The sequence below is a fragment of the Microcoleus sp. AT8-A3 genome, from assembly GCF_036705675.1.
GTDB lineage: Bacteria > Cyanobacteriota > Cyanobacteriia > Cyanobacteriales > Microcoleaceae > Microcoleus.
Genome location: NZ_JAUBVD010000004.1, coordinates 1 through 105,603, shown reverse-complemented (window position 1 = coordinate 105,603; position 105,603 = coordinate 1). Strand labels below are relative to the sequence as shown.

Here is a 105,603-nt window from a genome sequence, read left to right as displayed (position 1 = left end):
CCTGTGCCACACACAGGCAAGATGCCTGTGCCACACACAGGCAAGATGCCTGTGCCACACACAGGCAAGATGCCTGTGCCACACACAGGCAAGATGCCTGTTTCACACACAGGCAAGATGCCTGTTCCACACGCCTGAATTACTTCGATGCCAAATTTGCCAAAGACTCGCCCGCAACCCGGCAAATCCGCCAGTCGGGCATCACATCAGCACCGATACCCTTGTAAAATCCGATCGCCAATTCATTCCAATCCAAAACGCTCCATTCCAAACGCCCGCAGCCCCTTTCCACCGTCAACTGCGCTAAATAAACTATCAAAGACTTGCCAATCCCCCGCCCTCGAAACTCAGGCACCACAAACAAATCTTCCAAATAAATTCCCGGCTGAGTTAAAAAAGTAGAATAATTGTAAAAAAACAGCGCCCAGCCCACAACTTGACCTTCGCACTCGGCTAAAACCGCTTCAGCAAAAGGTCTATCGCCAAACAAATGACGCTCCAAATCAACGGCATTGCCAGTAACGGCATGAGATAATTTTTCGTACTCAGCTAAAGCTTTAATCAAATCAAACAGCACCGGCACGTCGGCGCGGGTAGCGGGGCGCAAAATTACCTCAGAAGACATAAATAAGTAAGTAGTACGCGACAATCAACAATTAAAAATACCACATCCAGAAATTTTTAATTGGTAATTTTTAATTAAGCTTTTCCACATTAAACCAGCATATTTACGGTGGCCTCGGAGTGCCACCCCACAATAATTTTAAGATTTTTCAAAATGCCAACTCAAGGTTTTTTAGTTTATTTCAACCAGCCCTTCAATCGTTCCGTCACTTGAGGGCGGCGCAGCTTTCGCATTGCCTTATTTTGAATTTGACGGACTCGTTCGCGGGACAAATTGAACAAACTGCTGACCTCTTCTAAAGTGTAAGGTTCGCCGGTCAGCAAACCGTAACGCATAGCAACAATCTCTTTTTCCCGCTCAGTCAAAATACTGTCCAACACCTCCAAAATATCTTGGCGCATCATCATCTCATTCATCTGAGCTTCGGGAGATTGCGTCGCGTTATCTTCGAGAACATCCAAAAGTTCCGAACTTTCTTCTGAGCCGATGCGGTGGTTGAGAGACAAAGATTGCCGACGTACTTGCTGGAGGTAGCGAAGCTGTTCGCAACTAACTTGCATTTCTCTAGCAAGTTCAGTTTCACTTGGATTTCGTTGAAGAGAACGCTTCAAATCTCGATAAACTTTTTTGAGTTTATTTAACTGTTCGACAATGTGAACAGGCAAGCGAATCGTCCGCCCTTGATTGGCAATTGTCCGGGTAATTCCTTGGCGAATCCACCAATAGGCATAGGTAGAAAACTTGTAACCCTTCTCTGGATCGAACTTTTCGGCTGCTCGATTTAAACCCAAAGCTCCTTCCTGAATTAAATCGAGAAAAGGCACGCCCCGATTAAGATAGCGTTTGGCAATCGAAACCACCAAGCGCAAATTCGAGCTGATCATTTTCCGTTTCGCCGACTGACACTGGTGGCGAAGCTGTTGCATTTGAGTTTCGCTTATCCCCAAAGCCGCTGCGATTTCAGCTTTTGTCGGCACTCTGTCCAATTCCTGCTGCAAACGCTGTTCTAGTTCATCCAGGGCTACCAATTCTTGAACGCGGCGCGCCAACTCTACTTCTTCGGCTGCTGTCAGTAGAGGATACCGAGCCATTTCCTTGAACAAAGCTCCCACTGGATCGTCGGCAGACCAGTTGTTGTATGCTGACGATCGAGTTACCGTCGGACGATCGATCTCGGTGTCTTCATCTTCTGCGATCGCGAATGAGGCTTCGGGTGCCACCGCAAAACTGCCTAGGTCAGATTCTGCCATATCGTGCTTGGTGTCGGTGGAAGGATTTGAAAAGTATCCCTTAACTTTAACCAATTTAACCCGAAATTTCCGAAATCCCAAATCCCAAATCCCAAATCCCAAATCAATTAGTTCGGGCTAGTAAAGGAGCAGCCTGCAACAACTGCTGAGTGTAAGGGTGCTGCGGATTAGTAAAAATATCCCTAGTCTTACCGATTTCAACAATTTTTCCAGCATTCATTACCGCAATACGATCGCAAAAAAATCTCGCCACCCACAAATCGTGCGTAATAAACAGATAAGTCAAATTAAATTCCTGCTTCAACTCCAACATCAGCTCTAAAACTTGAGTCTGCACGCTGGCATCCAGCATACTCACAGGTTCGTCGCAAATTATCAGTTGCGGCCGAGTAATCAAAGCACGGGCTATAGAAACTCGCTGCTGTTGTCCTCCTGACAATTCCCCCGGATAGCGGCGAAAGAAATCCTCCCCTGGACTTAAACCCACCCGCTCTAACATTTGGATTACTTGTTTTTTAGCTTCGCTGCCATTAGCTAATTTGTGAATAAACAAAGGATCAGCAATACTTTGCCCGACAGTCATCATCGGATTCAGGCAAGCGTGGGGATCTTGAAAAATCATTTGCATTTCGCGGCGGTGCTTCCTCACAGCATCGCGGTTCAGGGCAGTTATATCTATTCCTTGAAATTCCACTTTGCCGCCAGTCGCGGTAATTAGCTGCAAAATCGTGCGTGACAAGGTACTTTTGCCGCAGCCGGACTCCCCCACCAGCCCTAGGATTTCTCCCCGTTGTAGCTCTAAACTAACGCCGTCTACGGCTTTAATTACCTGCCGATTCCTGGAAAACAACTGATCTAATAAATTGCTTTCTAAACTGTAGTGTTGCTGCAAATTGGTTACGGTCAAAAGAGGCGAATTTGTTAAGTTTGCAGTAACGGCTTCAGTCCTGATTTCCTCGAATGCTAACCCTTTGTCAGAATCGGCTTGAATGTGCAAAGCTGCTTTGAGGAGCGATCGAGTATATTCGTGCTGCGGTTTTTCAAAAACGTTTAGCACCGGCCCTGTTTCTACAACTTTACCGCCGTACATCACCGCAATGCGATCGCAATACTCAGCCACCATCGCCAAATCGTGAGAAATCAACAAAATAGCCGTTCCCCGTTCCTCACAAAGTCTGGTTAATTCCTGCAAAATCTGAGCAGCTACAGTTACGTCCAAACTTGTAGTCGGTTCGTCCGCCACAATTAATTTGGGATCGAGCAAAAGAGCCAAAGCAATTGCTACTCTTTGCCGCATTCCGCCGCTAAATTCGTGGGGAAATTGCGACCAGCGAGACGCGGGAATTTTCACAGCTTCCAGAGTTTCGATTGCCCGTTTCTTAGCTTGCTTGCGATCCAAATTCGGTCGGTGAGCTTGCAAAGTCTCGATGCAATGTTCTCCTACAGTCATCAAAGGATCGAGACGAGTCATCGGATCTTGAAAAATCAATGCTACAGCTTCGCCCCGAAATTGTCTCAGCCGCGAAGCATTCATATCAAACACCGACTCTCCAGCAAAACTAACTCGCCCCTCAATCAGCGTTGAATCCGGCAGCAACCGCATCGCCGCCCTTCCCAAAGTTGACTTACCGCACCCAGACTCCCCAACTAATCCGAGCTTTTCCCCCGGTTTCAGCGTCAGGGAAACCCCGTCCACGGCCCAACCGGATTGGCCCCGCCGCTGGGGATAAGCTACTCGCAGATTGTCAACGGAAAATAGAGAAGAGTCATTAGTCATTAGTCATTAGTCCTTAGTCAATCGATTTTAGATTTTAGATTTTGGATTTTAGATTAAAGAATTAAAGCATTAACTTGCGCGAGATAAATTCGGGGGCTTGTATCCTGGATCCTTTCGGTCAGTAGTCAGCGGTCAGTTGTTATTTGTTATTTGTTATTTAATGGTCAATATCCTGGCTGTTAGTTGTTACTTCTTAGTGTTTCAGAGTTATTAGTTATGGGCAAGAGACGGCTCTGCTGTTTGTAAATACAAATAAAAATAGCTACAAACAAAGCTTTTATTAGTACATCATTCACCGAGCAACTGATAACTGACAACTGACAACTGACAACTGACAACTGACAACTGACAACTGACTAAATTTCCCTTCGCTTCAACTCAGCTCTCCGCAGTATGTAAGTAGCGGCACAATCTGCGTGAGGATGGTCTGCTAAAACTTCCGCGAGTTCCAACACATATCCGGCGATATCCGGCCCCAACTTCTCAGTCAGCACTTGACGTTCCCGAGAGGCGAGTTCTTGCACGCGGGCCTTAGCTTGCCAATTCGGAGAAAACATCTTGTCAATCTCGGTGTGGAATCCCAGACTTTCGAGAATGTCCCACTCGCCGTTATCGCACCAAATGCCCCCGCACAACATACAGCGCTCTATGTAAAAGGGCACTCTGCTGAAAGGAACTTTCGCCCGCGACAGATAGTGACCGTCTTCGGGACACAGCGCTGCTTTGCTGTCGTAGGGAGACGGCGTGAATTCTATGCCGAGAGTCGCTGTCGCATCAGGCTTCTCGGATTTGTTGTACCACTGGCTTTGCTCTTTTTGCCAAGCTTCGTATTCTCTGCCTGGAATCCAGATACCGTAACAGTTGGGACACCACTGCACCGACATACGGCCGGCTAAGGTACCGCCTTCTAAATTGGGATGTTTACATTTTGGACATTCCACCGCTTTATTTCTCCTTGCCTTATTAATTCCCTGTTAATTCAATTATTAATTCTGTATCTAGGCGGGCCCTGAAGAACCAGAATTTTTTTGCAGCAGCGCGCCACAGTAGCCAATTAGCGTGTTAAGCCGCGCGATCGCCCCAGTTTGCCTCGCCTTTGCTGTCGCTGGCTGGCGCGACGCTTGCAAAAAGGTGACATCTGTCCCCAATAACCGCAGTTGCTTGTGAATTTCCGTCAAATAGGACTGCTCTGGGGGTGTTTCTGAGGCGTCTAACTCATCGCTTTCGGCTCTCATAATTTGGTTTCCGAAAAATTGTTGCACTTTTGTGTATTCGATCGCCAGCGCGGCCCGATCCAGATTCTCCTGTGCAGCAGTTCTTTGTAGTTCTTCTAGCGCTTGCTGTAATTCTTGGTAGCACTGGCGGCGGTCTTCGGACAATATCATGATTTTGTAAACAAATTTGTATTTATAATCAAAGTAGATACTTACTTAAGTTTGCTCATAGGGAGGGAAGCTGTGCGTTTTTGGAGCTATTCCCTGTTTTGTGAGAACTTTTTTTGATTTGCTGCCCTGACTCTACCCTTCTGGCTGCTGCTTTTAGTTTAGCGTTGCCGGTAAATGCCGATCGCCCGCAACCTCAACGGCTACCGCCAAAATATGCTTATTTTACCCGATTTTCCCCGATCGACAGACTGCTGCGGCAGCAGTGGTGTCACTATCTTTTCCTACCTGCGAGGGGGGGCGACTCGGAATTAGATAGGTATAGTTTGAGAAAAATCGACTATTTTTTTGAATTGCAAATTGTGGCATTCAATTAGTTTAGTATAGCTAAACACATAATTTCGGCAATTCAACCGAAAACCGGCTTTTAACCATTTGTATTTCTAAGTTTTAAAGGTGTACCCCATGAACGCGAACACTCTGACTCCCTCTCCTTCGATCGATCCTGCTGTAGTTCCCGATTGGCTGCAAGAATGCCTGAATGCTCGATCGGAGCCTGATGGGGGCCCTAACCCGAATTGTTCGACGGACGACAGCTTAATTTGTCGGGCCTTTGAATTTGCCCGCGACTTGCACGAAGGACAATACCGCAAATCAGGAGAACCTTACATTTGCCATCCGGTAGCTGTCGCTGGAATACTCCGGTATATGGGCGGCAACAACGTCATGATTGCCGCCGGCTTCCTCCACGACATTGTTGAAGATACAGATATTACTCTCGAAGAAATAGAACAGCGGTTCGGCGCCGAAGTGCGACAGTTGGTTGAAGGTGTCACCAAGCTTTCTAAGTTTAATTTTTCCAGCAAAACAGAGCGCCTTGCGGAAAATTTCCGCCGAATGTTCCTAGCAATGGCTAAAGATATTCGCGTCATTGTCGTCAAACTGGCAGACAGGCTGCACAACATGAGAACTTTGGAGCATTTGTCCGAAGAAAAGCAGCGCAGTATTGCCCTAGAAACCCGAGATATTTTTGCTCCCCTAGCGAACCGTTTGGGTATTGGCCGCTTTAAGTGGGAATTGGAAGATTTAGCCTTTAAATACCTGGAACCTGAAGCTTACCGCGAAATTCAGGAATTGGTGGCGGTGAAGCGGGCCGATCGAGAAACTCAACTCGCAGAAGTCACAGATAGTTTGCGAGAAAGGCTTGACAATTTAGGCATTAAATGCTATGAAGTTAGCGGTCGTCCCAAACATTTGTACGGAATTTATGGGAAGATGCAGCGCCGCCAAAAAGGCTTTAACCAAGTGTACGATATTGCAGCGGTGCGGATCATAGTAGAAACCAATGATGACTGTTATCGGGCTTTGGCGATCGTCCACGATTCTTTCCGCCCGATTCCCGGCCGCTTTAAAGATTATATCGGTTTACCAAAAGCCAACCGCTACCAATCTTTGCACACCGGAGTAATCGGAACCAGCGGCCGCCCCATCGAAGTGCAAATCCGCACCGTAGCCATGCACCACATTGCAGAATACGGCATTGCCGCGCACTGGAAATACAAAGAAACCGGCGGTTCTAACACAAAAGTCACCGGCGATGACGAAAAATTTACTTGGCTGCGACAACTCCTTGAATGGCAAAGCGACCTCAAAGACGATCGCGAATATTTACAAAGCATTAAGGACAACTTATTCGACGAAGATATTTACGTTTTTACTCCTAACGGAGACGTAATTGCTCTCAATAGCGGATCAACTCCCGTAGATTTTGCTTACCGCATTCACACAGAAATTGGCAATCACTGCACCGGTGCCAGAGTCAACGGGCGAATGGTGACACTAGACAAGGTTTTAAAGAACGGCGATATTGTAGAAATCTTGACCCAAAAAAATGGTCATCCGAGTTCCGATTGGCTGAATTTTGTCAAGACAAACGGAGCAAAAAACCGAATTCGCCAGTGGTTGAAGCGATCGCACCGAGATGAAAATCTCGCTCGCGGCCGAGAATTGCTGGAAAAAGAATTAGGTAAAAACGGCTTAGAATCTTTGCTAAAATCTGAACCCATGCAATCGGTGGCTCAGCGCTGCAACTACCACAGCGTCGAAGATTTAATCGCCGGTTTAGGCTACGGCGAAGTCACCCTAAATCTCGTAGTAAATCGACTGCGAGATTTAGTAAAAGTGCAGCAAAAAATTGAAGCTGCTCCCGCAGCAACCCACGAATTGCCCCAGCTAATACCTGCATCGACGACACCGAAACCATTACCGAGTTCGTCTCCGAGCAAATCGCCCATCGCAGGTGTAGAGGGATTGCTCTACCATTTAGCCGGCTGTTGCTGTCCGATTCCTGGGGAATCAATTATTGGAGTTGTGACTCGCACTCGCGGAATTTCGATTCACCGACAACGATGTTCAAATGTTGAGAGCGTACCTGGGGATCGCTTGGTTCCTGTGAGTTGGAATTCCAGCAACCGCAATGAATCTCGACCCAACACTTATCCGGTTAACATTCAAATTGAAGCCCTCGATCGAGTGGGAGTTCTCAATGATGTTTTATCGCATTTGAAGGACAACCAAGTAAACGTCCGCAGCGCTCAAGTCAAAACATATCCCGGATTGCCGGCCTTAATTGATTTGTGCATGGATATCCAGGATAAACAACAGTTCGAGCGGACTTGTATGCAAATTAAAAAGATGAGCGATATTTTGAATTTGCGGAGGCTGAGTGAAGGGACTTAGAAATTTAATTTAGCGGCTGATGCGGGAAATTGGTAAGTAGTAATTGAAAATAAACTTTTCTATTTAAACTCTTAACAATTCCCAAACTATAGCAATCCTTGCAGGAGTCGTAAATTTTTTACCCCACCCCAACCCTCCCCTTATCAAGGGGAGGGAGTAAGAAATTCACAAATGATTTAGGATTGCTATAGCCGCAGTCGGCTGTTAGCAAGCAGTAAGAATAATTTACGACAAATAAGTTAAAGCATGGATGACAGTCAGTTAGAAAATCTCCTCAAAGACATTGAATCCGATCGAGTAGAGCGCAAGGCCTCAACATCCGATAGGGGTAAACTCCGTCAGGCTATATGCGCTTTTGCCAACGACTTGCCAAACCACCAACAGCCAGGGGTACTATTTATAGGTGTTAATGATGATGGAAGCTGTGCCAATTTGAGCATCACCGATCAACTGTTACTAACCCTCTCGGATATGCGTTCAGATGGAAATATACTGCCTTTTCCCGCGATAACCGTGCAAAAGCGAACGCTTGCGGGATGCGAGTTAGCAGCAGTCATTGTAGAACCATCAGATGCACCCCCTGTCCGCTATGAGGGGCGAATCTGGGTACGGGTGGGCCCCCGCCGCGCTACTGCCACAGCCGAAGAAGAGCGCCGTCTCTCAGAAAAACGGCGTTCCAGAGATTTACCTTTTGATATTCAATCTTTGCCTTCCGGGACACTAGATGACTTAAATTTAACTTTATTTCAACAGGAATATCTACCTTCAGCATTGCCTAGTGACATATTAGAAGAAAATCAAAGAACCGTCGAACACCAATTAGCATCAGTAAGATTTATTACCAGTTTACCGTCAATTCAGCCAACAAATTTAGGTATATTGGTAGTAGGAAAAGACCCAAGGCAATTGATACCGGGTGCTTACATTCAATTTTTGCGAATTGAGGGAACTGAGCTAACCGACCCAATTAAAGACCAGAAAGAAATTGCCGGGCCACTTTCTATGATGCTGAGAGTGTTAGATGAAATACTGCAATCTCATATCTCAATAGCTTCTGATATTACCGCTCAGTCAGTGGAAATCCAGCAGCCAGATTACCCGTTAGTAGCACTGCAACAGCTTGCTAGAAATGCGCTCTTGCACCGCACCTATGAAGGGACGTATGCACCAGTAAGAATTACCTGGTTTAGCGATCGCATTGAAATTCAAAACCCCGGAGGGCCCTTTGGACAAGTTAACAGACAAAATTTTGGTAGGCCTGGAATCACTGACTACCGCAATCCAAACTTAGCAGAAGCCTTAAAAAATCTTGGTTATGTACAAAGGTTTGGAATGGGTATCGCCATAGATCGCAATTCACTGCAAAAAAATGGCAGTCCACCACCGGAGTTTGTTGTCGAAGATGCTCATGTTTTAGTAATTATTAGGAGGCATCCGTGACAGTACCCATTATTGCTTTTTTCAATAATAAAAGTGGCGTCGGTAAAACTTCGCTAGTATATCATTTAGCCTGGATGTATCGCAATTTAGGAATGCGGGTGCTAGCAGCAGATTTAGACCCCCAAGCCAATCTGACTGCTGCTTTTCTAGAGGAAGAACGTTTAGAAGAATTGTGGGAAGGCAATAACCGACCTAACACAGTTTTTCGCTGCGTACAGCCTTTAGTTAGAGGAATTGGTGATATTGCTACTCCAGAAGTAGAGCACATTGAAGAAAGATTGGGACTCTTGGTAGGAGATTTATTGCTCTCTGGATTTGAAGATGACCTCTCAGCAGAATGGCCCGGCTGCACCGATCGCAAGGAGCGTTCTTTTCGGGTCATTTCTGCTTTTTGGCGACTCTTGCAAGAAGCAGCAACAGTTCATCAAGCTGATGTAGTTTTGACAGACATCGGCCCGAATTTAGGAGCGATTAACCGGGCCGCTTTGATTGCAGCTAACTATGTAGTAGTTCCTCTATCACCGGATTTATTCTCACTGCAAGGATTGAAAAATCTCGGCCCAACTCTCAGACGCTGGCGGCAAGAATGGCTAGAAAGATTAGAGAAAAATCCTGCCCCTGATTTAAAGCTTCCTCAAGGTCAAATGCAACCTGTTGGTTATATTGTCCTGCAACACTCGGTACGGCTAGACCGCCCAGTGAAAGCTTATCAGCGATGGATTGCACGGATTCCTAATATTTATCGGGAAGCTGTGCTCAATGAATCGGAAAATAGCACACTTTCCATCGCCGAAGATCCTCACTGTTTAGCTTTGCTAAAACACTATCAGAGTCTGATGCCGCTTGCCCAGGAAGCCCATAAACCTATGTTCCACCTCAAACCTGCGGATGGGGCAATTGGTTCTCACATCCAGGCCGTGCAAAGTGTTTACGGAGACTTTAAAAAGCTAGCTCATAAAATTGCTGAAACCGTAGAAATCCCAATACTTACCAATTTCTAATCCCAACTTTTAAGTAAGCTGCTACGCCTATAAAGTGAACTTTTAGGAGAGAAACTAACCATTACTTTGCGCTAGGTGCGGGCTTTGCAGCGCCCAGCTTTTGCTGCAAAAACTCCTGCGCCACTTGTCCCGCTTCCTGCTGTTCCCCGTCAACTTGATAGTTGAGTTTCCGCATATCTTCCTCAGAGATTTTGCCGCCCAATTCTGCGAGCACTGGACGCAATTCCGGGTATTGTTCCAAAATTTGCGATCGCACAACCGGAACTGCTTCGTAGGGCGGGAAATAGCCCTTGTCATCTTTGAGAACTACTAAACCTAAACTTTGAATCAAACCGTCCGTCGTATTACCAGCAATCACATCTACTTCTTTTTGTTGCAGCGCTTGATAAAGCAATCCTAACAGCAATTCCTTCGGTTGTTCTCGAAACTTAATTCCGTAAGTTTTCGCCAACCCGGGAAACCCATCTTCTCTCTCGTTAAATTCTGGGCCGAAACCAGCCCGGAGGTTAGGTGAAGCTTTCCCAAGTTGCGAGAGAGTTTGTAAATTGAGTTTTTTGGCATCGTCTCCCCGCACAATAATCGCAAAACTGTTATTAAATCCCAGCGGTTCCGTCCATTCTGCTTTAAACTGTTTGGGATATTCTTGTTTGAGGTAATCGAGGACTTTTTTGGGGTCAGAAATCGGTTTTTGTTTGAGCAGGTTGGCGTAAGCAGTCCCCGTGTATTCGACGTACAAGTCGATTTTACCTGCTGTTAGGGATTGATGGCAAAGCGAACCTCCCAGATTCAGTTCTCGTTCTACTTTGATATCTGTTTTAGCTTCGATATGGCGTGCTAAAATTTCGGCGAGGATGACTTGTTCGGTAAAGTCTTTCGAGCAGATGACAACTTGCTTTTCGGGCTTAGAGGTACATCCTGCTACTGCAAGCAAGCAAAGCAGCCAGCAGGAATAGAAAAAAAAATCGTTCTTAGATATTTTCATGACTTAACTCAAATTAAGCATCTACAATTAATACTTTATAAGTTATAGCATAAAGCCCCGATCGCAGACTTTTTCAAGAGGTCTGCGCTTTAACACCGATCGCACTTTACCCAAGTTCCGTTTTCCTGTTGTAACATTTATTTATAGACATGGAGGACAAAAAATGGTAATCAGCGTCAGCGATATTATCCAGCAGCAGCGGCAATTTTTTGCGACTGGGAAAACGAAAGATGTGGATTTTCGGCTTGAACAACTCAAAAAACTTAAAAGTGCGATCGAACTTAATCAATCACGAATAGTCGATGCCGTCAAGGCAGACCTCGGTCGGCCGGAATTCGAGGCTTATCTTGAAATCGCATCGATCGCCGAAGTTAATTATGCCATCAAAAACCTCAAATCGTGGGTAAAGCCGAGAAAAGTGGCTGCTTCGATAGATCAATTCCCAGCATCGGCCCGCATTTACCCTGAACCTTTGGGCGTTGTTTTAATCATCGGGCCTTGGAATTACCCATTTCAGCTAATGATATCACCTTTGGTCGGGGCGATCGCCGCCGGCAACTGTGCACTTCTCAAACCTTCGGAAATCGCCTCGCACACCTCCGAAGTTATCGCCGACCTGATATCCAAAACCTTCGATCCCGCCTATATAGCCGCCGTCGAAGGAGGAGTCGAAATCAGCCAACAATTGCTAGCCGAAAAATTTGACCACATCTTCTTTACAGGCGGCACTAAAATCGGTAGAATAGTCATGGAAGCTGCCGCTAAACACCTGACACCTGTCACATTAGAATTAGGTGGAAAAAGTCCTTGCATTGTAGACTCAGACATTCAGGTTGAATACACAGCAAAACGCATTGCGTGGGGCAAATTTCTCAATGCCGGACAAACTTGCATCGCTCCCGATTACCTATTAGTTGATAAAAAAGTTAAACCTGCTTTGATGACAGCAATTAAAACAGCCATTCACGAATTTTACGGCGACAATCCGCAAACAAGTCCCGACTATTCGCGGATTATCAACCAGCGGCAATTAGACCGTTTGAGTGCGTTTATCAAAGATGGAGAAATTGTCGTCGGTGGGGAAGTGAAACCGGAAGATAGATATATTGCACCGACGGTTTTAGATCGTGTTTCCTGGGATTCGCCGGTGATGCAGGATGAGATTTTCGGGCCGATTTTGCCAGTTTTGGAGTATGATGATTTCGGGGAGGCGATCGCCCAAATCAACGCCCGTCCCAAACCTTTAGCTTTGTATTTGTTCTCCAAAAATAAAGAGAAACAAGAGCGAGTTTTGCGGGAAACTTCTTCGGGGGGAGTTTGTCTCAACGACACGGTTATGCAAGTGGGAGTAAAAGATTTACCTTTTGGCGGAGTTGGTGAAAGCGGCATCGGTAGCTATCACGCAAAAGCAAGTTTTGATACCTTTTCGCATCAAAAAAGCGTGCTGCAAAAGTCATTTTTACTTGACTTAAAATGGCGGTACGCTCCCTATAAGGGTAAGTTGGATTTGATTAAGAAAATTATCGGTTGATCGATCGCACTTGAAGGGGCGGGTTCGCCAACTTTTACAATATCACCGAGATAGCCAAATCAACCCGCCCATTCCTGATATTATCGGTCAACCGATTCCACAGTGAACGATAATTTCCAGAAATTTTAAAGGATTGCTCATCTGTTTTTTGAACGATTTCGATCGCAATGTCTGCCTTGCACCATTCTCAAAAACAGGCTTTCCGGCCTGTTCCACAAAGAGTGAATTTCTTGTGGGTTGGGCATCCTACCCGCCCATAAAAAGCTTATTAAAAATGGTGCAAGATGTCAATCCTAAAGGACAGTTGCCCTTCAAAATAATTCAGATTAGAAATGTCTATAATATCTTTTAGCATCTTCTCGCTAAACAGCAATTTATGGAACCTTTAGCAACAGAACCCTGTGCAGCCTGCAGCCCAAACTCTGCCCGCGTCACAGCTTACGAAATTGTCCAGCTAAAACCTCAAATTCCCGACTGGAATTTGACCGAAAAAAATGGCATTCCCCAAATAGAACGCACCTACGAATTCCCGGATTTCAAAAGTGCGATCGCCTTTACAAACAGCGTCGGCGAAGCAGCAGAAACTGAAGGACATCACCCCGCACTGTTAACCGAGTGGGGGAAAGTTACCGTTACTTGGTGGACTCACGAGATTTCTGGACTGCACCGCAATGACTTTATTATGGCAGCGAAAACCGATGCGATCGCCAATCAATTCCCAAAATAAAATCCGACTTATAGCCCGATCGCAGTTTAAGAAAGCACCGCCCTGGGCACTGGTGAATGTTGATTGGCATTATTCAACAACTCCAGATTCAGTCGGTAGCCGACATTGCGTACAGTTTGAATCAAGCTCGGCTGTCGCGGGTCGATTTCGATTTTTTTACGCAGAGAGAGTACGTGAGTGTCGATCGTCCGGGGGTTATCAATCGCATCAGGCCAGGCCCGACGCAGCAAATCCGAGCGCGACAGCGGCACTCCTCCAGCTTGAGCTAGCACGTACAGCAGGCTAAATTCCTGGGGAGTCAGCTCAATATGTTCCTCGTACAACCTGACTCGGCGCTGCACCAAATCAATTTTCAGCAGCCCGCACTCCAGCGTCGCCGGCGGTAGCATCGTGCGGTTGCGGCGCATCAGAGCTTCCACCCTGGCCATAAACTCTTGCATCCCAAAGGGTTTAGTCAGGTAATCGTCTGCCCCCGCCTTCAAACCTTCAACAATATCCGATTCCGAATTCCGCGCCGACAGCATCAAAATCAGCGACTGCTGCTGCTGTTGTAGCCAGTGGCAAAATTCCAAACCGTCCCCATCGGGCAATTGGGCATCCAGAATGACTAGGGTTGGCTGGCGGCTGAAAAATATTTCCCTAGCGTGACTGATATCCGCTGACTGGTGCACCCAGTGACCGACTTGCTGTAGATGCCAGCCCAAGAGCGATCGCAGGTGCGGATTCCCTTCAACAATTGAAATACTTGCAGATTCCACAGAGGCGAGCTTCCCATATCACTAATTGCTACAAGGTTAACAGAGCTTTTGTCAAGCTTTTGTAACCATCGCTACTCAAGCATGAGCTGCGTTTAAAGCAGCGGACATACCTAGGGTAGGAATTTTAAAGATTGGGTTAATTTGGCAGGGTCAGCCTGCAGAAAGGTTAAATCATTCTGGCGATGAGCTTACAATGAAAATAGGACAGTGTAAAGCCGATCGATCCCATGCCCCAACCGCCTGCCAAAAGCGATCCCCCCGACCCAGCCCCCAATTCCAGGAGGTTGACAAATCGCGCAAGTGAAACTAGAATTCCTCCAACCGTTCGCTCGGTAGCCGGAACACTCAGCCACTTTGACCGTCAAATTCAGCCACATCCCGACTCAATTAAACGCACAGCGAATTATCTAGGTGCGCGCAAAAAGTCGAGCAACTGCATTGCAACGAGTGAAATTTTTTATGGAGGGTAGCCTGTTGAGCAGGGTAAAAACTTTTATTTAGAAATAGCTTCAAGCTGAGCCACTCAGCATCAATCGAGGCCATTCCTAAATCCCGCCGTCATTATACAAACCACAAAGGATTTCAAACTCACACCATGCTACAAGACACCCAAACAATCCGGCACTACCAAAAACTCACCGACGCCCTCGTCGAAATGTGGAATAGAGGTTATCGCTTTGATGACCTGCGGCTTTACTTAGACGGCTATTTAGCAGCCCTGCGGCACTCCAACAGTTTGGAACCCTATCTGATTCACAGACTAGAGGAAGAAGCAGCCCGTTACATTCACGACCCCTCCAATTTTGCAATGCCACAGACCCAAACTGAAGCAGACTACTATTAAATAGCAAATTCGGTTTGATAAACCCTTGATGATTTGGGAATGGGGAATGGGGAATTGGGAATTGGGAATTGGGAATTTTAACTGGTTCCCCGGCTATGCCTCGGAACCGATGTCCACAGGCTCGGCCTCGCTTTGGGAGCCTAAAAATTCGATGCCTAGCCTACTGCATTGCGTTCCTAGGCTTTGCCTGGTAACGAATAATTACAGCACTTTCCAGGTAAGTGAAGTACAGAGAAACCGGGTTTCTTGAATAAAACCGGTTTCTGGCGAGAAATCCAGAAGAAACCCGGTTTCTGGGGTGTACTTTATCAACCTGGAATCCGCTGTAAGTAAATTAACTTAATTCAAAGTAAAACGCGATTGCTGTTATTTCCCCGACTTCTTTAAGAAGTCGGGGAAATGTTTTTTCTGTCTAATTTAAGAAGCCAAAGCCACTTCCACAACTTCTTGCAATTCGCCCTTTTGATACATCTCGATCATAATATCCGAGCCACCAATAAACTCGCCGTTGATATAAACTTGAGGAATTGTCGGCCAGTTGGAATACTCTTTAACGCCTTGACGAATTTCCTGGTCTGCTAAAACATCAACAGTTTCGTAAGGCACTCCCAAAGTATTGAGAATTTGCACCACAGTATTAGAAAAACCGCACTGGGGCATTAACTTATTGCCCTTCATAAAAACCATGATTTTGTTTTGCTTAACCAACTCGTCAATTCTTTGATGTGCTGTTGTACTCATGGTAGGTCCTAATATTGTTTGAAAATTTTTCAACGTTGACTGACGCAGAAACCGGGTTTTTTAGGAAAATCTTTCGTTACAGCCATAGATTCCGGTTAAAAAACCCGGTTTCTTTGGTTTTTGTGGGTAAGTGCAGCAGTTGTATTTCAAGCAACTATTGACACAAGCACAAACTTGTGATACCCAATTGCCGCTCAACAATTAAGCAGCTTGACTTTTCGCTTCCCATTCTGCAGGAGTTAAGGTTTCCAAGCCCAAAGCGTGGATGGCTTCACTAGCCATTGCCTGTTTGAGAGCGCCGTATACCAGTTGGTGCTGCTGTACTCGGCTTTTTCCTTCAAAGGCTGCAGAGACGACTCTCGCCTGGTAGTGGTCACCGCCACCGGTCAAATCGTCAACTTGTATTTTAGCGTCGGGCAACCCTGCCTTAATCATTTCTGCTACTTGAGACGGTGTAACCATTGGTTTCTCTGATAAACGGCTGTAATTTAGATTTTAGTGGAACTATTTGTTAGACGATCGCGGTTGACTGCTGGCAGGTCGGGGAAAGGGCGAATCCACAAAACCCAATTCCAGTAACTGCTGGTAAGCTTTCTTGCCCAAGTCGCGAGTTGGCTGCTGCGATCGAATAATCTGAATCAGCAGGGGCACAGCCAGTTCGGGCTTATTTTGGGCCCGGTGTACCAACGCCAGCCGGTAGGTGGCTTCGTCGCGCATTTGGGCTGTTTCTACAGCTTTGGTGCGGTGGCTTTCCGCCAAGCGGATGTCAATTCCGGCAAAACTGCTACCCAGTTGTTGGTAGAAGTTGGACAGTTGATTGAAAATTTGGCGGGATTCTTGGAGTTTTTGAGTAGCCAGTGCGTAATTCTGAGAGGAAATAGCACTGCTGGCTTCTGTCATCAAACGCTGGCCTCCTGGGACGCTCAGCAGACTGCTGTCTTGCGTCAGAGGGCGAAGATTGTTGGGGTCTGTGGGGTCGTCGGCGGGCTCGATTTGCTGTTGGTTCTCTGGCCCAGAAGGTTGTTGTGCTTGGACTTGGATCGGTTGCAACAGGGTAAAAGCTGCGATCGCCCCGATCGTAATCCGGGCAGTGGAGCGAAGCCAGCAAACAGTTCCAGAGTATACCATGAAATTACTTTGCGCCTATGCGCTTTAAAAAAATATTTAGCTTGAGCCGATCTTACCATTGGCGATCGCAACCGGCTAAGTGTAAACCAAATTTGTTGAAATGTCAAAGGGTGGGCGATCGATTTTGGATTTTAGATTTTGGATTTTAGATTTTGGATTGAACAAGGAAATCGCGGGGGATTGGACAGATCCCGGCAATCTAGTCCGGGACGCAGAAACCGGGTTTTTTTACCTAAATACTGCATTTGAGGCTTTAAACCTGGTAAAAAACCCGGTTTCTTTGGTATTTGATGCGTAAGTCCCGATCTAATTCAACAATCGAACGCACCATGAATATGGCAATTGAAAGAACAGCTTACGGTCAACTGCTGGCTAAATCTCAGCCTAAGCCAATCCTGAACGAAGAAGATAATGATCTTGCCCTCGCAGAAGTCGATTTTCTGATGTCTAAGGAAGAATTAACAGTAGAAGAAGAAACTTTACTGAGTCTCTGGGGGCTGTTGATCGAAGAATACGAATCAAAATATTACCCAATTCCAGAAGCGACTCCCCAGGATGTTCTATTGCATCTCATGGAAGTTCGCGAACTCAAACAAGCCGATTTGGTGGGTGTGATTGGTTCCAAAGGAGTAGTCTCTGAGGTGGTTAATGGTAAACGGGCGATTAGCAAAGCCCAAGCTAAGGCGCTGGGAGAATTTTTTAATGTTAATCCTAGCGTGTTTATTTGAGCGTGTTTATCTGAAAAACTCGCTGATATCGAAAAAGACTCGGCGGTTGAAACCGCTAGCAACGCGATCGCACAAACTAAGTCCGACGCGGACTGATGGAAAAACTACCGCTGTTAGTTACAGATTCAAACCCCTCATAGCAAAAACCTCCCTGACAGCTTATAAATATGTTTGATAAATCTACATCAAAATCAAACAGGAACATTTCTGATGGTACAACCAAGCAAACCCACCTCCGAGACTCTCCAAAACTATCAAGGAATTGGAGTTCCCGATGAAAGTCTCCCACTGATTTTGCAGCGCGGCGGCGATGAATTGCTGCTGTCAAAAGCGGACGATCGCTTTACAGTCCGCCCCTCACCAACAGCATCAGCCTCAAACGATTGGGCTGCAACAACTGGGGCAAAACTCAACCGCCGCGTCGGCCAAAGTAATCTCGAAGAATATCTCGTTTCAGCCGATCGCCTAGAAGCAGCAATGCAAACAGCGCGCGCCAGCGATGCCGTAGCTTTTGCCAGCCACGTCTATTGCCCCGCGAACAATCCCAGTACATTCTTTTATTTAACCGACCAAATTACCATTCAATTTGGCGAACAAGTAGACGAAGAATCGCGAAAGGCGATCGCCAATGCAGCAGCTTTAAAAATAGTCCGGCCAGTAGAAGGAATTCCCAACACCTTCGTCTGCTTCGTCACCAAACAAGCAACAGAAAACCCGGTCAAAATTGCCAACCGCCTGACAAGATATCCAGAAGTTCTCGTAGCAGAACCCAACATTTTAGTAGAGACGCAGCAGCATTACACGCCCCGCGATCCGCTTTATCCCAAACAGTGGTATCTCAACAACAAAGGCGGCAAGGAACTTGTCGGCGGTGCTCAAATTTATGCAGAACCAGCTTGGAACCTGACTCGCGGAGTTCGATCGATCGTAATTGCGATCGCCGACGATGCAGTTGACATCACCCACCCGGATTTTCAAGCCCAAGGCAAAATCGTCTCACCCATCGATTTCAAAGAGGGCGACACTTCCCCGATGCCAGTCGCCGACTCAGACAACCACGGCACAAGTTGTGCCGGCGTCGCCGTTGCTGAAGAAAACGGCAAAGGCATTGTCGGCGTCGCCCCCGGATGCGCCCTGATGCCCATTCGTACCACGGGTTTTCTCGATGACGATTCTGTCGAAAAAATATTTAATTGGGCGATCGAAAAAGGTGCCGCCGTCATTTCTTGCAGTTGGGGGCCTGCGGCAGTTTACTATCCCCTTTCCCTGCGGCAGAGTGCCGTTATCACCAAAGCAGCAACCCAAGGGCGGGGCGGCAGAGGCTGCGTTATTCTGTTCGCTGCCGGCAATGCCAACCGCCCAGTCAACGGCACAATTAACGAGAAAGGCTGGCCCAACAACGTCCTGGGCGGTCAAACTAGATGGCTGGCAGGATTTGCCGTCCACCCCGACGTAATTGCCGTCAGCGCTTCCACTTCCCTCAACAAAAAAGCAGCCTACAGCAATTGGGGCACCAGCATCTCGGTTTGCGCCCCCAGCAACAACGCGCCGCCGGGAACTTGGTTGCCAGAAACCGGATTTATCGGCACGCCGCCGGAGGTGACGCAGTATTTGCCCGGTTTGGGGGTGTTTACTGCCGATCGAGTGGGCAATCGGGGCTACGACTGGGGGGACTATACTGATACTTTTGGCGGTACTTCCAGCGCCACTCCAGTAGTCGCTGGGGTTGCAGGGTTGATACTTTCGGCTAACCCCCGTTTGACGGCGCGGGAAGTGCGGGGAATTCTCGAACAAACTGCTGAGAAAATTGTCGATCCCGATCCCGATCCCCAGTTGGGCAATCGCATGGGAAATTACGATCCTAACAACGGCCGCAGCGATTGGTTTGGTTACGGGAAAGTGAATGCTTTTAAAGCTGTGCAAGCTGCGGTGAGAAAGGGCGGCGGCAATCCGAATATCGGGGGTACAGTGTTCAGCGATATTTCTGGACATTGGGCACAGAAGTTTATTGAAGCTTTGGCTGCGGCGAATATAATTAGCGGTTTTCCTGACGGTTCTTTTAGGCCTGATGACAGTTTAAACCGTGCTCAATATGCGGCGCTGTTGGTGAGTGCGTTTAGTCCGATTCCGAGGGTGCCGGCTACAAATTTTATTGATGTTTCTGCTACTTTTTGGGCGAGAAGTGCGATCGAACGGGCAAATCGGGGGGGGTTTTTGGCGGGGTTTCCGGGGTTGAAGTTCGGCCCGAATCAGAATTTAACTAAGGCTGATGCGATCGTGTCTTTGGTTAACGGTTTGGAACTTAAGGGCGGCAATCCTGATACTTTGAAAGTTTACACCGATCGCTCTCAAATTCCTAATTATGCTTTAAGTGCGATCGGCACAGCAACTGCTTTGAAGATTGTGGTTAATTATCCTTCCCGCGATTGGCTTTCGCCGCTGCGGGACATTACCCGCGGTGAGATTTCGGCTTTGATTTACCAGACTTTGGTGGCGATTAATCGGGCAAAGGCGATCGATTCTCCTTACATTGTTTAATCGCGATCGGTTCGTAGTGAGGACTGAATTCCTGATAATTTTATGAGGACTTTAGTCCTCACTACAAACCTATTTTATTGTGGCATTTTTAAGCTCGAAAATCCCCCAAAGCTTTCAAGGCAAATTGTGGCAAAGCCAACATCCTCCGCCACCGCCAAGGTTCTTGATAAAGCCGATACAACCATTCTAAATGATTGTCGCAAAACCAAGCAGGGGCGCGAGTTTTTTTGCCCGCCCAAATATCAAAACTGCCGCCAACTCCCACCCAAATCGAATCAGGACAAAGATGCCGGTGTTCGGCAATCCAAAACTCTTGGCGCGGCACTCCCAAGCCCACAAAAATCAGTTTTGGCTGCATTTCTTTCAAGCTTTGATCCAAGTCTTTTTGTTCGTGTGGCGAGAGATATCCATGCTGAGAAACAATCGACAATCCCTTAACTTTTTGCTGCCAATTTTCTGCTGCCGCCTCCGCAATTCCGGGGTAACCTCCGAAGAAAAATATTGATTCAGAATTCGGCAAGTTTCCGGCAGCTTCTAACAGCGATTCTGCTAATTCAATCCCCGGATAGCGCTGTGCCGGTTTGCCACGCAGCCGCAAGTACAACACCACTCCCGAACCGTCGGGAATCACGAGTTCCGCTTTGCGGATTACATCTGCTAAGGCCTGATTTTGCTCGGCTTGCATGGCCATTTCAGCATTCAAAGTCACCACATGACTTCCTAACCCTTGATGCAGACGCTCCATCAGCCAACCTGCATAATCATCTAATATGTGAACTGGTAGTCCCAGCACTGAAAATTGCGGGCGCGATCGATCCATATTTTTTTCTTTGAGATTCCTACACACCTAGTTATTTAAATTAGCTTAGATTGGCGATCGACGCTAGACCAGTTTTGGTCGCAAAAAACCCGGTTTGTGCCACCAAGAGTCTGTTAAGTCATCGTTCTGTGGCCCAGAAACCGGTTTTTTTGTAAGCGACGAGTCGCGCAAGTTCATTAGAGTTTGCCCGCCAAGTGCGATCGAGCATTAGCGTTCGATTTTTTTGACAGAGCCGTCTGCGTACCATTCCATCGGTACTAGCTCAATTTTACCATTAATTTTCACTGTAGAGTAGACAACTTTCACGAAAGGAACGCTGTTGTTATTGTGGTTTTGGGTAGACATGGCAATTACCTTTTTGTGTTTGGATAACTTGAGAAATAATCTAATCTCTGATATATTTAAAAGTCTATTCACCCCAAATCTACTCGCATCAGGAAAAAGCAGGAAAACGAAATGGCGATCGCAAAAAACCAGCGGCAAACCAGGTTAGATTATTACTACGAGCAAATCAAAACCATCATCCTCAAGCGCCAGAACCCAATTACTGGTTTGCTGCCCGCGAGTACCGCCGTTAACGCCCACGGCGACTACACCGATGCCTGGGTGCGCGACAACGTGTACAGCATTCTCGCGGTTTGGGGTTTGGGTTTAGCTTACCGCAAAATTGATGGAGATCAGGGCAGGACATTTGAACTCGAACACAGCACAGTCAAACTGATGCGCGGCTTGCTGTTTGCGATGATGCAGCAATCGAGCAAAGTAGAACATTTTAAAAATACTCAGTCGCCGCTAGATGCCCTGCACGCTAAATACAATACTCAAACTGGAGGTATTGTTGTCGGTGATGACAAGTGGGGACATTTACAGTTAGACGCTACATCTATATTTTTATTAATTCTTGCTCAAATGACGGCTTCCGGGCTGCACGTAATTTTTACAATTGATGAAGTCAATTTCGTGCAAAATTTAGTTTACTACATCGGTAGAGCCTACCGCACGCCGGATTACGGAATTTGGGAAAGAGGTCATAAAATTAATCGCGGCAATGCAGAATTGAACGCCAGTTCAGTTGGCATGGCAAAAGCAGCGCTGGAAGCAATAAATGGGTTGGATTTGTTCGGAATTAAAGGCTCTCAAGCATCGGTGATACACGTTTTGCCAGACGAAATTGCCAGAAGTCGCATAACTTTGGAATCGCTTTTGCCTCGCGAATCGAGTTCAAAAGAAGTAGATGCCGCTTTATTGAGTGTGATTAGCTTTCCGGCTTTTGCTGTGGAAGATCGAGAATTAATAGAACGGACTCGAAATAAGATTATTGACAAATTGCAAGGAAATTACGGCTGCAAGCGGTTTCTGCGGGACGGACACCAAACAGTGTTGGAAGATGCCGATCGCCTGCACTACGAGCCCACAGAATTAAGGCAGTTCGAGCACATTGAATGCGAGTGGCCGCTATTTTTCACTTATTTATTGTTGGACGGCATATTTCAGGGAAATCAAGCCCAAGTGCAAGAGTACCAGCAGCGTTTGGAATCTTTAGCAGTCGATCGCTCTGGTGTGCCGCTACTACCAGAATTGTACTACGTCCCCGCCGAAAATATAGAAGCAGAAAAGCTAAATCCCAGCAGCCAGCAGCGCTTACCCAATGAAAATATTCCCCTAGTTTGGGCCCAAAGTCTGTATTTTCTCGGTCAATTGCTAAATGAAGGATTAATCGCAGTGGGCGATATCGATCCGCTGGGAAGGCATCTGTCAGTGGACCAACACAGAGAACCTTTAGTGCAAATTGCACTGTTAGCTGAAGACGAAGATTTGCAAGCAGAATTAGCCGCTAACGGCATTGCCGCGCAAACCCCAAAACAGGTAGAACCTATTCAAGTCCGCCAGACTAAAGAATTATCAGCTATTTACACGCAAATTGGACGAAACGACCAATTAGGCTTAACCGGCCGCCCCGTGCGCCGTTTGCGGAGTTTAACAACTTCTCGGGTGTTTAAAATTCGCGAAGAGGCGATCGTATTTCTTCCCTCATTTTTGAACAGACAAGAGTTTTACTTAACTTTAGATTACCATTTTTTAGTAGCTCAAATCAAGAGCGAAATAGCTCACATTCACCGCCACTGGTATCAGTTGGGACGCCCTACGGTAACGCTGATGCTGACTCACACGATGCTGGAAACCGGTCGGGAAGTGTTGTTAGAATTAATGAAGGAATTCCGGGATGGACACTGTAACAATACGCCAGTTAAACTTGGAAATATTAAGCAGTTAATGCTGACCGCTGGCACGGAGAGAATTGATTTCATGCACGATTTTGAATTCACAGAATCTCCAGTTACAGGTGCAGTCGAAACTCCCAGATATCTCGGTTACAATCCTGAAAAAACTTGGCCTCTGGGTCATACGCAAGAATTTAAATTAGAGTGCGAAACTAATACTCAATTTTTGCTGACTAGCCTGCGCGAATCAGAAAATTTGTACGAACAAATTGAGCTGCTGCACACCTTGGTTCGCCTCAAAGGGTTAAACTTTGATACAGGATTTGGAGGGGCGGAAGAAACAGTTAAAGTTGTGGATTTGCTCAACGAAGTTTATACAAAAGCTGGAGAAAGTTCGCAATCAAAAATCCAATGGGCAGTCATCCGCCATGCCGCAGGTTTGCTGGACAAAGTTGATATCAGCTTATCCGATGCGGTGACAGATATTTTGGTGCGACAAAAACAGATTGCTGTGGGGAAAGCTTACAGCGAAGATTCGATAATTTCGAGACCCGGATCTTACACGGAAGTGATGGACAAAATTCGCCAATTCTGCGGAGAAGATATTCGCGATCGAGTTCTAACTCAAGAAGTTCTCATCTACCTCGGCTTGTTAATTAAAGCCGAACCCCAGTTATTTAAAGGCCTGCTGACGCTAAGAGTTAGCTACTTTATTTTGCTGCTGACTAGCGAGTTTGCTCGCGAATTGGGAGTTACCCAAAATGAAGCTTACGAACATTTAATGCAGCTAAGTCCCTTTGAAATCAAAAATCGCCTGCGCCAAGTGTTGACAGAATACGAGGAAATGAATCAAATCCTCAAACAGCAAGAATCCCTGCGCGTCAAACAGCCGGAAAAAGATATTGAATGGGTAGTAGCGCCAGTTTCTGAAGAACCAACAATGCCTGGGGGAGGATGGCGTCGGAAGCGGCAGATGGAAGGTACTGTCAATCGCGTACCGAAGGATTTTTATCCGAGTGTTTGGGGACTGCTGCGGCACTGCAAAGGCTTGATAATTGGCGACAAATTAGAGCGGCGCAATCGGTTAGATAGCCATATCATTTTATCGGAAATGACACCAGGCGAAAAGAATTTTGCGCTACAAATCGAGCATTTGCTGAATAAGATTGTGGCGCCGGAATACCGGCAAGTAAATATTGAGGCGCTGATGGAGTTGGCCGCGATCGCCCAGCGCAACCCAGAATTGCAAGTAGAAGAATACATCGTTTTAGATGTATTAGTCGGTCACGCAGTGCGGCTGAATTGGCAAGGAAAACACCCGGAAAGAGCCGATAAATACGACGAAGATAAAGCGGCGGCTTGGCAAGCTTTTTACAATACTTCGCCTTACGTTTGCGCGAGTCATGTACTCGATGCTTTCAGATTCTTGACAAAGTTTGGATAGATTGAGGGCGGGTGGTTAATACAAGTCTCGATTGACCTGTTTGTAGTAAGGACTTCAGTCCTTTCATTGCCAACTCATCAGCAAAGACTTTTGTCCTAACTACAAATCTATTCCACTTTTCCAACAAGTCTAGTCAATTCAAGATAGAAAAAATTATGATGAATGTTTCTACAATAGCAGATAACAACGTTGCGATTCAGTTGTCGATCGAAGAAGTAGAATTTTTCCTGCAACTTGTTCAGGAAGTGCAACAGGTAATACCAAATAGTTTTACAACAAGAGTGAATACCTCTCCCAGACAAGCTAGAGGTTTTTTTGAATCTATTATTAAAGAGATTAAACAGTCCGGTGAAAGCTTGATGACTATTAGCTTTTCCTTTCAGGAAATGTTTCTATTACAGCATTTACTTAATGAAGCTTGTCATGGGATAGTCATCAATGATTTTCAAATAAAATTAGGGAAATCTAAAGAAGAAGCAAAAGAACTTTTACAGTGGGTGTGTAATGTGACAAAAGAGATGGAAGCTCTTAAGGAAGCCAGAAGAGCTTCATATATGCCCTCTCCTTCAAATCTACCGAAACCAGAGGAGGCGAATAAATGTTGCCTTGAGGCTGACGGATACCTGATTACTTTTTATATAAGAAAACTTCTGTATTCTCAAAATGTTGTTAATCTATTTATCGTCTTAAACATTGGCACTACTCAGCTTGTTGCATTTTCCATTAGTTCGGTGCCCAAACCAATTGAGGTTGAAGATTTATGCGATCTTATCAAAACCTTTGAACAATACATTGAGCTTTCTGACCAAGAGTTGGCAGCTTTAGAAAGCCCTTTTCAAATTTTTAATAGTAGCATTTTTCAATTGCATACTTTAGAAACAGATATTACCTCAGACAATGAAAAGTATGCTATTGTGAATTTTATGCTACCTTTAGCTAATTCTAGACATAGCATTGTGAAGCCTTTTATAGGTGTTAAAGGAGCCGTTACTTTCAGAAATATTTGTAGCTTTACCTCATCTATGCGAAAGATATTAACTGAGTAATGCTCAAAAATTCGAGAGTGATATCCCTATTTTGATTTACAAGTTCGTAGTAGCGCCCAAACGCTACTACAAACCCCATACTACAAAACTCCTTTAGAACTCGGAATCCGAGTAGCCCGCCGCGGGTCGATTTCCACCGCCATCCGCAGAGCTCGCGCAAATGCCTTAAACGCCGCTTCTACAATGTGATGAGAATTTCCGCCCTGCAACTGTCGAATGTGCAGTGTCATTTGAGTGTGGTTCACCACCGCCGAAAAAAACTCTCTCACTAATTCAGTATCGTAAGTGCCGATCCGCTGGTTGGGAATTTCCAAGCTGTAACTTAAGTGAGGGCGTCCCGAAAAATCTAGCACTACCTCAATTAAAGCTTCATCCAAAGGTGCGATGAAATGTCCGAAGCGAGAAATGCCCGATCGATCCCCGACAGCTTTTGCTAGGGCTTGGCCCAAGGTAATTCCCACATCTTCGTTCGTGTGGTGGTCGTCAATCTCCAAATCCCCGATCGCCTGCACGTCCAAATCGATCAATCCGTGAGAAGCAATCTGGTGCAACATATGGTCTAAAAACGGAATCCCCGTAGACGCCTTGCAAGTTCCCACACCGTCGAGATTGAGGCTGGCCGTGACATCCGTTTCCAGTGTCGTGCGTTTCACCAAGGCGGCCCTAGCTGGTTGAACTGAACTTGCAGGAGGTACAGAAGGGCGATCGATTATTTCCATAATTCGCAATTGGTCATTCATTAGTTATTGATAATTAGTAATTTGAGAACGGGATTTTTTTAGTGTTGAGTCTCAAGCAAGGGGCGGGTTGTGCATACAACTGACATCAGACACCTGCAGTCAATCAAGGGATTTTTGGTGGGTGGGGGCGGGTTTATTTAACCTGTCTGTCACCGGAGAAACTTTTTGGTGAACCCGCCCCGTAAGGTTCTTGAAAATGGTGCAAGAAGATGCGAGTGGGTGGGGGCGGGTTTATTTAACCTGTCTGTCACCGGAGAAACTTTTTGGTGAACCCGCCCCGTAAGGTTCTTGAAAATGGTGCAAGAAGATGCGAGTGGGTGGGGGCGGGTTTATTTAACCTGTCTGTTACCGGAGAAAGTTTTTGGTGAACCCGCCCCTACAGGTTCTTGAAAATGGTGCAAGAAGATGCGAGATCAAACTTACTTGTTAAAGTTAAAGTTTATTGTCTAAACCCGCCCCTACATAACTCTAAATTCTCGACAACTGTTACATTCCCATGATTTCGTAACCGGCATCGACATACAAAATTTGACCCGTAATTCCGCTAGCGAGATTGCTGCACAGAAAAGCCGCAGCATTTCCCACTTCCTGCTGAGTCACCGTCCGCCGCAGCGGGGCCACTTCCTCAACGTGGTGGATCATGTCCAGAATACCGCCAACTGCTGACGAAGCCAGAGTCCGAATCGGGCCAGAAGAAATCGCATTTACCCGAATATTTAACGGGCCCAGTTCAGCAGCCAGATAACGAACATTCATTTCCAAAGCCGCCTTAGCAATTCCCATCACATTATAGTTAGGAACTACCCGGACGCCGCCCAAATAAGTCAGCGTCACAATACTGCCACCCTCGGCCATCAGGGGTTTAGCAGCAGCACAAAGCCGCACCAGCGAGTAAGCGCTAATATCCAAAGCATTGGAGAAACCTTGGCGCGAAGTGTTGGTGAAGTCTCCCGAAAGTTCGTCCTTGCCGGCAAAAGCCAGACAGTGGATCAGGACATCTAACTTGCCCCACTTGTCGGCGATGGTTTGAAAAGTAGACTCAATTTCGCTCTCGTCTTGGACATTGCAGGGCAAATACAGACTGGGATTGAGCGGTTCCACCAGTTCAGCGACTTTGCGCTCGTGCTTGCCTTTCTCGTCCTTCAAATAAGTTATGCCGAGGTTGGCCCCAGCTTTGTGGAGCTGCTGAGCGATGCCCCAGGCGATCGAGCGATTGTTGGCAATGCCCGTAACAAGAGCATTTTTTCCGGTCAAATCTATCATCTGTAGTTTATCTAAAAGCAACTTGCACCGTTCTCATTGGCTATATCTGACAACCCCGCCAGTTTAGACACAACTGATTCAGATTTAACTGATTCAGACACAATTGAGACACAATTGAGACACAATTGATATTAATTTTGCTGTGGAGCTACATGGGGGCGGAATTGAAAAAGTTAAGAGAAGGGCTAGATTTAATCATACAGTGCGTGTTTACCTTAACATTAGATGGAAGTAACAGAATCCTTGGATATTGGAGGTTGGGCAGTATATTTACTCAATAAGGTTAATCGGCAAGTTATAAAGTATTGATTAGTACAAAGGATCTAGTCGTGACGCATGATAGACCGCTAGCAGCCGTGTTCCGCCAAATCAGCGGCGGGGCGTTTCCACCCATTGTGGAAACCTTTGAACGGGGCAAGACAATTTTTTTCCCTGGAGACCCGGCTGAGCGCGTCTACGTTCTCATTAGAGGTGCTGTGAAGCTCTCCAGGGTTTACGAAGCAGGGGAAGAAATTACAGTCGCCCTCCTGCGCGAAAATAGCGTATTTGGGGTGCTGTCTCTGATTACGGGACACCGATCGGACAGGTTTTACCACGCGGTAGCCTTTACGCCGGTGGAATTGATCTCGCTGCCGATCGAACAAGTCGAGAAAGCGCTCAAGGAAGACCCGGAACTGTCGATGGTGATGCTGCGGGGACTGTCGTCTCGGATTTTGCAAACCGAGATGATGATTGAAACGCTGGCGCACCGAGATATGGGTTCGAGACTCGTCAGCTTTTTGCTGATTCTGTGCCGGGATTTTGGCGTGCCGGGGGCTGAGGGGATTACGATAGATTTGAAGCTGTCCCACCAGGCGATCGCCGAAGCGATCGGCTCGACGCGGGTAACGGTGACTCGTTTGCTGGGCGATCTCAGGCAAGAAACCATGATCTCGATCCACAAGAAAAAGATCACAGTCCACAACCCGGTGGCCCTAAGCCAGCAATTCACTTGATGCCGAGAAAGTATAGGATTTTGGATTTTGGATTTTAGATTCAATCCAAAATCCAAAATCCAAAATCTAAAATCGGAATGACTGCTGGATACATCCTGGTATTTGTAATTTTAGTGTTGGGGGGTGTGATCGCCACTGTCAGCGATCGCCTTGGGACGAAAGTTGGCAAGGCAAGATTGAGCTTGTTCAAACTTCGCCCCCGCGATACTGCTGTTGTTGTGACAGTGATGGCTGGCAGCATCTTGTCAGCACTGACTCTGGGCATTTTGTTTGCTACTAGCAAGCCGCTGCGAACGGGAGTTTTTAGAATAGACGAGATTCAAAAAAGGCTCAACAACGCCCGCAGAGAAATCAACCAAGCCACTCAAGAAAAAAATCGAGTTGAAACTGAATTAGCTCAAGCCAGAGCCGCTCAAGCGCAAGCTAGAGCCAATTTAGAGCAAATAAATCAATCCCTCCAAGCAGCTAATGCTGAGCAAGCTCTGACGCAAACAAAATTAAACTCGCTGCGGGCCCAGCTCAACAGCGTGCAAGCAGCTAAGTCTAAAACTGAAGAGCAGTTAAGTCAGGTAGAAGCGGCTAAATCTAAGACAGAAGAACAGCTCAGGAGCGTGGAAGCAGCTAAATCCCGCACCGAAGAACAATTGAAACTGGTGGAAACGATTCGATCGACTACACAAGCTCAGCTCGATCGCACCCAGAACCAATTGAAAACAGTTTCTGCTCAAAAAACGGCTTTAGGATCGGAAATCGCCCAACTGCAAGAGGAACGGCAACAGTTAATCGAGCAGCGAGAGCAGGTAAAAACTCAAATTGCCCAGCGAGACGCAGAAATTGCCAAGCGAGACGCAGAAATTGCCCAGCGGGACAAGGAAATTGTCGATCGCAACGAACTAATTGCCCAGCGAGACAAGGAAATTGCCCAGCGAATGCAAAATCTCGCCGAGCGCGATCGAACTATTATCGAGCGCGACAAAGTAATTGCCGAGAGGGAAGCACTGTTAGAAACCTTGGCACAGCAACAAGCTCAACTCGAACAGCAACAAACTGTCTTGCAGCAGCAAGTGCAAATTTTGGAACGCGACTTTCAGGCAATCCGCGAGGGTACAGTTGCTATCAGGCGCGGTCAAATTTTAGCTGCTGGCGTGGTTCGCATTATTGAACCCGGTATGGCGAGTCGCGCGATCGATCGGCTTTTGCAAGAAGCAAATAAAACCACCGTCGGACTGATGCAGCCGGAAAATACCAAGGTTAGGGATCAGGTTATTCAAATTACTAAAGCAGAAATCGATCAACTAATTAGTCAGATTAAAGACGGTCAAGACTACGTGGTGCGAATTGTCGCCGGCGCTAATTACCTGCGGGAAGAAAAGCTAATTAAGGTATTTGCAGAAGCAGAAATCAATCGAGTTGTGTTCCGCGCTGGAGATGTGATTGCAGGGGTTGCTGTCGATCCGGTGACTTTGACTGACGAACAGGTGCGGCAGCAGTTGCTGCAATTGATAGAAGCTTGTCAATTTCGCGCTCGCCTAATCGGCGTTGTCGGCGGTAGAGTTCAAGTGGCCGACAGTCAGATTGAAACTTTAGCTGGTTTTATCGAGCGATTGCAGCAGTACGAGAAACCGCTGGACGTTCAGGCGATCGCGGCAGATGTCACTTACATCGCCGGCCCGCTTAAAATAGATTTAGTGGCTCTTGAAAACGGAGTCGTTGTTTTTCGCACCGGACAACAAAAAGCTGGCCCAGGAGATTTGAAAGTTAAAAAATAAGTGCGATCGACATATCGAATTTGATGAAAAATTTTGGGCGATCGAATGACAATTTTGCTTGACATTTTCGCGCTATTGACATATCATTAAATCATGGGAATCCGTGCCGCCATATATATAGCAATCGTAGGGTGCGTCGCCACCAAAAATCTGGAAGCACCACCAACAATCTCACAGCGACGCACCGCACCCAATTAGTAGGGTGTGTCGCCACCAAAAATCTGGAAGCACCACCAATAATCTAACAGCGACGCACCGCACCGCTAAGAGCGCAAAGAAAGAAACTAAGAATCGAACCCTGAGATATTGACATCACAAAACAAAATTTTGCTCAATTAAAATGCAGGATCGTGCGGTGTAATGTCAGACAATCAAAATCAACCCAGAGAATACGATGCCGTCCGTGGCGGTCAAAATTCAATTCCTGTCAATGCTGCGGTACTCGGAGGCATTCCTGGTGTTAAAAGCCGATTAGCCTCACCCATTGTCGAAGTGAGAATCGCCGCCCTCTCCGAAGCACTCAAATATGGAGAAGCTGGCTTAGATGTGATAATGCAAGCTTTGCGCGAGGAATCAATGCAGGTGAAACTTGCTGCCTATTCACTCCTGAAAGATAGAGATGATTTAAAGATAAAACCGCAGTTTCAAGACTATCTCCCTACATTTGAATTTGATGTCATCACAGTGGATGCTGAAGGAAAAGAAAACAGTCGTAGAAAGTATGCGGCTCATTACTTCCCGGAAGACTTAGGTAATGGAGTTGTGCTCGAAATGGTTTACATTCCCGGAGGCACATTTATGATGGGTTCGCCAGAAACAGAGCGAGATAGAAAAGATAAGGAAAGTCCGCAGCATCAAGTAACATTACCAGCTTTTTATGCAGGAAAATACCCCCTCACCCAAGCACAGTACCAAGCAGTTATGGGAAATCATCAATCGGAGTTTAGAGGTGAAAAACTTCCTGTAGAAAACGTAAGCTGGAATCAGGCTGTAGAATTCTGCCGGAAACTTTCTGAAAAAACAGGCAAGATTTATCGCTTACTTTCGGAAGCAGAATGGGAATATGCTTGTCGCGCCGGAACTATAACACCTTTCTATTTTGGCGAGACAATTACCACGGATTTAGTTAATTATAACGGTTATCAACCCTATGGTGCAGCGCCCGAGGGACTTGTTCGCAGACAAACGATAGATGTAGGGAGTTTTGGCCCGAATGCCTTTGGACTTTATGATATGCACGGTCAGGTCAGCGAATGGTGCAGCGATAAGGTGCACATTAACTATGACGGCGCACCGATTGACGGAAGTTCTTGGGAAACTGGAACAAGTAGTGGCGGAGTGCTGCGTGGAGGTTCGTGGAGGAGCGGTGCGGTCAATTGCCGTGCTGCCTTCCGCAGCTTCTTCCCTCGGCGCTACTCGGGCTTTTTGGGCCCGTGCAGGGGTTTTCGTGTAGCGGTTGCTTTGGCTGTCCCTTTCTCCCTGTCTTATCTGTGAGGACTCTTCTTGACTCTTTAGCCCTTTTCCCTGTTTCCTGTTTACCCTCTTGCGCCCGCTTTAATTTTTTTTTTTTGCACTCATCTTTGCACCCGATTCAAGATAGTAGGGTGCGTCGCCATCAGTAATTTGCAAATCAAATCGACAATCTCACAGCGACGCACCGCCTGCACAGAGGTGAGAGAAACCGGGTTTTTTCGATAAATCCAAACTGGGAAGCAAATATTGTGGCAAAAACCCGGTTTCTGATTTGTGCGCGTTGCTGTGAGAAACCGGGTTTTTTCGATAAATCCAAACTGGGAAGCAAATATTGTGGCAAAAACCCGGTTTCTGATTGCTGCGGGGGGGCAAAAGAAACCGGGTTTTTTCGATAAATTAAAACTGGAAGTAAAGATTATGGCAAAAACCCGGTTTCTGATTTTAGACATTATATGGCCGCAGGGATTCCCATGATGATATAATATGTCAATCCTGCAAAAAAGTCAAGCAAAATAAGTACGATCGCCCGCAAAGATTTTGAGACATTCAAGAATGCAAGTATCAGATTATATCTAGGTTAGCGATTGAGTTGACTGGCGCTCGATCGCAACTACAAACTTATTAACACAGGACTCATAAATATGATTTTAGGTTTCGATCCAGGTAAAGACAAATGCGGCATAGCTGTAATGGGTAGAGATAAGAAGGTCTGCTACCATCAAGTTGTGCTGTCGGAAGCAGCGATATCTACTATTCAATCTTTGTGCGAACAGTTTCCCATTGAGTTATTGGTAATCGGAGATCAAACGACTTCTAAGAGTTGGAAACAAAAACTGACACAGAGTTTGTCGCCAGCGCTCAAAATTGTTCAGGTGGACGAGAGGTACAGCAGTTTAGAAGCGAGGGAACGCTACTGGCAAATGTACCCTCCCACGGGACTTTCGCGCTTGATTCCCCAGGGAATGCGGACGCCACCGAAGCCAGTGGACGATATTGTGGCGATCGTCTTGATTGAGAGATATTTGAACAAAAGTTAGTCAATCTTATAACCGTTACCATTGATTCTCTTGGATTATTAAGGAATCAATATGTTTTGGTGGGCATTAAATTTTTAACTTAAATCATGTCCGGTCGAGCCATCGCAATTTTTGTAGGGGCGGGTTCACCAACAATACCTGCCAATAATTGACAATATTAAAAACCCGCCCCCATCGGCATATTATGGTTAATCGATCGGACATGATATTAAATAAAATACACCCTAAATTTAGTGAATTTATCATTAAATAACAGTTAGTGTTACTTAATGACAGCTTCGGTCAAAATTACCTTACCATTCTGGCGGACTTGCAGGCGTTGGGGATTAATCGAATAGATAATATTGCCGTTAGTCGCTTCATAACTTCCGTCATCACCTGCTGTTACTTGCATGACATTGATTTGGGTGCCATTTATTTTGCTAAGGCCGCGGTAAAAAATATCGCCTTCCTGGGTTTTGCAAATGTATATAGAAAAGTTGGGCGTTGCGAAAAATTGCACCATTTCGGCCCTCGGACATCCCTCAACTTGAGCAATTTGCAGCGGTTGATTATTGCCCAAAGTGTTGGGTGCGGGTTGATTTAGTGCAGTTGCTTCTGCTGAGGCGGTCAAAAAGCCTATCGCACTAATCCCCGCCATAACTAGAACTACTGCTTTAATGTCCTTAACTGTATCTTTATAAAACATCCTGTTACTCCTGGTTTTAACTATATAATTACATCTTAAGCTATCTTTGCTGGATATTAATAATATTTAATCTCAGAGGTGAGAGGTGCAGGGAACCCGGTATACCCTCGGTTTAAGTAAGGTGCGAACTGTGCACCTAACACCCGTGAAAATACACAAGTATGTCAATGCGATCGCAGGCAAGCAATCTCTTGTATTTATGACATTTTTAAGATTTTATGACTTGTTCACGCCGATTTGAGAAACCGGGTTTCTTCATATATTTCTCGTTACTAAACCTTTGATTTTCGTAGAAACCGGGAATCAGCGCCCCCATGTCGCGAACGGACTCTTTTATATCAATTCCGGTTGCATTGGAATGATTAAACCGCAGAGAACGCAGAGAACGCAGAGTCAATCGATTTTAGATTTTAGATTTTAGATTTTAGATTAAAGAATTGACCCCACGGATAAATTCGGGGGCTTGTTTATCGCATACAGGTTTTTTATTTCTGGGTCCTGAGTCTGCGAAGGAATGAATCCGGGGGCTTGTATCCTGGATGCTTTCGGTCAGAGAACAGAGAGATGAATACAGGACTCGGAAGGGCGGATTTGATATTACACGGTAATGTTTATTTGCACTTACCTATTTATTAAATAATAAAAAGGGAAACAGAAGATAGATTTTTCCTCCCATTTCCCCTTTTGAAAAGAACCGTCTTCCTGACTGCGAACCTGGTAATTAATTAACTGCTGCCAATTGTTTGTCTTTGATTTCCACTGGCGCGGTTAATGCTTCTTCCAAATCCGCACAGCCGAGTTTTTCCTCCAGAATTGCCATCACTTCGCGACCGAAATCATTGGAATTACGCTGCCAAGCTTCTAAACAAATTTGCCCGAAAAAGGAACCCAAAGGCTCGGGATTCCATAGCAATTTGCGCGCTGTCCAAGGCATCAAACTCATCGGATCGTAACCCGGTTGCAGAATCTCCTTTTTAAAGGCGTATTCTTCTAAAATTGTGTGCGGCTGCAACCCGATAAAGAAAATAGCTGGTTCTACTTTATCTGCTCCGAAAATCCGCTCTAGTTCTCGGTGATAAGCAATAGTTTGCCGGATGGTTTCAAAGGTTTCGTCAATGACGTTAAACGAGTAATTAACGGAAACCACATCGTTGTAACCTGCTGCTTTTAAATCGCGACAATTTTCCAAAACTACTCGCAAGTTGTAGCCCATCCGCATTTTCCGAACCAGTTCTTGGGAACCGCTGGTGATGCCGATTTCAAAGTAATTCATCCCCGTTTTTACCATCAAATCGCACAACTCTGGTGTGAGATTGTCCGCACGGATGTAAGCGGCCCAGTGTATGTCGTCCATGCCGGCGGCGATGATTTTTTGCAATAATTCAACTGCATCATCGATGAATTTGCGTGCTGGGATAAATTGAGCGTCGGTAAACCAGAAATTGCGGATACCTCTCGAGTACAATTGCCGAATCTCCGCCACCACCTCATCCGCCGGATTGATCCGCACTTGTTTCCCCTCAATCACCGTATAAATGCAGTAACAGCAATTGTGAGGACAGCCGCGCTTGGTTTGGACTCCCACGTAGAAGTCCATATCCTGTAGATAATAGGAAAATTCTGGCCAAATGGTTTCGATGTAGTTATAGTCGCAAGCAGTTTTCTCGATGTTGGCTGGTTTTTCGTGAATTAGCTTCGCGCGCGGCACAGTTTCTCCCACCACATAACACCTTTCCTCGGCCAAATCTTCGCCCTTAATCAACTTCTCCAGCAAAGCTTCGCCTTCCCCCACCGAAACCACAGTGCCCGTGGGCAAACTGCGTCCCAACTGCTCGTAAAACACGCTCACAGCACCGCCTCCGACCACTGCACGAGCTTCGGGGCGGTATTTCCGGGCCCGCTTCAATCCGCGCTTAATCAGTCCCAAATTGCGCCAGAGTTCGGTGTAGTAAGACGCGGCTAAACGCAGTCCTCCGAGTGCTCCCCGGAACTTGATCAGGGGATTTTTGGCGTAGTAAAACTCGAAGGCATTTTGCAGCGGGTTGCCGCCCCGGCCGCCCACGGGGGCGTAAATTTGAATGTCCCGCCAAGAGAAAACTAGCAGAGTCGGCTTAAACTCGTCTATGCTGGCATCTAAAGCTTTAGCGAAATCCAGGGGGGGTACGGCACCTAAATCGAAAATGCGCTGTTCGACATCGGGAAACAGCTTGTGTACGTGATCCGAAAGATAGACAACTCCGATCGGGAAAATCGGATTGCAAGGGAGGCGAACGTACAGGACTCGGTTTTCTCGGTTTTCCATGATTGCCATATCCTAAAGTGGAACTTTTTCAGCTATGTTAATATTCTTTTAATATAACTTTACAATATGTCTAATTTTCGCAATTTGACATTAAATATTCTTAAATTTTTTTAAACTGGCTAAAAGCCGAGCTTGTTGGTGTCGATCGGCGACAGCAGCAGAAAAAAGCTAATTTTTAAGTGAATACAGCTTATTTTGACAAAAAATCTCTGCTAGGAGTCAAAAAGCCGATATTTATCCGGTTATATTTTAATAGAAGTTCGATCGGTCTCTCATGTATTAGGGAGTTGGTAGTCGGCTTTACAGTAGGCGGGATCGCCTAGTGTTAGCCTGAGAAGATAACTAAAACTTTTAGGCAAGGCTCCCTCAGCAGTTATGGCTCAAATTCTTGACCCCGTACCCTCAAACATTGACAGCAAGATTCTGTGCTGCTACGTCAACGCCACCAGTCAGATTCAGATTGCTCGCATCGCCAACATTCCTAACTGGTACTTTGAACGAGTGGTGTTTCCCGGACAGCGCTTAGTGTTTGAAGCGATGCCCGCTGCAGCATTGGAAATTCACACCGGGATGATGGCTAGTGCAATTTTGTCGGATAAAATTCCTTGCGATCGCTTGCAGATTAACGAAGGCCCCTATTCAAAGGTCAATCCTAGCAGATCCCCAGAGGCAGTTCAGGGCGATCGAACAATCATGGCCGGCCGCCCCAAATCCAGAGAAATCTCAGAACCTTTGACTGTACCGGCGCTAACCGCCGTTGATTAATCCCAGTTGTGAGTTTTGAGTTATATAATTGTCAGTTAATTGATAACTCCGCGCTCAAAATTCCAACTTCTGCAAAGCGGTAAAAACTCAACAGTTAAGAATCAAAGTTTGTGAAATGAATTTTAGATCAAAACTCACAACTGGAAATATTGTCCGGTTTTTCGTATTTCTCTGAGTTTGGTTGGCGGGCCCAAAAGCTGTGCAAAAATATCCTTAAACAGCTTCTCGAATTCAGCCATGTCAGCACAACCTCTTGCTTCTTCCCCATCTTCTGCCCCAGTATTTGAGCCGGCGGTATTCCGGCTTTCTCCCCTGATTAGAATCACGCTGTTGAGCTTGTACACAGCCCTGACAATTCCATTGCCGTTTTTGTCGGAAGTAACGAAAGCACCGGTTCCTCCCGCCGCACTCTGGGCGGGAATTGTTGTTGGGGCTGTGGGCCTCTACGGCGTGCTCAGTGAAAGGGTAATTTTGAGCGAGGAAGGGATTGAAGTCACATATCCCAAGTGGTTTCCGCATTTTTTTCGCAAGGGTTGGTCCCTACCTTGGACTGAGGTAAAAGCTCTCAAACCTCGATCGACCGGTCAAGGAGGTTTAGTTTACTATTTTTTGAGTCATTCGGGTGAAGGTTATTTGTTGCCAATGCGGGTGGCTGGATTTGGTAAATTAGTCGGTTTGGTGGAAGCAAAAACAGGTATTGATACTAGAGATGTCCGCCCTTTGTCGCAGCCTTGGATGTATCTTATTTTGCTGGGATGTACGCTGCTGCTGCTGTTGGTGGATGCGTGGACTATTGTTACGGCGATCGGGCTTAAAGGTAATCTGTAAATTTATTGTGGGTGGGCATCTTGCCCGCCCCCAATATGCAGGTTAAATGTGGAATATCTTATGATCAAACACGCACAAAAAAGAAAAACCCGGTTTCTTAAAGAAGCCGGGTTTTTGCGTATTCTATTGTTTATTTAAACTACTTAACTTCAGCCGATCGCCGACTGTTAGGTGATTCGTAGTAAACTCCAGAACCTGTATCGGAGACAAAATGACAATCCCAGTAAGAGCGAATAAAGCTCTTCCAAATTGGATCGGTTGACTTGCGATAATAATCGCCCAACACTGGCTTGATGGCTTCCGTTGCTTCCTTCAAGTGATAGTGCGGCATTGTCGAGAAAATGTGGTGGGCTACGTGGGTGCCGATATCGTGATGGATGGAATTGATGATTCCGTAGTCGCGATCGATCGTAGACAATGCACCTTTCAAGAAAGACCAATCATCTCCGCGATACCAAGGAATATCGGCTTCTGTGTGGTGCAGGAATGTTACCAAATCCAGCCACATCACGAACACTACATAGGGAACCAAGTAGAACTTGAGTAAAAACAGCCAACCAAACTGATAGGTTAGCGCGCCTAAAAAGCCTACCATCAGTACCAAGGATGCGGAACTTGTCAACACATCCCATTTTTCGGACGGACGGAAAATCGGGCTACCGGGCATGAAGTGAGAACCTACTCGATCGGGCGATCGGCGAAATAGATAAATTGGATAGGCAAATAACATCAAATAAAAGCGTCCTAGCTTTTCGTACCAAGGCATTTGATTGTATTTGCTTTCCGATACCGGATACCAGCTTTCATCGTTATCTAAGCTGCCTGTATTTGCGTGGTGGGTTCTGTGACTAATCCGCCAACCGTGGAAGGGCACGAGAATTGGAGCGTGGGACAGGTGTCCGATCAGGTTGTTGAGCCATTTGCTCTTAGAAAATGAACCGTGTCCGCAGTCGTGACCCACTACAAACAATGCCCAAAACATGGTTCCCTGCATCAACCAAAAGATTGGATAAAAGAGCCAGGAATCCAGGGTGTAGGCGATCGCATACAAACCTGCGATGATGCCAATATCTAAAAAGAAATAAGCCAGAGATTTCCATGCCGATGGCTCAAAACAGTGGGCTGGAATGGCTGCCTTGATATCTTGAAGAGTAAAAGGTAACTCTGCTGTACGAGAGGATGAGCCTTGATTGCTCGGCTGATTGAGAACAGTATTTGATTGCACGAAGTTTCCGATTTAAGCTGACTTGAGAAACCGCATTCCGCCTTCTTTTAACAGTCAATCGATTTTAGATTTTAGATTTTAGATTTTAGATTCACTCCACAGATGAATCTGGGGGCTTAAACTAATATCTAAATTTTTGGCTCTCCCGGACAGGAGTCGGGGGGTTGTATGCCCTATGCAGGTGAGGTAACATTCAACCTGCAAGGAGCCATCTTTTTACTCTGCAAGGGTTTCTAAAGTTATTTAGTTCGCATGAATAGCCCGTCCGCGATTCTCAAGCAAGTTGGCTTGTCGAATACTTGTGTCGGAAAAATTAGTGCGATCGACCCTGTTATCTGAAAAAATCTCATGTGCCCGTTGTTGGTGCGAAATGCGACTTCCATCTGAGAGTGGACATCTGGAGGAACTACCTCCAGTCTGCAGGTAGCATACAGCGTTTCGAGCAGGAATTGTGAACGAGAGTGTAGGGAAAAACCATCGATTTTAGATTGCCGATTTTAGATTCAAGCACAAATCTCAAATCTCCAATCTCCCATCTCCAATCCGAGGGTTGGGTTTCGCACAAGTTCTACCCAAGCGACTGTTCACTACAGTTCACCAATTCTGCAAGAATTGCTAAAGCTAAGTTAATGTAACATTTCTACACACATTCTGGCAATGACTTACCAGAAAAACTTGAAAATCCATAAATTGCGGAAAGTGACGGGCGATCGCTTTCTCGCTTTGGGATTTTCTAGGTTCCAGCTTTTTCTAATATGAGCTTAGACCGTTTTACCATTTCTGGAACGTCGATCGGATAATCACCGGTGAAACACGCCGAACAAAAACTCATCGGGTCTTCGTTAGTCGCCTTCAGCATTCCATCCCAACTCAAGAAAGCCAAGGAATCAACCCCAATTTGGGTGCCGATTTCTGCGACTGACTTAGTAGCAGCAATCAACTGATCTTGATTGTCGGTGTCGATACCGTAGAAACACGGATGAGTCACCGGCGGCGAGGAAATTCTCATGTGAACTGCTGTTGCGCCAGCATCCCGCAAGGCTTTGACGATTTTGCGACTGGTAGTGCCGCGCACGATCGAATCATCGATAATAATTACCCGCTTTCCTTCCAACACATCTTTGAGAGGGTTGAGTTTCATGCGGATTCCTGACTCCCGCATTGTCTGAGTCGGTTGAATAAAAGTGCGCCCCACGTAGCGGTTTTTAATCAATCCTTCGGCGTAAGGAATGCCGGAAGCTTGAGAAAAGCCGATCGCCGCCGGGATTCCAGAATCGGGAACGCCGATAACTATATCAGCATCAGCCGGAGATTCTGCTGCCAACAAACGCCCGATCCGCAGTCGGTAGCTGTACAAACTTTCACCTTCCATCTGGCTGTCGGGGCGAGCAAAATAGATCATTTCAAAGATGCAAAGTTTGCGCTTCTGTTGCTGGCTCCAGTGGAAGGAAGCCATACCTTCCTCTGTAATCCAAACTAATTCCCCGGGTTCTACGTCCCGCAAAAATTCAGCACCGATAATATCCAAGCCGCAAGTTTCCGATGCTAAAACGTATCGTACCGGAGTTGTGGGGAGGATGCCAATTACCAACGGGCGGACGCCTTGGGGGTCGCGGACTCCCATCACGCCTTTAGGGGTGGCGATCGTCAAACTAAAGGCTCCTTGGCACATACCAAAGGCACTGATCGCTGCTTCCAGCCAGTCTTTGCCCTTGTCTACCTCGGAACCGATCGCCACTGCGATCGCCTCTGAATCCGTCGTGCTGACAAATTCGCACTTCCGAGACAGCAATTCTTCGCGCAATTCTTTAGTATTGACAAGATTACCGTTATGTGCTAGGGCCAGACTTCCCAAACGAGTTTCGACAACCACAGGCTGAGCGTTGACCACGCGCGAGGAGCCCGTAGTAGAGTAGCGAGTGTGCCCTACGGCTAAGTTACCGGGCAAGTGACCTAAACTCGATTCGTTGAAGACTTGGGAAACCAGTCCCATATCTTTGTGCAGGTGTACTGTGTCACCGTCAAAGGTAGCAATCCCTGCTGATTCCTGACCGCGGTGCTGCAAAGCATACAAACCGAAGTAGGTCAACTTGGCGACATCTTCACCCGGTGCGTAGATACCGAAAACGCCACAAGCTTCCTCGGGCTTGTCGGGTTTGCTAGAATGCTCGTCAGCCGCGAAGGAATGGTTGGGAATCATAGATGGGTGGGTTCCTAATGGGGAAGGTGGGTTAGGGGGACAGTTTCAGCGGGAAATCTTGTTTGCGAAGGCGTCGCATAACTTAACATTCCCTTAATCTTGCCACGGATCTGTCATTATTTCCAAATCGTGTAGCATTTCAGACAGAAGCGATGCGGCGTTTAATGGCATTGTAGTATCGATCGCCCCCAAATCCTATATTAACCTTAATTAACAGCGGGCGATGGCTGGGGCGAGGGCTGGGGCGATGGCTGGGGCGATGGCTGGGGCGATTGTCAAACGAAGTCAGCGCAACGCCAGACTGAATAGATTGGCGATCGTGCAATGGCAAATAAATTAGGAAATTGCTTGATGAGCTTTTTGAAATATTAGAATTTAAGGGCGATCGAGCTTGACTTTTCTGTGAGATTGACATACTATATCATCATGGGAATCTGTGCGGCCATGTAATGTCATTTTGGGGGCGATCGAGTATTAAGTAATACCGACAGGAGTGAACCGTGGGATGGAGATTTGGCAGCCTGAAAAATTTTCCTACTTTACAAAGTCAATCAGCTTCATCTCCTGACAAAACTTCCTCTAAATCTCTCGCTGCGTGCAGAATTCTCACTACCTCAATATAGTTATCAAAAGACAGATAGAAAATCAGATAATTCTCAAACCCCCTAACTGACAATCTTCGCAAACCCTCCAACCGTGGATTTTTAACCGGATACAGGCGACCCATTCCCGACATTTGAGCCAATCTCGCAAATGTCTGACGTGCTGCATCAAAAAAACGCAATGCAGCATCAAGATTATTTTGAGCAATATAAGCAAAATTTTCGTCTAAATCTTGACTTGCTCTTGGTGTAATGACAATCCGTTTAGTCATTGCTGGTGTGGGTCAAGATTCTGCACCAACTGAGCCCGTTTTTGCTCCCACCAATCATCGGTAATCTCTATAGAATTGCCACTATCCAAACCAGCCAACAATAACGACTCAACCCGCGCGGCTCTTGCTTGTTCTTGGCGAATTAGGTGCAAGATGTATTCCGCTGCATTACTGTAGCCTCCGATTGCCACTTGTTCGTTAATAAAATTTTGAATTGAATCGGGAAGAGGAAGATTGAGGGTCATATTTTTTATCCTTCCTAATATGTGACCGTGGCATATTTTAACTATTATAGGACTTCTGCACGGGTAGCCAGAAACCGGTTTTTTTTGCCCAGAAGACGCGCTACAGACCGCAAAAACCCCAAAAAACCCGGTTATGAAGGTTTTGATGCGTCAAGGACTATATTTATCAACCAGGTTGAAACCGCCCAGCCTTAAAAGAAAAGTCCTCGCGGGAGACTACAGCAAAGAACCGAAAACCAGAGACTACGCGGAAACCAAAGCCACGCGAAAACCGATGTCCGAGTAACCATCGCCCGCCAAATTGCTAAGACGATACGCACTGCGACAATTCACCGCAGCGTCCTTCCAGGAACCGCCACACCGCACCCGGCGATCGCTTCGATCGTTGTCGGGATGACTGCACCATTCCCAAACATTCCCGTGCATATCATAAAGTCCAAAAGCATTGGGTGAAAAATTCCCGACATCAGTTGTTTGTTTGCGGTAAAGTCCCTTCGGTGCCCCACCATAGGGATTATTGCCATTATAATTAACTAAATCTGGGGTAATAGTTTCGCCAAAATAGAAAGGTGTTTTAGTTCCGGCGCGACAAGCATATTCCCATTCCGCTTGTGAAGGTAAGCGATAAGTCTTGCCTGTTTTTTGAGAAAGCCGCTTGCAGAATTCCACAGCATCATTCCAGCTTACTTTTTCCACAGGAAGTTTCGCACCTTTGAACTCAGAAGGGTTATTTCCCATCACCGCTTGGTATTGTTCTTGAGTTATCTCATATTGACCCATAAAAAAAGCAGGAATATTCACGGTACGCTGCGGCCCTTCATAGCTACTTCGTCCGGCTTCCGTATCGGGCGAACCCATCACGAAACTGCCGCCAGGAATTGCTACCATCTCTAGAGTAATACCATTACCAATATTTTCTATAAAAGCCTGTGCTTTTCCTTGACGGCGGTTGGCAATTTGCCCCGTTGAGTTGACTGTCACTGTTTCAAAAGTAAAGCTTTTTAAAGCATTGGAAGATTGCTGAGATTTTGGAGTTTCTGGTGCGGGTTTGGGAGATGGTTTGGGAGATGGTTTTGGCGATGGACTTTCTGCTACAGATTGTGGAGATGGTTTTGGCGATGAACTTTTGGCTGTAGTTTTTGGAGATGATTTTTGAGCTGATGATTTAGGAGATGGGGCCGCATTGTTGGATGAAGGCGGAAGATTTGGTGAAGATGAAGAAGTTTTGTTGTTCCACAAACTTTGACCCAGCACAGCTAATGCAAATCCTCCCCCAGCAAAACCCGCTAATTGCAAGAAACCTCGCCTTGTTGTGTTAGTTCGTAACGGCAAAGAGTGCTGTGGAATCACAGGAATTGTGGGATTTGGTGTCGGTGCGGGAGATTGTCTTGACTGACCTTGAAAATCTCTTAAAACTTCCTCGGCTGATTGATAGCGCTGCTGGATATCTTTTGCCAACAACTTAGATAAAATCAATTCCAATTCCTTGTCTATGGGACTCTTCAAATGTTGCTGCCAATTTGCAGTCCAACTATAACCGTGTTCCGTCCACAAACCATAAGGATGTACCCCCGTCAGTAGATGAAAAGCCGTCGCCCCCAAGCTAAACAAATCGCTTGCTGCATAAGCTTCACCCCCTTGCATTTGTTCAAGCGGTGCATAACCATGGGAACCAATTTGCGTTCCCTGTCGCGATATCACTGTTCCTGACAACTGTTTGGAAACTCCGAAATCAATCAGCATTAACAAACCGTCGCTGCGACGGCACATAATATTCTCTGGCTTGATATCTCGGTGAATAATTTTTTGTTCGTGAATAAAGTTGAGAACAGGTAGAAGTTCTAGTAATAGTTGCTTAACTTGGCTTTCTTGCCAAATTCCCTGATTTTGGAAAAGCGTCAACAAATTATCCCCATCCACAAACTGTTGTACGAGATACAAATATTTGTTGTCTTCAAAGTAGGCATCAAGGGATGGAATTTGGGGATGTTGTCCTAGCTGTTGCAGTTGTCTAGCTTCTAGCTGAAATAATTCTACCGCTTTGTTAATCGCCCAAGTTCCCTGGACATCGGGTGCTAATTGTTTAACGACACAGGGTTGATTTAGTCTATCAATATCTTCTGCTAAATAGGTTCTGCCGAAGCCACCTTGACCGAGGAGTTTTATCATGCGGAAGCGATTTCGCAGGATGGGTACGAGTTGAAGGCCACAACTGATGCAATATGTTTGCCCGTCGGGGTTTTGAGGATTGGGGCAGTTGGGATTGATACAGCAAATCATTTATTTTAGGAATGATATTGTTTATATTGTATAGTGTGCAAGAACCCCGACTTCTGTAATAGGTTTTTACCAGAATCGTGAATTTTGTAAGAAGTTGGGGTTCTAGGGTGTGTTTTCAACCCGGAGATCCCCCCTAGCCCCCCTTAAGAAGGGGGGGACAAGAGTATTCAAAGTCAGCCCCTACTCCCCTTTTTAAGGGGGATTTAGGGGGATCGAAACTTCACGTTGTCAAACAGATCCAATCCGACGCTCGATCGCATTATAGAATCGATCGCCCATCTCACTCATCCCAACCTCAATTAACACTTGATTGTCAGCACTCACAACCCGTAAAGGTGATTCAGCACAGCAAACTAAACCAAGCTTCTGCCACATTTTTGTCAAATGTTCCTGCAGGTAAGCTTCCCAAATTTCTTGATTTTTCGGTGCGACTGAAACTACAATGCAGTTGCCCATTTCACCAAACAAAATTTCATCCCAGCGGCGGACATTTGCCGAGTTGAAACTGAGATGAATTTCCGCACCCATTTTAGCAGAAATACAAGATTCCGCGAGGGCGATCGCAATTCCACCTTCCGCACAATCATGGGCAGAACATACCCAACCTTGGCGAATTCCATCGCGACAAACCGATTGCACTTTTCTTTCCAACTCAAAATCTATCCTTGGCGGTTTCCCAGCTACAATCCCGTGAATTGCCGCTAAATATTCCGAACCTCCCAAAGTAGGAGAAGTTTCGATTTTTGAGCTTTCCGATGGAAGTTCGGAGTTTTGGGATGATTCACCAATTCCCAGGACATAAATTAAATCACCTTTCTTTAGCCAAGCTTGGCCAGCAAGCTTGCTCAAATCGGGAATTAACCCCACCATTCCGATTACCGGAGTCGGATAAATTGGTTGAGGATTCCCCTCAGCATCAACCGTTTCATTGTAAAGAGAAACATTGCCGCCAGTAACAGGCGTTCCCAACTCCCGACAAGCATCAGCAATCCCGCGACAAGCTGACGCTAACTGCCAATATCCGATCGGCTTTTCGGGACTGCCAAAATTCAAATTATCCGTAACTGCCAGAGGTTCAGCGCCCACACAGCTTAAGTTTCTCGCTGCTTCCGCTACGACTGCTTTTGCACCTTCATAAGGATCGAGATAAACATAACGAGAATTGCAATCAACCGTTGCAGCAACTCCGGGAATAGCCCCCTGCGGCGCTTCCTCCTTGCTAAGGGGGGGAGAAACTTTTGGAGTTTCCCTACCTTGTGCCTTTGTAAATAGAGGAATTACCTCTTCTTCCTGTTTGCTTTCGGAAGCTAGAGAAACGGCATTTTCTCTCAGTAGATCCCCCTTAGCAAGGGGGTGTACTTCTAACCCGTTAGCAAGGGAAGAGTGGCAAGGTTCTAGCGGACGCAATCTGACAACCGCAGCATCAGCGCCTCCCGGCAAAACAACAGTATTGTTTTGCACTTGATGGTCGTATTGGCGATAAACCCAGCGTTTAGAAGCGATGGTAGGAGTATCTAAAAGCGTCAGCAAAATCTGAGTCCAAGTTTGGAAATTGCCGTTAATTTCGATACCTGCAACTGTGGATTGTGGCAGGGAATCCGCCGTCCATTCCCATGCTTTTTTAGCATATTCTGGCGGTTCTGTCAACAGTTCTCGGTGATAAATTGGCGTGTTATCTGCCAAAGCAGTTGCGGTAATTTCGGCAGCGATTTCGCCTTTAAAGAGAATTCGGACGATCGGCTCTTCGATGACTGTACCCGCTACTACGGCGTGCAATCCCCATCTGTGGAAAATATCGATTAATTCCTGTTCGCGTCCTTTTTGGGCAACAAACAACATCCGTTCTTGGGATTCTGAAAGCAGGTATTCGTAGGGAATCATGCCGCTTTCTCGAACGGGAACTTTGTCTAAATCGAATTCAATGCCGACGCCGCCTTTGGCTGCCATTTCTGATGTGGAACAGGTGATTCCCGCCGCCCCCATGTCTTGGGCGGCGACGACTGCACCGGTTTTGAATGCTTCTAAACAAGCTTCAATTAAGGATTTTTCTAAAAATGGATCTCCTACTTGGACTGCGGGGCGATCGTCCATTGATTTGTCTGTCAATTCTGCACTGGCAAAACTTGCTCCTCCCATGCCATCTCGCCCGGTAGTTGAACCGACATAAAGCACGGGATTTCCGATGCCGGATGCGCCGGATTTGACGATTTCTTGAGTTTCCATTAAACCCAAGGCCATGACGTTAACTAATGGGTTGCCGGAATAAGCCGGATCGAAGTAAACTTCGCCGCCAACTGTGGGCACGCCGATGCAATTTCCATAATGGGAAATTCCCGATACTACGCCTTTGAACAATCTCTGAGTTTTAGCATCGTCTAAGTTGCCAAAACGCAGGGAATTTAAAAGTGCGATCGGGCGAGCACCCATTGTGAAGATATCGCGGAGAATCCCCCCGACACCGGTTGCTGCACCTTGGAAAGGTTCGACTGCTGAGGGGTGGTTGTGGGATTCAATTTTGAAGGCGAGTTGCAAGCCTTCTCCCAAGTCTACGACGCCGGCATTTTCTCCGGGCCCGACGAGAATTCGATCGCCCTCTGTGGGAAACTGTTTTAATAGTGGCCGCGAATTTTTGTAACAGCAGTGTTCGCTCCACATGACGCCGAACATTCCCAATTCAGCTTTATTAGGATGGCGGCCAAGACGCTGAACGATTTCTTGATATTCTTCTGGTTTGAGTCTTTCAGCAGCAATTTGTTCGGGGGAAAATGGGGATTCGGAGATGGGAGACATGGAAACTCGTTATAAACCACAGGCTTTATTCTAAATGCCCTGTGCTTGGTTAATCTAAAATCTATAATCTAAAATCTAAAAACCCAGATCCTTGCTTGGTTAATCTAAAATCTAAAATCTAAAATCTAAAATCGAATGACTTTACCTCAAAATCTCAATTTTGCTAACCAAAACTTGCGGAACCGTTCTTTTAAAGGGCTTGACTTATCTGGGGCGAATTTCAGCGGTTGCGACATTCGAGGCTGCAATTTCACCGGGGCGATTTTGAGGGGGGCAAATTTTCAGGGTGTCAGAACCGGACAAAGCCGCAGGCGGGTGAGAAATTTGATTGCTAGGGCTGGGGTGACAGCGGTGACAGTGACGGCTGCTGGGGCTTTGACGGGACTGATAGCCGGGGCGGATGCGGGGGCTGTGGCTGTGGCTGGAACCGCTGCGACGGCGATTGCTGCGACTCGGTGCGAGGCTGGGATTGTGGCGGGGGCTGTGGCTGGGGCTGCTGCTGCGATCGGCGCTAGCGGTATTGTGACATTTTTGGGCGGAGATACTCTCAGGGGAATTGTCTTATTTTTGGTTTCTGGGGTAATTCTGGGGTTAACTGCGATCGGCTTTTTTATCGCTGTTGAACAGATAGAAAAATTGTCGATAACGTCGTTTAGAAAAGCTGATTTAACTGATGCTGTATTCGATGCGGGGGTGGTTCTAGATGCAGATTTTTCTGATGCGCGAGGAGTGCCGTGGTAGACTGCACAATTACTGATTTTTTTGATTTTTTACCGAAAGCATCCAGGATACAAGCCCCCGGATTCATCCGTGGAAAAATAAAAAACCTGTATCCGATGAAACTTGCCGAACGTATTTATTCGTGGGGTGAATGCTTCAATTCTAAAATCTAAAATCTAAAATCTAAAATCTAAAATCGATTGACCCATTCCCGTAATTCTCGCACTGCTGTGGTTGCGCCTGTAGTTTGAGTGCGATCGATAAATTCCTCAACTTTTGCAGTAGGTAGCATCGGGAAAGCCCGCGAAAAATTGCACTCGGCATATTCGCCATTTTGCAATTGATAAAACTTGATGCTTCGTCCATCGTACCGCCAAATTTCGGGTACGCCTAAATCTGCATATAAATCGAATTGATTTAAGGAACTGCTGGTAATATCAATTTCCAGTGCTAAATCGGGCGGCGGATCTTGAGCAAAGTCTAATTCTGTTCTCCCTCTGACCAGTGCTTCATTCTGGATATAATAACAGGAATCTGGTTCTTTACCCGCTGCTTTTTTGCGTTTTTTGATCGTCATCGAGCCAAAGGGGTTGTACTCTAGATTGAGTTCTTCTATGAGAGTTACAATTAAGCGATCGATCAGCCTGTTGCGATTTTCATGTTCCGGTAGCGGCACCATAATTTCTAATTGACCTTGATGATAAGCAATTCTGGTGGAACGTTGGTTGCCCAGTTCCGCTAGCAGGCTTTCATATAACTGCCAACTGATATTTTGCAGTAAAACTCGCTGTTCGGGGGGCGTTGATATTGTTAGCATTTTACTTGAGTTTTAGAGCTTGAGAATATTTTAATTGATTCTTTTTTTTTGCGAACAGCACAAAAAGTATCTGCCGACAGCTACGGTCATGCGCTACTCTAGTTAATAATAGACTGTGGTCATTAGTCCTTGTTGTATGAAGTTGCGATCGTTCTTTTCTTTCCTCATTGCTGGCGTCTTGGCACTCTTAGGCTTGAGTGCCGGTGGTTTTTACTGGCTGACAACTCACACTCCCCTGAATTTGCTCGCTGGCGGGCCGACAACTACTCCGGCTGCGGCTGTGTTTGTCTCGAAACAAGCACCTTTGTTAGCATCAATGCTGGTAAATCCCGATCGCCTCGAAGCATTGCGACAAGTTTTTGCCACTCCCGAAGAAAGAAGTCGATCGCACGCAGAATTTGAGCAAATCAAAAAAAGTTTCCTCGGCAATACAGGCCTCGATTACAGTCGAGATATCCAACCTTGGATAGGTGACGAAATTACCCTCGCCGTCACAAACCCCGATTTCGATGGCGACAGCAGCAACGGCAAACAAACCGGGTTTTTGCTGGCCGTTTCCTCCCAAAAGGTCGATCGCAGCCAAAAATTTCTTGACTCCTACTGGCGCCAACAATCTCGTGGCGATAAAACAGTGCAGTCGGAAATATATAAAGGCGTGAGAATTAATTATAAACAAGCACCAAAATCCCAGAAAAAATCTGCTTCGCTTTCGCCTTTTAATCCGTTTTCTCTGCCGACTTCCAAGTTGCCATCCAGCTTCGCAACAGCAGCCATCGGCGGTAATTTTAATTCTGGGAATAATCAAAGTTTTGTTTTATTTTCCAATAGCCCGATTGTGATTCGAGATGCAATTAATAACCTTGAAACAGCAAACCTAAATCTCAACAATACCCCGGAATATCAAAAAGCTTTGCAGCAGCTAACTCAAGGCAGAATCGCTTTAGCATTTGTCAATCTCCCGCAATCAGCAACCGAGCAAAATCCCCAAGTTTCTCTTAATTCCCTCGCAGTTGCTGTCGGAGTCAACCGACGGGGATTGCTGGCTCAAACTGCTTTAGTGACATCGCGAGAAAACACAGCTTCTCCAACGCTTTCCGAACCTGTGCAAGCCTTGCAATACATTCCCTCAGCGAGTCCTTTCGCGGTCGCCAGCACCGACTTAAGGAATTTTTGGGCTGATTTGTCATTGGCGGTTTCTACTAATCCAGAAGTCTCAAATTTAGTCGATCGCACCCTGGGAGATATTCAGCAACTTTGGGGCGTCAACCTGCCGCAGGATATATTTGACTGGGTACAAGGAGAATACGCTTTAGCAGTGCTTCCGAATTCGTCAAATGGTGCCGACTGGATTTTTGCCGCCGAAAACTCTGCTGATTCCCAAAAGGCGATCGACAAACTCGATGAAATTGCCCGCAGCAAAGAGTACAGCATCGGCAGCTTCACTCTGAGAAACCAGAAAATTACCGCTTGGACGCAGTTGACAACTAGCCAGAATTATGGTAAAGAAAATAATAGAAAAAGTGCGATCGAAACCGAGGCAAAAGGAGTCCGAGCCACCGTCGGCAAATACGAAATTTTCACCACTTCAGTAGAAGCAATGGACGCAGCACTAGAAGCAGCAGAAACAGTCTCTTTAGTTGCCAATCAAGATTTTCAAACCAGCATTGAACCGCTTCCGCCCTCTAACGACGGCTATTTTTATTTAGACTGGCCCTCCAGCAGGGCAATTTGGGAAAAACAAATCCCGCTGTTGAGGTTAATTGAACTTTCGGCAAGACCATTGTTCGATCACTTGCGATCGCTAACTGTCACCAGTACGGGAGAAATAACAGGAATTCGCAAAGCTACTATATTTATGCGGCTCAATTAGTTAGTAGTCAGTAGTCAGTAGTCATTAGTCAGTAGTCAGAAGTCAGAAGAAAAACAAGACATTATGCCCAATTCCCCATTCCCAATAACTAAGGACTAATGACTAATGACTACTGACTAAGGACTAAGGACTAAGGACTAATAACTACTGGCTGCTTCACATTTTTCTGTGGCCCAAAATAAGCTTGAAATACCTCTTTGGCGATCGGGGCGGCGGCAACAGAACCATAACCGCCATTTTCCACAACCACGGCGATCGCAATTTCCGGCTTCTGGGCGGGCCCGAAGGCGACATACAAAGAGTGATCCTCCTGTCCGATGACCTCCGAAGTCCCTGTTTTGCCCGCCGTCAGCGGAATCGAACCGTCATTCAATCCCTGTCCAGTACCCTCGGCAACTACCGCGATCAGTCCTTCCTTAATCACCTGAACTGTTGAAGGTTTCATCCCCGTATGTACCCGTTGAGTCTCCGCTGTGCCGGTCATAGAAGTCAAAAGATGAGGCTTCACGCGATAACCCCCATTAGCGATCGAACTCACCATTACCGCCCCCTCCAAAGGAGTCATCAACACCAACCCCTGCCCGATCGACATCGTTACCGTATCACCCGCATACCAAGGTTCTTTATAAAGTTTCTCCTTCTCCTCCGGCGTCGGGATTTGACCGTAATCGCCACCGCCTAGCCCCAAAAGATTCAAATCCGTATCCTTGCCAATTCCCAAGCGCTGTCCCCACTTAGAAATTTGCTCCGGCCCGGTACTAATCCCCAATTGATAAAAAAACGTATTGCTGCTGAAAGCCAAAGCATCCCGAAAGCCGATGTCGCCGAAACCGCCACTGTGTTCGTTAAAATCAATTCCCCCCACAGTAATGTAAGACGAAGTACCGAGAATTGAGTCCGGCGAAAATTTGCCCGACTCCAGGGCCGCGACGGAAGTCACAATTTTAAAGGTGCTACCGGGGGGATAGCCCTGCGTGGCCCGATTCAAAAATGGATTTTCCGGATCTTGAAGAGTTTTCCACTCATCCTTAGTGATTTTTCGCGTAAACAGATTGGGGTCAAAAGTCGGGTGGCTGGCCATAACTAATACCGCCCCGGTGTTGACATCCAGCGCCACTACTGCTCCCCGGCGGTTCCCCAGGGCTTTTTCGGCTGCTTTTTGCATGGACAAGTCTATGGTTAGCTGCACCGCCTCACCGGGTTTGGGCGGTGTCTCTCCCATCAGCCGCAATTCTTCATTTTGGGCATTTACTTCGATCAGCCGATCGCCCCACACTCCCGCAATCTTCTCGTTAGAGCTCGCTTCTATGCCCATTTGACCGACAATCATCCCCATCGGATATTCAGGATGAGCTTCCAAGTCGGCTGCGGTAGCTTCGCCGATATATCCGATCGCGTGAGATGCCAAACTGCCTTCGGGATAGTAGCGGTTCGCTTCTGGCCGCACTTCCACTCCCCGCATTTGTCCCACCTCTTCTGCTAGTGGCACGAACACCTCTGGCGGCATTGCTTGCTTGAGCCGCACCGGTCTATAGGATTGAGGATCGACCTCTTTTATTTTTTTTAAAATTTCTTTTGCTGGAATTTTAACCAGCGGACTCAACTTTTCTGCTGTCACTTTCCACTGTTCCGGCGTTTGTTCTTTCGGCCACAAATATACCGATCGAGCTAAATTGTTTGCAGCTAGCAACTTGCCTTTGCGATCGATAATGTGTCCGCGATTCGCCGGCATGGGCACTAGGCGAACGCGATTGTTTTCGGCTCGTTCCCGGTGTTGCTTCCCTTGTATCAGTTGCAATTCCACCAGCCGACTAGCGTGCAGGCCCAGCAAACCTGTTGCCACCAGCATTAACACGATCGCCCGGTGTATCGGACGATCCTGTTTTTTAGGAGTTTCCCCCAGGCTTTTGTCAGGAGAGTGAAATGCTGAGATCGAATAAACTTGTCGTTGCATCATTCTATAGGTAGATGTCAAATCCTAGATTTTAGATTCTTGAATTGTCAATTGTGAAGTATACATCATCAGACCGGGGCGATCGGGCCTTGACCCTTGGGGGAAGCGGAATGATTGAGCGTTAGCTATTGACTAATCACTAATTAACTCATGACTGCTTACTAATCCCCCAAGCACCAAGAAATAGCCAGAAAAATCAAGGTCAGGCTCAGCCAATTAGGCAGGTGGAGCCAGCCAGATAGACCTATAGGTAACAATACCAAGACCTGTGTCAATAGGGAACCGAGGGCCAACAGCAAGGCTAAAAGTATCAAATTTATCATCTTGACACCGTACAATTTCGGATATGAGTCGATCGCCTGTGGCAGAAATCCGAGTGGCACAAGCGAGCGCGATCGTAGAGGGATTGTCCTGATAGACATAAGGAAGATAAGCCAGGAGGTGTTGAACTAATTTAAAAAAAATTATTCTTCCTCCATAGTTTGTATTCCAGGGGCTGCGATGGGTAAATTCTGAGTTGTGATTTTAAGTTGTGACGCCAGGAGTATGGCCATGTTGTTTAATCAGGGAGCCAATTTCAAAAACGGTGCGCTCTTGGGTGCGATCGCGGCGATCGTCGCCCTACCAGTTTTAGCAGAAACAGCCAATTTCGGCACTTTAAGTTTATCGCGAGGTTTTGCAGCCCCAACAGCAGTTTTGAGAGGTTCCACAGGCGGATCCTACTCTCTATCTGCCATAGCCAACGCCGATCGCCACAAAAACAAATGTTTGGGTTTTGCCACCCCAACTCCCGACCACATCATAGTCTTGCAGCAAAACTTTTCAAAACTCACACTCCAAATCAACAGCGGAGGCAAGGACACAACCTTACTCGTACAAGGCCCCGGTAATGCGGTGCGCTGCGGAGACGATATAGGTCAGAATAAAGATGCTGGCATACTTGATTCTGACTGGCAAGCAGGCTCTTACAGGATTTGGGTAGGTACTGTCGAACCCGGAGTCAAGTCTAACTATACAATCTCAGTACAGGAATAGAACGCAGCGGCGCTGTTGGATGGAGACAATAAAATATCATCAAATTCTCCCCCAATCTCCCACTCTCCCACGGTTCCACTCCGTCATATCCCCCAATCTCCCGATCGACCGCTCACTTCCCCATCCAGTAAAATGTAAAATCGAAAGTGGCGTGTTTAACCAAAATAGGTAACTCCGAAAGTGCTAAAGACTCTTAGAGCTGACTTCAGTATAATTTTCGATCGCGACCCTGCAGCTCGCAACTGGCTGGAAGTTTTGTTTTGCTACCCCGGTCTTCAAGCCCTAGTGCTGCACCGCCTCGCACACTGGCTTTACGTGTTGGGACTTCCCTTCATCCCCCGCTTGATTTCCCACATAGCTCGCTTTTTGACCGGAATTGAAATCCACCCAGGGGCAACCATCGGCAAAAGCGTATTCATCGACCACGGTATGGGGGTTGTGATCGGCGAAACAGCGATTATCGGCGATTTTGCCCTAATTTACCAAGGTGTCACCCTAGGCGGTACTGGCAAACAAAGCGGCAAGCGTCACCCTACAGTCGGCGAAAACGTAGTTGTCGGTGCCGGCGCCAAGGTACTCGGCAATCTGCAAATTGGCAATAACGTCCGCATCGGCGCCGGTTCCGTCGTACTCCGCGACGTACCATCTGACTGCACAGTGGTAGGGATTCCCGGCCGCATCGTCTATCGATCGGGAGTGCGCGTCAATCCCCTAGAACACGGCAGTTTGCCGGATTCGGAAGCTGTGGTAATTCGCTCTTTGCTCGATCGTATCGAATCCCTCGAACAGCAAGTAAAAAGTTTGGTTCCTCAACCATCTGTCTCCTTAACTTCTGATCCCACTTCCCACAATTTCCACTCAGTATCAGAAGCTTTAAACCAAGCCAGCAATGTAGCCGTAGCCGAAAAAACACAGCTAGTTACAACCCCTAGCTGCAAGTTAAAAGATAAAGCAATTCAAGAATTTTTCGACGGCAGCGGCATCTAAAATTTGAATTGGCCAAACAGGGAATTGGCCAAACAGGGAATTGGCAATGGGGCCTGGAAGGTTATTGGTAACAAATAACCAATAACCAATAATCACTGACTAATGACTACCCAGATTTATCAGTGGAGTCGCTTTCTTCAATCTAAAATCTAAAATCTAAAATCTAAAATCGGTTGACTTCTTTTTCAAGGATTAACCGATCGCACAGACCAATTTCCCTCCCCGTCGCGCCGATAAAGCGATCGGTTTTGCGGTTCCCCCCGCAACTCCAACAAATCCACCGTTTCCGGTTCCAACAACAGCAAGCAAAAATTAGGCAGCGGCTCGATCGCATCTGGGGAAGCAGAATCAAAAGCACTAGCCTCGGCTTTGTCATCCCCCGGATGAGGCCAAGCAAACTGCGATCTAGCCGCCTCAGAAAGCTCCTGCCAAGTTGTGCACCGCGATGAACACAACTGGGCATCTGGATAATCTGCCCCTACCAAAACTAGCTTTCCAGCAATCCGAAATTGTTCGCGAGTTTTCGGGAAATACCAGCAAATTTCCCCCCAAGGATAGAGATTAATCTCCTCAGCCTTTTCACTGCGAATATCTGTAATAAACTTTAACTGATTAGTATCTGCTAAAAAGCCTCGAAACACCACAGTGCGGTTAGCCGGACGCCCGGTAGCCCGAACAGTTGCTAGTTGCAAGTAACGGGCAAAAGCAAGACTGCGGTTGCGGTGGAGGGCACGAGCTAAGGGCGATCGCCAAAGTGCTAGAGACATAAAGGAAGGAAGAAGGAAGAAGGAAGAAGGAAGAAACAGTTATCCGTGAATTCCCTGTCATGCTATTGGTAATTCTATGTCAAATTCACTCTCAAAACTCAAAACTCTTGAAACTCCCCACAGTGGCTACCACTGGGACGGTAGTTCACGCCGCTTTTTTGAAGGCTGGTACTACCGAATAACATTACCGATTCACGGACAATCCTTTGCATTCATGTATTCCATCGAAGACCCCAGAGGCGGTCAACCTTACAGTGGCGGTGCAGCTCAGATTCTCGGTCCGAAAGATAGCTATTTGTGTCGCACCTTTCCAGATGTAAATAAGTTTTGGGCGCACAGAGAAAGCTTAGGTTTCGGACATTGGGGCAAAACAGATTTACAAATTAAACCCCAATATTTAGAGCCGGCAGTATTCGACAGCAGCGTCGAAGAAGGCTATCAAGCTACTGCTACTTTAAATCAAGGTTATTTGCACGATCCGGGAAGCGGCAGCCACTGTTTTTGGCAGTACGAAATTCAACCTATCTATGGCTGGGGAAACTCTGAAGAAATCCAGAAATCTACCGCAGGAATGCTATCTTTACTGCCCGTTTTTGAGCCTGGATGGCAAATTTTAATGGCTCACGGTTTAGCCACGGGCTGGATCGATTGGAATGGCGATCGCTACGAATTTAAAGATGCTCCCGCTTACAGCGAAAAAAACTGGGGCGGTGCTTTTCCGCAAAAGTGGTTTTGGATTAATTGCAATTGTTTTCAAGGCGAAAATGATTTAGCTTTAACCGCAGGTGGTGGCAAGCGGGGCGTGCTGTGGTGGATGGAATCGGTAGCAATGATTGGTCTGCATTACCGAGGCAAATTTTACGAATTTGTGCCTTGGAATTCGCAAGTTAGTTGGACTATTGAACCTTGGGGAAGCTGGAAAATGCAGGCTAGAAACAGTCAGTTTGAAGTTGAGTTGATTGGCACTACAAACATTCCTGGTAGTTATGTGCGAACTCCTACCGAAAAAGGCATGGCTTTTTGCTGCCGGGATACGACGCACGGTGAATTGCGCTTGCAACTGCGAGAGTTGTTGGGGGGAAATGTGGAAAAAAATGGCAAGCAGCGTTCTAGAATTATCTTAGAGGCTCAAAGCTCTTTATCGGGTTTGGAAGTTGGGGGCGGGCCTTGGGATGAAGTTTGGCGATCGAATTAAGTCATTAGTCAGTAGTCAGTAGTCAGTAGTCAGTAGTCAGTAGTCAGTTGTCAGTTGTCATTAGTCATTAGTCAGTTAATAGTTAACAGTAGTCAGAACAGCCATGATCAATTTACTCGGTTGGCAATTAGGCAAATTCTACCGCAGCCAGGGGTTACAAAAAACTTTCAAGGTGATTTTGGGACTAATTTTATGTTTGAGCACAATCTTGATGCCAGCGACAATTGCTAGTGCTGCCGGTGATTTGTCTCGCCAACCTGTTACCGAAATTACTGTTAGTTTAGGTAACGAAGCTGGGGAACTCAAATTCTTTCCCAATCTGCTAGAATTTGAATCGGGCAAGCGCTATAAATTAGTGCTAAAAAATCCCAGTTCGCAGAAACATTATTTTACTGCTAAAAACTTTGCTGATGCGAGTTGGACTCAAAAAGTTGAAGCTGGGAAAGTGGAAATTAAAGGAGCGATTCACGAACTAGAACTTAAACCGGGCGCTATGGCAGAATGGGTGTTTGTGCCGATGAAATCGGGAACCTACAACCTGCGCTGTACGGTAGCCGGACATACAGAGGCGGGGATGATTGGCAAAATCACGATCGCCTCTTAAATCCCAATCTGCGTTCAATTTCAGATTAATTAGCGAAAAACGATCGAACTTTCGGCCCTCTAGACACTTTTCAAGTAGACTCTAGCGGAGCCATTGTCAGTCCAGCACGGCTCAATTGCATATGATAAAGTTCTGCTTGCTCTTGCGGGCCAACCCACACGGTGGCTTGGCCTTCGTGGTGGATTTGGTTGGCGAGTTTCCAAGCTCGATCGCTCGTCATCCCTGGAATGTATTTCGTCAAACATTCCACAACGTGCTGAAATGTGTTGAAATCGTCGTTGAGGACTATTACCCGATAGTTGGGATAAGGTTTGCGGGTAACTTGACTCGATCGAACGGGTGCTATGGTTGGTGAAGAGGTCATCGCGCGAACAGCCACTAAAACTACAAAATTCGTAAAAAAGTTACCTCTAAAATTATAACACAATTTCATATTTTTTCAACCCCTACTTGGTATTTTGATCCGCTTCGGGGTTTATTTTCACCACCGGGCCCTGCGTTAGATTTCTCCAGAAACTGTGGGGAGTAGGAGTTAGGTATCCTGCCCCCCATTGACAGGCTTTTGAGGAGAAATCTATGGCACCGCGCCGATTACACTAAAGTTAACACTCGATTGAGATCGGAAGTGTCGCCGTCAGAATACGCTTGCACCAGAAGTTGCTTTAAATCTTCAATCAGCGGATAGCGGGGGTTCGCTCCGGTACACTGATCGTCAAAAGCTCGATCGGCCATTTCCTCAACGCGAGCAAAAAAGAAATCATCACTCATTCCCTGACTGGCGATCGCCTCCTGAATCGTGCTAGGAATATCTACCTCACGCTTCAGAGCTTCCACCGCTGCGATCAACTTCTCAACTTTTTCATCTTCGGTATCGCCGCCCAAATTCAGATAGTCCGCAATTCGAGCATAACGCCACTTGCTGTTAGGATACTTGTTTTGAGAAAAAATCGCTTGTTTGAACGGAACATCCGTTGCATTGTAGCGAATTACATGGGAAATCATCAGCGCATTCGCTAAACCGTGAGGGACGTGGCAAGTTGCACCTAATTGGTGAGCTACTGAGTGACAAACCCCCAGAAAAGAGTTGGCAAATGCCATGCCGGCGATCGTAGCAGCATAATGTACTTTCTCCCGCGCTTTCGGATCGTTGGCACCATTTTTGTAAGCGCTGGGCAGGTATTTAAACAGCAAACGAATCGCTTCTAAAGCCAAACCATTTGTATACTCAGAAGCCAACACAGAAACATAAGCTTCTAAAGCGTGGGTTAGCGCATCAATGCCGCCGTAAGCAGTCAGTTTCCGGGGCATATTCAGCGTAAGTTCTGGATCGACGATCGCCATACTCGGAGTCAGAGCATAATCTGCCAGCGGATACTTAATCCCCGATCGTTCATCCGTAACAACCGCAAAAGGCGTGACTTCCGAACCCGTTCCCGAAGTAGTTGGAATTGCCACCATAATTGCCTTTGAACCCAAAGGCGGCAGTTCGTATACCCGCTTGCGGATATCCATAAACCGCATCGCCAATCCTTCAAACTCAATTTCTGGATGCTCATACATCAGCCACATTACTTTAGCAGCATCCATCGGCGAGCCACCACCAAAAGCAATAATCACATCTGGATGGAAACTATTGCAGATTTCTAAACCTTTGCGAACAGTAGCCAGCGAAGGATCGGGTTCCACATCGTAAAATGTGTAGTGATCGATGCCGATTTCTTCCAAACTCTCTGTGACTTCCTTAGTCAATCCCAATTCAAACAATGGTTTATCCGTCACAATCAAAGCACGTTTCTTACCTGCAAGATCCCTCAAAGCTACAGGAAGACAACCCGACTTAAAATAAATCTTGGGAGGAATGCGGAACCAGAGCATATTCTCGCGTCGCTCTGCTACGGTTTTGATATTGAGCAGGTGATGGGGTGTCACGTTGACAGAAATCGAATTATCGCCCCAGCTACCGCAACCGAGGGTAAGGGAGGGATCGAGGCGGAAATTGTACAAATCGCCGATCGCACCTTGAGAAGAAGGCGTATTAATCAGCACCCGCGAAGTCTCTAATTTGCTTTCAAAATAACGAATGTGTTCCTGATTGTGGGGGGCGGTGTAGAGTACAGAAGTATGTCCGTGTCCGCCAAAAATTATCAGCGCTTCAGCTTTGTCTACTGCTTCAGTAAAGTCCTTGGCGCGGTACATGGCGAGAATCGGCGAAAGTTTTTCACAAGCAAAGGGTTCTTCTTTACCTATCGTATCCACTTCTCCAATCAAAACCCTGATGTTTGACGGCACTACAAAACCCGCAATCTGCGCCACCTTTTGCACCGATTGTCCGACTATTTCGGCATTCAATCGACCATCAATTAAGATTACCCGCCGCACTTTTTCTCGTTCTTCAGCATTCAGGAAATAAGCACCGCGCTTGATAAATTCCAGTTGCACGGCATCGTACACCTCATCCACAACAACTACCGATTGTTCCGAAGCACAAATCGTGCCGTTGTCGAAAGTTTTGCTGAGCAAAATTGAGCTGACAGCCATTTGGATGTGGGCGGTTTCATCGATGATGGCGGGAGTATTTCCAGCGCCGACACCGAGGGAGGGATGTCCTGAAGAGTAGGCAGCTTTTACCATTCCCGGCCCGCCAGTTGCCAAAATTAGTTTGATATCGGGGTGCTGCATCAAAGCTTGGGAAAGTGGCACAGTTGGCTCATCAATCCACCCAATAATATCCGGTGGTGCGCCGGCTGCTACAGCAGCATCGAGGAGGATTTTTGCCGCCGCAGCCGTGCAGGATTTGGCGCGGGGATGGGGCGAAAATATAATGCCATTTCTCGTCTTGAGCACGATTAATGACTTAAAGATGGTGGTGGAAGTCGGGTTAGTTACAGGAACGATTCCCGCTAGCAATCCCACTGGTTCGGCAATGCGTTCGTAGCCAAAATGCCGATCGGACTCGATGATACCACAAGTCTTGTCGTTTTTATATTTGTTGTAAATCATTTCCGAGGCAAAATGATTTTTGATTGCCTTATCTTCGATGACTCCCATTCCCGATTCTTTGACTGCTGCTTTGGCTAAGGGAATGCGGGCGGCATTAGCGGCTAAAGCTACTTGCTTGAATATGCGATCGACTTGTTCTTGAGTGTAGGTGGCAAACTCAGCTTGGGCTGCTTTTACTTTTTGAATTAGGACTTCTAATTCTTCTAAATTGGTAACTTTCATGTGATTTTTCGTGATGTGGATTTCGGAAAAATTATTGCCTCAATCTTTGATTGGTAGGGAACCTGCAGATCGACGCAGATAATTTCAAGATTGTGGGTGACTTGTGAACGTGGTCTTTTAATTATTATATACCGCTAGCTCCGATCGCATTGACCCCGCGACTGCGAAAAATATCAACTGTTTGTTGCACGAGTTCCGGTGAAGCTGGAGGTGTATCCTTGAGTTCGTAATCCAATTTTAATTGCTCCCATTTGTATTCTCCCATTTTATGAAATGGTAATACTTCGACTTTTTCCACATTGTTCAGATTGGCAATAAACTCCGCTAATTTTTCTACGTTTTCGATGTGATCGGTGAGGTGAGGAACTAGAACGAAGCGAATCCACGTCGGTTTGCCAATTTCGCTGAGATATTTGGCCATTGCTAAAGTAGGCTCGATGGAAACATTGGTGACTTTGTAATAGAGTTCGGGAATGTAGGATTTGATGTCCAACAAAACCAGATCGGTCATTTCCAGAACCGGTTTAGCAACGTCTAAAACACAGAAGCCTGATGTGTCCAGCGCTGTATGCAAACCCATTTGATGACAGCGGGTAAAGATTTCTTTGACAAAATCCGGCTGCATCAATGGTTCGCCGCCGCTGACGGTAACGCCTCCTTTCCGTAGGTAGGATTTACATTTTATAATTTGCTCGATTAAATAATCGACGGTTACTTCTTTACCATCGTGGGAATTGCGACAGTCGGGATTGTGACAGTACAGACAGCGTAACGGACAGCCTTGGGTGAAGACGATAAACCGGATTCCGGGGCCGTCTACTGTACCAAATGTTTCGATTGAGTGAATGCGACCAATTCCAGACATTTAATTTGCTGTTTGTTGGTAAGGATTTTGAGAGTAGGGATGATATCAATTCCGGTTGCATTGGAATGATTAAACCGCAGAGTACGCAGAGAACGCAGAGGAAGAGAAGAGAGAGATGAATACAGGACGATGCTAACGGATTTGAGATGAGGGAATCTCGGTGTTAACTTAAGCCGGGAAACTTGCGGATTGTTCGTTTGGTTGCTGAGGCTCGATCCCCCTAAATCCCCCTTAAAAAGGGGAGTAGGGGTTGACTTTGAGAAGTGGACGGTTCCCCTTGAATCCCCAGATAGTCTGGGGAATTCAAGAATACTCTTGTTCCCCCCTTCTTAAGGGGGGTTAGGGGGGATCTGGCCTCATGGTTTAACAGCGAAACTAGACGAAAAAAGACTTATGGAGAACCAATTATGTAGGCGCTTCTTGAGTCCCCCTCAGCTCGGACTTCGTTTGACTCTTGAGCGGTTTCAATCGCCGAGTTTTTTCTGCTGGGATTTAGACGCGTTCGTGGAAAGTCCGTTTAATCACATCTAATTGCTGTTCGCGGGTAAGTTTGATGAAATTAACCGCATAACCGGAGACGCGAATTGTTAGCTGGGGATAGTTTTCTGGATGTTCCATCGCATCTAGTAATGTTTGCCGATCAAGGGCGTTAACATTGATGTGATGGCCGCCATCGTGGAAGTAACCGTCTATAAGACTAACTAGGTTGTTAGTCCGATCGCTCTCCATTCTGCCCAAGGCTTGCGGTAGAATCGAAAAAGTATTCGATATGCCATCTTGACAATCACTGTAAGGCAGTTTGGCTACAGAAGATAAGGATGCGATCGCCCCACAGGAATCTCGGCCGTGCATCGGGTTAGCACCGGGAGCAAAGGGTTCGCCGGCTTTACGTCCGTCGGGAGTGCTACCAGTTTTTTTGCCGTAAACTACGTTAGAGGTAATTGTGAGTACCGATTGAGTCGCTACAGCGCCGCGGTAGGTTTTGTGCTGGCGAATTTCGTTCATGAAGCTTTGCACAAGTTCGATGGCTATACTGTCTACGCGATCGTCATTATTGCCATATTTGGGATATTCTCCTTCGATCGAGTAATCCACTGCCAAACCTTGCTCGTTGCGAAGCACCTTAACTTTAGCGTTTTTAATCGCCGACAGGGAGTCCGCCACCACCGACAATCCGGCAATTCCGCAGGCCATTGTCCGGTAAACATCGCGATCGTGCAGTGCCATTTCCAGGCGTTCGTAGCAGTATTTGTCGTGCATATAGTGAATGACATTCAACGTATTGATATACGTTTTTGCCAACCACGCCATCATGTCGCGGAACCTGGCTCTTACCTCGTCATAATCGAGATATTCGGTAGTAATCGGTGGGAACTGCGGCGCGATTTGGTCGCCGGACTTCTCATCTTTACCGCCGTTAATCGCATAGAGCAAAGTCTTAGCTAAGTTAACTCGCGCGCCGAAAAACTGCATTTGCTTGCCAATTCGCATGGCGGAAACACAACAGGCGATCGCGTAATCATCGCCGTATTGAGGACGCATCAAATCGTCGTTTTCGTACTGAATAGAACTTGTGTCGCTGGATACCTTCGCACAGAATTCTTTGAAGTTTTCCGGCAAGTTTTCCGACCACAAAACGGTGAGATTTGGTTCGGGTGCAGTACCGAGGTTTGACAGGGTGTGCAAGAATCGGAAACTGTTACGAGTTACCAATGTTCTACCGTCATCGCTGATACCGCCGATCGCCTCTGTTACCCAAGTTGGATCGCCAGAAAACAGAGCGTTATAGTCGGGAGTTCGCAAAAACCGCACCATGCGGAGTTTCATTACAAAATGGTCGATCAGTTCTTGCAATTCCACTTCGGAACTCGCGCCACTTTGTAAATCGCGCTCGAAATAAATGTCTAAAAACGTCGATACGCGGCCGAGAGACATCGCTGCCCCGTTTTGTTCTTTCACTGCTCCCAAGTAGCCAAAATACAGCCACTGGACAGCTTCTCGTGCATTTGCTGCCGGACGGCTAATATCAAAGCCGTAGCTAGCAGCCATTTCTTTTAACTCAAACAATGCCCGAATTTGCTCGGATAACTCTTCGCGCAAGCGAATTGTTCCCTCGTCCATCGCGTCTAGTTCGAGTGATTCTTGCTGTGTTTTTTTATCCTCAATTAGGCGATCGACACCGTACAAAGCAACGCGCCGATAGTCACCAATTATCCGCCCGCGTCCGTAGGCATCTGGCAAACCTGTGATGATACCCGAACGTCTCGCCAGACGCATCGAGCGCGTGTAAGCATCGAATACACCATCGTTATGAGTTTTGCGATATTTCGTAAATATTTCTTCTGTTTGCGGATCGAGCTGATAGCCGTAAGCTTCTAAACCTGCCTTGACAACGCGAATCCCGCCCAAGGGCATAATCGCGCGTTTCAAAGGTCGATCTGTTTGCAAACCTACTATTTGTTCTAAGTCGCGATCGATGTATCCTGCTGCATGAGCCGTGATCGATGTGGGAACTTTTGTATCAACATCCAATACACCTTTTTCGCGCTCTTGCTTCATTAATTCCAGAACTTTTTGCCAAAGTTGCTGGGTTTTTTCGGTTGGTGCTGTGAGAAATTCTGCATTCCCTTCGTAGGGGGTGTAATTCTTTTGGATGAAGTCTCTGACGTTGACTTCGTTTGTCCAGTTGCCTTCAGTAAAGCCGTGCCATTCTGCAAACATAGCTTGCTTTCACCTCAATTTTTTATTAGCGATCGATCTTTTTTGCTTCGACCACTATATCTAGTATATATTTAATTTCAATATTTTAAATACCCGGTTCGCTATTTGTTACAAAAGTTGACTTGCTAATTTGGTGGGAAGAATTAAGATAGATAGTAGGCAGAACCTCCTCGTGAATTGTTGAGGAAGCTCTGACCAAAGGGGTTCCCGAACTAACACTTAGACAACCCAAATGTTGTTTAAGGGCGGGCGTGTCGGAAACGGGCAATGAGATTTTTTTTTTCAGGAACCGCAAACACCCGAAGAAGATGAAGAAAAAGCAGAAAAAAAGCAGAAAAAGAGTTCGGATTTGATTCGGTGATAGTTATCGAAAGCAGAGCAATATTAATTGCTGATTAATTGAAGTAGGGTACTATGCAGATAAATTCAATGAATCAAAGCACTGCGAGCGATCGGGCTCACGATATTTGGAAAGAACAGCGTCATCCGCTCGATCGGATTTTTCGGCCTCGCTCCGTGGCTGTAATCGGCGCAACAGAGAGAGAAGGAAGCGTTGGACGAACTCTCCTGTGGAACTTGATTCGGAATCCGTTTGGCGGCACAGTTTTTCCAGTGAATCCGCAGCGCCACAGCGTCTTGGGGCTCAAGTCTTATCCTGACATTGCTAGCGTCCCGGAAGTAGTGGATCTGGCGGTGATTGCTACGCCGGCTGCTGGGGTGCCGCAAGTGATCCGCGAATGTATCGCTGCTGGGGTGAAAGGAGCAATTATTGTTTCTGCAGGCTTTAAAGAGATTGGTGCGGCTGGGGAGGCTTTAGAACAGCAAGTTCTCGCCCAAGCGCGTCTGGGCGGAATGCGGATTATCGGCCCAAATTGCCTCGGTGTGATGAATCCTGTGGTTGGGCTCAATGCTACTTTTGCAGGTACGATCGCCCGTCCGGGTAATGTCGCTTTCATCAGTCAAAGCGGCGCCCTCTGTACTTCGATTCTCGACTGGAGTTTGGGGGAAAATGTCGGTTTTAGCGCCTTTGTATCGATCGGCTCTATGCTCGATGTCGGTTGGGGCGATCTGATCGAGTATTTCGGGGACGATCCCCATACTCACAGTATCGTTTTGTACATGGAATCTATGGGTGATGCTCGTTCATTCCTGTCCGCCGCCCGCCCAGTGGCGATCGACAAACCGATCATCATTCTCAAGGTAGGACGTACCGCCGCCGCCGCCCAAGCCGCCGCTTCCCATACGGGAGCTTTGACCGGCAGCGATGACGTGCTTAACGCTGCTTTCCGCCGCTGTGGCGCGTTGCGCGTACATACGATTTCCGATTTGTTCGACATGGCAGAAATTCTGGCCAAGCAACCGCGACCGCAGGGCAACCGCCTATCGATCGTCACCAATGCCGGAGGCCCAGGGGCGATCGCCACTGATGCCTTAATTAGCGACGGCGGTGCCCTGGCAGATTTGGCACCGGAGACGCTGCAGCGACTTGATGAGTTTTTGCCACCTCAGTGGAGTCATCACAACCCGATCGATATTTTGGGCGATGCTAGTAGCGATCTTTACGCCAAAACTTTAGAAGTTGTCGCTCCCGATCCCAATAGTGACGGATTGCTGGTCATCCTGACGCCACAAGCGATGACAAATCCCACCCAAACCGCAGAAAAACTTAAGTCTTACAGCAAACTCGGAAAGCCCTTATTAGCAAGCTGGATGGGCGGTGTGGAAGTGTCAGCGGGAACGCAAATTCTCAATCAGGCAAATATTCCGACTTTCCCTTATCCCGATACCGCCGTCAGGTTATTCAACTATATGTGGCGGTACACATACAACCTGCGCGCTATCTACGAAACGCCATCTCTCCCCGCTGATTGCGAACTCGATACTTCCGGGTGTGCTACTGCTGCGAAGATTTTGACTGCCGCCCGTCAAAACAATCGCACTCTATTAACCGAGTACGAATCAAAACAGTTGCTAGCAGCTTACGGGATTCCCACCGTAGCGACAGAAATTGCAGCGAGTGCGGCCGAAGCTGTGGAAATTGCCGAGATCCTCGGTTATCCAGTGGTGCTAAAACTCCATTCTGAGACGATTACTCACAAAACCGATGTGGGGGGCGTCCAACTAAATTTAGGCGATGCTAAGGCTGTAATTAGTGCCTTTGAGGCGATCGCCCAGCGGGTACGGGCGATCGATCCTGCAGCGTTTCTTGGCGTAACCGTGCAGGCGATGGTGCATTTGGAAGGCTATGAACTAATTTTGGGTAGCAGTATTGACCCACAATTTGGGCCGGTGATGCTGTTTGGTTCCGGCGGACAATTAGTGGAAGTCTTTCAAGATCGATCGCTCGCACTTCCGCCTTTAAATACCACCTTAGCGCGGCGGATGATGGAGCAAACTCGCATCTATAAAGCTTTGCAAGGAGTGCGCGGCAGATCGGCAATTGACCTGGTACAACTCGAACAGTTATTAGTTCGTTTCAGTCAACTGATTGTAGAGCAACCTCAAATTGCCGAGATTGATATTAATCCGCTGTTGGTTTCTCCTGAAGGTGCGATCGCTCTTGATGCCCGTGTTGTTCTGCAAACAACGGAAAACCCCATTTCAACGGCGATTCGCCCCTATCCTACGCAATACGTTCAAAAATGGTCAACGGAGGGCGATCGTCCCATCACCATCCGTCCGATTCGCCCAGAAGATGAGCCGCTGATGGTGCTCTTCCACAAAGAACTTTCCGAAGAGAGCGTGTATTTGCGCTACGCTCACATGGTAAAGTTAAAGCACCGCATTGCTCACGAACGTTTGACCCGGATTTGTTTTATTGACTACGATCGCGAAATGGTGTTAGTAGCCGATCGTCCAGACCCGGAAACCTCAGCACACCGGATTTTGGGAATAGCGCGTCTGAGCAAACTCCACGGCACAAACCAAGCCGAATTTGCCCTCATCGTTAGCGATAGCTATCAGCAGCGCGGTTTGGGAACAGAATTATTGAGGCGGATGTTGCAAATTGGTCAGGAAGAGAAATTAGAGGCGATCGTCGGCTACATTCTCAATAGCAACTACAAGATGCAGAGCCTCTGTAAAAAACTCGGATTTGAACTCCACCCAGACCGAGACGAAGGAATGTTGAAAGCTGTTTTTGTCTGCTAAGCTGTGGAGCATTTAAACCACTAACGAGGCTTGTATGGTGCGTCAGGAGTGAACACTTACGCGCTTATGCGGGAAACACTTCTGTACGCTGGGCACCCTACAATCGTCTTTTAAATGCCGAACAGCTTAGGAATGAGAATTAAATAACTTCCACTCTTGAAAGTGGGATGGGCCTAAGAGCCCGTCCTTTTTGGACGGGCGGGACGCCCATCCCACAATAACAATTAAAATTGTAAGTTATTTAATTCGCGATCCTTAATAGCAAGTTTGGTTAAACTGATATCTTGCACCATTCTCAATTAGCCCTAGGGGCGGGTTCGCCAACAGCCTTAAAGCTTGCAAATAGGTTCTATAAACCCGCCCGACCCCACGAAAAATCCTCTTATTGATATTGCTGCAAGATGTCAGGTTAAATAATTCTCATTCATCACCACTAAAGTCCTCACTACAAACCGATAAAGTTTGTAGTGAGGACTTTAGTCCTCAAACTAAGATGCTACTAAGCCGCAGCCAAATTTGCTGCTGCAAACTCCCAGTTAGCCAAATTATCCAAGAAATTAGTAATGTAGTCGGGACGGCGGTTTTGGAAATCCAAATAATAAGCGTGTTCCCACACATCCAAAGTCAGCAACGGAGTTTGGCCGTGTGCTACCGGGGTGTCAGCGTTAGCAGTTTTGGTAACTTTCAAAGTGCCGTTGTCCAAAACCAGCCAAGCCCAGCCGCTACCGAACTGAGTTGTCGCAGCAGTCTTGAATTCTTCTTTGAATTTGTCGAAGCTGCCGAAGTCGGCGTTGATTTTCTCAGCTAAAGCTCCTGTCGGAGTGCCACCGCCGCCCGGTGCGAGGGAATTCCAGAAAAAATTGTGGTTCCAAACTTGACCTGCATTGTTGAAAATGCCGGCTTTGGATGGGTCTTTAGCAGATTCCTTGACAATTTCTTCAAGGGATTTGCTCGCCATTTCAGTTCCTTCAATCAGTTTATTCAGATTGGTCACGTAAGCAGCGTGGTGCTTGTCGTGGTGGAACGAAAAAGTGTTGGCCGACATATGAGCTGGCTCTAGGGCGTCAGCGGCGAAGGGTAACGGTGCAAGTTCAAATGCCATTGTGTTCAATCCTCTCTGGATTACTTTTGGTTTTTGGGCTAACTTTCCGGCTTTTGTATGATTAAAGCCGAGAGTCCCTAGCTTGAGTTTATCAAGCTGTGGTAAATAATTCTTTACAATTTTCATATTTTATAGCAGTTGGGGCATTTCAGCATTCAGACTTGTATTTTTTAGATATCAAAGCTACTTATTGCAGCATTCACATAGCATAAACTATCACTAAATGTCAAGCCACCTGGGTGGCAAATAAAAGTGTGTGTGAAATTGTCAACCAATCGAAATTTTATGAGACTGATAAAGAGATTAAACCTGTAAATTGCCATAGATTAACCTAAGTTCAATTAAGCTGTAAGAAAGCCAAACAAGTTGCAGCATATGTCAATGGAAAAGCGTTTAAACAACTCGTCGAGTAACCCCCCTCAATGGTTGAATTTGCAATTAATCGTCACCGGTCTGGAAACAGTCCAAGACTTAATTGTAATTTCCCTATGTATTGGTTTGTTTTGTTTCATGGTGCTAGAACTGCGAGAAATGTTCTTCTCGCTGCTACCTCCTTTGAATTTCCAGGAAGTCACGGCAGATATTTTATTTCTATTAGTTTTAGTGGAATTATTTCGGCTGCTAATTATTTACTTGCAAGAAAAAAGAGTTTCGATCGGCGTAGCTGTGGAAGTTTGTATTGTATCAGTTTTGCGAGAAGTGATAGTGCGGGGAGTGCTGGAAACTCCCTCGGTTCAAATATTATCAACAGGCGCATTTTTGCTGGTTTTGGCAGTGTTGTTGGTAGTCCGAGTTTGGTTGCCGCCAACCTTCGAGGGAATTGACCCGGAACGTCGCATGGCTAGCAGAAAGAAAAATTTTTCAGACAATGAATCTTCTGTCGCATCTGTTGCAGTCAATAGCAAGTTTAATTCTCATTGAATATGTCATGACAGGCGATTTTAGATTTTAGATTTTAGATTTAGTCTTTTATCGCTTGTCACGTTACAGCTATCATTTCGCGTAAAACTGAGATTTTGCACCATTGTCAAGAACGGGCTCTGGGGCCCGTTCCACAAAGAGTAGATTTTCTTGTGGGGAGTAGGGGTTGGGCAGGAGAATCCACCCAAAAAAGAATTATTGAGAATGGTGCAAGATGTGAGTTCAAATCAACCTGATAACGTTGGCAGTGAAGACTACATTCCTCTGTATTTTCAGAGGAATGTAGTCTTCACTACCAAGACAAGGTTCATCAGTCATTCCCAATTATTCAAATCTAAAATCTCAAATCTAAAATCTAAAATGGTATTACCCGTTAGCCTGCAATTCCTGCAAGCGGGCAAACACTTCTTTAGAGTGAATCGCCGGATTAATCTTCACAAAAGTTTCCCGCAAAATACCTTCAGGGTCAATAATAAAACTGTGTCGCGCGGAGATAAAACTCATCCAAGAACCGTAAGCTTTACTCACTTTACCGTCGGTATCAGCTAACAGTGGAAACTTCAAACCTTCCGAATCGCAAAATTCCGCGTGCGAGTTGACATCATCAGCGCTAATACCGATAATTTGAGTATTTTTTGCCAAGTATTTCGGCAAGTCTTCCTGAAATCGACGCGCTTCGATCGTACATCCCGAAGTAAAGTCTTTCGGATAAAAATAGACTACCAGCCACTTACCGCGATAATCGGACAGGGACACTTGTCCGTCGCCGCTGTTTGTTGGCAAACTAAAATCCGGGGCTGGTTGATTCACCGCCGGAAGCTTGCCACCTAGGGCAAATGCAGGTGTGGCAAAATTGAAACTTAGAAAAACTAGACAAATTGCCAATAAAGTGGTAAAAAACTTGCGACGGGGCATCATAAATTTAGAAGTAGAACTGTACTTAACACAAGTTTACAGTTTTCTGATTAAATGGGTAGGGGCAATTCGCGGATTGCTTCTAAAACCCAACGATCACTCACTCAAATAGCAATTTACCCATGAGCGCTGCACTCCCGTTAACAGGCAAAGCTATAGTAGTCCAGATAATTAACGGTCAACCCGTTACGATCGAAGTAGACGGCACTAATGCCCCGATTACTGGGGGAAATTTTGTTGACTTAGTTGAACGAGGCATTTACGACGGGGTGATGTTTCACCGAGTTGTGCGCCAGCCAGAGCCTTTTGTAGTGCAAGGAGGCGATCCGCGCAGCAGAGATAGGACAATTCCAGCGAGTCAATTGGGAACGGGTAGTTTTATTGACCCTGATACCAATCAGGCGCGTTTTATTCCTTTGGAAATTACGCCGCAAGGGGCCGCGCAACCTGTTTACAGCCAAGTTGTAACCCAGACGCCGCAGTTGCAGCATAATCGAGGGGCTGTGGCAATGGCTCGTTCTAATGCTTTGGATTCGGCTTCTTCGCAGTTTTATTTTGCTTTGGATGATTTGCCATTTTTGGATGGTAATTATGCTGTTTTTGGTAACGTTATTCAAGGTTTTGAAACGGTGAATGCGGTGCAGCAGGGCGATCGCATTTCAACTGCAAAAGTCGTTCAAGGAATCGTTCCCAGTCGGGTTTCTAGCATAGTTAGCGATGTTAATGCGCTCAACGCTTTAATCAATAGTACCAATTTCGTAAATCTATCTTTGGGAGCGCTCAGATTGCCAAACACCCCCAACAACTATCAAGTCACTTCCCAAGACTCTCAGCAAAATCCCAGCGGTGTACTGGGAGGTAGTGCAAACGATCGCATCATCGGTTCACCGACTGATGATGCAATTAACGGCAGCCAAGGCAACGATACTATCACGGGCGAAGCGGGTGACGACTTTCTTAGAGGCGGCAAAGGTAACGACTCCATTAGCGGAGGTGTTGGCGACGATATTATCAACGGAAATCTCGGCGACGATATTATCAATGCCGATGCTGGTAACGACTTTTTGCGAGGCGGCAGAGGAAACGATGTTTTAATCGGTGGCGATGGTAACGATTTTTTGATTGGCGATACTGGCAGCGATACTCTCACTGGTGGTGGCGGTACTGATACGTTTGTTCTGGTTACGGGTGAAAATCTGGAGTTGGATGGGGCGAGCGATATAATTCTTGATTTTAGGCCTGGAGAGGGCGATCGTATTGGCTTAACCAGCCCTTTATCCAACACCTCATTCACCCAATCAGGCAGCAACACACTCATTCAATTTGGAGGAGTGACTTTGGCTGTGGTTCAAAATGCCGCCCCTGCAGCAGTTCAAAATGCTGCTTTTACAATTAACTTTTCTACTGCTTTCCTTGCCGATGGCTTGCCCCCCGGAGACGCCGCCTTGAGAGTTGGCTAACTTTAACAAGACTCGCGCCCTAATTATAGGTGTAGGGTGCTCTTCGGTGCACCTTACCTGATTATCAATTCCCAATTTCCAAATTCAACTAATACCATAGCTGACTAATTTTAGAAACCGCATCTTGATAAGAATCCATTCTCCCCTGCTGCTTAAAAAGCCCTGCTGCCTTCTGGAAATCCTCAAATGCTCCATGAACCTCTCTCAATTTATATCTAATCACTCCTCGGTTAAAGTAAGCTTTAGCAAAATCGTTATTGAGGCGAATTGCTGACTCAAAATCAGCTAGTGCTGCTAGGGAATTCTCCATTTGCAGGCGGATAGCACCTCGGTCAAAGTAAGATTGAGCTAGATTAGGGTTGAGCAGGAGTGCCGAGTTGTAATCTGCGATCGCCGCAGTATAATGTTTTAAACGAGTCAGCATAAACCCCCGATTGCTGTAATACTTGGCTCGGTAAGGATTGAGTTCGATGGCTGTAGTTAAATCTTCGATCGCCGATTGCTTATAGCCTAATTTGTAGCGGGCCACACCGCGATCGTTGTAAGCTGACGCGAATTGCGGATTAATGTTAATTGTGGCAGTAAAATTTTTAATAGCGCCGTCCAAGTTTTGTTGTTCGAGATTTCTTAAACCCTGAGTGTAAAACTTTTTGGTACTAACTTTTAAATTTGCCTCTTGTCGGGATTCAGCTTGCTCCCCCGAAAATACCCCGGAAATATTAGTGAATCCCAAAGATTCGATTGAATTGAAAATAGTTGTGACAACTAATTGGGTTGGGAGAAGGGGGATAGTAGGCATGGGAGGAGTGGTGTTCAACTGTATGCTGTCATTTTCCTCCATACTTCAGCTACTGACAGTGATATCCGTAGTGTCAGGAACGTGATAACTTTGATGAGATTTGGTGATGCTGGGGCATTGACTTGTGTGATGAAAGTTGGGCTTAGTTAGTGATGCCGATCGCACTTCAGAACAAATGCGTCTAGAACCCTTTAAATATAAGGTTTTCCGCCTAGATTGGCGGTTTCTTTCTTCCCATATTGAGCAGTTCCTACCGGGATTATTGGCAGGTATGCCCCTGGGAGAGCGATCGCAACTGTCGGCAGCAAGTATTACTTTGTAGCGATATTCGATCGGGATTTGTCCATCGGACACGGCCATCTTAAACCCGGTTTTTACTCACGCCCCGAGCACCATTCTCGCTTAACAGGCCCGACGGCCTGTTCCACAAATTACTAATATTTTTGAGTAATATTGCTGAGGAAAGTTGCCGATTATTTGCTATGCTTTGATTAGACATCAATAATTTATGGCACAAATTAGTGTCAATGAAAAAAGTTATGAGGTTGAAAATTTTCTTCGCTGCATTGTTGGCGATCGTCCTGTTCACTCTCTACTTAACTCCTCCTGTGATGGCAGCGAATGGGGAGGATTTGAGTCACCTATTAAAGGATAATTGGTGCGTCAGTTTTTTGTGGAAGCAATGCGATTTGAGCGCTGTCGATTTGCGGGGCGCTAATCTCCAAGAAGCCAATTTGAGCGGCGCTAATTTGTCCGGCGCTAATTTGTCCGGTGCTAACTTAAAAAATGCGGATCTTTCTGGCGCAGACCTCACCGGCGCTAATTTAGCAAATGCTGATATTCTAGGCACGGATCTCAGTCGAGCCAATTTGACAGAAGCTAATTTCAACGGTACCAAGTTGTGGGATGCTAATCTGACTTTGGCAAATCTGAGCCGCGCCAATTTACAAGATGCTAATGTCTTAGATTCTCGACTTTGGGGAAGCAATCTTACCCAAGCTAACTTAACGGATGCGACGCTGCACGGTGCTGACTTGCAATATGCTAATTTGGCAGACACTAATTTAACAGGTGCTGACTTGCACAGCTTCTTTTTCCGAGGTTCCAAACAAGTCACAAATTTGAGCAATGCTAATTTAGAAGGCGCTACTTTAACGGGAGCAAATCTCAGAGGTGCGGTGCTGGCTGGGGCAATAATGCCGGACGGGTCTATTAATGAAGAAAGTGGGTTTAATTTACAGTAGAGTAAAATTAAAGTCTGCTTGAATAATTTCAACAACAGGCTTTCGGGCTGATTTCGCATTATCGGGTGTAGCTGCGCCCATTGCCAACAGCTTGTTGAGGATGCTGTCAATCGATTTTAGATTTTAGATTTTAGATTTTAGATTGAAGCCTTGACTTGCGCGAGATAAATACGTTCGGCAAGTTTCATCGGATACAGGTTTTTATTTCTCCCTCCTGAGTCTCCGAAGGAATGAATCACGTGGCGGGTATCCTGGATGCTTGCGGTCAAGATATCAATTTAAACCAGGGTGCGATCGACCTTTTAACTCCCAACCAGTAAATCTCGCTAAAATCTTAAATCTCAAACCGAACCTGCGCGCATCTGTTACAATTTTCAACAAAGCCAGAACAGCCCCGAACCTGAAGTCGCCTGCCTAGGGATACCAGCCCCCGACAGGAGTCGTGAATAACAAAAATATTAGATATTTAGTTTAAACTCCCAAATTCATCTGTAGAGTCTCTCTAAAATCTAAAATCGATGGGCTGTGGACTCAATCTAAAATTTAAAATCTAAAATCTAAAATCTAGAATCGACTGATGGAAACCCTGCAAACTCAACTTTACGAACTCGCACAATTTGCTAATAATTTAGTAAATACGCAACTGACAAACCTCAGTTTAGTCAGCGTCGGAGTCATCTTTCTGGCAGGGTTGCTAACGAGCTTAACGCCCTGTATGCTTTCAATGTTGCCGATCACGATCGGCTACATCGGTGGATACGAAGCAAAAAGTCGCCTGCAAGCAGCAGCCCAGTCTGCGTGGTTTTCCCTGGGATTAGCCACCACCCTTGCGGGTTTAGGTATTGTAGCATCATTTGCCGGACAAGTTTACGGCAAAATTGGCCTGGGTTTGCCGATTCTTGTCAGCATTATTGCTATTCTAATGGGGCTGAATTTACTCGAAGCTTTACCCTTACAAATGCCGTCTTTCGACGCTGTGGGGTGGGTGCCGAAAGATTTGCCGGCGGGTGTGCGATCGTACTTATTGGGCTTAACTTTTGGTTTAGTAGCCTCTCCCTGCAGCACGCCGGTTTTAGCTACACTCTTAGCTTGGGTTTCCAAAACGGGAGATACAGTTTTAGGTGGTGTGTTACTGCTGTTTTACGCTGCTGGCTACGTCGCTCCGCTAATCATAGCAGGCACTTTCACTGCTAGCATAAAAAAGCTGTTAGAATTACGTCGGTGGTCGAGTTGGATTACGCCTGTTAGCGGCGTTTTGCTAGTAGGATTTGGCGTTTTCTCTCTGCTTTCCCGCATCCTTCCCGCGTAACTTTCGTTCTCAGGAATTCAGTCCTTATTGAGAGATATAGCAATCACTATGGAATGCGTGAATTAAGTTTTTTTTAACGAACCGCGAAGACGCGTTAGGCGAAGCCGCGCGTAAGCGCTAGAACACGAAGGAAGAAAGAAAGAAAAGAGAAAGAATTCAAAATTGATTGAGACTTTTTCAATAAACATAATAATATTTTGTTCATCTTTTTTTTCCCTCCTTTCTCTTCCTTCTCCCTTCTTCCATCCGTTACATCTCGTACAGTGCTGGTTGCCGAACTTGCTGACATCCGTTACATCCCGTACATTGCTCGTTGCCGAACTTCCTCCATAATTACCAATGACATCAAAAGAAGTATTTCTATCAAAACTCTCAAGCTGGGCGACTGCCCCTCAAAAGTTTTTCAAGCGAGAAATCTTGCCGGTGCTCGCAGATTTGCGGCTGGCCATTATCTTGCTGCTGACGATCGCATTTTTCAGCATTTCCGGCACTGTCATCGAACAAGGCCAATCAGTACCCTTTTACCAATCTAACTATCCAGAACACCCTGCTTTGTTCGGCTTCCTAACTTGGAAAGTTGTGCTAATTGCAGGACTTGACCACGTATACCGCACTTGGTGGTTTTTGTCAATCCTAATTTTGTTTGGCAGCAGCTTAACAGCTTGTACATTTACCCGACAATTTCCCGCACTAAAAGCCGCCCGCCGCTGGAAATTTTATGAAGAACCAAAGCAGTTTGAAAAATTAGCTCTCAGTGCGGAATTAGAAACAGTTGCTTTAACTTCGTTAGAACCACTTTTGCAGCAAAAAAACTACCGCATATTTCGAGAAGGCGAAAAAGTTTATGCCCGCAAGGGAATAATTGGCAAAGTCGGCCCGATTATTGTTCACGCCAGTATGCTAATTATTTTAACTGGGTCGATATGGGGCGCAATGACGGGATTTCTCGGTCAAGAAATGGTTGCCAGCGGCGAAACATTTCAGGTGCAGAATATCTTGGATGCGGGGCCTTGGGCGGGGCCGCAAATACCGAAGGATTGGTCGATGCGAGTTAATCGGTTCTGGATTGATTATAGTCCGAGCGGTGCGATCGACCAATTTTACTCTGATCTGTCAGTTTTGGACAAAACAGGCCAAGAGGTCGATCGTAAAACCATTCACGTTAACGAGCCCCTCAGATATCGGGGAGTCACATTTTATCAAGCAGATTGGGCAATAGCCGCCGTGCGAGTTCGCCTCAACAAAAGCCCGGTTTTACAATTGCCAATGGCTCAGCTAGACACCCAAGGTAAAGGCCGAATTTGGGGTGCTTGGATTCCCACAAAACCAGATTTGAGTGCGGGAGTTTCTCTGCTAGCAAAAGACTTGCAAGGAACGATGTTAGTGTACGGTACGGATGGCAAATTGTTAACTACAGTTCGCGCCGGCACGGCGGTGGAAGTTAACGGAGTCATGCTGACAATTGACGAAGTTGTAGGCAGTACGGGATTGCAAATTAAAGCCGATCCTGGTATTCCGATCGTTTATACTGGCTTCGGGTTGCTAATGCTTAGTGTGCTGATGAGCTATCTGTCTCACTCGCAGATTTGGGCTTTGGAAAAGGACGGCAAACTATACGTCGGCGGGCGCACAAATCGCGCTCAGGTGACTTTTGAAAGAGAAGTTGTGGAGATTTTGGACAAGTTGGCAGAATCGAAACAAGAGGAAGAAAAGAGCGAAATAGCGCCGACTTCTCTAGCTAGTCAAAATTAATTTTATGGTGGGCATTGCCCACCATTGATGTCAACAACCAGGTAAAAGGTAGTATCAGTCTTCTGTCTGAGTCACAATCCCCTCGATCTCTCTTAGCCCCCCTTAAAAAGGGGGAAGAGCATTCAAAGTCACGCCCTACTCCCTTTTTAAGGGGATTTAGGGAGATAGAGACTCGACTACAAGCGACCTTCATTATGGGTTTGAGCCTGGTTGGTGACACGAATGCAATAGATTTTATATCGGAAAATAAGTGAATTTACGTAAATTATGGTACTGCTAATCAGGTAATTTTTAATAAAAGTCAGTGACTATACAATTGTAAATCTTCACAACAAGAGATATCATCTACCCATAGTTATTTAAATTTAAAAAAACTCAATAACTATGGATCAACTTATCCTGGTATTTTTTTATGCCAATTATCGTTCCTTTTGTCCTTCAAACAGTTTTACCTATACTCAGTGCGCTTTTCGCTCTTTTGATTCCTGTACTGGCTCCTGTTATCAAGTTCGCTCTGACTCGCATTCCCAAAATTCCCTCATATATTCGGCTCCTCAAAATTTTGTATTCAGATATTGACTCATCTGCCACAGAGCGAAAAATTATTACTGTTGGACTACTGGTAATTAGTAGCATTGTGACTTTCATGGCTTATTCCGTTATACCTTGGACGGGTGTACCCCTGATCGGTGCTATTACCAGTCCCATTGCTGGCGCTATTGCTCTTGTGGTGGCACTGGCACTTTTAGATATGATTTTTGACATGAATAAAGGCTATTACTTAGAGCGACTAAGAGGAAAAGGTTTTGCTGGATTAAATGACATAGAAACCGATATTAAAGATTTAAAAGATATTTTTGGCAAATCCTGGAAGAAAGTTAAATCTACTATTAACGATGCCAGCCAGAAAATTTATGAAGAGGGCTGTAAGCGTGGCATCAACTTTAGTGATAAATCTTATCAAAGCTATATCGATCGTGAATTAGAAGGATTGAATGTATATGTTGGTAAAAATTCAGTTGCAGAGTATGAAGGTATAAGTGCCGACTTATTAAAGCAAAATAAGGGGCAAGATTGGACAAAAGATGCTTTTGCACTAGGGACAGGTGCAACTGTAGGGGCTTTGGCTGGTGTTGGCGCTTCAGCAGTTGCGACCTCAGTATTTGCGCCGGCTAGTATTTGGACAACTATCCACAGCATTCCTTTGATTGGGGGCTTGGTGGGCAGTTCAACGGGTATTGTTGTCAGTGCAGGGTACTACTCATTACTAACATTTGCTGCTCCTGTTGGACTGGGAGTATTAGCAACTGTCGGGATTTACAGCGGTCTGACGGGCTGGAAAAATCAAGAAGAAGCGGCCAAGATGAGCAAGTTTTTATCAGAGATAATTATTGCTGCTTTACCAATGGCTTGGATTGATGGTCAATTAGATGACAAGGAGGAAGATACTATAGATAGATTGATGACTACCTCCGGTATGAGAAAGGAAGAGCGAGATTTAGTTCGCAAAGCCATAGAACAAGGGCAAAAATTTGATGAAATCATGACAACGAGTATTCCTTTTGATGAAGAACATCGGGAAAAAAGTTGTAGTCAAAGCAATAAAGAGCGACTAAAGCATCGCCTAATATTATGTACAGCTTGGGAGATTGCCGTTGCTGATGGCAAAATTGATTTGTCAGAATTACATCTTCATAACTGCATGGCAGATAAGCTAGGTATTTCTCGTGAGGAGGTGAAAGAAATCCGGCGGGCGATAAACATCAAGCATGAGCAAGAGCTTTGGCTGACGGAAGCCTTAGAACCAAAGGGTTCCAAGACTAAGTTATTGAGCGTCCGCGAACAATACCGCCTCCAACCAGCAGCGGATAATCTTTAGTCTTTGATAACAATTTATCTAGTTAAGTGAGCAAGGGCTAAAAAAACAGAATACTCAGATACCCGACTTCTTAAAGAAGTCGGGTATCTGAGTATTCTGATAACGCACATTTAAAGGCTGAGCCTTCTACTTCTGATGCGACACCTCAATCACGGTGTGCACGTTCCCGCGTGGCGAAAAATCGCCCTTAATCGTCGCTTCCAGCGGCGCGCAAGCCGCCACAAAATCGTCTAAAATTTGATTGATCGATTCTTCGTGAGAAATGTAGCGATCGCGATAACTGTTGACGTACAGTTTCAGCGCCTTTAACTCTACCACCCGCTCGTCTGGCACGTAAGTAACGTGAATAGTCGCAAAATCGGGATAGCCAGAAAACGGACACTTGCAAGTAAACTCTGGCAACGTAATGTTAATCGAGTAGCGCCGCCCGACTCGCGGATTCGGGAAAGTAATTAACTCCCCTTCCAAAATCTGGCGTTCGCCGTATTTCATTTCTTCGGTGCTTGACTTTTGCGACATAGTTTGTTCCGGTGCGTGCTTATTCATAGCGATCGACTAAAAACTTGTAACATTAAATTAATTTTACGTTCAATATCTGTAACAAATATCTTGACGAATTGTGTTGCGATCGATCTAATTGCAAATAGTCTCAGGCTAAACTAAAACAAGTTCACCCTCGCCATCTACAATTATGCAAAATACTACCTTATCTGACAATACTTCCCCTGAAAACTCAAATAGTTACTCTCCATCAGTACCAATTTCCCTCTATCGAGAAGTCACGGCAGAGCTGCAAGCAGCCCAAGCGATGGTGGACTCCCTCAAAACCCACAATCAGCAATTAGTCCAACAAAATCAACAACTGCGGCGAGAAGTAGAAACAGTAGTTCAAGTATCCCAACAGTTACAGCAAGTAGTCAACTCGGCTCAGAGTATTACCCAGACAGGGATGCCTCAAATGCCGTCAGTCAAATTCAATTTCAGCGTTGAACCTCCGCCCCCACCACCTGTAACCTCGCAGACTAACTCTGCCATACCTCAACCACCTCAGACAGTGGCTTTCCCCTTCCCACTACCGGAACCGGAGCCAACAGCCGCCTCGATGCCGCAGCCACTTCCCGAAAAATTATTTACAGAGGTGCCGGAAACTCCTTACCGTGTGCGATCGCAACTCAAAAAAACCTCAGACTTAAGTGGATTGTGGTTGGCGATCGCGATTTTTCTGATTGTGATTGCAGCTTTCGGTGCAGGTTATTTAGTTGTTCGCCCTTTATTAATGAAAAAGTAAATTCCAACAAGAATCCCACGGCTCAAGCCGTGGGATTTTAAACAAAACCTAGCATAAAATGTTCAAAGTTACGCTAATTGGCCATCATCCTCTGGCGGCAATCGTTTCTACTGAACGAGGGGCATACTGCTCTTCACAAGCAGAACCTACGATTCCCACCCCGGGCTCGAAACCGCGCGTGAACTCAGTGAGTTTTACCTGTTTAGCTTCCAAAGCTGTCTGTAGCACCTTCATGGCTCGGTGAGGGTCGCCGGCTCCGCAGAAAAATAAGTCTGCAGCAAAATAACCGTGTTCAGGCCAAGTATGGATTGCTATATGAGACTCTGCCAAAGTAGCAGTAGCTGTCACTCCGTGAGGACTAAACTGGTGTACGCACAAATCGATGAGAGTAGCTCCTCCGGCTTCGATCGCATCGAGAATAGCGCGGCGGATACGTTCAGGATCGTTGAGCAGGTCTCCAGGAGACTGCCAAGCATCAGCGACCAGATGGGTTCCCAATTGTTTCATTCTGCGGGGTTTTACCTCTATTGATTTTTAAGTCTCAAACCTTTTAACCATAGCACGGTGTCAAAAATTTTGCAAGTATGTTTCCCAAAGAAAGATGAAGATTAGGAGGATGGAGCTCTAAATCGTAAATTTGGGGGTTTGGGATTGGGGCTGGCGCGCGCGCGTCAACTTGGGGAACTGCACGGCGACAGAATTTGGGTTGAGAGTAGGGGTGAAGGACAGGGAGCCACCTTCACCGTTGAACTTCCCCTCTTGCATACCGCGAATCCGGTTGAAGAAGTTGCCGCTGGGGCTGAAGCTCGAAAAGTTTTGAGTTTTAAATGAAAGATTATTTAACTCCCAGCCGGGAAGTCCCTCGGTATATTTAGAGGGGATTAATCTGAGCGCTCGCGAAGTACCCCGACTAAATTACCGAGCGTGATGTCCAGAAGCGTTGGGTGGAGGAACGGAAACCAACAATTAATCTCGCCTATCACGAATCAATCTTCGGGAACATCTTGATTTTAGATGCTTTTTCCAAGTGTTGAAATAATAATTTTTGGGGTGGCATTTTGGACGTACATAAACTATACTATTCAAAGGTCGAAAACAGGAAGTTTAGAAATGCAACTCACTTACAAATACCGCCTCAAACCCACGAAAGCTCAATCAACAACGATTGTGGCTCACTTAGAACTTTGTCGGCGGCAGTACAACTACCGATTAGGCGAAAGATTCAGGTGGTGGGAAACCACGAGAACACCCATAAACGCTTGTCCCTTGATTGTTTCGATAGTCCCCGTTGAGGAGATTTATCGAAATATTCCTTTGACGAGAGTCCAAACTAGGGATGGCAGGAAAAAGGATGAATCAGGCAATCCTTTGACTAAAAAAGGTGATGTTTTCTCAAACATTGAAGGCGGATATGTACAGTGGCAGACAATTCAACTTGCTGACTTGAAAAACACAAAAAAACTGTTTCCTGATTACAAAGTGTTGGATTCTCAGGTTTTGCAAGATGTGGTCAACAGAGTTGAAACTTCCTTCTCAAACTTCACCACGCCCGATAAAAATGGCAATCGTAGAGGCAAGCCCAGATTTAAGGGGCGACCCTACTACAAATCCTTCACTTATCCTCAGTTAGGCAATTTAGATATTATCAAGGATGAGCAAAACAGGATTTGTATTGACCTCGCGAAAATAGGTCAAGTGCCGATGGTTTTCCATCGTCCAATACCAACTGGTTTTAAAGTTAAGACGGTTACAGTCATCAGAGAAGCGGATGGGTGGTATATTGCATTGACGCTAGAAGATAAGACGGTTCCCGTAACGGTTGCAGAAATTCAACCGACTGACAAAAACACTCTTGGTATCGACTTAGGAATAACAAATTACGCCTATCTTTCCAATGGCGAAAGAGTTGAGAATCCTAGATTCTTGAGAAAGTCAGCCCAAAAACTGGCAAGGCTTCAAGCGAAATTAGCCAAAAAAGTCAAGGGTTCTAAGCCTTGGAAAATTATCAAGGATAAGGTTTCCAGACTCCATCAATTCGTTGCCAGAGCCAGATTGGATTTCCAATTCAAAACGGCACATGAGCTGTTCGGTAAGTGTGATGTTTTAGTTGTTGAAGACTTGAGTGTCAAAAACCTGACTAGACGCGCCAAACCCAAGACTGATATTGAGGATGGCAGTTTGGTTTATTTGCCAAACGGTCAGTCGGCTAAAAGCGGTTTGAATAAATCCATGCTTGATGCTGCTCATGGGCAATTTACTAACGTCCTCAAGTATGTCGCTTGGAAGCTAGGCAAAAGCGTTTTGTTTATTGACCCGAAGGGAACTTCCCAACATTGCTGGAACTGCCTCAACAAAGTACCGAAAGAATTATCGGAGCGGTGGCATTCTTGTCAGTGTGGAGAATCATTAGATCGAGACGAAAACTCAGCCAAACTCATAAGAAAGATTGGTCTGAATTACGAAAGTGGCGGGGGAACTCCGTCACTCAAAAAAGCCTTTGAAAAAAAGGAAAAAGAAGCCTGCGGTCTAACTGTACCCAGTTGACCGTCAGGTTAGTTCACTCAACTCATCAATCCCGGCTGTGAGTAGCTCCATTCGGCAAAATCGCCCCGCCCAAAGCTGCTTCATTCAAATTATCAACATTCAAGCTTGCCCCAATCAAATTAGCCTCGGACAAATTAGTTCCTGTCAAATTCGCCCCTGTCAGAGAACTTAGGAGCAAACCCGCTCCCGACAAATTGGCGTGACTCAAATTCGCCCCCCGCAAATCCGCTTCCAGCAAGCTAGCACCTGCCAAATTCGCACCGCTCAAGTTAGCTCCCCGTAAAGAAGCTTTGTTCAAATTCGCAGCCCTCAAATCAGCATTGTGCAGAATCAAACCATTTAAATTAGCTTTACTTAAATTAGCTCCCTGCAAGTCAGCCCCGCTCAAATTAGAGCCATTTAGATTGGCCGATTGCAAATCAGCACCGCTCAAGTCAGCACCGCTCAAATTAGCAGCGCTAATAGAAGCCTCCCGCAGACTTGCTTCGCTCAAACAAGCCCCAACCAAATTGACGCCGCTGAGATTTCCGCGATTGAGATAAGCCCGAGTTAAAGTTGCTCCGCTCAGGTTCGCCCCGGTCAAGTCTACCTCGCTGAGAATGGCTCTCGTCAAATTTGCTCTGCTTAAGTCAACCCCGCTCATAATTGCTCGGCTCAGCGTCGCCCCGCTCAAATTAGCCTCAGTTAGTTTTGAGCCGCTTAGCAAACAAGCTCCTACTAAACTCGCTCCCGTCATAACCGCTTTGCTCAAGTCAGCCTGAGACAATATTGCTCCGCTGAGATTGGCGCCGCTAAAATCTGCGGAGATCGCCACAGTTCCAGTGAAACTAGAACTTCCCAGGTTGGCTTCAATTAATTTCGCCTTAGACAAATTAGCTCCGCTCAAGTCGGCGGCGTTTAAATTAGCTCCAATCAGTTTGCTTCTAATTAAGTTGGCACCTTTCAAATTAGCGTTGCTCAAATTTGTTCGACTGAGATTAGCTTCACTCAAATGAGCTGCAATGAGGTTAGCTCCTCGAAAATCTCGTTCCCCGTTTCTATGTCTAATTAAAAGTTCATCGGCACTTAAAAGTTCAGTGAAATTCATAAAAAAATTGAGTGAGTTTCCTTAATTTCTCGATGTTCTATGTTGTGTGAAAGTTTGTACTATCGTGTTTGCCAGTCAGTTTTTTAAACTAATACTGCCACATTAACAATTGTCAAAACTGCTTGATTCCTACCATCACCCTGCTCTCATAGTTATAATTTACGAAAATAAACCGGGTTCTGGTATAATCTGAGGTTGGCTAGCGCGGAAGTTATGAAAAAACCGCGTTTCTCGCCGCCTGTAAGTCCTGTAAGTATTATTTGGCTAGTAATTATTTAGCCGTTGATGTTAGTTGTTAATTGTTAGTTTTATTTATACTAACTGCTAACCACTAATATTACCTGCTAACTAATTACCAAAATACCGAGAAGTTGTCGATCGATCTTGTAAAGATAGATCGAATATTTGGGGTATTGCTGGCGGCATCCGCGCCGCATTCTGACCGGAAAAATTGCTGGTACTGGCGATCGAATTTATTAGTTAGTGCAATCAAGAAACAAGATATCGGAGCTTCAACCCCAAATGCCTTCTACATAAGTGCCTTCTATCTTCGATCGCCCCTGAAAGCAGAGCTCGGTCAGCTCAGCTAGTTTCACCTCCCCCCACTGTGCTGCGCGCAGCGTGAAATCCAACAGGAAGGCTGTTTCCCTCGGAGTGCTGAGCGAGCAGCAGGCAAAGCAAACAATACGCTGCGCTGAGCCTGAGATTTCGCGAAAAAATTAGCCGCGAGCCATTGTGCTCCCGCGCTGCTGTGCTTGCTGTTAATGTTTACTCGATCCATGAGCGCTTGCGGTTCTAATTTACAGAACACCCGACACCTGACGCGCTCCCGGACATAAAAGCTGTTTCTGGGCTTCTCAAATGTTTCGGTGAGGCATTCCCAGAAAAACTGTATTCCTGTAGCAGGTATTGCCAACGGCAATTCTGCTGCTACAGCTAACTAATGACCAGCCTAAGTCTTGCCCGAAGCCTCCGACAATTATTACTATTCTAATATTTGCCGACCACCGCAGGCATTTCTGGGCGCGCGGGACTGGGTACTTCACCTGTATAAGTTGGTGAAATTAGCCACCCCATAATTAAAGATAGTCGCTCTTTGACTAACTGGGCAATATCTGCTGTAATTTATGTCATCAAATTTGATAATACTGCAGGGTTTGCAATCGAGCTGTAGTGAGTGTTACAGAGTAAAAAACTGCTGCTGATTTAGGCTATAAAAATTAAGGGAGCCCATCGCTCCTCCGGCGCAAAGCCCAGCTCACGGACCCGGCCCCTAATCAAAATTAAACTTTTGACAGGGGGCGTTTTTAAGTTTCCAGAACAAAACAAAAGCCGGCTTTCAGAGAAAAAGCCGACTTTTGAGATAATTTTACTGACGAAGCGTAAAACCGCTAGCTCGCCGGTGTTGGTTGGATCACTTTCTACAATCCGAGTGCGCGAGGGCGACTACCCTGCAGGAAGTAGAAACAATACCCAAACAAAGTCTTAATTATTAAACCCGACGGTTGCCGGTAAGGCCCTGATTGGGATCGTAAATACCAGGCGTAGTATCAACCCCTGGAGTGCCAGGAGCGCCGTAATCAGCCCGAGCAGTATCGACGCTGGGATTATAGTCGTAGGTGTTCCAATGTTGAATACCTCCGCGACTCAGAATGCTTTCGGCTTGAGCGACTTCTGCTTCGCTGCCGTCAACCAGTACCAAGTAATCTCCTCTGGCCACGCGATCGTTGTATACTTTAGCTTCCTCTTCGGGAATTCCCATACCGACTAAAGCTCCGATCAAGCCCCCTGCTGCCGCACCCAAAGCTGTACCGGCAAGTGTAGTGGCGATCGCCGTAGCTGAGGCTCCTGCCAGCATAATCGGCCCGATGCCCGGAATTGCCACTAGGCCCAGACCTACCAACAAGCCTGTCAAACCGCCCAAAGTGCCACCGGTGAGGGCGCCTTTTGTGGCCCCTTCATCGGCCTTGTTGTCCGTGCTGTCGTGCACGTCAATGCCTGCGATGTCGCCCTTGGAGTCAGCATCCTTAGCGATGACCGAAACCCGATTCATGTCGAAACCGGCAGTTCTCAGTTCTCCCAGTGCGTGTTCCGTCTCGTGGCGGCTTGAAAATACTCCCACGGCGCGCTTCTGGCGACCAGAAGCTCTGCGGCCGGTGTCTGCTGGCACATCGTAAATGCCCCAATCCTGAATGCCCCGCACGCTCATAATTCCTTCGGCTGTGGCAAGTTCGGCATCTGTACCTTCTACGAATACCAAATATTCTCCGCGCGAGACGCGATCGTTATAAGCTTTAGCTTTATCTTCGGGAACTCCCAAACCGACCAAACCGCCGACCAAACCGCCTGCTGCAGCCCCAATCGCGCCTCCGACTACAGTATCTGCCAGCAGAGTTGCGATCGCACCCCCCGCCATCACCGGGCCAACTCCCGGAATCGCTAGCGCTCCAATGCTTCCGAGTAACCCAATCAAACCGCCCGTCACGACTCCCGCTGTCGCCCCTGCTTTGGCGCCACCACCGACTTTCTCGTCGGTACTCTTACCAGCGCTAGCGCCCGCAATTTCGCTGTTATCTAGCTTTTCCGCAACTACCGAAACTTTATTCATCGGAAACCCGGTACTTTGCAGCTCCATCAGGGCTAGTTCCGTATCTCGGTAATTAGAAAATGCTCCTACAGCTCGCTTGTGTTGACCTAAAGCCATTTTTTTTCTCCTGAAAAATATACTACTTTTACACAACCACAGAATTTATGCTCTGCCATCAATCACATTTAGTCATTTTTTCCCAACAATTTTCATCGGTCGCTGGGAATAACTTCCCACTCTATCTTCAGGTTGGTTTCCCACTCTTTTTCCGGGATGGGAAATCGGAAATTGGGAAGGGGAAGTTGCAGGTATTGCGTGAGTTTTGAATGGGTGAATTTAAAATTCAATTTAAACTCTTTCACTTTAAAACCCAGCTCTCCCTAGATAGTCACCTAAGCATTGTAATCTGCTCCGCAAGCAATCTTACAATGCCAAACTTTACCCTCTTCCCTCAGACTTCTCTCCTACTAGATAACTACATCTTTCCCTCGGACTTCTTCCGGCTCATTTATTGATTGCTGCTAGGCGATGCGGGTGCAGCGGGGGCGACAACAGCCGTAACATTCACATCTTTGACACCCTTAATCTCTTTAGCTAGCGGCTCAATTTTAGCTAGATCAGTTTGATTGGGAACTGTGCCACCTACGGTGACAAGCCCGTCTTTGGCCTCCACAGTTAGCTGACCTTTAGTGATGTTTACTTCTAACTTGGACCGCACTTCACTTTGCAGGTCGCCATCGGCTCTTATGGCATCGCCTCCCGTCACATTGTTGCGCTGTTCTCTGGCCCTAATATCAGAATTTGCTTGGTTTTGGCGAATCTGGCTAGTGGCGTCACCCTGAGTTTTTTGAACTGTCTCGGCTGGGGGCGGGCTAGTGGTATTTCCTGTGGCCGAATTAGGAGCATCAGCGCTCGTTTTAGCCACGTCGCTGCAAGCAGCACCTCCAAATAATAGGATGCCGCTGAGGAGAATTGGTGTTAATTTGTTCATAATAGGTTAATACCCTCCGGGTAAGCTTTCTATGAGGCTGACTTAGTTGAGCCAGATGGGAGCGAGATGGAGCAAGACAGCATCTTTGTTTGTGCTTTCTGGTTTGTGCTTTCTGCAATTTAAAAATCCTTATATCAAATATATAAACTTGAGCAAGTATCTACATCGCTCCACGGGTGTAAAATTTATCTATGTCGTTAGATAGAGTACAAAAAATACAATAAGGTATTACGTGAAATCAAGCGTAATTTAGTTCTGACTACATTCTTCCTCAAAAACGCGGTTGATGGGAATCTTTTTTGTTGCCCAAGTCAAGATTTTCCTGAACACCCAGTTGCCAAGCATAAGTTTTATTAATAAATTAGATAACCGCTCCCCACTCGTTTTTCTCTCTTTCCTGGAATCTGTGACTTATTCCTTCAACATTTCTCCGTTAAATCCGTTAAATATCGTACACTACCCATTACCCAACTTCCTGCTTCAAAATAAACGAAAAGAGTCGAGAAATTTTTGAGCATTTTCGGGTTCTGAGGTAGTGGCTACCAGCCCATAAACGCGCGTTTCTACCAAAAAAACTTGACCTACACCTACAGGTTCAGTAGGGGAAAGTGGCTGAAACTCAAACTCTTTTCCCGGATAGCCTCCGAGGGAAATATCCCGCACTTGCAAGACTTTAGCATTCGCCCCTACGACGAAAAAATCAACTGCACTATTTAAAGTTATTCTGATATTATTGATATTATTGTTAGTCAGGCGAAAATCTAGGTCAAAGTATTGAAGCAAATAAGTTTCTTTGTTTTTAAAGTTCGATCGGTATGTATGAGCAATAATTTGATTTGAAAAAATTTCATAATTAATTTTGGGATTTGCCGGCATATCGATCGCAAACTGACCCATCGCTGAGCAAAATGGCTGCCACTCTGGCATCTGAATGGCTGTCCGCAGCGGGGCTGGTTGAGATGCAGCAGGACGGGCAAACTTGACAGGGTATGAAAGTAATGTAGCAGTAACTAGAAGTAAATACAGAAATTTCATTTGGGTAATAAATATATTTGCCCGATCGATCTGCGCTAGCCTAGAAATATATCCGCAAAGGGGGGATTTATGCTGAATATTATATTTACTCAACGGCGAGGCAACTCTCAAGGACGCTCTAAAATCACTAAAACCAATAAAACTAATATACTCGCTGCTGTAAATACTTGGCTGGCTGTGTGTCTGCTGGCTGCTGTCACAGGTTGTGCAAACAGCCCCAACAGCAAGGCACTTGAAGAATCTTTAGCCGCCGATCCGAAATTAAAACAAAATCCAGTGGTTTTCTCTTCCCCGCCACCAGCGACAGCAATTGAGACAAACTCTACCGCCAAACTTCCTCCCGATTTCCCGACAGAGATTCCACTCTATCCTAACGCTGAGTTAATCGAAGTTACTGGGCAAACCGATCCGTCGCAAAAAAATGTGCGGCTGCGCTGGGAAAGCACAGATCCGGTTAATTCGGTTGGGAACTTTTACTCTACAGAGTTTGGGCGTCGCAACTGGGAAATAGTCAGCCGCCCCACCGCCGAGGGACAAGGTTCTTTGGTAGCAACGCGAGATAATTTACGGGTAACAGTGTCGCTTTCTCCTACTCAAAAAGTAGGGGGTTCTACAGAATTTGCGATCGACTACAGCAAAGAAAGCCCCGAAATTGCCGCCAGTCCCCAACCTAATAATTCCGAGTCTAGCGCATCTCCAACCGCTTCACCAACTCCCTCTAATTCAGAGGGAACTACTCCAACACCATCCGCATCGCCAAAATCAGCACAAGTTAGCCAACTAGACACCCAAATTCCTCAACAGTTGCGGCAGTTTGTGGCAGATTTAAGTCAGTTGGAAGTGCTGAAAGTGCGAACGACCGAAAGTGCTAATTTAGAAAGTGGCCGCACTTTACCCAAACCCAACAAAATTGTCACTCGCCGCGAATACGCCCGCTGGTTAGTAGCAGCTAACAATCAGATTTATGCTAGCCGTCAAGCCAAACAAATTAGATTAGCAGTAGACTCTAGCGAACCGGCTTTTTCTGACGTACCCAAAACTGATCCGGATTTTTCAGCAATTCAAGGTTTAGCAGAAGCCGGTGTAATTCCGAGTTCGCTTTCTGGAGAAACTAAAGATGTGAAATTTCGCCCGGATGCACCTTTAACTCGCGAAACAATGATTCTCTGGAAAGTGCCTTTAGATAGTCGTCAAGTTTTGCCGACAGCTAACATTGAAGGAGTGAAAGAAAAGTGGGGTTTTCAAGATGCTTCTAAGATTGATTCCCAGGCGTCGCGGGCAGTTTTAGCTGATTTTAACAATGGAGATTTGGCGAATATTCGCCGGGTTTTTGGTTTTACTACTTTGTTTCAGCCGAAGAAATCAGTGACTCGTGCCGAAGCTGCTGCTAGTTTGTGGTATTTTGGCGTTCAAGATCAGGGATTGTCTGCTAAAGATGCCCTGGAAGCAAAGTCTCCACCTGCTGAGTAGAGTTGTTTGGCGTGGTTAAAAGTTTTGAACACAGCATCTACTTACCAATACCCAAGAAACCGGGTTTTTTCTCTGTAAGCAAACCCGGTTTTTGCGTCCAAGACTGACGAAATTGTACCAATTTTTGATTGATCGGCGTGCGATCGCCCCCCACAAAAATTGCAGCTTGAGTTTCTAGGATTTCTGTGAATATGGCTGACCCAGAAACCGACTTTTATCTACGAAAATGCCCAATACAACGCGAGGCATATCCGCTGAAAAACCTTGTTTTTTTAATTTCTATGGGCGAGTCATCGTAAAAAATTATTCTATAAATTATACATCGGCTTTTCTGTCGTTGTGGCCTACCCTAGGGGATAGATTTTTTTTTAATCTTAATTTCTGTATCCTGCCATACAACCGCTGCATTTGGCGGGCAAATTTTCTACATATTTTAACTAATATCGTTTCCGGTTGTATCGGAATGATTTAACCGCAGAGGGCGCTCCAGAACGCAGAGGGAGAGAATACAGAGAGGAATAATTCCGATGCTACCGGATTTGATATAACACGTTGTTCAAAACTCTCAGTAGGATTCCGGATGGCTTAGCGGCCTTAACGATAAATGAAATACAGTGTTTGAGCTCTTGGAGAGCATTTTTTAATGTACGATATTACCTTATTTACCCCGCAAGACATGGCGAAATGCAGCTTAGTCCTGCGCCAGTTCGGTAGAAATACTGCTAGTATGGAAGCCAGCAGCCAGAAGATTGTTAACTATATTTACCGACATTTTTGCGATTCGCAAACTGGAGAAAATACCTGTGCTTTAGTGCGTTTGTTCAAAACTCATCCCTACGGGGAGTTAGAAGACTCATTGCAACAATCCGCGCGCCGCTTGATGAAGGGCAATTCCCCCGCCGCCGACATGAAATGTTGGACTCTGCTAGCAGCAGCAGGCACAGAACCGCAGTGGAATTCTCGGCACACCGCAGCAGACAATACAGCTATTCCATTAGTTAGCACAAAATTAGTGGCTCAAATGCCGGCGATTTCGGAAATAATCCGGCAGTTTGGTTTAGACATTCCTACATTCCTCGGAATAGAGCGAGAAAGGTTCCTGCAATTAGAACCCGCAGTATTAAATATTTTTCACGTATCAGAGGCAAAAGGCAGCCCCTTTATTCCTGAGCAAAATTCTTTAATTATCCCCTACCACGTCAAGTCTGTCTTGGCATTTGGGGGACTTCTGCCGTCAGGAAGTGTGTTTGCGGTAGTGATGTTCCTCAAAGTTAAAATTCCCCAAAGCACGGCTGAAATGTTTAAAGATTTGGCACTTAGTGTCAAAACCGCATTATCTATGCCCGAAAAAAAAAGTGTTTTTGACTATTCAGGAATTTCTAAATTTTTTGTTACTAATAACAATATTGCCGAAACCCAATTACTTGAATATCAGGTGGCTAATCTGATTCAATTGCTGGACTTTTCAGAACAAGAAATGCTCAGACAAGCCGCTCGGTTTCAAGAGACAATTGACAATTTACAGCGCGAACTTGCCGACTACAAAAATAAGGAAGAAGCTTTCAAAGTAAGCCAAAATTCATTTACAGGCATCCTCAATATTCCCAAAGATGCTATTGTGCGCGTAGATAAAAATCAAGGAATTCAGCGTTTTAATCAAGGGGAAGAACAAATTTAAACTAAGCTCTGTGTTTAGGAATGAGAATTAAATAACTTCCACTCTTGAAAGTGGGATGGGCCTAAGAGCCCATCCCACAATAACAATTAAAATTGTAAGTTATTTAATTCGCGATCCTTAGCAACCAGGCTGACGGGGTTGTCACGCCGTCAGAGCAATAGGTAAAGTTAAATGAAATTTTAATAAAATTGAAAAAAGTCAAAAGTAAGAAAGCTTTCAGTAAAAACAAGTTTTTTTACTTTTGGCTTTTGACTTTTGACTTTTAGCACATCGAGTATTCAACTCAAAACTCAAAACTCTTAAGGCGCTGCTGCTGCCCTGCGGTTGGCAACAATCAGGTTAGCCTGATATTCTGCCGCTTTTTGCTGAGCCTTTTGATAGTTAGGGCTGGTTGACGGTACGGCTCTCATGAGCTTAACCGCTTGTTGCCACTGGCTTGCTACTGCGATCCACTCATTTTGAGACTGAGCCGTCTGGGCCGAAATTGCTGCCTTCTGAGCTGTGTTAACGGCTTCCCTCCAAGAGTCAGGCTTAGGCGCGGCGGCTTTTGGTGCAGGTGAGGCTGGAGCTGGGCTTGCTGGCGCTGTAGCAGTGGGAGCGGGTTTTGGTGCAGGGGAGGCTGCCTGTGGGGTGCCCGGAGATGTGGCGGTCGAGGATGCAGCGGCTTTAGAAGGGGGAGATGAGGGTTGGGGGGAGGGGGAAGCAGCTTCGGGGGCTATCGGTTCTGGGTTAGAGTCGCCGAAGGGGAAAGTTTTAGTAAAGAAAAGCCCTGCGATCGCCACCAGAGGTACTAAGATACCCACAGGTATTACCCATTTGGGAAATTGTTTTTTCGGAGGCGGGGCTTGCTCTTCGTCTTCGTCTTCGTCTTCCTCGTCGTCATCTCGATCGAATTCTCCTTCTTGATAATAGTCTTCCTCTTCGGGCTCGACATCATTTAAACCTACAGAGTCGTCAGGCATTCCACTATCCAAGGGGTAAGGCATTGAATTTGCAGGCATCAGATCAATTTCATCTTCCCACGCAGGCTCACCGTCACCTGTTCGACGCCCGTAAACCTTTACAGTGTGAATTGATTCGAGTCCCAGCTTCGTCATGCCGGTGCGGATGAAATCGACCAATACCATTTGATCCGGTACTTTGTCTGCCTCCAGAATTATGTGGAGGCAGCCGTTGTCCCGCGTCACATCGGCGTTGATGCCTTTGGGTTTGAGTGTACGGTTGATGCTAGATGCGATCGCTTTTGGATCGCCTTGCTTGAGCAGTTCCCGCGGGTTGTGTTGTGTCATGGGTAGCGCTCTTTTTTTTGGGGGGGTGGAGAGCCGGCAAATAATATTAACCGATCGGCATTCGGCGGACAATATTTATTTACCACATTAACTTCTACTTTGGCATTCTGAGAGTATTTCTAGTATCTATTGACCTTTTGGCCTGCGATCGGGCATCAAGCACATAGCCACTATCGAAATTTGTTGTAAAAATTTACAGTAAGGGGCCAATTCTGTGCCCTGTCGCGCATCAGCGAAACAAGCTAGAAAGTTCTATAACTTTGGTTTGCAGGGTTGAGATTTCTTCCCGGCCCCGCTTTAAAGAAGCTTCTAAGTCTAGCAGCAAGGGCAAACTTTTTTGCAGTTTTTCTAAGCTGGCGTTCTTGACTTCTTGACGAAAATAGTATACTCGTTTCGGATTGCCTAGTTCTAGAGCTTGAGCAATTTTATCATCGCGATCGCCCGCTTGGATCATCGCCTTTACCCACAGCCAAATCCGAAACTTACCAGTCAAGCCAGCCACAATCCTCAAACCAGGCTCGCTGCGGCCAGTTAAGCCTGCCAATAAATCCAAAGCGGCGGAGGTATTGCCCTCGCGAATCGCATCGGCTAGCTGGAAGGTATTCTGGGCGTGACAGTGTACCAGTGCCGCAACTTCTTCCGGGTTCAGAGGTTGGCTGCGGTTGCCCGCAAACAGCAGCAATTTTTCGAGTTCGCTGTATAGCTGTCTAGTATCGCTGCCAATGGATTCGGCCAAAAGTTCGATCGCCGTGGCGGTCAATTTTACGTTCATTTCGCCTGCGACTTGACGCACCCGCTGGGCTAATTCTTTGTCATTCCAAGGCGGAATCGGTGAAAATTCTCGAAATTCGGCGGACTCTTTCAGTAACTTGGTAGATTTGAGCCGGCTGTCGGGTTTTTTGACGGATGTCAGCAGCAGCACGGTGGTAGGGGGAATCACCGGCAGTGTCCGTTCAAATTGCGCTAACAGTTCAGGAGAGCACTGCTGCGTTACAGTCGTATTTGCCAGCCAGACAAAACGGCTGCCGGTACCGAAGGGCGGCGTTAAGGCTCGATCGAGCCCTTCGACCACAGCGTCGGCCCGATCGGCAATAATCTTGTCATAGTTAAAACTAGCCCAGTTGGGGTCGAGGACTGTTTGGCGCAAACTGGTCACAGCCTGGGCCATCGCAAAGTCGTCTTCCCCCCAAAACAGGTAAATTTGCATAAAGAACGCTCAGTAGCCCAAAAAATCACAGTTGCACGTTCCGCAAGTCCAACATATCCTGAATAGGACTGTTGGAAGCCCGCACCATAATATAAAATTTGGTGTGGGAGTTTGTCACCGCGAGGAAATCAAGATTGGATGATACTTATCAAGCTTACGTAAATCGGGTGGCGCGAATGACGCTGCTGGACTCCTACAAGTCCCAGGTGGAACACATTCAGGAATCTCCAAAATTTAAGCCCGACGAAACTGGCCGCAGAGATCCTGTACCTTTTCCAGGTTATTCGGTGATTACGCCCCCTGCGGGGGAAGATGCGGAAAATGCTGCATTTTATAGTAATTTGCACTCGAGCCAACAACGGCTATTGCAGGAAATAGCGGAGGGTTCGCTCGTGGCACTGCCTCCTGATACCTTCCATTTAACCGTAGCCGATTTGATCTGGAGCAGCGCTTTTCGAGATGCCTCTGATAAAAATCCCGAATTTGAGGAGCAACTGCGCTCGCGCATGGCCGATCGTTTTGCCGCCTGCAAACCCTTGGCGGGCGGCGCTCCCATTCGCTGGATAGTGCTGGGGTTGATGGTGATGACTAGAGCTGTGGGTGTTTGTTTGGCACCGACGGACGAAAACTCTTACAAGCAAATTCTGGAGTTTCGCCGATCGATCTATCAAAATCCCGATTTAATGGCTTTGGGAATCGAACAGCAATATCATTTTACGGCACACATTACTCTGGCTTATTTTGGGGATGTCGGGCCGAACCTTGACCGCGATCGCTTGTGCGCTTTGCTGTCAGAGTTAAACGAGCAATGGCTGGACACGCCCCAAGAACTGTCCGTACACCGAGTGGAACTGCGGAAGTTTGACGACATGACCACCTATCTCCGGCAACCGGAATGGCCTGTTTTTGAGTTTTAACGAAGGAAGAAGGAAGAGGGAAGAAGGAAGAGGGAAGAAGGAAGAAGGAAGAGGGAAGAAGGAAGAAGGAAGATTTTTTCCCATCTCCCACTCTTCCCATCTCCCACTCTTCCCATCTCCCACTCTTTCGCCCCCTCTCCCCCTCTCCCCTGTGACAATAGTCAGGATATTGGCTATTAAGGGATCAGAATTAAATAAAATCCACTTTTCATGACTGTTGTGGGATGGGCCTAAGAGCCCGCCCAGAAAGGACGGGCTCTTAGGCCCATCCCACAAGAAAAAAGGGAAATTATTTAATTGACGATCCTAAATGCTTTAATTATTTTTGTTTGACATTAAAGTCAAGGAAACAATTTATGAAAAACCAGGAAAAATCAGTAATTCTGGTTTTTTACTTTTTGCTTAAAAAGTGACAGTAAACGTTGTTGGTATAGGTTTAGATGGAGCTGCTGGGCTGAGCGAATCGGCGCGGCAGGTTGTAGAAATGGCCGCTCTGCTAATAGGGAGCGAGCGCCATTTGAGCTATTTTCCCCAGCACGACGGAGAGCGCTGGGCGTTGGAAGATTTGACCGAAGCAATTCTGGAAATTCGGCGCTGGTGGGCGACCCAAGCCGAATTAGAGCCCTCTGCGGGGACGGTGGAACCCCGCGATCGACCGATCGTAATTTTAGTGGCCGGCGACCCGCTGTTCTACGGCTGGGGAAAGTTGTTAATTTCCCAATTGCCGGCAGAAAAATTGACGTTTCACCCCCATGTCAGTTCTGTGCAGTTGGCTTTTAACCGCTTGCAAATCCCTTGGCAAGATGCTCATTGTGTAGGCTCTCAAGGACGCTATTTTGAGGAGCTGACGGCGAAGCTGAAGCTCGGTGTGGAGAAGATTGCGGTGCTGGCGGACGAAGCTCATACTCCGGCTTTACTGGCAAGTTTGGTGAAAGCTCTAGATTTGCCGACACGCTACAAGTTTTGGGTTTGCGAAAATTTGGGGGCTGCCGAGGAACGGGTAAGCCCCAAGTCTCTGGAAGCTTTGCTGGGAGAGTCTTTTGCACCGCTGAGCGTGGTGGTGATGCTGCGGGAACCCCCGCCGGGGACGGAACCTTTGGATTTGGAAAAGTTGCCTTTGTTGGGAATACCGGATGCAGCTTTTATCGGTTGTGGAGATAAGCCGGGTTTGACGGTTGAACGGGAAGTGCGGGTGTTGGTTTTGGCACAATTGGCTTTGCAACCGGGACAAGTTGTCTGGGATGTGGGTGCTGGTAACGGTTCTGTGTCGATCGAGATTGCTCGTTTATTCCCGCAGTCTGAGGTGTATGCGATCGAAAAAACGGTTTCTGGTACTTCTGCGATCGAGTTCAACTATGGCCGTTTTGGGCTGCAAAATGTGTTCTCGATTCACGGAACTGCCCCGGAAATCTTGCACCGCTTGCGTCCTCCGCACCGGATCTTTATTGGCGGTAGTGGCGGAGGGTTGACTAAAATTTTGGGCGTTTGCGCGCTGCGGCTGCTTCCTGGAGGCTCGATCGTGCTGGCTTTGGATGCTTTTGAGGATATTGCTACTGTTTTGAGCTGGATTGGCGATCGGGTGCGTCGGGAACCGCACTGGAGTTACCGAATCGTGCAAGTGCAGTTATCGCGTTCTGTGGCTGGGGGGAATTCAACTCGTTTTGATGCGTTGCGGCCTGTTTCGATTGTGACGATCGATCGACACTTGAATTAATCTGAAATCTGTGATATTCGCGCTTCATCGTCGGGCGTACAATCGAGTCAACATTCAACACTCAACCATCATTCAGTTTTGCGACCCCGAATCAACAATTAACAGTCATGAGGAGTGAAAACCGCAATTGATATAATATCCTGTCCGGTCGAGCGATCGGGATTTTTGTAAGGGCGGGTTCACCAACAATACCTGCCAATAATGGACAATCTCAAAAACCCGCCCCGACCGGGATATTATGGTTTATCGATCGGACACGATCTAACTCTAACTTTTGGGTCTACGCAGAACACAGAGCATCCTTTGGTTAGCGGAGAATCTCCAAGCGGTGCAACAATGATTTTAGAACTCAAATAATTAATTTAACACCTATGGATCAACTGCTGCGCCAACTAATTGAGGAGGTATGCGAGTATCCCCAAAACAGCTCCCAAAGGCGCAAAGCGATGAACCGATTGCTCGCCGAACTGCAGGAACTTCCCGGACTACTGCGATCTGCACATCCCGATTATTTAGACGCCTTAAATAAAACCTGGGTATGGGTGAACAAAAGCATTTGCTCGAACTTCAAGCTTAGCGATCCGAATGTGTCAAGACGACTGCGACAATGGATAAATAGTTACCTAGAGTGGCGCATTAAGGATTTGAATTTACCTTCTCAACCGCCCACCTACAGTTTAGATGCCCTCATAGGAGGCTCAGATACTACAACCGCGTTGCTGGATGTGCTTTCAGAAACAAGTTTTTCCCCTCCTACCCGCAGTGGTTTGGATGGCTATATCGCACTTTTAGAGCAAGAAAATTATCAGAATATTATTCAACAGCTAGAACAATACGTCCAAGAAGACCCCGATGGGAAATTTCGCTCCTGTCATCCTAAAAATCATCCAGAGTGTAACTGTCAAGTGATCACATTAAAGGTGCTGTTTAAAACCACGCCTGACAAGTTTACTGCGATCGCCAAAGAATTTAACATCAACTACCAAACTCTAAAATCACACTGGGAAAGGAACTGTCGCCCCTTGCTCCAAGCGATCGCATTAGAGCTAGGATACACAAGAGAAGATTAAATTATGCAAAGCACAAACCCAACGCTATTGACAGTTCCACTAGGTACTGATGCTCACCGCACCGCTCGAAAATTTGCTGCCGAAACTCTGCAACTCGCTCCTGAATTGACAAAGCATGAGGCTGCCAAACGAGTTTATGTGAATACTTTAGCAGTTTATGTTGTCTATAGTTACCTCAAATGGCAAGCCTACGAACCCGATTTAATTCAAGGCGATAGTTGGCATCCAGTCGTCCGTGCCCAGTGGGATATTGCTGATTTAGTGTTACCAGGGATGGGTAAATTAGAATGCCGCCCGGTTTGGTTTGGAGAAAGTGCGATCGTAGTTCCACCAGCAGCCATAGAAGACAGAATCGGCTATGTAATAGTGGAATTTGGGGAAAAATTAGACTCAGGAAAACTGCTAGGATTTACCCCATCACTGGATAATTCTGCATTGCCAAGCCAGATCCAGATTGCCCAACTCCAAAACTTAGATGATCTGATCGATCATCTCTATCGTCTGGAATTAGGAAATCAGTTTTTGAGAAGTGACGATCCAGTAGCCGTAGAAGTGCGACAACTCTTAGAAACACAAAACTTTTCAGAAATTATCGCTCAATTAGAGCGCATTTACCGAACTACTAAACCCATTAAATGGCGGTATGCAGGAGCAGATGTATTAGTCGCTAGTATTCCTATTAATCCTGATTATCAAAAAGTTGATTATTCTCCTGAACAACAGGCTTTTATTGGAGAAATTGGTCGAGAAGAAAAAGTTATCTCCGCAGATTTACACCGCCAACAATTAGCCCAAAAACTGCTAAATAAACTAGCAGAAGTTTGGGAAATTGAAACAAAAAATTAAATATTTGTTTTTTTCCAAAAACTGAGAACCTCCCATTTTGTAAAAAGCGTTTTTTAGGAATGCGAGTATCATGCTCGCTTGCCTATATATTTGTAACGATACAGATACTTGCACTCCTGTGATATCAAATCCCCTACCATCGGAATTAATATTACCCACAGCTTTAGACACGGCGCAGTGCCCCGTGTCCCGAAAATTAATCCGGGTAGGGAAACGGGACTGCCGTCTCCTATATATCATGTCTGAGTGCAACCGGAATTGATATGAAGCCAAAACTGATATTAACCCAAAAAAGGTAACATGAAAGAACAGCTAAACTCTGCTTATCGTCACCTAATTGAAATGCTACGTACCTGTCCAGAAGGTGAAGAACGAGATATTTTGGATGACTATTCAGACATCCTTAATGAAGGTTTATTAGAGGTGATAGAGGAGGTAGCAGACGAGTTATTAGTTGAGGAAAATGAAGAGGGATCTGACTGGCTGCGGAGTGCTGCGACGATGATAAAAGACTTGATTAAAATTCGGTCTGAATTAGCTAATTCTGAAGACTTGTTAAATTTTTTCCTAGAAGTTTTGGCAGCAATCGAAGCAAGTGAAGGAGATGCAGAAGTTGTATATCCTATTTTAGAGAAAAATTTAGATAAATTAGATGATAATTTTGATTGGTTTTTGCGAAGTTGGGCAACTGACGTTTTAGCGAAATTAGAGTCTGAAGAAGCTTACGATATAGCCACTGTAATTAGCACTTTTAGTGGTCTTCTTCAAGAATTTACTCTGGGCGATTGTGTAAATAATATTGAAATTGCGATCGCGGGATATCAACAAGTAGCGACTGCGCTCAATCGGGAAGATTACCAGGAGGATTGGTTGATTACTCAAAACCATTTGGGGTTTGCTTATCAAAATCGCCTTGCTGGGAACCGTAGCAGGAATTTAGAAAGGGCAATTGAGTGTTATGAATTAGCTTTACAATGTTGTAATGATACCGATGAACCGGAATTATGGAGTGTAATTCAACATCGCTTAGGTTTAGTTTATTTTGACAGAGATGAAGGTGATTTAGAAGAAAATGTGGAGAGGGCGATCGCTGCTTTTGAATTAGCATTAAAAGTGTGGAATTGTCAAGAGTCTCCCTTAAAATGGGCGGAAATTCAGCATGATTTAGGTTTGGCTTATCTCCACCGTGTTAAGGGAAATGAATCGGAAAATATAGAAATAGGAATTAAATATTATCAAGCTGCTTTGGCTGTTTATCCAAAAGAGGATAATCCTACAGATTGGGCAAGAATTCAAAATAATTTGGGTCTAGCTTATTACAATCGTATTCAAGGGGAAAATTTAGATAACCTTGAAAGGGCGATCGCCGCTTTTCACAATGCCTTAAAAGTCCGTACTTATACTGATTTTCCCATACAGTGGGCAGAAACTCAAGAGAGCTTAGGTAATGCTTATATTACAATTGAAGATAATCGAGACGACAATATCCAAAAAGCAATTGAGTGTTATCAAGCAGCTTTAACTGTTTATAGTGCTGAAGAATTCCCCGAACAATCGAGTACGATCCAATTTTATATGGGAGATGCTTACCGTCAAAAAATAGAAAATCGTGCTGATAATCTTGAGAAAGCGATTGAGTGTTATCAAACTGCTCTACAAATTTGTAATCAAGAAGAATTTCCTGAATTATGGGCTTTTATTCATAATGATTTAGGGGCGACATATCTCAGCAGATTCAAGGGAAGTCAAGAACAGAATATAGAATTAGGTAGGAGTTTGATAGAGGCTACTTTACAAGTTTATAATCGTGAGGACTATCCCGACAATTGGGCGAACACTCAAAATAATTTAGGATTTTCCTATTATCTTTCTACAACGGGGAAATATTCGGATAACTTGGAACGGGCAATTGCATATTATGAATTAGGATTACAAGTGTATAATTCTGAGACTTTTACAGAAGTGTGGGGACTGATACAACTTAACTTAGGAGTTGCTTATTTAGAGAGACTAAAAGGAGACCTTTCCGAAAATATTGAAGCATCAATTGCTGCTTTTCAAAATGCCTTAACTATTTACGATCCAGAGAGTTATTTAGAAAATTGGTTAAAAATTCAGAATAATTTAGGGTATGGCTATCAAAATAGAGTTAAAGGAGAGCGAGTTGATAACCTTGAGAAAGCTCTCGGCTATTATAAAATTGCTTTAGATGCTTGCTGTTATAGTCAATTTCCTGAAATTTGGGGTTTGCTCAAAAATAACTTAGGAACTTTTTATTTAAGAAATGCTCAAGGGAATCAAGCTGAAAATGTAGAAGAAGCTATTGTTCTTTATCTTACCTGTCTTGAATCTTATCAAAAAGCATTTAATCGTAAACAATGGTCGATGATTCAAAATAATCTAGGGATTGCTTACCTCAATCGCAAATATGGTAGCCGTCTCGAAAATATAGAATTAGCAATTGAAGCTTTTAATAATGCTTTGCAAGTTCGTAATTATGAAAATTATCCCGAACAGTGGGCGGAAACACAACAGCATTTAGGAGTTGCTCATAGTGAACGAATTTATGGAGATTCTTTACAAAATTTAGAAAGTGCTATCAAATGTTATGAAAATGCTTTACTAATATATAATCGTTCAGATTTTCCTGAACAGTGGGCAATGCTGCAAAATAATATTGGTAGTGCTTATAGCGAACGTCGGCTAGGAGATGAGGATACTAACTTAGAAATAGCCATTAATTACTATCAAATGGCTTTGCAAGTAAATACCCGTCAAATTAACCCTGAAAATTGGGCAATGATCCAAAATAATTTAGGAAATGCCTATAGGAGGCGCACTATTCAAAATGAAGTGGAAAATTTAGAAATGGCGATTTTTTACTATAAGTCAGCTTTGGAAGTTTATACTCAGAAAGATTTTCCTGAAGATTGGGCTATGGTGCAATTAAACTTAGGTTATGCTTATAGCGATCGCACTCAAGGAAGTATTGACGAAAACCTAAAACTGGCGCGGGACTATTACCAAGCTGCTTTAGAAGTTTATACTCTCAAAGATTTTCCTGAAAATTGGGCAACTGTACAAAATAATTTAGGTTATCTCTACCACAATTTAGAGCAGTTTACCGAAGCAATTCAATACTTTAAGTTAGCATTAAAAGTCAGAACTCCTCAAGCTTTCCCCCAACTTTGTCTGATTTCGGGACAAGTTTTAGGTCAAATTGCCTTCAAATTAGGACTATGGAGAGAAGCTATTGAAGGGTATTGTCTTGCTATTGAAGCTTTAGAACAATTGCGAGTTTGGGCTAATACCGATCGACGCCGCCAAGAAATTTTAGGAGAAGATATATATCTTTATGAACATATTGTACAAGCATTAGTTAATACGAAAAATTTTCCACAAGCTTTTGAATATGTAGAACGTTCCCGCTCTCGTCGGTTAGTAGATTTAATTGCCAGTAATGACCTTTACTCTCAGGGAGATATACCTTCTGAAGTAGAAGAATATTTAGCAGAATTTGAAGGAATTCAACGACAGATAGATTGCGAACGTTCCGGTTTAAATAAATCAAGTAAAAAGCAGAAGTTAATTGCAGTTAGAGCTAAGGATCTAATTGATATGGATTGTACACGCAATCGAGCAGCTTTAGAAGCCATTAGTGAAAATATCCAAGGTTTAGAAAGTGAAAAACAACAAATTTGGGAACAACTAAGACGTTTAGATCCGGTTTTAGCGGGCGAAATTCAAGTCATTCCCCCTAATTTAACCGCGATTCAAGAACTCATCGATCGCCCTACTACAGCTATACTTAATTTTTACACTACTGATGAAGATACATATATATTTGTTTTGCGACAAGCCGAACTAAATTTGTACAAAACAACCAGAAAACGAGGAAACAACTTACAAAAATGGATTAATAAAAATTGGCTAACACCCTACTTAGAGGCTGGCGATTCAAGTAAATCAGCCCAAGAGCAATTACAATGTAAAGCTAACTGGAGAAAGCGAATTCCGCAGTTTTTAGCGAAACTTTCCCGCCGTCTGCAAATCGATAACCTGATTCGTCAGTACCTTAATAATATCGAGGAACTGATTATTGTTCCTCACCTTTGCCTACACCAAATTCCTTTTGCTGCTTTACCCTTAGAAAATGGTCAATATTTAGGAGATAAATTTCTAATTCGTTACAGTCCTAGTTGTCAAGTTTTAGAATTTTGCCACAAACGTCCACCTGTCAACGATCGACTAATGTATGGTATTGTGGAAGATGCAACGGAAGATTTACCCTGTGCAAGTTTTGAGGGTGAACAAATTGCCAAACTGTATAATATTCGCCATGAACAACACTTACGAGGACGTAGCCAAGCAACGGTCAGCAACTATCGGCAACTTTCTTTACAAGTCCAGGGAATTATCTCTAGCCATCATGCTCAATCTCGCCTTGATAATCCGTTAGAATCCCGACTGCAATTGGCAGATGGTAGCATTACTTTGGGGCAGTTAATGACACCGGGCTGGCGGCTTCCTCATTTAGTTGATGTGTTTTTATCCTGTTGTGAAACAGGGTTAGGAACTACGGAAATTACTGATGATATTTTGACATTATCGACGGGCTTTTTATGTGCGGGGGCTCGGAGTGTTGTGAGTACGCTGTGGGCTGTAGATGATTTAGCAACAGCCTTATTTTCAATTTTTTATCACAAACTTCGGCAGCAAGGAAGTAGCCGCCCAAAAGCATTGCAGCAAGCACAAATAAATTTGCGATCGCTCTCTGGATCAGAATTTGTCGCTTGCTATTCTCCCCAACTTGGTGATTTATTAGAACGCAAATTTGAAGAGGCGGAGGGCGATCGCCAGTTTGCAGAAAACCAGCGTAATTCCTATCCAGAAGGTTCCCCCGACTATCTGCAATGGCTACAAGAGGAAGAAAAGCGGGCTGAAACAGCAACACGCAATTACAAAACTTTGGAACGACTGGAAATAATTAGTTGCTTAGATTTCCCTTTTGCTGACCCTTTTTATTGGGCTGCTTTCACTTGTTCCGGTTTACGGTAAACTTCAGCCTCAATCTAAATCTGGACTCTTCAGCATTCCCATTAACTTCCGCTTCCGATTGTGTACTTGCATAAGTTGAGAACGATAAGCACACCACTGAAGATTTTGCCCCATTTGTAAATAGGCAGCGCGGGCTTTTTCCAACCACTTAATTGCACGATCGTACTCCTCTGATTTCCCCCGATCCATAATCGATTCAGCAAGCCGACAAGCATTGGCGATCGTCCAATCGGGGCGGTGGGCGATCGCAGCCCCCATTACTCGGTGAACCAGTGCCGATTCGTAGCCACTCAAACCATCAGCAACAGCGATCGCATCTTCAATAAGCCCCTCATAGAGAAAAATATCAACCTGTGCTTCAGAAACTCCCCAACTTCTATCACTTTTCAGAGTTGCTAACAAATTTGCTTTCACAGTTGACCAACTGTTTCCTGCAAACTCCTTCACTAAAAGATAATCGGCAAAGGATGGTTTGATTTCAAAGACGCGCATTCTAGAATTTAATGCAACTTCGTTTTCTCCCAACTCAACAGCCAACTCACTCGTCCAAATTGCTAGTTTATAAAGGCAATTGCCTGACAAATTCAACCCAGTTTGAGCAATTTTTAGAGCTTCAGCTTGGGCTTGCTGTGCTTGTAAACTTTGAGCGAGAGCAAAAGCATCTTCCGCTGAGTTCATCTGAGTAGCGGCAGCTTTCACTGCTTCCTTTACTCTCCCCAAACGACTTAACATCGTCAAGTATTGTTGAGAGCAGTTTTCTGCTTGCGCTAAGTATAAGTATTCTTGATAGCGTTCCTGGCGATCGAGGATTTGCAAGCGAATTAATGCTAAGCTTTTAGCACATTCTGGTGCCTCATTAGCTCCTATTTCTTGCCCCGTAATATTTCCTTGAAGTACCTCTTGAATTAGGGGGTCATCCCAACCTTGGCGTAAAGCTTTCAAGCTCATGCTGAAATCGCAATCCCATTCATCTTGCCAAGCTTCTAACATCCCCTGAAGATCGATCTCTTCTTCAGCAGTTAGTTCAGCCGTTAAAATGGCTTCTGTCCAAGCTTCATCCAAAGCGTTAGCTATATCAGAACTTTCAGCGCCATATTCTTCTACGTCATCCCAATCTTTAACGCAAGCTTCGGTGATGGCTTGTAAAATTACTAAGGCGTTGTTACCATCTCCCTCTGCAATCAATTCCTGTGCTTGCTGAATCACATCTAAAACTTCTTCTGTAATGGGGTCTTCTTCCCCCCATCCCTCGTCGAAATAACGCACAGCATTTCGCAAAATTTGTCGTACTTGTTGTCGAAAAGGAGCCGGATTAATGGATGTACGGCGGGGTGTTTTAGTAGGTGGCTGTGGAGGCGTAGGAATAGCAATTAAGTTAACGTATCGTTCGATCGGATCGATGAGTGAGGGTTCTTTTTCTACTAAATGTTGTATTAATTGCTGGGTTTGTACATCGTTGAGGCGATCGAGTAATTGTTCCAGTGTGGGGCGCTGCTCAATTATTTGTGGTTGTCGCAGACATAATAACATGGTAGAAACAATATGTTTACACCACCCAACGTAATCGTAAGCACAAGTACAATTTGATGATGCCACATTAGCGTCATCAAAGTTTATCGTAATATGGTAAGGTTGCACAGCAGAACCCTCCACTATTGCTTGCACAATATTGCCACGCAGGACAGCGCTAGTAACATTACCCGCTAAATAGTAAGTTTCACCGCGCTTGAGGGAGGCCGCAGAGGTATTATGCTGGATCGTCGCTTCACTAAGTTTGGGAATTGGCATGAGACTATGCCTCAGCAATTAAAGGATTAGACTTGATTTTACCTCAGAGATGTACTCTGCCTAGGATTTAATTGCCTCTCAATGTAAGATTTACAGAAAATTTAATAATCCGTAAAGCAAGCACTGAGAAGCTTTGCAGCTTGATGAGGGGAAATTTATTCTGAAAATTTTGCATAATTGTCTCCCTACCCCCTGGTTAATAATAGAGCGCAGTTGGCCAACTAGCTTCTCCCTTATCCCTTTCTTTGACGGAGAAACGAGCTGTGATACCTATAGTTTCATCTACCCCCCTGACATTATTAGTAATGGGGGTTCCCAATGCTGCGGGAGAAATTATTGCCAATGTAGAGGCAAGTTTAGTATCAGCCGTTGGTAGTTACCCCTTGATGGAAATTGCCCAAGCTGAGCGCAGAACAAAATGCAGTTCTGGAGAGGACGATCCGATAGTTCCTCCGAACTAAGGAATGAGAAATAAATAACTTCCACTCTTGAAAGTGGGATGGGCGTCCCGCCCGTCCTTTTTGGACGGGCGGGACGCCCATCCCACAA

General features: G+C 45.9%; 83 protein-coding genes and 1 pseudogene. 42 read left to right on the top strand and 42 right to left on the bottom strand.

Annotation, left to right across the window (positions count from 1 at the left end; all coding sequences use genetic code 11):
• Window positions 1-139: 139 nt before the first annotated feature.
• The 5 genes from QUB51_RS04020 to patD form a co-directional block, all read right to left on the bottom strand.
• On the bottom strand, window positions 140-625 hold the full coding sequence (locus QUB51_RS04020; RefSeq protein ID WP_333052556.1) for a GNAT family N-acetyltransferase: 486 nt from the start codon (window positions 623-625) through the stop codon (window positions 140-142).
• A gap of 176 nt (window positions 626-801) precedes the next feature.
• Window positions 802-1,875 carry an RNA polymerase sigma factor, RpoD/SigA family gene (locus tag QUB51_RS04015; protein ID WP_333052553.1) on the bottom strand — a complete coding sequence of 358 codons (1,074 nt, stop codon included), beginning with the start codon at window positions 1,873-1,875 and terminating at the stop codon, window positions 802-804.
• Window positions 1,876-1,978: 103 nt separating this feature from the next.
• Window positions 1,979-3,652: an ABC transporter ATP-binding protein gene (locus tag QUB51_RS04010; RefSeq protein WP_333052550.1), complete on the bottom strand. Its 1,674-nt coding sequence runs from the start codon at window positions 3,650-3,652 to the stop codon at window positions 1,979-1,981.
• Window positions 3,653-4,008: 356 nt separating this feature from the next.
• Window positions 4,009-4,593 carry a zf-TFIIB domain-containing protein gene (locus tag QUB51_RS04005; protein WP_333052547.1) on the bottom strand — a complete coding sequence of 195 codons (585 nt, stop codon included), beginning with the start codon at window positions 4,591-4,593 and terminating at the stop codon, window positions 4,009-4,011.
• Between the two features lie 57 nt (window positions 4,594-4,650).
• Complete coding sequence (patD, locus tag QUB51_RS04000) at window positions 4,651-5,037, bottom strand: heterocyst frequency control protein PatD (protein WP_333052545.1); 387 nt, start codon at window positions 5,035-5,037, stop codon at window positions 4,651-4,653.
• A 113-nt stretch (window positions 5,038-5,150) separates the two neighbouring features.
• On the opposite strand from patD, the gene QUB51_RS03995 reads away from it, so the two are divergent.
• From QUB51_RS03995 to QUB51_RS03980, 4 genes are all read left to right on the top strand, one after another.
• On the top strand, window positions 5,151-5,411 hold the full coding sequence (locus QUB51_RS03995) for a hypothetical protein (protein WP_333052543.1): 261 nt from the start codon (window positions 5,151-5,153) through the stop codon (window positions 5,409-5,411).
• A gap of 88 nt (window positions 5,412-5,499) precedes the next feature.
• The gene (locus QUB51_RS03990) at window positions 5,500-7,773 is read left to right on the top strand and encodes a bifunctional (p)ppGpp synthetase/guanosine-3',5'-bis(diphosphate) 3'-pyrophosphohydrolase (RefSeq protein ID WP_333052541.1); all 2,274 of its coding nucleotides are present in this window, start codon (window positions 5,500-5,502) and stop codon (window positions 7,771-7,773) included.
• Between the two features lie 246 nt (window positions 7,774-8,019).
• Window positions 8,020-9,213, top strand: a complete 1,194-nt coding sequence (locus tag QUB51_RS03985) for an ATP-binding protein (protein ID WP_333208409.1) — start codon at window positions 8,020-8,022, stop codon at window positions 9,211-9,213.
• Complete coding sequence (locus QUB51_RS03980; RefSeq protein ID WP_333208410.1) at window positions 9,210-10,214, top strand: AAA family ATPase; 1,005 nt, start codon at window positions 9,210-9,212, stop codon at window positions 10,212-10,214. The genes QUB51_RS03985 and QUB51_RS03980 overlap by 4 nt, the downstream gene beginning before the upstream one ends.
• Before the next feature lie 61 nt (window positions 10,215-10,275).
• Here the strand turns inward: QUB51_RS03980 and QUB51_RS03975 are convergent, their stop codons facing one another.
• Window positions 10,276-11,196: a glycine betaine ABC transporter substrate-binding protein gene (locus QUB51_RS03975; protein WP_333052534.1), complete on the bottom strand. Its 921-nt coding sequence runs from the start codon at window positions 11,194-11,196 to the stop codon at window positions 10,276-10,278.
• Window positions 11,197-11,359: 163 nt separating this feature from the next.
• On the opposite strand from QUB51_RS03975, the gene QUB51_RS03970 reads away from it, so the two are divergent.
• Window positions 11,360-12,727, top strand: coding sequence for an aldehyde dehydrogenase (locus QUB51_RS03970; protein WP_333052532.1), 1,368 nt, complete (start codon window positions 11,360-11,362; stop codon window positions 12,725-12,727).
• Between the two features lie 376 nt (window positions 12,728-13,103).
• The gene (locus tag QUB51_RS03965; RefSeq protein ID WP_333233360.1) at window positions 13,104-13,454 is read left to right on the top strand and encodes a 4a-hydroxytetrahydrobiopterin dehydratase; all 351 of its coding nucleotides are present in this window, start codon (window positions 13,104-13,106) and stop codon (window positions 13,452-13,454) included.
• A gap of 26 nt (window positions 13,455-13,480) precedes the next feature.
• On the opposite strand, the gene QUB51_RS03960 is transcribed toward QUB51_RS03965, so the two are convergent.
• Entirely contained in the window at window positions 13,481-14,212 is a 732-nt protein-coding gene (locus QUB51_RS03960; protein WP_333259673.1) for a response regulator transcription factor, read from the bottom strand.
• A 595-nt stretch (window positions 14,213-14,807) separates the two neighbouring features.
• On the opposite strand from QUB51_RS03960, the gene QUB51_RS03955 reads away from it, so the two are divergent.
• Window positions 14,808-15,056, top strand: a complete 249-nt coding sequence (locus QUB51_RS03955; RefSeq protein ID WP_332985209.1) for a DUF6761 family protein — start codon at window positions 14,808-14,810, stop codon at window positions 15,054-15,056.
• A gap of 417 nt (window positions 15,057-15,473) precedes the next feature.
• Here QUB51_RS03955 and grxD read toward each other — a convergent pair whose 3' ends face one another.
• From grxD to QUB51_RS03940, 3 genes are all read right to left on the bottom strand, one after another.
• Entirely contained in the window at window positions 15,474-15,797 is a 324-nt protein-coding gene (gene grxD, locus QUB51_RS03950) for a Grx4 family monothiol glutaredoxin (protein WP_190657705.1), read from the bottom strand.
• A 201-nt stretch (window positions 15,798-15,998) separates the two neighbouring features.
• On the bottom strand, window positions 15,999-16,259 hold the full coding sequence (locus QUB51_RS03945; RefSeq protein WP_333052524.1) for a BolA family transcriptional regulator: 261 nt from the start codon (window positions 16,257-16,259) through the stop codon (window positions 15,999-16,001).
• A gap of 42 nt (window positions 16,260-16,301) precedes the next feature.
• Window positions 16,302-16,925: a hypothetical protein gene (locus tag QUB51_RS03940; RefSeq protein WP_333052522.1), complete on the bottom strand. Its 624-nt coding sequence runs from the start codon at window positions 16,923-16,925 to the stop codon at window positions 16,302-16,304.
• Window positions 16,926-17,215: 290 nt separating this feature from the next.
• Between QUB51_RS03940 and QUB51_RS03935 the strand changes: the two genes are divergently transcribed.
• The gene (locus QUB51_RS03935; protein ID WP_333259669.1) at window positions 17,216-17,653 is read left to right on the top strand and encodes a transcriptional regulator; all 438 of its coding nucleotides are present in this window, start codon (window positions 17,216-17,218) and stop codon (window positions 17,651-17,653) included.
• Window positions 17,654-17,863: 210 nt separating this feature from the next.
• Window positions 17,864-20,191, top strand: a complete 2,328-nt coding sequence (locus QUB51_RS03930; RefSeq protein WP_333208413.1) for a S8 family serine peptidase — start codon at window positions 17,864-17,866, stop codon at window positions 20,189-20,191.
• A gap of 88 nt (window positions 20,192-20,279) precedes the next feature.
• On the opposite strand, the gene QUB51_RS03925 is transcribed toward QUB51_RS03930, so the two are convergent.
• Together QUB51_RS03925 and QUB51_RS03920 are read right to left on the bottom strand one after the other, a co-directional pair.
• The gene (locus QUB51_RS03925) at window positions 20,280-21,011 is read right to left on the bottom strand and encodes a WecB/TagA/CpsF family glycosyltransferase (RefSeq protein ID WP_333259666.1); all 732 of its coding nucleotides are present in this window, start codon (window positions 21,009-21,011) and stop codon (window positions 20,280-20,282) included.
• A gap of 207 nt (window positions 21,012-21,218) precedes the next feature.
• Window positions 21,219-21,356 carry a hypothetical protein gene (locus QUB51_RS03920; RefSeq protein ID WP_333038037.1) on the bottom strand — a complete coding sequence of 46 codons (138 nt, stop codon included), beginning with the start codon at window positions 21,354-21,356 and terminating at the stop codon, window positions 21,219-21,221.
• Between the two features lie 111 nt (window positions 21,357-21,467).
• Here QUB51_RS03920 and QUB51_RS03915 point away from each other — a divergent pair, with 111 nt between their 5' ends.
• Together QUB51_RS03915 and QUB51_RS03910 are read left to right on the top strand one after the other, a co-directional pair.
• Window positions 21,468-24,677, top strand: coding sequence for a glycoside hydrolase family 15 protein (locus QUB51_RS03915; RefSeq protein WP_333259663.1), 3,210 nt, complete (start codon window positions 21,468-21,470; stop codon window positions 24,675-24,677).
• 155 nt (window positions 24,678-24,832) lie between these two features.
• The gene (locus QUB51_RS03910) at window positions 24,833-25,723 is read left to right on the top strand and encodes a hypothetical protein (protein WP_333259660.1); all 891 of its coding nucleotides are present in this window, start codon (window positions 24,833-24,835) and stop codon (window positions 25,721-25,723) included.
• 80 nt (window positions 25,724-25,803) lie between these two features.
• Here the strand turns inward: QUB51_RS03910 and hisB are convergent, their stop codons facing one another.
• A complete protein-coding gene (gene hisB / locus QUB51_RS03905) occupies window positions 25,804-26,442 on the bottom strand; it encodes an imidazoleglycerol-phosphate dehydratase HisB (protein WP_445299447.1) in 639 nt (212 codons plus the stop codon).
• A 507-nt stretch (window positions 26,443-26,949) separates the two neighbouring features.
• Entirely contained in the window at window positions 26,950-27,726 is a 777-nt protein-coding gene (gene fabI / locus QUB51_RS03900; protein WP_333052503.1) for an enoyl-ACP reductase FabI, read from the bottom strand.
• A gap of 329 nt (window positions 27,727-28,055) precedes the next feature.
• On the opposite strand from fabI, the gene ntcA reads away from it, so the two are divergent.
• The 4 genes from ntcA (at window position 28,056) to QUB51_RS03880 (ending at window position 33,000) form a co-directional block, all read left to right on the top strand.
• The gene (ntcA, locus tag QUB51_RS03895) at window positions 28,056-28,721 is read left to right on the top strand and encodes a global nitrogen regulator NtcA (protein WP_333272220.1); all 666 of its coding nucleotides are present in this window, start codon (window positions 28,056-28,058) and stop codon (window positions 28,719-28,721) included.
• A 77-nt stretch (window positions 28,722-28,798) separates the two neighbouring features.
• Entirely contained in the window at window positions 28,799-30,490 is a 1,692-nt protein-coding gene (locus QUB51_RS03890) for a DUF3084 domain-containing protein (protein ID WP_333259654.1), read from the top strand.
• Between the two features lie 360 nt (window positions 30,491-30,850).
• The gene (locus QUB51_RS03885; RefSeq protein ID WP_333052498.1) at window positions 30,851-31,984 is read left to right on the top strand and encodes a formylglycine-generating enzyme family protein; all 1,134 of its coding nucleotides are present in this window, start codon (window positions 30,851-30,853) and stop codon (window positions 31,982-31,984) included.
• A 620-nt stretch (window positions 31,985-32,604) separates the two neighbouring features.
• On the top strand, window positions 32,605-33,000 hold the full coding sequence (locus QUB51_RS03880) for a pre-16S rRNA-processing nuclease YqgF (RefSeq protein WP_333052493.1): 396 nt from the start codon (window positions 32,605-32,607) through the stop codon (window positions 32,998-33,000).
• 262 nt (window positions 33,001-33,262) lie between these two features.
• Here QUB51_RS03880 and QUB51_RS03875 read toward each other — a convergent pair whose 3' ends face one another.
• Both QUB51_RS03875 and QUB51_RS03870 read right to left on the bottom strand, forming a co-directional pair.
• On the bottom strand, window positions 33,263-33,688 hold the full coding sequence (locus QUB51_RS03875) for a hypothetical protein (RefSeq protein ID WP_333052491.1): 426 nt from the start codon (window positions 33,686-33,688) through the stop codon (window positions 33,263-33,265).
• Between the two features lie 721 nt (window positions 33,689-34,409).
• The gene (locus tag QUB51_RS03870; protein ID WP_333052489.1) at window positions 34,410-35,990 is read right to left on the bottom strand and encodes a photosystem II high light acclimation radical SAM protein; all 1,581 of its coding nucleotides are present in this window, start codon (window positions 35,988-35,990) and stop codon (window positions 34,410-34,412) included.
• A 375-nt stretch (window positions 35,991-36,365) separates the two neighbouring features.
• Here QUB51_RS03870 and QUB51_RS03865 point away from each other — a divergent pair, with 375 nt between their 5' ends.
• Complete coding sequence (locus QUB51_RS03865) at window positions 36,366-36,755, top strand: DUF1830 domain-containing protein (protein WP_333052487.1); 390 nt, start codon at window positions 36,366-36,368, stop codon at window positions 36,753-36,755.
• 237 nt (window positions 36,756-36,992) lie between these two features.
• Entirely contained in the window at window positions 36,993-37,583 is a 591-nt protein-coding gene (locus tag QUB51_RS03860; RefSeq protein ID WP_333259650.1) for a hypothetical protein, read from the top strand.
• Between the two features lie 139 nt (window positions 37,584-37,722).
• Here QUB51_RS03860 and QUB51_RS03855 read toward each other — a convergent pair whose 3' ends face one another.
• The 7 genes from QUB51_RS03855 to purL form a co-directional block, all read right to left on the bottom strand.
• Window positions 37,723-38,808 (bottom strand): DUF3474 domain-containing protein, encoded by a 1,086-nt coding sequence (locus QUB51_RS03855; RefSeq protein ID WP_333052482.1) that lies wholly within the window; start codon window positions 38,806-38,808, stop codon window positions 37,723-37,725.
• 733 nt (window positions 38,809-39,541) lie between these two features.
• A complete protein-coding gene (gene purF / locus QUB51_RS03850; protein WP_333052479.1) occupies window positions 39,542-41,008 on the bottom strand; it encodes an amidophosphoribosyltransferase in 1,467 nt (488 codons plus the stop codon).
• Window positions 41,009-41,147: 139 nt separating this feature from the next.
• Window positions 41,148-41,423 carry a hypothetical protein gene (locus tag QUB51_RS03845; RefSeq protein WP_333259647.1) on the bottom strand — a complete coding sequence of 92 codons (276 nt, stop codon included), beginning with the start codon at window positions 41,421-41,423 and terminating at the stop codon, window positions 41,148-41,150.
• A 132-nt stretch (window positions 41,424-41,555) separates the two neighbouring features.
• Window positions 41,556-41,882, bottom strand: coding sequence for a type II toxin-antitoxin system RelE/ParE family toxin (locus tag QUB51_RS03840; protein ID WP_333052477.1), 327 nt, complete (start codon window positions 41,880-41,882; stop codon window positions 41,556-41,558).
• Complete coding sequence (locus QUB51_RS03835) at window positions 41,879-42,127, bottom strand: type II toxin-antitoxin system ParD family antitoxin (RefSeq protein WP_333052475.1); 249 nt, start codon at window positions 42,125-42,127, stop codon at window positions 41,879-41,881. The genes QUB51_RS03840 and QUB51_RS03835 overlap by 4 nt, the downstream gene beginning before the upstream one ends.
• Before the next feature lie 243 nt (window positions 42,128-42,370).
• On the bottom strand, window positions 42,371-44,407 hold the full coding sequence (locus QUB51_RS03830) for a bifunctional serine/threonine-protein kinase/formylglycine-generating enzyme family protein (protein WP_333259644.1): 2,037 nt from the start codon (window positions 44,405-44,407) through the stop codon (window positions 42,371-42,373).
• Between the two features lie 228 nt (window positions 44,408-44,635).
• A complete protein-coding gene (gene purL / locus QUB51_RS03825; protein WP_333259641.1) occupies window positions 44,636-47,197 on the bottom strand; it encodes a phosphoribosylformylglycinamidine synthase subunit PurL in 2,562 nt (853 codons plus the stop codon).
• A gap of 135 nt (window positions 47,198-47,332) precedes the next feature.
• Here purL and QUB51_RS03820 point away from each other — a divergent pair, with 135 nt between their 5' ends.
• Window positions 47,333-47,938, top strand: a complete 606-nt coding sequence (locus tag QUB51_RS03820) for a pentapeptide repeat-containing protein (RefSeq protein ID WP_333052467.1) — start codon at window positions 47,333-47,335, stop codon at window positions 47,936-47,938.
• A gap of 169 nt (window positions 47,939-48,107) precedes the next feature.
• Here QUB51_RS03820 and QUB51_RS03815 read toward each other — a convergent pair whose 3' ends face one another.
• The gene (locus tag QUB51_RS03815; RefSeq protein WP_333052464.1) at window positions 48,108-48,734 is read right to left on the bottom strand and encodes a Uma2 family endonuclease; all 627 of its coding nucleotides are present in this window, start codon (window positions 48,732-48,734) and stop codon (window positions 48,108-48,110) included.
• Between the two features lie 136 nt (window positions 48,735-48,870).
• On the opposite strand from QUB51_RS03815, the gene QUB51_RS03810 reads away from it, so the two are divergent.
• Complete coding sequence (locus QUB51_RS03810) at window positions 48,871-50,604, top strand: DUF3352 domain-containing protein (RefSeq protein WP_333259638.1); 1,734 nt, start codon at window positions 48,871-48,873, stop codon at window positions 50,602-50,604.
• A 130-nt stretch (window positions 50,605-50,734) separates the two neighbouring features.
• Here QUB51_RS03810 and mrdA read toward each other — a convergent pair whose 3' ends face one another.
• Window positions 50,735-52,561: a penicillin-binding protein 2 gene (gene mrdA / locus QUB51_RS03805; RefSeq protein ID WP_333052688.1), complete on the bottom strand. Its 1,827-nt coding sequence runs from the start codon at window positions 52,559-52,561 to the stop codon at window positions 50,735-50,737.
• Window positions 52,562-53,110: 549 nt separating this feature from the next.
• On the opposite strand from mrdA, the gene QUB51_RS03800 reads away from it, so the two are divergent.
• Window positions 53,111-53,593 carry a hypothetical protein gene (locus QUB51_RS03800; RefSeq protein ID WP_333052459.1) on the top strand — a complete coding sequence of 161 codons (483 nt, stop codon included), beginning with the start codon at window positions 53,111-53,113 and terminating at the stop codon, window positions 53,591-53,593.
• A 180-nt stretch (window positions 53,594-53,773) separates the two neighbouring features.
• Entirely contained in the window at window positions 53,774-54,580 is an 807-nt protein-coding gene (gene cysE, locus QUB51_RS03795) for a serine O-acetyltransferase (protein ID WP_333052456.1), read from the top strand.
• A gap of 185 nt (window positions 54,581-54,765) precedes the next feature.
• On the opposite strand, the gene QUB51_RS03790 is transcribed toward cysE, so the two are convergent.
• Entirely contained in the window at window positions 54,766-55,347 is a 582-nt protein-coding gene (locus QUB51_RS03790; RefSeq protein WP_333052453.1) for an Npun_F5749 family FMN-dependent PPOX-type flavoprotein, read from the bottom strand.
• A 76-nt stretch (window positions 55,348-55,423) separates the two neighbouring features.
• On the opposite strand from QUB51_RS03790, the gene QUB51_RS03785 reads away from it, so the two are divergent.
• Both QUB51_RS03785 and QUB51_RS03780 read left to right on the top strand, forming a co-directional pair.
• Window positions 55,424-56,542 (top strand): tocopherol cyclase family protein, encoded by a 1,119-nt coding sequence (locus tag QUB51_RS03785; protein WP_333052451.1) that lies wholly within the window; start codon window positions 55,424-55,426, stop codon window positions 56,540-56,542.
• 103 nt (window positions 56,543-56,645) lie between these two features.
• Window positions 56,646-57,146 carry a plastocyanin/azurin family copper-binding protein gene (locus tag QUB51_RS03780; RefSeq protein WP_333052448.1) on the top strand — a complete coding sequence of 167 codons (501 nt, stop codon included), beginning with the start codon at window positions 56,646-56,648 and terminating at the stop codon, window positions 57,144-57,146.
• A 70-nt stretch (window positions 57,147-57,216) separates the two neighbouring features.
• Here the strand turns inward: QUB51_RS03780 and clpS are convergent, their stop codons facing one another.
• From clpS to pflB, 4 genes are all read right to left on the bottom strand, one after another.
• Window positions 57,217-57,510: an ATP-dependent Clp protease adapter ClpS gene (gene clpS / locus QUB51_RS03775; protein ID WP_172185659.1), complete on the bottom strand. Its 294-nt coding sequence runs from the start codon at window positions 57,508-57,510 to the stop codon at window positions 57,217-57,219.
• Between the two features lie 227 nt (window positions 57,511-57,737).
• Complete coding sequence (adhE, locus tag QUB51_RS03770; RefSeq protein ID WP_333052445.1) at window positions 57,738-60,368, bottom strand: bifunctional acetaldehyde-CoA/alcohol dehydrogenase; 2,631 nt, start codon at window positions 60,366-60,368, stop codon at window positions 57,738-57,740.
• A 124-nt stretch (window positions 60,369-60,492) separates the two neighbouring features.
• Window positions 60,493-61,233 carry a pyruvate formate-lyase-activating protein gene (gene pflA / locus QUB51_RS03765; protein ID WP_333052442.1) on the bottom strand — a complete coding sequence of 247 codons (741 nt, stop codon included), beginning with the start codon at window positions 61,231-61,233 and terminating at the stop codon, window positions 60,493-60,495.
• A 492-nt stretch (window positions 61,234-61,725) separates the two neighbouring features.
• Window positions 61,726-63,954: a formate C-acetyltransferase gene (pflB, locus tag QUB51_RS03760; protein WP_333052440.1), complete on the bottom strand. Its 2,229-nt coding sequence runs from the start codon at window positions 63,952-63,954 to the stop codon at window positions 61,726-61,728.
• A gap of 429 nt (window positions 63,955-64,383) precedes the next feature.
• Between pflB and QUB51_RS03755 the strand changes: the two genes are divergently transcribed.
• Window positions 64,384-67,104 (top strand): bifunctional acetate--CoA ligase family protein/GNAT family N-acetyltransferase, encoded by a 2,721-nt coding sequence (locus QUB51_RS03755; protein WP_333052437.1) that lies wholly within the window; start codon window positions 64,384-64,386, stop codon window positions 67,102-67,104.
• Window positions 67,105-67,603: 499 nt separating this feature from the next.
• Here QUB51_RS03755 and QUB51_RS03750 read toward each other — a convergent pair whose 3' ends face one another.
• The gene (locus tag QUB51_RS03750; protein WP_333052685.1) at window positions 67,604-68,206 is read right to left on the bottom strand and encodes a superoxide dismutase; all 603 of its coding nucleotides are present in this window, start codon (window positions 68,204-68,206) and stop codon (window positions 67,604-67,606) included.
• Between the two features lie 381 nt (window positions 68,207-68,587).
• Here QUB51_RS03750 and QUB51_RS03745 point away from each other — a divergent pair, with 381 nt between their 5' ends.
• Window positions 68,588-69,127, top strand: a complete 540-nt coding sequence (locus QUB51_RS03745; protein WP_333052434.1) for a phosphate-starvation-inducible PsiE family protein — start codon at window positions 68,588-68,590, stop codon at window positions 69,125-69,127.
• A 366-nt stretch (window positions 69,128-69,493) separates the two neighbouring features.
• Here QUB51_RS03745 and QUB51_RS03740 read toward each other — a convergent pair whose 3' ends face one another.
• Entirely contained in the window at window positions 69,494-70,045 is a 552-nt protein-coding gene (locus QUB51_RS03740; RefSeq protein ID WP_333052432.1) for a peroxiredoxin, read from the bottom strand.
• Between the two features lie 119 nt (window positions 70,046-70,164).
• Here QUB51_RS03740 and QUB51_RS03735 point away from each other — a divergent pair, with 119 nt between their 5' ends.
• Window positions 70,165-71,502: a peptidylprolyl isomerase gene (locus QUB51_RS03735; RefSeq protein ID WP_333052429.1), complete on the top strand. Its 1,338-nt coding sequence runs from the start codon at window positions 70,165-70,167 to the stop codon at window positions 71,500-71,502.
• An 88-nt stretch (window positions 71,503-71,590) separates the two neighbouring features.
• Here QUB51_RS03735 and QUB51_RS03730 read toward each other — a convergent pair whose 3' ends face one another.
• Window positions 71,591-72,343, bottom strand: a complete 753-nt coding sequence (locus QUB51_RS03730) for a tetratricopeptide repeat protein (protein ID WP_333052427.1) — start codon at window positions 72,341-72,343, stop codon at window positions 71,591-71,593.
• 94 nt (window positions 72,344-72,437) lie between these two features.
• On the opposite strand from QUB51_RS03730, the gene QUB51_RS03725 reads away from it, so the two are divergent.
• The 5 genes from QUB51_RS03725 (at window position 72,438) to QUB51_RS03705 (ending at window position 78,485) form a co-directional block, all read left to right on the top strand.
• Window positions 72,438-72,623 (top strand): hypothetical protein, encoded by a 186-nt coding sequence (locus QUB51_RS03725; protein WP_333052424.1) that lies wholly within the window; start codon window positions 72,438-72,440, stop codon window positions 72,621-72,623.
• A gap of 205 nt (window positions 72,624-72,828) precedes the next feature.
• Window positions 72,829-73,545 carry a pentapeptide repeat-containing protein gene (locus QUB51_RS03720; RefSeq protein WP_333208427.1) on the top strand — a complete coding sequence of 239 codons (717 nt, stop codon included), beginning with the start codon at window positions 72,829-72,831 and terminating at the stop codon, window positions 73,543-73,545.
• Window positions 73,546-74,122: 577 nt separating this feature from the next.
• Entirely contained in the window at window positions 74,123-74,854 is a 732-nt protein-coding gene (locus QUB51_RS03715) for a cytochrome c biogenesis protein CcdA (RefSeq protein ID WP_333233091.1), read from the top strand.
• Between the two features lie 339 nt (window positions 74,855-75,193).
• On the top strand, window positions 75,194-76,606 hold the full coding sequence (locus QUB51_RS03710) for a cytochrome c biogenesis protein (RefSeq protein ID WP_333234314.1): 1,413 nt from the start codon (window positions 75,194-75,196) through the stop codon (window positions 76,604-76,606).
• A 412-nt stretch (window positions 76,607-77,018) separates the two neighbouring features.
• Window positions 77,019-78,485, top strand: a complete 1,467-nt coding sequence (locus QUB51_RS03705; protein ID WP_333259633.1) for a TerB family tellurite resistance protein — start codon at window positions 77,019-77,021, stop codon at window positions 78,483-78,485.
• Window positions 78,486-78,611: 126 nt separating this feature from the next.
• Here QUB51_RS03705 and queF read toward each other — a convergent pair whose 3' ends face one another.
• Entirely contained in the window at window positions 78,612-79,031 is a 420-nt protein-coding gene (gene queF / locus QUB51_RS03700) for a preQ(1) synthase (RefSeq protein WP_333208430.1), read from the bottom strand.
• Window positions 79,032-79,176: 145 nt separating this feature from the next.
• On the opposite strand from queF, the gene QUB51_RS03695 reads away from it, so the two are divergent.
• Window positions 79,177-79,773 (top strand): hypothetical protein, encoded by a 597-nt coding sequence (locus QUB51_RS03695; RefSeq protein ID WP_333208431.1) that lies wholly within the window; start codon window positions 79,177-79,179, stop codon window positions 79,771-79,773.
• Window positions 79,774-79,857: 84 nt separating this feature from the next.
• On the opposite strand, the gene speD is transcribed toward QUB51_RS03695, so the two are convergent.
• The gene (speD, locus tag QUB51_RS03690; protein ID WP_190743421.1) at window positions 79,858-80,280 is read right to left on the bottom strand and encodes an adenosylmethionine decarboxylase; all 423 of its coding nucleotides are present in this window, start codon (window positions 80,278-80,280) and stop codon (window positions 79,858-79,860) included.
• Between the two features lie 132 nt (window positions 80,281-80,412).
• Between speD and QUB51_RS03685 the strand changes: the two are divergent.
• Both QUB51_RS03685 and QUB51_RS03680 read left to right on the top strand, forming a co-directional pair.
• Window positions 80,413-80,604: pseudogene (locus QUB51_RS03685) on the top strand (ATP-binding protein); the annotation flags it as partial.
• Window positions 80,605-80,883: 279 nt separating this feature from the next.
• Complete coding sequence (locus tag QUB51_RS03680) at window positions 80,884-82,317, top strand: transposase (RefSeq protein WP_333208432.1); 1,434 nt, start codon at window positions 80,884-80,886, stop codon at window positions 82,315-82,317.
• Between the two features lie 25 nt (window positions 82,318-82,342).
• Here the strand turns inward: QUB51_RS03680 and QUB51_RS03675 are convergent, their stop codons facing one another.
• The 4 genes from QUB51_RS03675 to QUB51_RS03660 all read right to left on the bottom strand — a co-directional run bounded on the left by QUB51_RS03675 (window position 82,343) and on the right by QUB51_RS03660 (window position 88,017).
• Window positions 82,343-83,404 (bottom strand): pentapeptide repeat-containing protein, encoded by a 1,062-nt coding sequence (locus tag QUB51_RS03675; RefSeq protein ID WP_333052406.1) that lies wholly within the window; start codon window positions 83,402-83,404, stop codon window positions 82,343-82,345.
• Between the two features lie 1,492 nt (window positions 83,405-84,896).
• Window positions 84,897-86,108 (bottom strand): histidine kinase, encoded by a 1,212-nt coding sequence (locus QUB51_RS03670; protein WP_333259630.1) that lies wholly within the window; start codon window positions 86,106-86,108, stop codon window positions 84,897-84,899.
• Window positions 86,109-86,499: 391 nt separating this feature from the next.
• Entirely contained in the window at window positions 86,500-86,982 is a 483-nt protein-coding gene (locus tag QUB51_RS03665; RefSeq protein ID WP_333052400.1) for a BON domain-containing protein, read from the bottom strand.
• Window positions 86,983-87,462: 480 nt separating this feature from the next.
• On the bottom strand, window positions 87,463-88,017 hold the full coding sequence (locus QUB51_RS03660) for a hypothetical protein (RefSeq protein ID WP_333052397.1): 555 nt from the start codon (window positions 88,015-88,017) through the stop codon (window positions 87,463-87,465).
• Between the two features lie 69 nt (window positions 88,018-88,086).
• Here QUB51_RS03660 and QUB51_RS03655 point away from each other — a divergent pair, with 69 nt between their 5' ends.
• Together QUB51_RS03655 and QUB51_RS03650 are read left to right on the top strand one after the other, a co-directional pair.
• On the top strand, window positions 88,087-89,487 hold the full coding sequence (locus QUB51_RS03655) for an S-layer homology domain-containing protein (RefSeq protein WP_333259627.1): 1,401 nt from the start codon (window positions 88,087-88,089) through the stop codon (window positions 89,485-89,487).
• A gap of 643 nt (window positions 89,488-90,130) precedes the next feature.
• Window positions 90,131-91,165 carry a histidine kinase gene (locus QUB51_RS03650; protein WP_333052393.1) on the top strand — a complete coding sequence of 345 codons (1,035 nt, stop codon included), beginning with the start codon at window positions 90,131-90,133 and terminating at the stop codon, window positions 91,163-91,165.
• A 299-nt stretch (window positions 91,166-91,464) separates the two neighbouring features.
• On the opposite strand, the gene QUB51_RS03645 is transcribed toward QUB51_RS03650, so the two are convergent.
• Complete coding sequence (locus QUB51_RS03645; RefSeq protein ID WP_333052389.1) at window positions 91,465-92,454, bottom strand: hypothetical protein; 990 nt, start codon at window positions 92,452-92,454, stop codon at window positions 91,465-91,467.
• Window positions 92,455-92,683: 229 nt separating this feature from the next.
• Complete coding sequence (holA, locus tag QUB51_RS03640; RefSeq protein WP_333052388.1) at window positions 92,684-93,661, bottom strand: DNA polymerase III subunit delta; 978 nt, start codon at window positions 93,659-93,661, stop codon at window positions 92,684-92,686.
• Window positions 93,662-93,837: 176 nt separating this feature from the next.
• Here holA and QUB51_RS03635 point away from each other — a divergent pair, with 176 nt between their 5' ends.
• From QUB51_RS03635 to QUB51_RS03615, 5 genes are all read left to right on the top strand, one after another.
• Window positions 93,838-94,578 carry a DUF1868 domain-containing protein gene (locus QUB51_RS03635; protein ID WP_333052683.1) on the top strand — a complete coding sequence of 247 codons (741 nt, stop codon included), beginning with the start codon at window positions 93,838-93,840 and terminating at the stop codon, window positions 94,576-94,578.
• 409 nt (window positions 94,579-94,987) lie between these two features.
• Window positions 94,988-96,292 (top strand): precorrin-6y C5,15-methyltransferase (decarboxylating) subunit CbiE, encoded by a 1,305-nt coding sequence (gene cbiE / locus QUB51_RS03630; RefSeq protein WP_333052384.1) that lies wholly within the window; start codon window positions 94,988-94,990, stop codon window positions 96,290-96,292.
• Between the two features lie 371 nt (window positions 96,293-96,663).
• A complete protein-coding gene (locus tag QUB51_RS03625) occupies window positions 96,664-97,362 on the top strand; it encodes a hypothetical protein (RefSeq protein ID WP_333052382.1) in 699 nt (232 codons plus the stop codon).
• A gap of 3 nt (window positions 97,363-97,365) precedes the next feature.
• A complete protein-coding gene (locus tag QUB51_RS03620) occupies window positions 97,366-98,208 on the top strand; it encodes a DUF1822 family protein (protein ID WP_333259624.1) in 843 nt (280 codons plus the stop codon).
• 300 nt (window positions 98,209-98,508) lie between these two features.
• The gene (locus QUB51_RS03615) at window positions 98,509-103,266 is read left to right on the top strand and encodes a CHAT domain-containing protein (RefSeq protein WP_333259621.1); all 4,758 of its coding nucleotides are present in this window, start codon (window positions 98,509-98,511) and stop codon (window positions 103,264-103,266) included.
• A gap of 9 nt (window positions 103,267-103,275) precedes the next feature.
• On the opposite strand, the gene QUB51_RS03610 is transcribed toward QUB51_RS03615, so the two are convergent.
• On the bottom strand, window positions 103,276-105,054 hold the full coding sequence (locus QUB51_RS03610) for an SWIM zinc finger domain-containing protein (protein WP_333259617.1): 1,779 nt from the start codon (window positions 105,052-105,054) through the stop codon (window positions 103,276-103,278).
• Between the two features lie 263 nt (window positions 105,055-105,317).
• Here QUB51_RS03610 and QUB51_RS03605 point away from each other — a divergent pair, with 263 nt between their 5' ends.
• Window positions 105,318-105,515, top strand: coding sequence for a hypothetical protein (locus QUB51_RS03605; protein WP_333259614.1), 198 nt, complete (start codon window positions 105,318-105,320; stop codon window positions 105,513-105,515).
• Window positions 105,516-105,603 lie beyond the last annotated feature (88 nt).

Coding starts and splice junctions, on each gene's coding strand:
- QUB51_RS04020 (WP_333052556.1), bottom strand. CDS start 625: ATGTCTTCTGAGGTAATTTTGCGCCCCGCTACCCGCGCCGACGTGCCG.
- QUB51_RS04015 (WP_333052553.1), bottom strand. CDS start 1,875: ATGGCAGAATCTGACCTAGGCAGTTTTGCGGTGGCACCCGAAGCCTCA.
- QUB51_RS04010 (WP_333052550.1), bottom strand. CDS start 3,652: ATGACTAATGACTCTTCTCTATTTTCCGTTGACAATCTGCGAGTAGCT.
- patD (WP_333052545.1), bottom strand. CDS start 5,037: ATGATATTGTCCGAAGACCGCCGCCAGTGCTACCAAGAATTACAGCAA.
- QUB51_RS03990 (WP_333052541.1), top strand. CDS start 5,500: ATGAACGCGAACACTCTGACTCCCTCTCCTTCGATCGATCCTGCTGTA.
- QUB51_RS03985 (WP_333208409.1), top strand. CDS start 8,020: ATGGATGACAGTCAGTTAGAAAATCTCCTCAAAGACATTGAATCCGAT.
- QUB51_RS03975 (WP_333052534.1), bottom strand. CDS start 11,196: ATGAAAATATCTAAGAACGATTTTTTTTTCTATTCCTGCTGGCTGCTT.
- QUB51_RS03970 (WP_333052532.1), top strand. CDS start 11,360: ATGGTAATCAGCGTCAGCGATATTATCCAGCAGCAGCGGCAATTTTTT.
- QUB51_RS03965 (WP_333233360.1), top strand. CDS start 13,104: ATGGAACCTTTAGCAACAGAACCCTGTGCAGCCTGCAGCCCAAACTCT.
- QUB51_RS03955 (WP_332985209.1), top strand. CDS start 14,808: ATGCTACAAGACACCCAAACAATCCGGCACTACCAAAAACTCACCGAC.
- grxD (WP_190657705.1), bottom strand. CDS start 15,797: ATGAGTACAACAGCACATCAAAGAATTGACGAGTTGGTTAAGCAAAAC.
- QUB51_RS03945 (WP_333052524.1), bottom strand. CDS start 16,259: ATGGTTACACCGTCTCAAGTAGCAGAAATGATTAAGGCAGGGTTGCCC.
- QUB51_RS03940 (WP_333052522.1), bottom strand. CDS start 16,925: ATGGTATACTCTGGAACTGTTTGCTGGCTTCGCTCCACTGCCCGGATT.
- QUB51_RS03935 (WP_333259669.1), top strand. CDS start 17,216: ATGCGTAAGTCCCGATCTAATTCAACAATCGAACGCACCATGAATATG.
- QUB51_RS03930 (WP_333208413.1), top strand. CDS start 17,864: ATGGTACAACCAAGCAAACCCACCTCCGAGACTCTCCAAAACTATCAA.
- QUB51_RS03925 (WP_333259666.1), bottom strand. CDS start 21,011: ATGGATCGATCGCGCCCGCAATTTTCAGTGCTGGGACTACCAGTTCAC.
- QUB51_RS03920 (WP_333038037.1), bottom strand. CDS start 21,356: ATGTCTACCCAAAACCACAATAACAACAGCGTTCCTTTCGTGAAAGTT.
- QUB51_RS03915 (WP_333259663.1), top strand. CDS start 21,468: ATGGCGATCGCAAAAAACCAGCGGCAAACCAGGTTAGATTATTACTAC.
- QUB51_RS03910 (WP_333259660.1), top strand. CDS start 24,833: ATGATGAATGTTTCTACAATAGCAGATAACAACGTTGCGATTCAGTTG.
- hisB (WP_445299447.1), bottom strand. CDS start 26,442: ATGGAAATAATCGATCGCCCTTCTGTACCTCCTGCAAGTTCAGTTCAA.
- fabI (WP_333052503.1), bottom strand. CDS start 27,726: ATGATAGATTTGACCGGAAAAAATGCTCTTGTTACGGGCATTGCCAAC.
- QUB51_RS03890 (WP_333259654.1), top strand. CDS start 28,799: ATGACTGCTGGATACATCCTGGTATTTGTAATTTTAGTGTTGGGGGGT.
- QUB51_RS03885 (WP_333052498.1), top strand. CDS start 30,851: ATGTCAGACAATCAAAATCAACCCAGAGAATACGATGCCGTCCGTGGC.
- QUB51_RS03880 (WP_333052493.1), top strand. CDS start 32,605: ATGATTTTAGGTTTCGATCCAGGTAAAGACAAATGCGGCATAGCTGTA.
- QUB51_RS03875 (WP_333052491.1), bottom strand. CDS start 33,688: ATGTTTTATAAAGATACAGTTAAGGACATTAAAGCAGTAGTTCTAGTT.
- QUB51_RS03870 (WP_333052489.1), bottom strand. CDS start 35,990: ATGGAAAACCGAGAAAACCGAGTCCTGTACGTTCGCCTCCCTTGCAAT.
- QUB51_RS03865 (WP_333052487.1), top strand. CDS start 36,366: ATGGCTCAAATTCTTGACCCCGTACCCTCAAACATTGACAGCAAGATT.
- QUB51_RS03860 (WP_333259650.1), top strand. CDS start 36,993: ATGTCAGCACAACCTCTTGCTTCTTCCCCATCTTCTGCCCCAGTATTT.
- purF (WP_333052479.1), bottom strand. CDS start 41,008: ATGATTCCCAACCATTCCTTCGCGGCTGACGAGCATTCTAGCAAACCC.
- QUB51_RS03845 (WP_333259647.1), bottom strand. CDS start 41,423: ATGTCAATCTCACAGAAAAGTCAAGCTCGATCGCCCTTAAATTCTAAT.
- QUB51_RS03840 (WP_333052477.1), bottom strand. CDS start 41,882: ATGACTAAACGGATTGTCATTACACCAAGAGCAAGTCAAGATTTAGAC.
- QUB51_RS03835 (WP_333052475.1), bottom strand. CDS start 42,127: ATGACCCTCAATCTTCCTCTTCCCGATTCAATTCAAAATTTTATTAAC.
- QUB51_RS03830 (WP_333259644.1), bottom strand. CDS start 44,407: ATGATTTGCTGTATCAATCCCAACTGCCCCAATCCTCAAAACCCCGAC.
- purL (WP_333259641.1), bottom strand. CDS start 47,197: ATGTCTCCCATCTCCGAATCCCCATTTTCCCCCGAACAAATTGCTGCT.
- QUB51_RS03820 (WP_333052467.1), top strand. CDS start 47,333: ATGACTTTACCTCAAAATCTCAATTTTGCTAACCAAAACTTGCGGAAC.
- QUB51_RS03815 (WP_333052464.1), bottom strand. CDS start 48,734: ATGCTAACAATATCAACGCCCCCCGAACAGCGAGTTTTACTGCAAAAT.
- QUB51_RS03810 (WP_333259638.1), top strand. CDS start 48,871: ATGAAGTTGCGATCGTTCTTTTCTTTCCTCATTGCTGGCGTCTTGGCA.
- mrdA (WP_333052688.1), bottom strand. CDS start 52,561: ATGATGCAACGACAAGTTTATTCGATCTCAGCATTTCACTCTCCTGAC.
- QUB51_RS03800 (WP_333052459.1), top strand. CDS start 53,111: ATGTTGTTTAATCAGGGAGCCAATTTCAAAAACGGTGCGCTCTTGGGT.
- QUB51_RS03790 (WP_333052453.1), bottom strand. CDS start 55,347: ATGTCTCTAGCACTTTGGCGATCGCCCTTAGCTCGTGCCCTCCACCGC.
- QUB51_RS03785 (WP_333052451.1), top strand. CDS start 55,424: ATGTCAAATTCACTCTCAAAACTCAAAACTCTTGAAACTCCCCACAGT.
- QUB51_RS03780 (WP_333052448.1), top strand. CDS start 56,646: ATGATCAATTTACTCGGTTGGCAATTAGGCAAATTCTACCGCAGCCAG.
- clpS (WP_172185659.1), bottom strand. CDS start 57,510: ATGACCTCTTCACCAACCATAGCACCCGTTCGATCGAGTCAAGTTACC.
- adhE (WP_333052445.1), bottom strand. CDS start 60,368: ATGAAAGTTACCAATTTAGAAGAATTAGAAGTCCTAATTCAAAAAGTA.
- pflA (WP_333052442.1), bottom strand. CDS start 61,233: ATGTCTGGAATTGGTCGCATTCACTCAATCGAAACATTTGGTACAGTA.
- pflB (WP_333052440.1), bottom strand. CDS start 63,954: ATGTTTGCAGAATGGCACGGCTTTACTGAAGGCAACTGGACAAACGAA.
- QUB51_RS03755 (WP_333052437.1), top strand. CDS start 64,384: ATGAATCAAAGCACTGCGAGCGATCGGGCTCACGATATTTGGAAAGAA.
- QUB51_RS03750 (WP_333052685.1), bottom strand. CDS start 68,206: ATGGCATTTGAACTTGCACCGTTACCCTTCGCCGCTGACGCCCTAGAG.
- QUB51_RS03745 (WP_333052434.1), top strand. CDS start 68,588: ATGGAAAAGCGTTTAAACAACTCGTCGAGTAACCCCCCTCAATGGTTG.
- QUB51_RS03740 (WP_333052432.1), bottom strand. CDS start 70,045: ATGATGCCCCGTCGCAAGTTTTTTACCACTTTATTGGCAATTTGTCTA.
- QUB51_RS03735 (WP_333052429.1), top strand. CDS start 70,165: ATGAGCGCTGCACTCCCGTTAACAGGCAAAGCTATAGTAGTCCAGATA.
- QUB51_RS03730 (WP_333052427.1), bottom strand. CDS start 72,343: ATGGAGGAAAATGACAGCATACAGTTGAACACCACTCCTCCCATGCCT.
- QUB51_RS03720 (WP_333208427.1), top strand. CDS start 72,829: ATGAAAAAAGTTATGAGGTTGAAAATTTTCTTCGCTGCATTGTTGGCG.
- QUB51_RS03715 (WP_333233091.1), top strand. CDS start 74,123: ATGGAAACCCTGCAAACTCAACTTTACGAACTCGCACAATTTGCTAAT.
- QUB51_RS03710 (WP_333234314.1), top strand. CDS start 75,194: ATGACATCAAAAGAAGTATTTCTATCAAAACTCTCAAGCTGGGCGACT.
- QUB51_RS03705 (WP_333259633.1), top strand. CDS start 77,019: ATGCCAATTATCGTTCCTTTTGTCCTTCAAACAGTTTTACCTATACTC.
- queF (WP_333208430.1), bottom strand. CDS start 79,031: ATGAATAAGCACGCACCGGAACAAACTATGTCGCAAAAGTCAAGCACC.
- QUB51_RS03695 (WP_333208431.1), top strand. CDS start 79,177: ATGCAAAATACTACCTTATCTGACAATACTTCCCCTGAAAACTCAAAT.
- speD (WP_190743421.1), bottom strand. CDS start 80,280: ATGAAACAATTGGGAACCCATCTGGTCGCTGATGCTTGGCAGTCTCCT.
- QUB51_RS03680 (WP_333208432.1), top strand. CDS start 80,884: ATGCAACTCACTTACAAATACCGCCTCAAACCCACGAAAGCTCAATCA.
- QUB51_RS03675 (WP_333052406.1), bottom strand. CDS start 83,404: ATGAATTTCACTGAACTTTTAAGTGCCGATGAACTTTTAATTAGACAT.
- QUB51_RS03670 (WP_333259630.1), bottom strand. CDS start 86,108: ATGGCTTTAGGTCAACACAAGCGAGCTGTAGGAGCATTTTCTAATTAC.
- QUB51_RS03665 (WP_333052400.1), bottom strand. CDS start 86,982: ATGAACAAATTAACACCAATTCTCCTCAGCGGCATCCTATTATTTGGA.
- QUB51_RS03660 (WP_333052397.1), bottom strand. CDS start 88,017: ATGAAATTTCTGTATTTACTTCTAGTTACTGCTACATTACTTTCATAC.
- QUB51_RS03655 (WP_333259627.1), top strand. CDS start 88,087: ATGCTGAATATTATATTTACTCAACGGCGAGGCAACTCTCAAGGACGC.
- QUB51_RS03650 (WP_333052393.1), top strand. CDS start 90,131: ATGTACGATATTACCTTATTTACCCCGCAAGACATGGCGAAATGCAGC.
- QUB51_RS03645 (WP_333052389.1), bottom strand. CDS start 92,454: ATGACACAACACAACCCGCGGGAACTGCTCAAGCAAGGCGATCCAAAA.
- holA (WP_333052388.1), bottom strand. CDS start 93,661: ATGCAAATTTACCTGTTTTGGGGGGAAGACGACTTTGCGATGGCCCAG.
- QUB51_RS03635 (WP_333052683.1), top strand. CDS start 93,838: ATGACGCTGCTGGACTCCTACAAGTCCCAGGTGGAACACATTCAGGAA.
- QUB51_RS03625 (WP_333052382.1), top strand. CDS start 96,664: ATGGATCAACTGCTGCGCCAACTAATTGAGGAGGTATGCGAGTATCCC.
- QUB51_RS03620 (WP_333259624.1), top strand. CDS start 97,366: ATGCAAAGCACAAACCCAACGCTATTGACAGTTCCACTAGGTACTGAT.
- QUB51_RS03615 (WP_333259621.1), top strand. CDS start 98,509: ATGAAAGAACAGCTAAACTCTGCTTATCGTCACCTAATTGAAATGCTA.
- QUB51_RS03610 (WP_333259617.1), bottom strand. CDS start 105,054: ATGCCAATTCCCAAACTTAGTGAAGCGACGATCCAGCATAATACCTCT.